At 69.5% G+C, this 108,722-nt stretch carries 109 protein-coding genes, 3 tRNA genes, 2 pseudogenes and 1 riboswitch; of the genes and pseudogenes, 37 read left to right on the forward strand and 77 right to left on the reverse strand.

Going from position 1 to position 108,722, the window contains the following annotated elements:
* Positions 1-319 precede the first annotated feature (319 nt).
* Positions 320-721 (reverse strand): DUF4214 domain-containing protein, encoded by a 402-nt coding sequence (locus ACYVO7_RS09475; RefSeq protein WP_460449593.1) that lies wholly within the window; start codon positions 719-721, stop codon positions 320-322.
* A gap of 2,115 nt (positions 722-2,836) precedes the next feature.
* On the opposite strand from ACYVO7_RS09475, the gene ACYVO7_RS09480 reads away from it, so the two are divergent.
* Positions 2,837-4,246 (forward strand): TadE/TadG family type IV pilus assembly protein, encoded by a 1,410-nt coding sequence (locus ACYVO7_RS09480; protein WP_460449594.1) that lies wholly within the window; start codon positions 2,837-2,839, stop codon positions 4,244-4,246.
* A gap of 242 nt (positions 4,247-4,488) precedes the next feature.
* Here the strand turns inward: ACYVO7_RS09480 and ACYVO7_RS09485 are convergent, their stop codons facing one another.
* From ACYVO7_RS09485 to ACYVO7_RS09500, 4 genes are all read right to left on the reverse strand, one after another.
* Positions 4,489-5,643, reverse strand: a complete 1,155-nt coding sequence (locus ACYVO7_RS09485) for a TadE/TadG family type IV pilus assembly protein (RefSeq protein ID WP_460449595.1) — start codon at positions 5,641-5,643, stop codon at positions 4,489-4,491.
* 235 nt (positions 5,644-5,878) lie between these two features.
* On the reverse strand, positions 5,879-6,286 hold the full coding sequence (locus ACYVO7_RS09490; protein WP_460449596.1) for a lipocalin-like domain-containing protein: 408 nt from the start codon (positions 6,284-6,286) through the stop codon (positions 5,879-5,881).
* A gap of 238 nt (positions 6,287-6,524) precedes the next feature.
* On the reverse strand, positions 6,525-7,100 hold the full coding sequence (locus ACYVO7_RS09495) for an SOS response-associated peptidase (protein WP_460449597.1): 576 nt from the start codon (positions 7,098-7,100) through the stop codon (positions 6,525-6,527).
* 369 nt (positions 7,101-7,469) lie between these two features.
* On the reverse strand, positions 7,470-8,147 hold the full coding sequence (locus tag ACYVO7_RS09500; RefSeq protein ID WP_460449598.1) for an MBL fold metallo-hydrolase: 678 nt from the start codon (positions 8,145-8,147) through the stop codon (positions 7,470-7,472).
* Between the two features lie 705 nt (positions 8,148-8,852).
* Here ACYVO7_RS09500 and ACYVO7_RS09505 point away from each other — a divergent pair.
* The 6 genes from ACYVO7_RS09505 to ACYVO7_RS09530 all read left to right on the forward strand — a co-directional run bounded on the left by ACYVO7_RS09505 (position 8,853) and on the right by ACYVO7_RS09530 (position 14,338).
* Positions 8,853-9,548, forward strand: coding sequence for a DUF1684 domain-containing protein (locus ACYVO7_RS09505; protein ID WP_460449599.1), 696 nt, complete (start codon positions 8,853-8,855; stop codon positions 9,546-9,548).
* 91 nt (positions 9,549-9,639) lie between these two features.
* Complete coding sequence (locus ACYVO7_RS09510; protein ID WP_460449600.1) at positions 9,640-10,518, forward strand: glycine betaine ABC transporter substrate-binding protein; 879 nt, start codon at positions 9,640-9,642, stop codon at positions 10,516-10,518.
* Between the two features lie 27 nt (positions 10,519-10,545).
* Positions 10,546-12,078, forward strand: a complete 1,533-nt coding sequence (locus ACYVO7_RS09515) for an HAL/PAL/TAL family ammonia-lyase (RefSeq protein WP_460449601.1) — start codon at positions 10,546-10,548, stop codon at positions 12,076-12,078.
* Positions 12,075-12,704 (forward strand): ABC transporter permease, encoded by a 630-nt coding sequence (locus ACYVO7_RS09520; protein ID WP_460449602.1) that lies wholly within the window; start codon positions 12,075-12,077, stop codon positions 12,702-12,704. The genes ACYVO7_RS09515 and ACYVO7_RS09520 overlap by 4 nt, the downstream gene beginning before the upstream one ends.
* A 16-nt stretch (positions 12,705-12,720) precedes the next feature.
* Positions 12,721-13,353: an ABC transporter permease gene (locus tag ACYVO7_RS09525; protein ID WP_460449603.1), complete on the forward strand. Its 633-nt coding sequence runs from the start codon at positions 12,721-12,723 to the stop codon at positions 13,351-13,353.
* 16 nt (positions 13,354-13,369) lie between these two features.
* Positions 13,370-14,338 carry an ABC transporter ATP-binding protein gene (locus ACYVO7_RS09530; protein WP_460449604.1) on the forward strand — a complete coding sequence of 323 codons (969 nt, stop codon included), beginning with the start codon at positions 13,370-13,372 and terminating at the stop codon, positions 14,336-14,338.
* Here the strand turns inward: ACYVO7_RS09530 and ACYVO7_RS09535 are convergent.
* From ACYVO7_RS09535 to ACYVO7_RS09580, 10 genes are all read right to left on the reverse strand, one after another.
* Entirely contained in the window at positions 14,335-15,138 is an 804-nt protein-coding gene (locus tag ACYVO7_RS09535; RefSeq protein ID WP_460449605.1) for a phosphate/phosphite/phosphonate ABC transporter substrate-binding protein, read from the reverse strand. The two genes, ACYVO7_RS09530 and ACYVO7_RS09535, sit on opposite strands and share 4 nt — an antisense overlap.
* Entirely contained in the window at positions 15,135-16,145 is a 1,011-nt protein-coding gene (locus ACYVO7_RS09540; protein WP_460449606.1) for an ornithine cyclodeaminase family protein, read from the reverse strand. Before ACYVO7_RS09540 ends, ACYVO7_RS09535 begins: the two co-directional genes overlap by 4 nt.
* 1,038 nt (positions 16,146-17,183) lie before the next feature.
* The gene (locus ACYVO7_RS09545; protein ID WP_460449607.1) at positions 17,184-17,543 is read right to left on the reverse strand and encodes a hypothetical protein; all 360 of its coding nucleotides are present in this window, start codon (positions 17,541-17,543) and stop codon (positions 17,184-17,186) included.
* 47 nt (positions 17,544-17,590) lie between these two features.
* Positions 17,591-17,845 carry an HGGxSTG domain-containing protein gene (locus tag ACYVO7_RS09550; protein ID WP_460449608.1) on the reverse strand — a complete coding sequence of 85 codons (255 nt, stop codon included), beginning with the start codon at positions 17,843-17,845 and terminating at the stop codon, positions 17,591-17,593.
* Positions 17,835-18,713: a hypothetical protein gene (locus ACYVO7_RS09555; protein WP_460449609.1), complete on the reverse strand. Its 879-nt coding sequence runs from the start codon at positions 18,711-18,713 to the stop codon at positions 17,835-17,837. Before ACYVO7_RS09555 ends, ACYVO7_RS09550 begins: the two co-directional genes overlap by 11 nt.
* Positions 18,710-20,332, reverse strand: a complete 1,623-nt coding sequence (locus ACYVO7_RS09560; RefSeq protein ID WP_460449610.1) for a phage/plasmid primase, P4 family — start codon at positions 20,330-20,332, stop codon at positions 18,710-18,712. Before ACYVO7_RS09560 ends, ACYVO7_RS09555 begins: the two co-directional genes overlap by 4 nt.
* Positions 20,332-20,901: a hypothetical protein gene (locus ACYVO7_RS09565; RefSeq protein ID WP_460449611.1), complete on the reverse strand. Its 570-nt coding sequence runs from the start codon at positions 20,899-20,901 to the stop codon at positions 20,332-20,334. Before ACYVO7_RS09565 ends, ACYVO7_RS09560 begins: the two co-directional genes overlap by 1 nt.
* Positions 20,901-21,137 carry a helix-turn-helix transcriptional regulator gene (locus ACYVO7_RS09570; protein ID WP_460449612.1) on the reverse strand — a complete coding sequence of 79 codons (237 nt, stop codon included), beginning with the start codon at positions 21,135-21,137 and terminating at the stop codon, positions 20,901-20,903. Before ACYVO7_RS09570 ends, ACYVO7_RS09565 begins: the two co-directional genes overlap by 1 nt.
* A 364-nt stretch (positions 21,138-21,501) precedes the next feature.
* A complete protein-coding gene (locus ACYVO7_RS09575; RefSeq protein WP_460449613.1) occupies positions 21,502-22,779 on the reverse strand; it encodes a tyrosine-type recombinase/integrase in 1,278 nt (425 codons plus the stop codon).
* A gap of 141 nt (positions 22,780-22,920) precedes the next feature.
* A tRNA-Leu gene (locus ACYVO7_RS09580) sits at positions 22,921-23,005 on the reverse strand.
* 137 nt (positions 23,006-23,142) lie between these two features.
* On the opposite strand from ACYVO7_RS09580, the gene ACYVO7_RS09585 reads away from it, so the two are divergent.
* Positions 23,143-23,466, forward strand: a complete 324-nt coding sequence (locus tag ACYVO7_RS09585) for a hypothetical protein (RefSeq protein ID WP_460449614.1) — start codon at positions 23,143-23,145, stop codon at positions 23,464-23,466.
* A 115-nt stretch (positions 23,467-23,581) separates the two neighbouring features.
* Complete coding sequence (locus ACYVO7_RS09590) at positions 23,582-23,989, forward strand: hypothetical protein (RefSeq protein ID WP_460449615.1); 408 nt, start codon at positions 23,582-23,584, stop codon at positions 23,987-23,989.
* A 7-nt stretch (positions 23,990-23,996) separates the two neighbouring features.
* Here ACYVO7_RS09590 and ACYVO7_RS09595 read toward each other — a convergent pair whose 3' ends face one another.
* The 7 genes from ACYVO7_RS09595 to ACYVO7_RS09625 all read right to left on the reverse strand — a co-directional run bounded on the left by ACYVO7_RS09595 (position 23,997) and on the right by ACYVO7_RS09625 (position 30,530).
* Complete coding sequence (locus tag ACYVO7_RS09595) at positions 23,997-24,503, reverse strand: RNA pyrophosphohydrolase (protein WP_460449616.1); 507 nt, start codon at positions 24,501-24,503, stop codon at positions 23,997-23,999.
* Between the two features lie 69 nt (positions 24,504-24,572).
* Positions 24,573-25,772: a divergent polysaccharide deacetylase family protein gene (locus ACYVO7_RS09600; RefSeq protein WP_460449617.1), complete on the reverse strand. Its 1,200-nt coding sequence runs from the start codon at positions 25,770-25,772 to the stop codon at positions 24,573-24,575.
* Between the two features lie 191 nt (positions 25,773-25,963).
* Positions 25,964-27,307: a S41 family peptidase gene (locus ACYVO7_RS09605; RefSeq protein WP_460449962.1), complete on the reverse strand. Its 1,344-nt coding sequence runs from the start codon at positions 27,305-27,307 to the stop codon at positions 25,964-25,966.
* Positions 27,307-28,422 carry a murein hydrolase activator EnvC family protein gene (locus ACYVO7_RS09610; RefSeq protein ID WP_460449618.1) on the reverse strand — a complete coding sequence of 372 codons (1,116 nt, stop codon included), beginning with the start codon at positions 28,420-28,422 and terminating at the stop codon, positions 27,307-27,309. The genes ACYVO7_RS09605 and ACYVO7_RS09610 overlap by 1 nt, the downstream gene beginning before the upstream one ends.
* A gap of 391 nt (positions 28,423-28,813) precedes the next feature.
* On the reverse strand, positions 28,814-29,293 hold the full coding sequence (gene rlmH / locus ACYVO7_RS09615) for a 23S rRNA (pseudouridine(1915)-N(3))-methyltransferase RlmH (RefSeq protein WP_460449619.1): 480 nt from the start codon (positions 29,291-29,293) through the stop codon (positions 28,814-28,816).
* Positions 29,294-29,353: 60 nt separating this feature from the next.
* Positions 29,354-29,761, reverse strand: a complete 408-nt coding sequence (gene rsfS / locus ACYVO7_RS09620; RefSeq protein WP_460449620.1) for a ribosome silencing factor — start codon at positions 29,759-29,761, stop codon at positions 29,354-29,356.
* A 91-nt stretch (positions 29,762-29,852) separates the two neighbouring features.
* Positions 29,853-30,530, reverse strand: coding sequence for a nicotinate-nucleotide adenylyltransferase (locus ACYVO7_RS09625; RefSeq protein WP_460449621.1), 678 nt, complete (start codon positions 30,528-30,530; stop codon positions 29,853-29,855).
* 129 nt (positions 30,531-30,659) lie between these two features.
* Between ACYVO7_RS09625 and ACYVO7_RS09630 the strand changes: the two genes are divergently transcribed.
* Positions 30,660-32,045, forward strand: a complete 1,386-nt coding sequence (locus ACYVO7_RS09630) for an ethanolamine ammonia-lyase subunit EutB (protein ID WP_460449622.1) — start codon at positions 30,660-30,662, stop codon at positions 32,043-32,045.
* Complete coding sequence (gene eutC, locus ACYVO7_RS09635) at positions 32,045-32,863, forward strand: ethanolamine ammonia-lyase subunit EutC (protein WP_460449623.1); 819 nt, start codon at positions 32,045-32,047, stop codon at positions 32,861-32,863. The genes ACYVO7_RS09630 and eutC overlap by 1 nt, the downstream gene beginning before the upstream one ends.
* Here eutC and ACYVO7_RS09640 read toward each other — a convergent pair.
* The 7 genes from ACYVO7_RS09640 to rplU all read right to left on the reverse strand — a co-directional run bounded on the left by ACYVO7_RS09640 (position 32,860) and on the right by rplU (position 38,652).
* Positions 32,860-34,161 carry a glutamate-5-semialdehyde dehydrogenase gene (locus ACYVO7_RS09640; protein ID WP_460449624.1) on the reverse strand — a complete coding sequence of 434 codons (1,302 nt, stop codon included), beginning with the start codon at positions 34,159-34,161 and terminating at the stop codon, positions 32,860-32,862. The genes eutC and ACYVO7_RS09640 overlap by 4 nt on opposite strands.
* A 17-nt stretch (positions 34,162-34,178) precedes the next feature.
* Complete coding sequence (proB, locus tag ACYVO7_RS09645) at positions 34,179-35,330, reverse strand: glutamate 5-kinase (RefSeq protein ID WP_460449625.1); 1,152 nt, start codon at positions 35,328-35,330, stop codon at positions 34,179-34,181.
* The gene (obgE, locus tag ACYVO7_RS09650) at positions 35,327-36,373 is read right to left on the reverse strand and encodes a GTPase ObgE (protein WP_460449626.1); all 1,047 of its coding nucleotides are present in this window, start codon (positions 36,371-36,373) and stop codon (positions 35,327-35,329) included. Before obgE ends, proB begins: the two co-directional genes overlap by 4 nt.
* Before the next feature lie 48 nt (positions 36,374-36,421).
* Positions 36,422-36,976, reverse strand: a complete 555-nt coding sequence (locus tag ACYVO7_RS09655; protein WP_460449627.1) for a DUF3833 family protein — start codon at positions 36,974-36,976, stop codon at positions 36,422-36,424.
* 147 nt (positions 36,977-37,123) lie between these two features.
* Positions 37,124-37,762, reverse strand: coding sequence for a GNAT family N-acetyltransferase (locus ACYVO7_RS09660; protein ID WP_460449628.1), 639 nt, complete (start codon positions 37,760-37,762; stop codon positions 37,124-37,126).
* Positions 37,763-37,960: 198 nt separating this feature from the next.
* Positions 37,961-38,227, reverse strand: coding sequence for a 50S ribosomal protein L27 (rpmA, locus tag ACYVO7_RS09665; protein ID WP_406855225.1), 267 nt, complete (start codon positions 38,225-38,227; stop codon positions 37,961-37,963).
* 98 nt (positions 38,228-38,325) lie between these two features.
* Positions 38,326-38,652, reverse strand: a complete 327-nt coding sequence (gene rplU, locus ACYVO7_RS09670) for a 50S ribosomal protein L21 (RefSeq protein WP_460449629.1) — start codon at positions 38,650-38,652, stop codon at positions 38,326-38,328.
* A 373-nt stretch (positions 38,653-39,025) separates the two neighbouring features.
* Between rplU and ACYVO7_RS09675 the strand changes: the two genes are divergently transcribed.
* Positions 39,026-39,115, forward strand: a tRNA-Ser gene (locus ACYVO7_RS09675).
* A gap of 240 nt (positions 39,116-39,355) precedes the next feature.
* On the forward strand, positions 39,356-39,979 hold the full coding sequence (locus tag ACYVO7_RS09680) for a DUF1003 domain-containing protein (RefSeq protein ID WP_460449630.1): 624 nt from the start codon (positions 39,356-39,358) through the stop codon (positions 39,977-39,979).
* 78 nt (positions 39,980-40,057) lie between these two features.
* Here ACYVO7_RS09680 and ACYVO7_RS09685 read toward each other — a convergent pair whose 3' ends face one another.
* Both ACYVO7_RS09685 and ACYVO7_RS09690 read right to left on the reverse strand, forming a co-directional pair.
* Positions 40,058-40,798 carry an outer membrane protein gene (locus ACYVO7_RS09685; protein WP_460449631.1) on the reverse strand — a complete coding sequence of 247 codons (741 nt, stop codon included), beginning with the start codon at positions 40,796-40,798 and terminating at the stop codon, positions 40,058-40,060.
* 380 nt (positions 40,799-41,178) lie between these two features.
* Positions 41,179-42,798: a bifunctional aspartate transaminase/aspartate 4-decarboxylase gene (locus ACYVO7_RS09690; protein WP_460449632.1), complete on the reverse strand. Its 1,620-nt coding sequence runs from the start codon at positions 42,796-42,798 to the stop codon at positions 41,179-41,181.
* 287 nt (positions 42,799-43,085) lie between these two features.
* On the opposite strand from ACYVO7_RS09690, the gene ACYVO7_RS09695 reads away from it, so the two are divergent.
* Complete coding sequence (locus ACYVO7_RS09695; protein ID WP_460449633.1) at positions 43,086-43,499, forward strand: hypothetical protein; 414 nt, start codon at positions 43,086-43,088, stop codon at positions 43,497-43,499.
* Positions 43,500-43,563: 64 nt separating this feature from the next.
* On the opposite strand, the gene ACYVO7_RS09700 is transcribed toward ACYVO7_RS09695, so the two are convergent.
* Entirely contained in the window at positions 43,564-45,267 is a 1,704-nt protein-coding gene (locus ACYVO7_RS09700) for an aspartate-alanine antiporter-like transporter (protein WP_460449634.1), read from the reverse strand.
* Positions 45,268-45,659: 392 nt separating this feature from the next.
* Between ACYVO7_RS09700 and ACYVO7_RS09705 the strand changes: the two genes are divergently transcribed.
* Together ACYVO7_RS09705 and ACYVO7_RS09710 are read left to right on the forward strand one after the other, a co-directional pair.
* A complete protein-coding gene (locus ACYVO7_RS09705; protein ID WP_460449635.1) occupies positions 45,660-46,157 on the forward strand; it encodes a Spy/CpxP family protein refolding chaperone in 498 nt (165 codons plus the stop codon).
* 80 nt (positions 46,158-46,237) lie between these two features.
* Entirely contained in the window at positions 46,238-46,765 is a 528-nt protein-coding gene (locus ACYVO7_RS09710; protein WP_460449636.1) for a hypothetical protein, read from the forward strand.
* A 59-nt stretch (positions 46,766-46,824) separates the two neighbouring features.
* Here the strand turns inward: ACYVO7_RS09710 and ACYVO7_RS09715 are convergent, their stop codons facing one another.
* The 4 genes from ACYVO7_RS09715 to abc-f all read right to left on the reverse strand — a co-directional run bounded on the left by ACYVO7_RS09715 (position 46,825) and on the right by abc-f (position 52,280).
* Entirely contained in the window at positions 46,825-47,859 is a 1,035-nt protein-coding gene (locus ACYVO7_RS09715; protein ID WP_460449637.1) for an ABC transporter permease, read from the reverse strand.
* 61 nt (positions 47,860-47,920) lie between these two features.
* On the reverse strand, positions 47,921-49,420 hold the full coding sequence (locus ACYVO7_RS09720) for a sugar ABC transporter ATP-binding protein (RefSeq protein ID WP_460449638.1): 1,500 nt from the start codon (positions 49,418-49,420) through the stop codon (positions 47,921-47,923).
* Between the two features lie 13 nt (positions 49,421-49,433).
* The gene (locus tag ACYVO7_RS09725) at positions 49,434-50,468 is read right to left on the reverse strand and encodes a sugar ABC transporter substrate-binding protein (RefSeq protein WP_460449639.1); all 1,035 of its coding nucleotides are present in this window, start codon (positions 50,466-50,468) and stop codon (positions 49,434-49,436) included.
* Positions 50,469-50,657: 189 nt separating this feature from the next.
* Positions 50,658-52,280 (reverse strand): ribosomal protection-like ABC-F family protein, encoded by a 1,623-nt coding sequence (gene abc-f, locus ACYVO7_RS09730; RefSeq protein ID WP_460449640.1) that lies wholly within the window; start codon positions 52,278-52,280, stop codon positions 50,658-50,660.
* 153 nt (positions 52,281-52,433) lie between these two features.
* On the opposite strand from abc-f, the gene ACYVO7_RS09735 reads away from it, so the two are divergent.
* The 3 genes from ACYVO7_RS09735 to ACYVO7_RS09745 all read left to right on the forward strand — a co-directional run bounded on the left by ACYVO7_RS09735 (position 52,434) and on the right by ACYVO7_RS09745 (position 54,584).
* Complete coding sequence (locus tag ACYVO7_RS09735) at positions 52,434-53,297, forward strand: SDR family NAD(P)-dependent oxidoreductase (RefSeq protein ID WP_460449641.1); 864 nt, start codon at positions 52,434-52,436, stop codon at positions 53,295-53,297.
* Positions 53,298-53,355: 58 nt separating this feature from the next.
* Positions 53,356-53,550, forward strand: a riboswitch (cobalamin riboswitch).
* A 95-nt stretch (positions 53,551-53,645) separates the two neighbouring features.
* Positions 53,646-53,831: a CbtB domain-containing protein gene (locus tag ACYVO7_RS09740; RefSeq protein WP_460449642.1), complete on the forward strand. Its 186-nt coding sequence runs from the start codon at positions 53,646-53,648 to the stop codon at positions 53,829-53,831.
* A 9-nt stretch (positions 53,832-53,840) separates the two neighbouring features.
* Complete coding sequence (locus tag ACYVO7_RS09745) at positions 53,841-54,584, forward strand: CbtA family protein (RefSeq protein ID WP_460449643.1); 744 nt, start codon at positions 53,841-53,843, stop codon at positions 54,582-54,584.
* Here the strand turns inward: ACYVO7_RS09745 and ACYVO7_RS09750 are convergent.
* The 3 genes from ACYVO7_RS09750 to ACYVO7_RS09760 all read right to left on the reverse strand — a co-directional run bounded on the left by ACYVO7_RS09750 (position 54,510) and on the right by ACYVO7_RS09760 (position 57,797).
* Positions 54,510-54,866, reverse strand: coding sequence for a hypothetical protein (locus ACYVO7_RS09750; protein WP_460449644.1), 357 nt, complete (start codon positions 54,864-54,866; stop codon positions 54,510-54,512). The genes ACYVO7_RS09745 and ACYVO7_RS09750 overlap by 75 nt on opposite strands.
* On the reverse strand, positions 54,863-55,846 hold the full coding sequence (locus ACYVO7_RS09755) for a tripartite tricarboxylate transporter substrate binding protein (RefSeq protein ID WP_460449645.1): 984 nt from the start codon (positions 55,844-55,846) through the stop codon (positions 54,863-54,865). The genes ACYVO7_RS09750 and ACYVO7_RS09755 overlap by 4 nt, the downstream gene beginning before the upstream one ends.
* Positions 55,847-55,937: 91 nt before the next feature.
* Entirely contained in the window at positions 55,938-57,797 is a 1,860-nt protein-coding gene (locus tag ACYVO7_RS09760; protein ID WP_460449646.1) for a chloride channel protein, read from the reverse strand.
* A 374-nt stretch (positions 57,798-58,171) separates the two neighbouring features.
* Here ACYVO7_RS09760 and ACYVO7_RS09765 point away from each other — a divergent pair, with 374 nt between their 5' ends.
* Together ACYVO7_RS09765 and ACYVO7_RS09770 are read left to right on the forward strand one after the other, a co-directional pair.
* Positions 58,172-59,128 (forward strand): NAD(P)/FAD-dependent oxidoreductase, encoded by a 957-nt coding sequence (locus tag ACYVO7_RS09765; RefSeq protein ID WP_460449647.1) that lies wholly within the window; start codon positions 58,172-58,174, stop codon positions 59,126-59,128.
* On the forward strand, positions 59,118-59,513 hold the full coding sequence (locus ACYVO7_RS09770) for a thiol-disulfide oxidoreductase DCC family protein (protein ID WP_460449648.1): 396 nt from the start codon (positions 59,118-59,120) through the stop codon (positions 59,511-59,513). The genes ACYVO7_RS09765 and ACYVO7_RS09770 overlap by 11 nt, the downstream gene beginning before the upstream one ends.
* A gap of 19 nt (positions 59,514-59,532) precedes the next feature.
* On the opposite strand, the gene ACYVO7_RS09775 is transcribed toward ACYVO7_RS09770, so the two are convergent.
* From ACYVO7_RS09775 to ACYVO7_RS09805, 7 genes are all read right to left on the reverse strand, one after another.
* Positions 59,533-60,252, reverse strand: coding sequence for a Crp/Fnr family transcriptional regulator (locus tag ACYVO7_RS09775; protein WP_460449649.1), 720 nt, complete (start codon positions 60,250-60,252; stop codon positions 59,533-59,535).
* Positions 60,253-60,378: 126 nt separating this feature from the next.
* Positions 60,379-60,777 (reverse strand): response regulator, encoded by a 399-nt coding sequence (locus ACYVO7_RS09780; protein ID WP_460449650.1) that lies wholly within the window; start codon positions 60,775-60,777, stop codon positions 60,379-60,381.
* Complete coding sequence (locus tag ACYVO7_RS09785; RefSeq protein WP_460449651.1) at positions 60,774-62,156, reverse strand: sensor histidine kinase; 1,383 nt, start codon at positions 62,154-62,156, stop codon at positions 60,774-60,776. Before ACYVO7_RS09785 ends, ACYVO7_RS09780 begins: the two co-directional genes overlap by 4 nt.
* A gap of 139 nt (positions 62,157-62,295) precedes the next feature.
* A complete protein-coding gene (locus tag ACYVO7_RS09790; RefSeq protein ID WP_460449652.1) occupies positions 62,296-62,544 on the reverse strand; it encodes a DUF6894 family protein in 249 nt (82 codons plus the stop codon).
* A gap of 68 nt (positions 62,545-62,612) precedes the next feature.
* Complete coding sequence (locus ACYVO7_RS09795; RefSeq protein ID WP_460449653.1) at positions 62,613-64,274, reverse strand: ATP-binding protein; 1,662 nt, start codon at positions 64,272-64,274, stop codon at positions 62,613-62,615.
* Positions 64,267-65,820 (reverse strand): ATPase domain-containing protein, encoded by a 1,554-nt coding sequence (locus ACYVO7_RS09800; protein ID WP_460449654.1) that lies wholly within the window; start codon positions 65,818-65,820, stop codon positions 64,267-64,269. Before ACYVO7_RS09800 ends, ACYVO7_RS09795 begins: the two co-directional genes overlap by 8 nt.
* 173 nt (positions 65,821-65,993) lie before the next feature.
* Positions 65,994-66,746 (reverse strand): IclR family transcriptional regulator, encoded by a 753-nt coding sequence (locus ACYVO7_RS09805; RefSeq protein ID WP_460449655.1) that lies wholly within the window; start codon positions 66,744-66,746, stop codon positions 65,994-65,996.
* A gap of 190 nt (positions 66,747-66,936) precedes the next feature.
* On the opposite strand from ACYVO7_RS09805, the gene ACYVO7_RS09810 reads away from it, so the two are divergent.
* The 7 genes from ACYVO7_RS09810 (at position 66,937) to ACYVO7_RS09840 (ending at position 75,063) form a co-directional block, all read left to right on the forward strand.
* Positions 66,937-68,502: an ABC transporter substrate-binding protein gene (locus tag ACYVO7_RS09810; RefSeq protein WP_460449656.1), complete on the forward strand. Its 1,566-nt coding sequence runs from the start codon at positions 66,937-66,939 to the stop codon at positions 68,500-68,502.
* Between the two features lie 182 nt (positions 68,503-68,684).
* Positions 68,685-69,653, forward strand: a complete 969-nt coding sequence (locus ACYVO7_RS09815; RefSeq protein WP_460449963.1) for an ABC transporter permease — start codon at positions 68,685-68,687, stop codon at positions 69,651-69,653.
* Positions 69,653-70,489 carry an ABC transporter permease gene (locus ACYVO7_RS09820; protein ID WP_460449657.1) on the forward strand — a complete coding sequence of 279 codons (837 nt, stop codon included), beginning with the start codon at positions 69,653-69,655 and terminating at the stop codon, positions 70,487-70,489. The genes ACYVO7_RS09815 and ACYVO7_RS09820 overlap by 1 nt, the downstream gene beginning before the upstream one ends.
* Positions 70,486-72,099 (forward strand): ABC transporter ATP-binding protein, encoded by a 1,614-nt coding sequence (locus tag ACYVO7_RS09825; RefSeq protein ID WP_460449658.1) that lies wholly within the window; start codon positions 70,486-70,488, stop codon positions 72,097-72,099. Before ACYVO7_RS09820 ends, ACYVO7_RS09825 begins: the two co-directional genes overlap by 4 nt.
* Before the next feature lie 119 nt (positions 72,100-72,218).
* The gene (locus ACYVO7_RS09830) at positions 72,219-73,523 is read left to right on the forward strand and encodes an ArgE/DapE family deacylase (RefSeq protein ID WP_460449659.1); all 1,305 of its coding nucleotides are present in this window, start codon (positions 72,219-72,221) and stop codon (positions 73,521-73,523) included.
* Complete coding sequence (locus tag ACYVO7_RS09835; protein WP_460449660.1) at positions 73,520-74,566, forward strand: histone deacetylase family protein; 1,047 nt, start codon at positions 73,520-73,522, stop codon at positions 74,564-74,566. The genes ACYVO7_RS09830 and ACYVO7_RS09835 overlap by 4 nt, the downstream gene beginning before the upstream one ends.
* 62 nt (positions 74,567-74,628) lie before the next feature.
* On the forward strand, positions 74,629-75,063 hold the full coding sequence (locus ACYVO7_RS09840) for a PRC-barrel domain-containing protein (protein ID WP_460449661.1): 435 nt from the start codon (positions 74,629-74,631) through the stop codon (positions 75,061-75,063).
* Positions 75,064-75,086: 23 nt separating this feature from the next.
* Here ACYVO7_RS09840 and ACYVO7_RS09845 read toward each other — a convergent pair whose 3' ends face one another.
* From ACYVO7_RS09845 to sdhC, 5 genes are all read right to left on the reverse strand, one after another.
* Positions 75,087-75,767: an RraA family protein gene (locus ACYVO7_RS09845; RefSeq protein ID WP_460449662.1), complete on the reverse strand. Its 681-nt coding sequence runs from the start codon at positions 75,765-75,767 to the stop codon at positions 75,087-75,089.
* A 118-nt stretch (positions 75,768-75,885) separates the two neighbouring features.
* Positions 75,886-76,665: a succinate dehydrogenase iron-sulfur subunit gene (locus tag ACYVO7_RS09850; RefSeq protein WP_460449663.1), complete on the reverse strand. Its 780-nt coding sequence runs from the start codon at positions 76,663-76,665 to the stop codon at positions 75,886-75,888.
* Positions 76,666-76,682: 17 nt separating this feature from the next.
* A complete protein-coding gene (sdhA, locus tag ACYVO7_RS09855; protein WP_460449664.1) occupies positions 76,683-78,527 on the reverse strand; it encodes a succinate dehydrogenase flavoprotein subunit in 1,845 nt (614 codons plus the stop codon).
* Between the two features lie 2 nt (positions 78,528-78,529).
* A complete protein-coding gene (sdhD, locus tag ACYVO7_RS09860; RefSeq protein ID WP_460449665.1) occupies positions 78,530-78,928 on the reverse strand; it encodes a succinate dehydrogenase, hydrophobic membrane anchor protein in 399 nt (132 codons plus the stop codon).
* A 10-nt stretch (positions 78,929-78,938) separates the two neighbouring features.
* Positions 78,939-79,337 (reverse strand): succinate dehydrogenase, cytochrome b556 subunit, encoded by a 399-nt coding sequence (gene sdhC, locus ACYVO7_RS09865; RefSeq protein WP_460449666.1) that lies wholly within the window; start codon positions 79,335-79,337, stop codon positions 78,939-78,941.
* Positions 79,338-79,430: 93 nt separating this feature from the next.
* Between sdhC and ACYVO7_RS09870 the strand changes: the two genes are divergently transcribed.
* Positions 79,431-80,279 carry a TetR/AcrR family transcriptional regulator gene (locus tag ACYVO7_RS09870; protein WP_460449964.1) on the forward strand — a complete coding sequence of 283 codons (849 nt, stop codon included), beginning with the start codon at positions 79,431-79,433 and terminating at the stop codon, positions 80,277-80,279.
* 233 nt (positions 80,280-80,512) lie between these two features.
* Here ACYVO7_RS09870 and ACYVO7_RS09875 read toward each other — a convergent pair whose 3' ends face one another.
* The 5 genes from ACYVO7_RS09875 to ACYVO7_RS09895 form a co-directional block, all read right to left on the reverse strand.
* Positions 80,513-81,121 (reverse strand): cysteine hydrolase family protein, encoded by a 609-nt coding sequence (locus tag ACYVO7_RS09875; RefSeq protein WP_460449667.1) that lies wholly within the window; start codon positions 81,119-81,121, stop codon positions 80,513-80,515.
* A gap of 116 nt (positions 81,122-81,237) precedes the next feature.
* Complete coding sequence (locus ACYVO7_RS09880) at positions 81,238-82,296, reverse strand: MaoC family dehydratase (protein WP_460449668.1); 1,059 nt, start codon at positions 82,294-82,296, stop codon at positions 81,238-81,240.
* A gap of 115 nt (positions 82,297-82,411) precedes the next feature.
* Positions 82,412-83,305, reverse strand: a complete 894-nt coding sequence (folD, locus tag ACYVO7_RS09885) for a bifunctional methylenetetrahydrofolate dehydrogenase/methenyltetrahydrofolate cyclohydrolase FolD (RefSeq protein ID WP_460449669.1) — start codon at positions 83,303-83,305, stop codon at positions 82,412-82,414.
* 13 nt (positions 83,306-83,318) lie between these two features.
* The gene (locus ACYVO7_RS09890; protein WP_460449670.1) at positions 83,319-83,777 is read right to left on the reverse strand and encodes a DUF167 family protein; all 459 of its coding nucleotides are present in this window, start codon (positions 83,775-83,777) and stop codon (positions 83,319-83,321) included.
* On the reverse strand, positions 83,777-84,067 hold the full coding sequence (locus ACYVO7_RS09895) for a YggT family protein (protein WP_406855304.1): 291 nt from the start codon (positions 84,065-84,067) through the stop codon (positions 83,777-83,779). The genes ACYVO7_RS09890 and ACYVO7_RS09895 overlap by 1 nt, the downstream gene beginning before the upstream one ends.
* A gap of 160 nt (positions 84,068-84,227) precedes the next feature.
* Between ACYVO7_RS09895 and ACYVO7_RS09900 the strand changes: the two genes are divergently transcribed.
* A tRNA-Ala gene (locus ACYVO7_RS09900) sits at positions 84,228-84,303 on the forward strand.
* A 230-nt stretch (positions 84,304-84,533) separates the two neighbouring features.
* Here ACYVO7_RS09900 and ACYVO7_RS09905 read toward each other — a convergent pair.
* A complete protein-coding gene (locus ACYVO7_RS09905) occupies positions 84,534-84,743 on the reverse strand; it encodes a cold-shock protein (RefSeq protein WP_406855305.1) in 210 nt (69 codons plus the stop codon).
* A 203-nt stretch (positions 84,744-84,946) separates the two neighbouring features.
* On the reverse strand, positions 84,947-85,558 hold the full coding sequence (locus ACYVO7_RS09910; RefSeq protein WP_460449671.1) for a cupin domain-containing protein: 612 nt from the start codon (positions 85,556-85,558) through the stop codon (positions 84,947-84,949).
* A gap of 106 nt (positions 85,559-85,664) precedes the next feature.
* Here ACYVO7_RS09910 and ACYVO7_RS09915 point away from each other — a divergent pair, with 106 nt between their 5' ends.
* From ACYVO7_RS09915 to ACYVO7_RS09930, 4 genes are all read left to right on the forward strand, one after another.
* A complete protein-coding gene (locus ACYVO7_RS09915; protein ID WP_460449672.1) occupies positions 85,665-86,420 on the forward strand; it encodes an ABC transporter substrate-binding protein in 756 nt (251 codons plus the stop codon).
* Positions 86,421-86,495: 75 nt separating this feature from the next.
* Positions 86,496-87,152 carry an amino acid ABC transporter permease gene (locus tag ACYVO7_RS09920; protein WP_460449673.1) on the forward strand — a complete coding sequence of 219 codons (657 nt, stop codon included), beginning with the start codon at positions 86,496-86,498 and terminating at the stop codon, positions 87,150-87,152.
* A complete protein-coding gene (locus tag ACYVO7_RS09925; protein WP_460449674.1) occupies positions 87,149-87,880 on the forward strand; it encodes an amino acid ABC transporter ATP-binding protein in 732 nt (243 codons plus the stop codon). The genes ACYVO7_RS09920 and ACYVO7_RS09925 overlap by 4 nt, the downstream gene beginning before the upstream one ends.
* Positions 87,881-87,887: 7 nt before the next feature.
* Positions 87,888-89,180 (forward strand): NAD(P)/FAD-dependent oxidoreductase, encoded by a 1,293-nt coding sequence (locus tag ACYVO7_RS09930; protein WP_460449675.1) that lies wholly within the window; start codon positions 87,888-87,890, stop codon positions 89,178-89,180.
* A 37-nt stretch (positions 89,181-89,217) separates the two neighbouring features.
* Here ACYVO7_RS09930 and rpiB read toward each other — a convergent pair whose 3' ends face one another.
* The 9 genes from rpiB to ACYVO7_RS09975 all read right to left on the reverse strand — a co-directional run bounded on the left by rpiB (position 89,218) and on the right by ACYVO7_RS09975 (position 95,719).
* Positions 89,218-89,664, reverse strand: a complete 447-nt coding sequence (gene rpiB, locus ACYVO7_RS09935) for a ribose 5-phosphate isomerase B (protein ID WP_460449676.1) — start codon at positions 89,662-89,664, stop codon at positions 89,218-89,220.
* A 64-nt stretch (positions 89,665-89,728) separates the two neighbouring features.
* Positions 89,729-90,520, reverse strand: coding sequence for a transporter substrate-binding domain-containing protein (locus ACYVO7_RS09940; RefSeq protein WP_460449677.1), 792 nt, complete (start codon positions 90,518-90,520; stop codon positions 89,729-89,731).
* A 35-nt stretch (positions 90,521-90,555) separates the two neighbouring features.
* Positions 90,556-91,311, reverse strand: a complete 756-nt coding sequence (locus ACYVO7_RS09945; protein WP_460449678.1) for an amino acid ABC transporter ATP-binding protein — start codon at positions 91,309-91,311, stop codon at positions 90,556-90,558.
* A complete protein-coding gene (locus ACYVO7_RS09950; RefSeq protein ID WP_460449679.1) occupies positions 91,311-91,979 on the reverse strand; it encodes an amino acid ABC transporter permease in 669 nt (222 codons plus the stop codon). Before ACYVO7_RS09950 ends, ACYVO7_RS09945 begins: the two co-directional genes overlap by 1 nt.
* A 10-nt stretch (positions 91,980-91,989) precedes the next feature.
* Positions 91,990-92,673, reverse strand: a complete 684-nt coding sequence (locus ACYVO7_RS09955; RefSeq protein WP_460449680.1) for an amino acid ABC transporter permease — start codon at positions 92,671-92,673, stop codon at positions 91,990-91,992.
* Positions 92,670-93,575, reverse strand: coding sequence for an NAD(P)-dependent oxidoreductase (locus tag ACYVO7_RS09960; RefSeq protein ID WP_460449681.1), 906 nt, complete (start codon positions 93,573-93,575; stop codon positions 92,670-92,672). The genes ACYVO7_RS09955 and ACYVO7_RS09960 overlap by 4 nt, the downstream gene beginning before the upstream one ends.
* Positions 93,575-94,348, reverse strand: a complete 774-nt coding sequence (locus ACYVO7_RS09965; protein WP_460449682.1) for a FadR/GntR family transcriptional regulator — start codon at positions 94,346-94,348, stop codon at positions 93,575-93,577. Before ACYVO7_RS09965 ends, ACYVO7_RS09960 begins: the two co-directional genes overlap by 1 nt.
* 83 nt (positions 94,349-94,431) lie before the next feature.
* Positions 94,432-95,295 carry a class I SAM-dependent methyltransferase gene (locus tag ACYVO7_RS09970; protein ID WP_460449683.1) on the reverse strand — a complete coding sequence of 288 codons (864 nt, stop codon included), beginning with the start codon at positions 95,293-95,295 and terminating at the stop codon, positions 94,432-94,434.
* A gap of 16 nt (positions 95,296-95,311) precedes the next feature.
* Positions 95,312-95,719, reverse strand: coding sequence for a cupin domain-containing protein (locus ACYVO7_RS09975; protein ID WP_460449684.1), 408 nt, complete (start codon positions 95,717-95,719; stop codon positions 95,312-95,314).
* A 213-nt stretch (positions 95,720-95,932) separates the two neighbouring features.
* On the opposite strand from ACYVO7_RS09975, the gene ACYVO7_RS09980 reads away from it, so the two are divergent.
* Positions 95,933-96,823, forward strand: a complete 891-nt coding sequence (locus tag ACYVO7_RS09980) for a LysR family transcriptional regulator (protein WP_460449685.1) — start codon at positions 95,933-95,935, stop codon at positions 96,821-96,823.
* A gap of 12 nt (positions 96,824-96,835) precedes the next feature.
* On the opposite strand, the pseudogene dxs reads toward ACYVO7_RS09980, so the two are convergent.
* The 3 genes and pseudogenes from dxs to ppsR form a co-directional block, all read right to left on the reverse strand.
* A pseudogene (gene dxs, locus ACYVO7_RS09985) lies at positions 96,836-98,751 on the reverse strand (1-deoxy-D-xylulose-5-phosphate synthase).
* 32 nt (positions 98,752-98,783) lie between these two features.
* Positions 98,784-99,146: a hypothetical protein gene (locus ACYVO7_RS09990; protein WP_460449686.1), complete on the reverse strand. Its 363-nt coding sequence runs from the start codon at positions 99,144-99,146 to the stop codon at positions 98,784-98,786.
* Positions 99,147-99,247: 101 nt separating this feature from the next.
* Positions 99,248-100,705, reverse strand: a complete 1,458-nt coding sequence (ppsR, locus tag ACYVO7_RS09995; protein WP_460449687.1) for a transcriptional regulator PpsR — start codon at positions 100,703-100,705, stop codon at positions 99,248-99,250.
* Positions 100,706-101,156: 451 nt separating this feature from the next.
* Here ppsR and ACYVO7_RS10000 point away from each other — a divergent pair, with 451 nt between their 5' ends.
* Positions 101,157-101,549 (forward strand): c-type cytochrome, encoded by a 393-nt coding sequence (locus ACYVO7_RS10000; RefSeq protein WP_460449688.1) that lies wholly within the window; start codon positions 101,157-101,159, stop codon positions 101,547-101,549.
* 27 nt (positions 101,550-101,576) lie between these two features.
* Here ACYVO7_RS10000 and ACYVO7_RS10005 read toward each other — a convergent pair whose 3' ends face one another.
* The 6 genes and pseudogenes from ACYVO7_RS10005 to ispH form a co-directional block, all read right to left on the reverse strand.
* The gene (locus ACYVO7_RS10005) at positions 101,577-102,053 is read right to left on the reverse strand and encodes a TspO/MBR family protein (RefSeq protein ID WP_460449689.1); all 477 of its coding nucleotides are present in this window, start codon (positions 102,051-102,053) and stop codon (positions 101,577-101,579) included.
* A pseudogene (locus ACYVO7_RS10010) lies at positions 102,040-102,567 on the reverse strand (FAD-dependent oxidoreductase); the annotation flags it as partial. The gene ACYVO7_RS10005 and the pseudogene ACYVO7_RS10010, both read right to left, overlap by 14 nt.
* Positions 102,557-103,462 (reverse strand): alpha/beta fold hydrolase BchO, encoded by a 906-nt coding sequence (bchO, locus tag ACYVO7_RS10015; protein WP_460449965.1) that lies wholly within the window; start codon positions 103,460-103,462, stop codon positions 102,557-102,559. The pseudogene ACYVO7_RS10010 and the gene bchO, both read right to left, overlap by 11 nt.
* 17 nt (positions 103,463-103,479) lie before the next feature.
* On the reverse strand, positions 103,480-105,279 hold the full coding sequence (locus tag ACYVO7_RS10020) for a magnesium chelatase subunit D (RefSeq protein WP_460449690.1): 1,800 nt from the start codon (positions 105,277-105,279) through the stop codon (positions 103,480-103,482).
* Positions 105,276-106,256, reverse strand: a complete 981-nt coding sequence (bchI, locus tag ACYVO7_RS10025; RefSeq protein ID WP_460449966.1) for a magnesium chelatase ATPase subunit I — start codon at positions 106,254-106,256, stop codon at positions 105,276-105,278. Before bchI ends, ACYVO7_RS10020 begins: the two co-directional genes overlap by 4 nt.
* A 259-nt stretch (positions 106,257-106,515) precedes the next feature.
* Positions 106,516-107,475 (reverse strand): 4-hydroxy-3-methylbut-2-enyl diphosphate reductase, encoded by a 960-nt coding sequence (gene ispH / locus ACYVO7_RS10030; RefSeq protein ID WP_460449691.1) that lies wholly within the window; start codon positions 107,473-107,475, stop codon positions 106,516-106,518.
* A gap of 133 nt (positions 107,476-107,608) precedes the next feature.
* Between ispH and chlG the strand changes: the two genes are divergently transcribed.
* On the forward strand, positions 107,609-108,496 hold the full coding sequence (gene chlG / locus ACYVO7_RS10035; RefSeq protein ID WP_460449692.1) for a chlorophyll synthase ChlG: 888 nt from the start codon (positions 107,609-107,611) through the stop codon (positions 108,494-108,496).
* A 53-nt stretch (positions 108,497-108,549) separates the two neighbouring features.
* Here chlG and ACYVO7_RS10040 read toward each other — a convergent pair whose 3' ends face one another.
* Positions 108,550-108,690: a hypothetical protein gene (locus ACYVO7_RS10040; protein ID WP_460449693.1), complete on the reverse strand. Its 141-nt coding sequence runs from the start codon at positions 108,688-108,690 to the stop codon at positions 108,550-108,552.
* Positions 108,691-108,722: the final 32 nt, after the last annotated feature.

The following is a 108,722-nucleotide window of genomic DNA, read 5'->3' on the forward strand; positions in this document are numbered from 1 at the left end:
ATCGAGATAGAGCTGATGGAAGGCATGGCGCGTCCTTGGTTGGATTGACCTGGACGCGATGCTTCGGCCGAAGCCTCGTGGGGAGATCGCAGTCCCCAGAAGGCGAATTTCATCTGCTAGGGTCGGCGTGTCAAGGAGGCCGCCGGCCCCCTAATCGCCTCTGTTCTGGGGCGGAATGAGTGACTACAACATCGCACGTTTGTGATTTCTAGGTCCGCGCCGACTTCTTACAATCGGCACCCCCGCCCCAGCTCCGGCAGGGCCTCTCGCCCCGCTCCCGTCAATTCAACGAAACGGAGAACCGTGTCGTCGGGTGACGTCACACGTCCCAGTAGCCCGGCGCAACCTGGTGCAGCGAAAACACGTAAGGCGACTGCGCAACGTTCTCCTGACTCTGCGAAAAGGAAATGAGCACGTCCTCGCGCGAGGCTTGGCCGCTCTCCAGGACAGAGATCCAGTAGTTGAATCCGCTTGCCTCCGGAGGCCGGCCAAGCACGTTCGAATACAGATCGCCAACAAAGGCATCTGTGCTGATCTGGTAAGCGGGTCCGAACTTCGCGGTGAATTCGTTGCTGACGAGGAGGGAGTAGGAAATCTCGGGTAGTGGGACAAAGTCGGCCTCATGGATCCAATAATTTAGGCCAGGAGTATCGTAGGGCCGGCCGAGGCCGGCTTCGTAGAGAAGGGCGACGTCGATGGCCTGATTTTGGTCGTGTGACATTGAGCTTCCCCAGGAGGCTTTGATTCCAACCGCTTTGCGTGCGCATCACCGGTCAATCATCGTTGTCATCCTCGTAGTGGTGGCGCCGCCACTCCCACCGTCTCCTGGCCTCTTCACGTCTCAGTTGCTCTTCGCGCCAATGGTGGCGCCGCCATTCTTCGCGTCGGCGGTCTTCGTCCCAGCGCGGGCGGCCCCATTCCGGCTCTCCGTACCACTGAACCGCGACAGTGGGTGGTGCGGTTCGGTCTGAATTTGCGGCTCTCGCGCCCGCGGACGAGATGGCGCAACCGACGGCCAACGCCGCCCAAAATGCATTCCTCATCATTTCGACCTTTCGAGCTTAGGACCCCGTACCCCTGCACGCGGCAGGAGCGGTTGGGTCCTCAACGGACTAGGGCTCGCCGGGATCCCGCCAATGTGAGCACCCGTGCGGTCGCGTTGGCGAGGAGGGCCGGCCGGTGGCGCTCGCCAAACAGCAAGTCCGGAGAGCTTCAGCCCGCCACCTTGGGGCCAAAGGACCTACAGCGACCGGCGTCCTAGGCCATTCAGGCCATCGTACGAGCGACAGAAAGGTTGTAAAAAGGCCAGGTTATTCGCTGCGCCACCCGCCCGTTCACCTGGAGGGCCACTTGAGCAGCATCGATTTCAGACCCACACCCGTTCGTTTCGGGCCGAGGCTGATGGCCGCCTTGGGATTGGCTGCTCTAGGCGGTATTGTTGGCGTGTGTCTCATCGAAGGAGCGCGCCTCCACCACGCCTCGTTAACCAACTACGCACAATTTGTTCAGGACAACGTGAGCCAAGCGTGTGGCAGCCTTGCTGTCCAAGATGAGCATTGTGGCGCCGTGCTGAGGCAGCTTCTGTCACGGCATGAACAGGCGCTATCCCGGCGGGATGAGAGCCCTTTGCCGTGACCCGCCGGGCAGTGCTGGCAGCCATGTTCGGGAGCATAATTTTAGGCGCAGCGCTCGCCTGCGACTTGCCCCAGGTGGACCGTCGCCTAGAGGCCGCCAACGAACATGCGTTTTGGGCTGACTTTTGGGACGAGTTCGATCCCCGCGAGGCCGCCGCCGAGCGAGGCTACTGTCTTTTTGAGCTCAAGGCGGCGATTGCGCTGATCCACAACGCCGACTGCGATACGCACCGGCGCGCGCAGATTTTGGGGCGATACGCCAGAGAGCACGCCCGCTCCCAGAGCGGATTCGGATGTGCCCTAATCAGTCCTCAACCGCCCAGCCATGAATCGCGAATTGTTGGCCTGAGGTGAACTCAAGCCCGTCGGATCACCCAAAGGCAAATGCAATCTGAGCCAGGAACGCGTTCGCAGTGCTCGAGCTCAGAGCGGTCTGAGACTTAAGCGGCCAACGGATCGATGGCCGCGAAGTCCTTCTGTCGGGCGTTGTTCATGGCCCGGTTCATCGTCTGCCGAGCGCGCTCGCGTGGCCAGCGACTCCGGTCGCCGAGCCCAACAGCGCGAGAAGCCCTGCCTGGATCAGGCATGGCAGGCCGATGTTACAGGGGGCGGTCGCCCAGAGCCATGCGCGGGCCAATTTCCTAACGCGGCTCCCTGACCAGCAACGCTGCCGCCCCGGCGAACATGACGGTCAGCATGCACTGCGTGCGACGGGGTGCGTGGCCGCCGCGAAGATTGCGAATAGTGAAGTCTTGGACGCCTGGACCGCCAGGCGGTGGCCTTCGTGCAGGAGGTCGCGCACGGCCGCGCCAGCCTCGCTTACGGCCACATCCTGTCCAAGCGGGCAGAGCCGGACTTCATGGCGGGCGATATGACGAGACATGGCTTGATCCCCAGTCCCGACAGTTAGCTCCGCTCCCACCCCCTACATCTACGCGAGCAGCGGATCGGTGGCCGTGAGATCCTTTCGCCGGGCCTTATTCCTGGACCGGTCCATCGGCCGCACCACCAACGGTCTGGAGCGGCAGGAGCAGCTTGTTCATCCGGCTCTAGATTCGGGCCTGACCGTCCCGGCGCCCGCACTGCGTTCGCATTCTCCAATCAGGGCAAGAATTACGTAATCCCAATCTGCGTACTTTATTTGATTCAATGATTCTTCATTTCTGGCGCAAATAACTTAAGTCATGAGATTGGGATCGTTCATGAAGGTCTTCCCCCGTTTCACTGAGGATAGCTCCGGCGCAGCCGCCATCCTGTTCAGCGTTCTGGTGATCCCGTTGCTGGCGGCCGCCGGCATGGCCGTCGACTACACACGGGCGTCGACCTCCCAGACGGCCCTGCAGGGCATCACCGATTCCACGGCCCTGACGGTCGCCGCCTCTTCGGCCACGGCTGATCAGGTCCAGTCCGCCGCCGAGACGAACGCCAATGCACGGGTGAAACCGAGCTATGCGTTTGCGGGCGGTCTCACCGTCACGGCGACATTGTCGCCCGACGGCAAATCCGTGACGGTGCAGACCAGCACGAGCGTCCGCAACTCGATCTTCAGGATGTTCGGCCAGCCGACCACCGAGATCCGGGCGTTGGCGCAAGCGTTTCGGGCGGTGACCGGTAGCATCGAGCTCGCCATGGTGCTCGACAATACGGGATCCATGGCGCAATCGGGCAAACTGACCACCCTGAAATCCGCCGCCACCACGCTGGTCGATACGCTCACCAGCGATCCGAAGGCCGACGTCAGCATCGGACTGGTGCCCTTCAGCGTCTACGTCAATGTGGGACTGGGGAACCGCAACCAGTCTTGGATTTCCGGCGCGACCGACTCCAGCAACACCTACCAGGTCTGCACGGCAGCGGGCTGCAACACCTCCTCGCCGGTCACGCGCGTCTACAATTGCCAGACAATGACGGGCACCGGCTCCAATGACGGCGTCCCCTACACCTACACCTATCAGCAGTGCCAGTATGAATATGGAAGCCCGGTGACGACCTGCTATCCGGCGTCCTGCTCGAACCGCACCGACACTTACAAGTGGTATGGGTGCGTGGGCTCGCGCAACTACCCGCTTAACCTGACGGACGCCAGCCCGAGCGTCCCCTATCCGGCGCTGATGAACATCACCTGCGGGGCGCCATTGGTTCCGCTGACGAAAAGCTACTCCAGCGTGAAATCGGCGATCAACGCCATGACGGCGAGCGGCGAAACCTACGCGCCAGCCGGACTGGTGTGGGGACTGAACATGCTGTCGTCCGACCAGCCCCTGGGCGAAGCGCTGCCCTATGACGCGTCGGGCGCGAATAAAAAGCCGCGCAAGGTCCTGGTCTTCATGACGGATGGGGTCAACACCCGCTCACCGACCTATCCCACCCATAACGGCGGCAGCCGCGCCTTGGCGGACCAATATAGCGGGACGCTGTGCCAGACCATCAAGAGCCAGCACATCGAGATCTTCAGCATCGCCCTGATGGTCGACGATGCGCAAGCCAAGGACATGCTGCAGCAATGCGCATCCGGGGCGGACCACTATTTCGACGCCAGCGACTCCGCCGCGCTCAAGAGCGCCTTCTCGCAGATCGCAAGCTCCCTTCAGCAGACCTATCTCGGCCGCTGACGGGGTCAGCCCTGCGTCCTCCCTAGTCCAATGAACCAGACAGAGAACGCCAGCATCAAGGCGGCGAAGATGATGACGCCCAAAACATCCTGCGTCACCGCGCCGGCGCAGCCCGAGGCCGCTTTCCTGGCCAAGTCGCAGGCGACATGGCCGAGGGGGCGCGTGAGCGCATCGCTCAGTCCTGACATCGGATCGTCCTTGAAGATGAGGGAGAGAGGAGGGGCGGGCCGGAGACTGGCGTTTCACCGGGTGAGTAGCGCGCCATTCTGGCTGTGGGCGAGGGGCAGCGACGTCTGCATCTTCTGCAGGTCGGCCCGGGCGGTCGTGCTTCCTGCAAACTTCACCTGGTCGGCGATGATCGGCATGAAGGACGAGGACTGGCCAAAGCCGCTTCCGCCATTGATGGTCAGCGTTTGGGTGGGCAGGTAGACCGAGCCGGTCAGGGTCATGTTCGCGCCGCCGTTGAGCGTAGCGCCTGCGCCGGCGTTCGAGGCCTTGTCCTGCATGATCAGCATTCCGGAATAGAGGCCGCTGCTGGGCGCCGTGAGCGAAATCGAACCGCCGGCGCTGATCGAGAAGCCGGCCCCCGATCCGGTGAGGTAGAAGGCGACGCCTGCGCCGGTCACATTCGCCTGGCTGGCGATGGACAGCGGCCCATCCTTGATGATGTAGACGCCGGGATCCAAGGTCGCCGTGCCCTTGATGGTGAGCCCGCCGCAGAAGGTACCGGGCGTGAGGCTCTTGGTTTGGCTCGGTTGCACCTGCAGGTTGTTGTAGCTGCACCCGCTGCTGGACGGCCTCGCGAGATTGGCGAAGGGGTCGGCCACCGGCGAGCAGCCGGTGAGCGGCGTCGGCGTCAAAGAAGACGGACCGGTAAAGCCCCCCACGCTGCAAAAGCCGGCGGCCTGAACCGGGGATGATCCCTGCACCGAGATGGCGCTGGGACTGATGGAGTTGGCGTACAGCGCGCAGCCATCGGCGTTGAGGCTCGACGACCCGGAAATCAGGATGGAGTCGTTGGCGCTGGGGTTCAACGCCAACACGCAGGCGATCGGGCCGGACCGCGTCGTTTGCGCGGTCGCGCGGGCGCTGGTCGCGATGGTCTTCATGCCGATGACGTTCAGGAGCGACGTGGGCACATCCCGGGTCGCCGTCACACTGGTGTTCAGCCCGTCCCAGGTGACCGCGACGGAAGCGCCGCTGATCCTGGCGTCCGTGAACAGGGCCTGGGCCGCCGTCCTGCGCTGGTCCGAAGTGGCCAGCGGCCCCATCAGCGCCACCTTCAGCGCGGCGGCGTCGGTCTGCGCCTGCAGGATGGCTTGATTGGTGTAAACGCGGGTGAAGTCGACCGCCCCGCCGGCGGCGACGGCGACGGGCAGGAGCGTCAGCGAGAACACGACCGCGGCGGCGGCGGAGGTGTCGCGACCAAAGTAAAGCAGTCGGCGCATGGCGTTTCCCTCGGTTGGTCCGGGGAGAATGCGTCAATCGAAACGAAGCCCAAAGGTGAAAGGATTCTGAATGTAAACACGCATTCATTAGCATCAAGCGTTTTTGGCGAGAACTAATTTTTCAATTTCTTAAAACATTTACGGCGTCTTGGACGTCACCTGGTCCACTCTGACTTTCTGAAAACTACGACTTACCATTAGAGAGCGGATCGGGCGTGGCTGTCCGGCGTGCGCGCCTTTGCGGTACAAAGGAATTCAGCTCTGAGTGAGGCAGGTCTCGGGAAGACTGCATTTTTCTGGTTCTACGTGAGCCTTGGGAAAGGTTTGCCGGACAGCATGCCTCTCCTGTGTCCCCCTCAAGCCGATACATCCCCGAGTAGGCATACATGGCGTCGAAAGCGGCGACCTTCTCCTCAATCGTAACGGGTATCGGGCGTCCCGATGGGGTCAGAACCCCGATCATCCGACCACATGGATGGAGCACGAGGCACCCCTGAGGATGGGCTCCGAACGGTTGTCGCTTCTCGCCTGTCACCGTGTCGGCGAGATCAAAGGAGCGCAAACGCCAGACACCAACAGGAGACGACGACATCGTTTTCTCCTCTTCTGTTGTCGAGAGTATACGCCCTCCGCCGTCATGGCGCTCACCGTCATGGCCGTCCGTCTACACGAGCTTTGAACGTCGCGGATCCGTCTGGAACAAAGGCGCCGATCTGGAGCGACCGAAACGCGGCAGCCGTGGACCGCCAAAGTTTACGGCTCGAATTCGGGGAATGTTCCAGCCCGCCGTGCCGACCACGGAGGGACGCCCGGTCGGCCCCAAGCCCCCACTAGCGCACCTGCTCCACCTTGAGGCTGCCAGGGGGGAGCGGCTTGAGCAGTTCGGGCTCGGGCCGGGTGAGATCAAGCCACGCCATCCAGTCGTGCTTTGGCAGCACGACCATCTGGCGATCATGGATGGGCGCCACCTCGGGTCCCGGCGCCGTGGTGAGCAGGGTGAAAGCCTCGCCTCCCGTTCCGGACTGCCGCCAAATCCCCGCGAAGCAGAACCAATCCTCGCCCACCATCGTGAAGCGCCACTTGGATTTCGGCGCCTTCGTGCCCGTGAACTCGAAGAAGTGCGAGGCGGGAACAAGGCACCGGCCATGGGTGAAGCGCCGTCCCTCCGACCGGAAATTGATTACGGGCCGAGCTTTGGGCCGTCCTGGATGGAAACCCCACCTGAGCTGCGCCAGTTCCACCCCATCGTCCACGCGTCGAATCACCGGCGCAGTCTCCGTCGGCCAGATGTCGTCTCGCGGCTGCAGATTCGGCGCGCCGCTTGGCGTGAAGACCGGGATCTTTATCTCGCTAAAGGCCTCCAGATAGGCGCTGTAGGGGATGTGGTTGCCATAGTCGTTGCACATCCGCGCCGCCTCCAGCCTCCCTGGCGGAACACGATGCGGGTTGACTGGTTCCCGCAGGCATCGCCCCCCACCCTTCGGTCAAGTCGCCGGGGGTGTTAGATGTGTGACGTCGTCCCATGCGCGGTGAACGGTGATCGCAGGCTCGCCGGCCGCGCGGTCAGCCTGAAACCGGTTGCGGCGGCTTTAGCCCAAGCCGGCGCAAACTTGAAGCAGTCTCGCGCCAACGACCAAACTGCCCGCCGATCACAGCAGTCGACGTTCGCCACCTGAGTGGTCACCGCGGCCCGAAGCAGGGATGGTCACGGCTTGGAGTTGCGGCAGCGCCCTTGCAGGCGTCATTTTCGCGTCCCGCGCCTCTTTATTCATCGGCTAAGCGTCGCTGATTTTCGAGATGTAGCGGCTAACCGAAGCGGCGACGATCTCCTTGCCGCGGGTGTCGATCTGGCCTCGCCCAGAGAATGACCCATAGATGGCATCGTAAGAATAAGGGTCCAGCAGAGACGCCATTGTCTGGATCTTCGCGGCCGAGAGCGGGATCAGGTTTGGGTAGGACCACATGAAGCTCACATGCCCGCTCGGAACGACTTGCAGGATATCGCCCGACAGCAGCACCCCGCGGCCCCCGTCCCAGTCCGCCCAGTGAAGAACGGTGCCGCCCTCGAAATGTCCCCCCAGTCGGAGGAGTGTGAGCCCCGGGCCAATCGGGTTGGCGTCCCCTTCCCAGTGCCGGATGACGGGATCGGGCCTCATGACCCAATGCCGGTCGGCCGCGTGCAAGTAGATTGGGACATCGCCGAGGCCGCGGCTCCACTCCACCATGGTTGTGTAGTAGTGCGGGTGGGAGATCGCGATCGCGGTCACACCTCCAAGTCCCGCGATAAGGTCTATGGTTGCCTCGTCAATCAGGGAGATGCACTCCCACAGCACGTTGCCTGCCGAAGTTCGCAGCAGAAATGCGCGTTGCCCGATCCCGAAGCTCGGCGTGGTTTCGATGGTCATTATGCCCGGGGCGAGGCGCCGAAACTTGTTGCTGTGGGCCTTCTGCATGCCCTCAAGCGTCGTCCAGCACTGGCCCGAGGAGGGGACAAATTGGCGCTCGTCGGTGCACACGGCACAGGTGGGCGGCGGCGTGATGGACCGAGAGTACTGCATCCCGCAAGCAACGCAGATGCACTCCGACATGGTCGAACCCCCACTCTTGAATGAGAGGCGGAGGCAATCCCGCCCTGCCCCAATTGACATAGGCAAGGACGGTAAACCCGTTGCACCCGCCAAGAAATCCTTCTTCGGAGCCATTGGCTTGCTGATCGCTCCGACGTCGCGGTAGCCACGCCCCGGCGGCCCCGCCGTGCTACCAGGCGGATGGAGCCGCGCACCCTGCACTCGTCTTCCAGCGTCCACTCGCCGGCATCAAGGTAGCGCCACACGCTTCCGCGTTGCGCCTCAATCCCGAGGCCGCGTCGACCCTGCTCCTGCGTGGAGACGCGGTAGTAGGCGACATAGCGTCCAGTGGCCATCTTCCGCGTCCCCCCGGATCGGATCCCTAGGCAGCGTGGATTACACATGCCCAGGAGCACATGACAGGGGCGCTCGCCCGAGCCACGCCTGCATCGTCGTCGCGGCCGCCTGGCGCGAGCGTGGACGAGTTGGTCACCTCCGGATGTTCGGTCCTGGCCGGCTTGCAATGAAACCCCTCCGTTCCATATGCGTTCTGGGTCGGCGCGAGCTGCGCCTTGCTCCAAGGAGCCGTCGATGCTGGACGAACACCATGCTCGGGAGCGCGGCGACGCACGCGCGAAGCTCGATCTGCATGCGAGCCTGCTCGATTGGCGGCGCACGATCGGCGAGCTCTATGCCGACATCCGCAAGATGGAGCCCGAGCGAGGCTGGGCGTTGTGGCGCGAGACCCGCGACCGGCTGTTCCGCGGCCACGCCCAATCGCCGCTGTCGCAGACGCGGCGCGCCCAGTTCGAAGGCGTGAGCTACTTCCCGTATGATCCCACGATGCGCTTCACGGCGGGGCTGCAGCCTGCTCGTGAACGCGCGACGATCCGCGCCGAAGCCGGGAAGGACGGACTGATGACGCTCGTGCCCTTTGCGCTCACGCAGGGGCTGGAGCAGCCGCTCGGCCGGGAGCTGACGCTCTACTGGATCAGCGGCTACGCAGGCGGCGTGTTCCTGCCGTTCAACGACGCCACCAATGGCTGGACGACCTTCGCGGGCGGGCGATACCTGCTCGACACCATCAAGAGCGCGGATCTGGGCGCCGCCGAGGACGGGCGGCTCATCCTTGATTTCAACTTCAGCTACTACCCCTCCTGCGCCTATTCGGAAGCGTGGGTCTGCCCGCTGTCGCCGGTCGAGAACCGTCTCACGCAGGCCATCGCGGCCGGCGAGCGCGACGCCCCCGACGCGCGCCGCGAACCCGCGGGGCTGCGCCTGGTCTGACGGCGAGTTGATGAGCCTTCCGCGATTGAGTGCTTGCGCCGGGTTGTTCAACGGATAGCCTGCCCGGATGAACCTCCGGGGGGTTATCCACATGCGTATCGCGCGTTTTCTCGCCGTGGCGGCGACGTTCACCTTCGTATTCGTGTCGGCCGCCTCCGCCCAGACGATCAAGATCGGCTCCAAGAACTTCACCGAGCAATTCGTGGTCGCCGAGCTTTACGCTGCGGCGCTGGAGGGCGCGGGCTTCAAGGTCGAGCGCAAGATCAATCTCGGCGGCACGCTGGTCGCCCATGAGGCGCTGAAGAGCGGCGCGATCGACCTTTACCCCGAATACACCGGCACGGGGCTCAACGCCGTCATGAAGGCCCAGGGCGTCACCGAGACGGACCCCGAGAAGGTCCGCGGCATGGTCAAGGCCTTCTACGAAAAGGAGTTCAACCTGACCTGGCTGAAGCCGTCCAACATCAACAACGGCTACGCGATCGTGGTGCGGCCCGACACCGCCAAGGAATACGGGCTCAAGACCCTGAGCGACCTCGGCAAAGCGTCGTCCAAGCTGAAGCTCGGCGCCGGCGCGGAATTCGTGGATCGCCGCGACGGCATCAAGGGCCTAAAGGAGGTCTACGGGGCCGAGTTCCAGGAGTTCAGGCAGTTCGCCGCGCTCCGGCTGCGCTACGACGCGCTCGCCCAGAAGCAGGTCGACGTCGCCAACGGCTTCTCGACCGACTGGCAGATCGCGGCCGAAAAGTTCATCGCGCTGGAAGACGACAAGTCGCTGTTCCCGCCCTACTACCTCGCGCCGGTGGTGCGCCCCGACATCGCCGCCAACGAGAAGGTCGTGGCCGTGCTCGAAAAGGTCGGCGCGATCCTCGACAATCCCACCATGCAGGAGCTGAACCGGCAGGTGGAGGTGGATAAGAAGGAGCCCCGCACGGTGGCGGCCGCCTTCCTGAAGGCGAAAGGCCTGTGACCTGAGGGTCGGGCCAGGTCCGTGGGGGTGGAACCTGCAGATGGCGCGGTGGTGCTCGGCGGCGCCGCGGTCGGCGTGGCCGACATCGTCGCGGTCGCGCGCGGCGGCGCGGCAGTGCGGCTCGACGCTAGCGTCGGGCCGCGGCTGGAGACGGCCCGCGCCGTGGTCGAACGGGCGCTCGCCCGCAACGACGCTGTCTACGGGCTGACCACCGGGCTCGGCGCGGCGGTCGACACGCGCCTTGGCGCGGACGAGATCGCGGCTTTCCAGGCCCGCGCCATCCGGGCCCGCGCGGTCGGCGTTGGCGACCGCATGGCGCGCGACGAAGTTCGCGCCATGCTGGCGGCGCGCCTCGCCGGCCTGTGCCGGGGCGCCTCCGGCATCTCTCCCCCGCTCGTGAGCGCCGTGGCGGCGATGCTGAACGCGGGCGTGACGCCCTGCGTGCGCCGCATCGGCTCCCTTGGCGAGGCGGATCTGAGCCCGCTCGCGCAAGCTTTTTTGCCGCTGATCGGCGACGGCGAGGCCGAGCGCGACGGCGCCATCATGCTGGGCGCCGACGCCATGGCGGCGGCCGGGCTCGCGCCCGTGAGGCTGGCCGCCAAGGACGCGCTCGCGCTCATCAACAGCAACGCCCAGAGCATCGGTCACGCGGCGCTGGCCGTCGCGGACCTGCGCGCCGTCTTGCAGGCCGGCCTGCTCGCGGGCGCTCTGTCGCTGGAAGCCTACCGCGCCAACCTGTCGCCGCTCGATCCCGAACTGAGCCGCCTCCGCGGACTGGAGGGCCATGCGGCAGGCGTGAACGCGATGCGGGGCGCGCTGGAGGGTTCATCCCTGTTCGAGCCGGGCGCCGCGCCCCGGTTGCAGGACCCGATCTCGTTCAGGAGCCTCGCGCCCGTGCTCGGCTGCGCCCTTCAAGCCTGCGAGGCGGCGGCGGCCGTCGTCACCGCGGAGCTGAACGGCGTCGGCGACAGCCCCGTCGTGCTTCCCGAACGCGACGCTATGTTGTCGAGCGTCAACTTCGACACCACAGAGCTCGCCCTCTCGATGGAGGCCGCCGGGCTGGCGCTCTCGCATGTCGCCGCCCTTTCGGCCGCGCGCGTCACCAAGCTGATGTCGCCCGGCGCCAGCGGGCTCCCCCGTTTTCTCACCCGCCATGGCGGGTCGCATTCGGGTTTCGCCACCACGCAAAAAACCGCCTCGGCGCTGGAGGCCGAGATCCGCCACCTCGCCAATCCCATGGGTGCGCTGACCCTTCCGGTGGCGGACGGCGTCGAGGACTACGCCCCCATGACGCCGCGCATCGTGGAGAAGACCCACGCGGCCGTGCGCCGCTTCGCGCGGCTCGCCGCAATCGAGCTCGTGGTCGCCGCCCAGGCCGTGGACCTGCGCGAGCCGGCCGCGCTGGGCCGTGGCGCCGCCCTTGCGTACGGCTTCGTCCGCGCCGACGTGGCGCCGCTGGACGACGATCGGCCCATGGGACGCGAGTATGAAACGCTGGCGCTGCGCATCCTCGACGGCGGGCTGCCGTGGCGGCTCGACGCCGCGGAACCGGCCGCATGACCTGGCTGGTCGAGAACTACGACCGCCTGCTGGTCGCCCTGTGGGAGCATATCCAGCTCGTCGGCGTCGGCCTCGCGATCTCTCTCGCGCTCGGGTTGCCGCTCGGCGTCGTGGCGGCCCGGCGGCCCGGTTTCGCGGTGTTCATCCTTCTGGCTTCGGGCGCGCTCTACACGGTGCCGGCGCTGGCGATCTTCGCGCTGCTCATCCCCTATCTCGGCCTCGGCTTCTGGCCCGCCATCGTGGCGCTGGTGGCCTATGCGCTGCTGATCATCATCCGCAACGTGTCGACAGGGCTGCGGCAGGTCTCGCCCGACATTCTCGACGCCGCGCAGGGGATGGGCTACGGGCCGATGCGGCGGCTCTTCGCCATCGAGCTGCCGCTCGCCATGCCGGTGATCGTGGCAGGCGTGCGCATCACGGTGGTCACGCAGGTGTCGGTCGCCACCGTGGCGGCCTTCATCAACGCGGGCGGGCTGGGCGACATCATCTTCCAGGGCATCACGCAGGATTTCGGCGAGAAGGTCGTGATTGGCGCGATCGCGACCTCGGCGCTGGCCGTGGCCTGCGACGAGACCCTGCGCCGGGTCGAGATGCGGCTGCGCGCCGCGCAGGCGGACGCACTGTGATGGCCGGCACGCCCTGATGGCGCAGTGGATCGCCGACAATCCGCGCATCTTCATCGTGGCGCTGCAGAACCATCTCTGGCTCTCGGCGGTGGCGCTCGCCGCCGTGCTGCTGATCGCGCTGCCGCTCGGGCTGGCGCTGACCCGCCGCCGCTCGCTGGCGAGCGTCGCCATCGGGATCGTCAACATCCTGCGCACCGTGCCCTCGTTGGCGCTGCTCGTGATCATGCTGCCGGTGCTCGGAACGGGCTTCCTGCCTTCCGTCGTGGCGCTGACGCTCTACGGCCTGCCGGCGCTGCTGCTGAACACCTATACGGGCCTGACCGAGGTGGACCGGGACATCGTCGACGCCGCCCGCGGGCAGGGGTTTTCGGACCGGCAGGTGATGACCCGCATCGAGATCCCGCTGGCGCTGCCGGTGGTGTTCGCGGGCGTGCGGACCGCGGCCGTGCAGATCGTGTCGGCCGCCACGCTGGCGGCCTTCATCGGCGGCGGCGGGCTCGGCGAGCTCATCACCTCAGGTATGGCCAATTTCAACTTCCCGCAGCTGGTGGCGGGCGCGCTCGCCGTGGCGCTGCTGGCGCTCGCGGTGGAGCTCGTCTTCGCCGGGCTAGAACGGCTGATGACGCGCACGACGGGGCTTCGCGACTGATGAAAGGCGTTGGCGCGTGATCAGGCTTGAGGGTGTCACGAAGCAGTTCCCGGGCGCGGCGCGGCCCGCCGTGGACGCGCTGGACCTCGAGGTCCCGTCCGGCCGCACCTGCGTGCTGATCGGCCCCTCCGGATGCGGCAAGACCACCACGATGCGGATGGTGAACCGGCTGATTGAGCCCAGCGCCGGCCACATCATCGTGGAGGGCGAGGACGTGACGACGGTGGATCCGGTCGGCCTGCGCCGGCGGATCGGCTACGTGATCCAGCAGGTCGGCCTGTTTCCGCACATGACCATCGCCGACAATGTCGCGGCCGTGCCGCGCCTCCTGGGCTGGCCGGAGACGCGCATCCGCGAGCGCAGCGCCGAGATGCTGTCGCTGGTGGGTCTGGAGCCCGGGCAGTTCCTGTCGCGCCACCCCCGCCACCTGTCGGGCGGCCAGCGCCAGCGGGTCGGCGTCGCCCGGGCGCTTGCGGCCGATCCGCCCGTGATGTTGATGGACGAGCCGTTCGGGGCCATCGACCCCATCGTGCGCGGGCGCTTGCAGGAGGAGTTCCTCGACATCCTGCGGCGTCTGAAGAAGACCGTGATCCTGGTCACGCACGACATCGACGAGGCGATCCGGATGGGCGACCTCGTCGCCATCATGCGCGACGGCCGGCTTGTCCAGTACGACGCGCCCGAGCGACTGCTGGCCGCGCCCGTGGATGGCTTCGTGGCCGATTTCGTCGGGGCGGACCGGGCCCTGCGCCGGCTGTCGCTGCTGCGCGCCATCGACGTCGCGGAGCCGGGCGACGGGGGCAGATTGCGGTTGCCGGGCGCGTTGTCGGCGCGCGACGTGTTGTCGGCGCTGCTGGCCGAGGGCCGGGACGTCGCCACCATCCTGGACGGGGAGGGGAGGCCGGCCGGCTCGCTCACGCTCGCCGCCATCCAGCGCCTGGGCGTGCTCGACAACCCCCACCCGGAAGGCGCCGCGCGGGCCTAGCCGGGCTGCCGGTAGCCGGCCTTGTCGGCGGCCTCGGCCTCGTCGCGCAAGACGGCGTAGTCGGCGGCGTCGACCGCTGCGAAGCCGGACAGCCGGAGGCGCGCCAGAGTGGCCCGGCCGGCGTCGTCCCGCGAGAGCCCAAGCAGGGCGGCGCGCAGGCCCGCAAGGGTGGCGGCGCCCACCGCCGGCGAGGCCGCCAGCAACGGCATGGGGCGGGCCGCCGTGGTCGCCACAATGCGCAGCCCCGCGGCCGTGTCGGGCTCGTGCGCCAGCAGCAGGTCGTGGAAGAACGAGTCCAGCGGGCCGATGTCTATGGCGCCGGACAGAACGGCGTCGATCACCCGCCGCGGCGTCTGCAGGCGGCCGACGCTTTGGGCATATAGCCGCCGCCCGCCTGCCGCATAGGGCAGCAGATGCGTCCGCAGCGCCTGGAAGCCGGACTGCGAGTGTTCCGCCGTCCAGCCGATGCGCCCGCCGAAGCTGTCCTCCAGCGTCCGGATCGGCCCGTCCGCGCGCGCCACGAGCCGCGTGGCGTAGTGGGGCCGCCCGTCACCGCTCGCCGGGATGGGGGCGGCCACAGGCTCCAGGCCGAAGCCGCCGGTCGCGAATGGGTAGCCGCAGATAAACGCGAGCCCGAGGTCCGGCCGGCGCCACAGCTCTTCCAGCGGCGCCGGCGCGGCGTGCGGGATCGGTTCGAGCGCGACGCCCGACATCGCGGCGACCCGCCCGAACAGCGCCGCCCAGGCCTCCGCCACGGCGGCGTTCACCGCATACATGCGGGCGTTGGCGACGAGGCTCACGCGTAGCGCAGCCGCTGGCCGAGGCCCATCCGGGCGGCCTTCTCGAGCATGAAGTGCCCCAGCGCGATGTCGGACAGCGACAACCCGCGATGCCAGAACAGGATCGTCTCGTCGTCCCTCTCGCGCCCGGGCTTCCGGCCGGCGACGATCTCGCCCATCTCGGCGTGGAGCGTCTCGGCCGAGAGCTTGCCGGCGTCCACATGCGGCCGCAGCGCCCCGAAAGGCCCGCCCTTGCACTGGCCCCAGTCGTCCACCACGAGCTTCGACATGATGTCGGTGAGCGACAGCTCCACGGCGCTCATGGTGCCGTACGGAACCACGAAGGCGCCCGGCTTGATCCACTCGGTCTTGAGCAGCGGCTCGGGCGCGTTGAGGCGCGACGCCTCCACGACGATGTCGGCGCCCTCCACGCAGGTGCGCCAGTCCGGCGTCGCGACCACGCGTTTGCCGAGGTCGGCGCTGAGCCGCTCGGCGAAAGCGTCGCGGCTCTCCGGCCGCCGCGAATGGACGCGGATCTCGTCGAAGTCGAACAGCGAGTCGAGCAGCCGCACGTTCCAGTAGGCCGTGCCTCGCGCGCCGATATGGCCCAACACCCGCGAGCCCTTGCGCGCCAGGTGCTTGGCCCCGATCGCCGTCACCGCGCCGGTGCGCATGTCGGTGAGATGGCTGCCGTCCACGATGGCCTTGGGGACGCCGTTCAGCGGGTCCATGAGCAGCAGCAGCCCCATCTCGGAGGGCAGGCCCTGCTGGTAGTTGTCCACGAAGTCGCCGATCACCTTCACGCCGGCCCGAGCGATAGGCGCCCGGAAGGCGCCGCGCAGCACGTTGAAATGGCCGTTCCCGCCCGCGCTCGGCATCAGGTGCACGCGTGGCTCGATCACGGTCTCGCCCCGCCCCTGCGCGGCGAGGCCCGTCTCCACGGCCGCGATGATCTCGGCGTCCGTGAGTTGCAGGGCCTCCACGTCGATGGCGTTCAGGTAGTGGATGTACATCTCGGCTTTCTGCATGCCGTCGCTCTCCTGGCGCTCGCCCCGGCTGCCCCCGGCGGGGGAACATTACATTGTTCGTCCCAGTGTCAGTCGCTGAGCGCGATAGGGTTCCACTCTAATCCAGGGCGACTGAAGCCGTCTCGGGGCGAACTTCGGTAGACAGGCGCGAGCAGAACCCGAGCGTCGCGCTGCATCGCGTCAGCGATTGGGGCCGGCTTCGCAGTCGACCCGGCTGGCCGGCGTGGGCAAGACCACGATCACGCGGTCGATCAAGGCGGGGAAGCTCTCGGCGATGCTCTGGAATGACGGGTCGTACGAGATCGATGTCTGCGAGCTAAGTCGCGTCTACAAGATCCGCGCTGAGACGCTTGCGGAACTTCGCTAAGAGCCCGATCTCGATCCCAGGAGGAATTCATGTCGACCTTGCTCTTCCGCTTCGGCGCCGCCGCCGCCATGCTGGTGGCAAGCCCTACGCTGGCCTTCGCCTGGAAGCTCATCGGCAACGGCTGACCCCCGTCTCAAAGCCGTCTGATCCCTGCCGCGATTCAACGCGCCTCGTCGCGGCTGAGGTCTCCGGCATCCGGGTCGTCGTGATGGACCGCCGCAACCCGGATTCCGCCGGCATGGGTAAGAGAGAACCAGTTCTTTCGCTCCTCGACCGAAAACGGGCGGCGCAGGCCGGGCGGTAGCGCACCATCGTCCCGGGGTAAGCCACGTCGGACATCCCGGGGCATCGCCGCGGCCGCATTGGTGGAGGAGCGCATGGCGAGGGTTCAAGGACGGGGTACGCGAAAGGCACGCGCCACCGTATCCGTTGAAGCTGGCGCTCACGCGACGCAGCAGTGCTCAATCCTGGGCGGCGTCAGCTTCACCTCCTCCGGCGAAGCCCATCGTACCATGAGCGGACACGATGAGAAATGTACGGCCCCCTGGTCCTTCCGTCCTGCCCGCACTTTGCGCAAAATGGGGCGAGCGGCTCCGGGCTCGAGAGGCGTGCGCCTTTTGATGCGCCCGCGGGTTTGAGCGCGCGACATCTGACCCCATCGGAGCGCAGCGTCATTGAATGCTCGTCTCGGATACAACCGACTCGTCAGCGAGCCTAATTAGCTCATCCTGAAAGACCTTGAGCTGGAAGGCTTGCAGGTCAGCCCGCAAATCCGCCGGAATTTCGAGCTGCTCCAGCAACCTGTCGGCTCCTTCGAGCAAACGTTGAGTAGCAGGGTTTGTGATGTCACTTGCAAACATCTTCATTCGGTCCAAGTCTAACGAAAGGCTCAAGAACAAAGTTTCTGCGAGATCTCGAGCCGCTTGTGCCAAAAATCTTCGCAGAAACGGCTCTGCATCGCGTGAGGTTTTGACAGCGTCGAGCTCGTGGACATTGTCATTCAAGAATTTGCCAAGTGAAAAATTTCTCATAGCGTTCCTCTTGTTTTCGACGAGGGTTGTTGCAGGTAAACACGTCGCTAATTCGGTTTGACGTCGCGCAGCAGCGTCGAGAGGGCGCGCCGCGCTTCGGTCTCCGTCCGTGTGGCGAGGCCATGCCGGAATGCGCCGTTACGGTTTCCGGATGGACCACCGCTCCCGGGCGCCCCGCCGTGCAGCCGGCAGCGCTTCTTTCCCCGCAATGCCGCCTTCTGACAAGGCTGGCCGGCCCGCGTCCGCGCCCCACACCGGGGCGCGTTGCGCAGCCCTTCAGTCTGGCTGGTCTCACGATTCATGGGGTCGCCTCGCGAGTTTCTGGGCCCCCCGCCGGCGCCGGCTAGACTGGTTGTTGACGAGCCCGACGACGGCCTGCCCGCCGGCCTCGACCGTCACCCTCTCGACCCGCACGGTCTGCACCGCCGGGCGGCGCAGCTTCGCCAGCGCCTCGACCTGCCCGGAGAAGGCCCGGAGGAACTTCGTGGCGACCACTCCCGTCGCCGCGAAATGCGGGAGCGTGGGATCGGTCACGCCGGTGCGCCCGAGGAGGCGCATGGCGACGACGTGGGTGACGGCCATCTGGGTGGCCAGGGCCGCCTCCAACTCGTCCTTTGGCTGGATGCCGGCGATCAGCGCCAGGGCCGCGTTCATTTCCACGGCATCGGTGCTCTCGCCGAGCATGCCCGTGCGCAGGCCGCGCGAGACAAACCGGATCTGGGTCCGAACGAAGCTGTCGGACACCGTCCCGAAGGCGCGGCGTGCGACTGTCATCCAGCCTTCTTCGTCGTCATGGATCGGACGGATGATCGGCCGCCCGTCGAGGGATTCGCCCAGCCGGACCTCGGGCACCTGGATGGCCGCCTTTCGGGGCCGCTCCTTGCGCATGGCGCGGCGCTCGGCCCGTGTGGTCCGGTGCGGCGGAGGCGGTTCGCGGATGCTCTTGGACGGCATTGCTCGCCCAAGCCTCTCGCCGCCGTCCGGGAGTTCTGGGTTGGTCGGCCCCACCGAATTCGCAATGGGCGAAGTTCCCGTTGCCGCCACATTGGAGGGAGCGGCGGTCACCTCCTCGGCCCCGTGACGCATGACGCAAGATGACGCGTTTTCGTCATCATCGATCTTAGATGCGTGCAGGTTCAGGATCATGGAATTCGCGTCATGATCCGTCATGCGTCACGCTTCAACCGTATGCCTCGGAAACCGCGAGCGTCGCTAAAGCGGTGTTCAGCAAACCCTCGACTTTGCAGCCGAGATGCAAACGTCCTCGCGCTGACCTCAGATTCAGAGAACTGCTCGTAGGACATCCGCAGCTCGCGCGATCTCGCCGTATAACCCTCGTCGCCAATCTCGCAGCACTCGCCGATCCAAGAACCGAAGACGTCCTGGTCTGCGAAGTAGGTCTCGGTGGCAGACGTAACGCTCGCTGGCCGCAACAGGCCGGAGGTCTGCCAGTCCAGCGCGCCATCGATCATCCACCGCAGGATCCCGGGCGCTTCTTGCTTGAGCTTCTCGGTCAGGTGCTGGTCAACAACAGTCGGGGTTACGATGAACGGAACGATGGCGAAACGCCGGCGGGCGGCGTCGTCGACCACCCTGAGCCTGGGCTGATGGTTTCCCGCGACGATCAGCTTGAACTTCGGCGTGAACTCAAAAAAGTTCTCGCGCATGAATCGAGCCCGGATCCGGTCGCCGCCAGTGAGCTGCTTGATCCGAGCTTCATCCCATGCGCGTCCGACCTCGGTCTCGGAGGCGGTGACGAGGCGAGGGCCATCAAGCATCGCGAGATCGGTCGGATGTTTTTCGTGCGCTGACGCCGTGAACGCCGTCATCGGGGCCGTCGCGGCATACTCGTGGAGCACGCTGATGAGCACCTCCTGGAACACGCTTTTGCCGTTCCCCCCAGGCCCATGCAGGAACAGCAGCGTTTGCTCACGGGTGACGCCGGTGAGGCAGTAGCCTGAAAACTGCTGCAAGAAGCGGATGACTTCGGCGTCTCCGCCCAGCGCCTCGTGGAGAAACGCCGTCCAGCCCGGACATTCGGCCGTCGGCGCAGGCGCGACCGACGTGACTTTCGTGATCCCGTCCTGAGGATCGGCCAAACGCAGCATGCCCGTCTTCAGGTCCACCGTTCCACCGGGTGTGCCGAGTAGGAAGGGATCGACGTCCCAATTGGCCGCCGTCGCCTTCATCGCGCCTCGCGCGAGCTTTTCGACGCCCTTGGCGAAGGCGAGGGATCTGGCCTGTCTGATCTCGGCTCCGTGGCTGGAGCGGGAACGCTCCCGGGCGATCTCTCGCGCATGCTGAAGCGCACTGTCCGTGCTGTCGATGCGCCAGCGCGTTCCGTCCCACTCGAACCACGCTCCCTTGCTGAAGCAGTAGCGCAGTCGGTCCTTGAACCGCCGAGTGAAGGCCTGCGCAACACCATCCTGGGTGACGAGGTCCTGGCGCCCGGGAAACAGCTCAATATCCGAGGGGAGCGGCTTGACCGTCACCAAGGGGGAATCGGCCGGAGGATCAGCCATGGCCGATCCACCCCACCCCGATGCCGCCGAGGTCGACGCCAAGCGCACTGGGCCGATCGGGGCTGCAATGGGTGTTACGGCGCGAGAACCGCCCGGCATGAGCATCGTCAGCCCCTCGTTGAACCGCCAGTGCAACAGGCTCCGGGGCGGGAAGGGCAGGCCAACACGAGCATGCACGATGAGCAGGATAAGCCCGAAGAGGGCGCTGGCCAAATCCGGGACGGAGCCGAACACCGCGAGAGCCAGGGGCAAGATGCGCGCCTCCATCAGACGCCCTCCGCCGTTTTGGCCCCGGAGATCACACGGGGGAGGAGACCTTTGAACAGCGCGTTCAACTCACGGACGTGGCAGTCGCCCCCCATGGCCGCGAGCTGGCCAAGATCATGCAGCTCCCGCGCGGCGGCGACTCGGTCGATGATCACGATGCCCTTACGGCCGGACCGCAGCCAGCCAAGGGGGTCGGGGTGGACCGGCAGAGCCCCGTGATCCTGAAGGCGCGGGCCGAGCGGATCGCCGAGGACGGCGGCTCGGCCGCACCACGTCCCCAATCGGCCGGAACGCGGGGCCCACGCCGCGAGGTCGAAGGGCCGCCCGTCCGCATCGCGCAGCAGGAAGATGAGCGCGCCTTCGCTCTCCTCGTCCGGACCGACCTCATCCTGGAAGGCGAACCGCGCGCCCGTGAAGTGCACAATGGCGTGCTTGAGGTCGTCCGGAGCGGCGAGCGCAGAACTGGGGATGCCCTGGCGGGTCAACCAGTCGACGTGGCTCTCAGACACCGGGTCGCAATCGGCGTGGCGCTTGTCGACTTCGGTGAGGGGGAAGAAGAAACCGTGCATCAGCCCGCCCCCTTCTCGATCAGCGCGCGGATGTCCTCCACGCGCCACGCGGTGATGCGCGGCCCGAGCTTCACCGGCTGCGGATAGCGCCCGCGCGAGACCCCCGCCCACCACGTCGACCGCGACACGGGGATGGGGCCGCGCGGGGCGAGGATGGAGGTGAGGCGGAGAAACCCGGATTCGGGCAGGGGAGCGACGCCGCCCAGGAGGCGCGCGTTATCGTTCGAAGCGGTCATGAGACCCTCGCTCTTGGCGTTGCATAACGACAAGCCTGGACAGGGCGCCGGGATTGCACCGGGCGCCTGTCACGCGTAGGGTTTACCCGCTCCTAGCAGAGCACGGGGGAGACCCCAGAGAGCCGTTCCGGTTTGCCGACCGGGCGGCTCTTTTCTTGTCGGTCAGCCGTTCGGCCGGACAAGCTGACCCTAGGCGATCTTCTGCCGGACGTCACTGGACTCTTGCGCTATTTCTTCAATAGATCAGGGAGGCGCTAAATGCGTGTCGAATAGCTCGCTTTTCGGGAGTATCATCTACTTTTTCTGTTGATCCAGTCTCAGTGGTATATCACCCGTTATACTTGCATAGTGTTTGTGTAGGTTTTCATCCGCCGCAAGATACTGTGGATAACTTCACAGATGCCTGCTGTGCGGGAAGGCAGTGGGTGGCCCAGTTTCCCATCAGTGCGCGCCTTTTCTCCAACACGTCGGTCCGCCGATAGGCTCGCTCGACCTCGGTCCCGACCTGATGGCCCATCGCCTGTTCAATGACGGCGCGGGGGAAGTGGGTCTGGTCCTCGGCCCACGTGCGGAAGGTGGCGCGAAAGCCGTGCGGCACGATCGGGCGTCCGTCGCGCGGGTCGCGCCAGCAGACGCCGCCATCGGCTTTGAAGTTCATCTTCTTAAGATGGGTCAGCATGGCCATGTTGCTGATCGGCTGGTCGCCCCTGGGGCTCGGGAAGACAAACGTCGCCGACGTCCGCTGCTCCTTCATGCTGCGCAGCATGTCGACGACCACCGGCGCCAGCGGAACGCGGAACGGCTCCGCGCGGGTGCGCTTGTCCTTAAGGTGCTCGACCGGGATGGTCCACAAGGCCGCATCGAGGTCGAACTCCCGCCATTCCGCTCGCCGGACCGCGTCGGTCCGGACTGCGGTCAGGAGCAGAAGTTCGAGCGCCCGGGCAGCCATGGTCCGGCGTTGCCGAAGATCGGCGAGGAAGGCCGGCGCTTCGGCGTAGTCCAGCGACGGCTGCGGTCCACGGCTCAGCTTCTCGGGCGTAGAGAACCCAAGCGCCTTGAGGTCGTCCCACCGCGCCGGGTTCTCCGCCATGCTGATTCCGAAGCCGTCCCGCAGGCGAACGCGCGCGTGCTCGAACACCCGGCGGATCCGGCGGTGAAGCTTGCGCGCCGTCTCAGGCTTGGCGTGCCAGACCGGCCGGAGAACGCGCTCAACGTCGCTGGTCGTGATCTCGTCCACCATGCGGTCGAGCATCGAGCCGCAGTAAGCCTCGCCCAGGAGCAGGCTCCACTGATATCTGACCTTGGCGTTGGTCGATTTGGTCTGCTCCAGGTCGATCACCTCGGCCGCGATCTCGCGGAAGGTCGGACGGCGGCCACGCGCGGCGTCCGCCTTCCGCTTGGCGATGGGGTCCTCGCCTGCGGCGGCAGCGCGGCGTGCGGCGCTTGCCTTCTCACGGGCCGCCGAGAGCGGCACGTCGGGGAAGCCGCCTAGGCCCATGTCCCGTCGTCGCCCGGCCTGCTGGTAGCGAAAAACCCACTTTTTCGCGCCGCTGTCCGCGACGACGAGATAGAGCCCGCCCCCGTCGCCGTAGCGCCCCTCCGTCTTGATGGTCTCGACCTGACGAGCGCTGAGTTTGGGCATAGGCCGTTGTCCCACGTTTAGTCCCACATTCTGTGTCGGACTGCGATGGACGGCATCATCTCATCTCGGATGATCCCAACACAAGAACCCAAGGATAGCCTCGGGTTTTTGGTTTCAGCTGGACTGCAATGGATGTCGGATTGGTGCCCCTGGCCGGAATCGAACCAGCACTCCTTGCGGAAACCGATTTTGAGTCGGTCGCGTCTACCAGTTCCGCCACAGGGGCCCGCCCTTTCGGGAGGCGGCGGGACTATAGCCGGCCGCTGCGGCAGGTCAATCGCCTGCGGCTTCCGCCCTCCGGGAACAGGGCGGCGACGCTTGCGTTGGTTCTCATCGGACGTTCATCTTCAAAGGAGGACAATCATGAGGACCATCGTCATCGCCGCCGCCGCGCTCGCCGCCGTCTTCGCCGCTCCCGCCTATGCGGACGACAGCGGTGCGGCCGCCGGCGTGGCCACCGGCGCGATCGCGGGCGGCGTGGTGGGCGGCCCCGTCGGAGCGGCCGTGGGCGCGGGCGTGGGCGGCGTGGTCGGCGGCGCCACGACCGGTCCGAACCGCGACAAGGTCATCGTCGAGCAGCGCGCTCCGGTAGAGACCGGGACCGTCTCCAACTGCTCGTCCAAGACCGTCCAGAAGCAGAATTCCTTCGGCGACACGAAGACCACGACCACGCAGTCCTGCGACTGACGCCGTCTTGCGCGAACGAGGCCCGCTCCCGTCCCCGGGGGCGGGCTTCGTCGTGCGCGCAACTTGCAGGCGAACCGGGAGCAGGCTGTTAACCGGCGGGCCGCATCATCAGGCGATGTCCGCGCTACGCCTCGCTTTGCTGTTGACCCCGTGCTGGCTTTGCGCGGCCGGCGCGCTGTCGCCGGACCCCGCGTCCGCGCAGAACCCGGCCCGCGCCGCCCAGCCCTGCCCGGACTACGGATCCTTCGTGGCGGTCGACGCCGGACGTCAGAAGGGCGCCATCGTGGCCCGGTCCCACGCCGACTGCGCGGACCTGCCGGACCCCCGGCCGCGCGATCCCATCCACATCGGCGCGGAGGCCATCATCGGCGGCCAGCAGCAGGATGGCCAGGCCTCCGGCAGCCAGGCGCCCGGCGCGTCCACCTCCGGCGGCTCCGCCGGCCAGGCCGGCGCGGGGCGGCTGCAGCTTCCGGCCCCCGCCCCCGTCTGGAGGGTGACGCCGGGCCACCGCCGCGAACGGTGAGCGCGCCTCAGGGCGCGGCGAACGCGCCGAAGACCTCGACGACCTTCTCGTAGACCGGGCGCTTGAACGGGATGATCAGCGCCGGCAGACGCTCCATCCGCTCCCACCGCCACGCGTCGAATTCCGCCTTGTGGCCTCCGGCCGGACGGTGAATGTCGATCTCGCTCTCAGGGCCCTCGAATCTTAGGGCGAACCATCGCTGGGTCTGGCCGCGATAGCGCCCCCGCCAGGCCCGCCCCGAGACGGCCCTGGGCAGGTCATAGGCGTACCACTCCGGCGCCTCGCCGAGCAGCGAGACGGACGTCACATTCGTCTCCTCCTGCAACTCGCGAAGCGCCGCCCGGTAGGGTTCCTCGCCCCGGTCGATGCCGCCTTGCGGCATCTGCCACGAATGAGTGGCGTCGACATGCTCGGGTCCGGCCTCCTGCCTGCGCCGCCCCAGGAAGACCAGGCCCTCGCGATTGAGCAGCATGATTCCCACGCAGGGCCGATAGGGAAGGGTGTCGGTGCTCATGAGCGCTGCTTTTCTGGTTGGCCGGAAGGGCATCGAACCCCAGCGGGCCCGCCGCGTCCACCCCCGCCCTCAGGGGCGACCGGGCTTGGCGATCGCGGCGCTGAGCGGCACGAGCGCCAGGCCGCGAGCCTCCAGCCCCTTGGCCCATGCGGCGATGCGCTCGATGCTGACCGGCAGCGCGCTCGCCGCCCCCACCGAGACGCCGCGCTCCCGCGCGATCGTCTCCAGGCGGGCGAGCTGGTCATCGATGGACGATGCCTTCGGGCTCAGGTCGAGAACGGCGTCCGCCTTGGCGAAGGGCAGCTTCAGGCCGGCCGCGGCGGCCGGCATCAGGCTGCGCGCGGAGGAGCCGTCGTCGAGCAGCAGGAGCCCGCGCGACGCGATCTCCTTCAGGACCGGGGCCAGGGCCGAGTCGCTGGAGGTGAATTTCGCGCCCATGTGGTTCATCACGCCGACATAGCCCGGGAACCGGCTCATCACCCAGAGCAGGCGGTCCGTGTTCTCGCCGCCGGGGTTGGCGGCGGTGAGCGTATGCGGCCCGGGATCGTTGTCCGGATAGTCGAAGGGCTCCATCGGGACCTGGAGCATCACCTCGTGGCCGTCGTCGCGGGCCTTGGAGACCTGCCGCTCCAGCTCCGCCCCGTAGGGCGCGAACGCCAGCGTCACGTCGCCCGGCAGCCTCTGGATGGCGTCGTTGGTCAGTCCCTGGCTCAGGCCGAGGCCTCCCATCACGATCGCGATCCGCCCCACGGTCTTGGGCGGCAGAGCGACGGCGGGCCGGGCGTAGACGTCCGCCGGCCGCGCGCCGTCGGCGCCGATGCGGGGCAGGACGCCGTGGCGCGAGCGGTCCACAAGCCGCTTGTCAGGCGCGGGCGCCAGCTTCACGGCCGAGGGAGGCACCTGGATGACGATGCCGCCGGCCCGATCGCCCGTCCCGCGCACCACCCGCACGCCCGTGGCCTTCTCGGCCTCCGACATCGCCAGGGCGGAGTCCTGGGCCGGAGGCGCGCCTTCGCGCACGCGCGGCTCCGTGGCCGTCGCGGCCGACGCCGCCGGATCGGCGGGCTTGCTGCGCGTCACCGGGGCGGTGGCGTAGGGCTCGCCCCCATAGGGGTCCTTCACGATGACCAGGTAGCCGGCCAGGACCAGGAAAATCGTCGCCACGCCGCCGACGAAGAGATTGCCCAGCGCCAGCGGCATGCGCCGCCGCGGCCGCCGCGCCGTCTCAAGCCCGAGCGGGCGGGTCAGTTCATCGTGGCCCAACGTCACGTGCGGTCCCGTCGAGTGATCAAGCGAAACGCATCCTGAACGGCGAGCCCACCCTTAGGACTGCGGCCGAATCATAGCTGAATCATATGATTCGCTAAGGCGGGAACAATCCTCCACGAAAAAGCGGCGGAACCTGTGGCTCCGCCGCTTCACTTCCGTCGATCGCGGCGCCTGCGCGCCCCGCGCCCCCGTCAGTTCGGGGCGTTGGCCGGCTTCGCGGCCGTCGCGGGGGTGCTCGCCTTCGCGCCGGCGTCGTTGACCTTGACGCCGCGCAGCAGGTCGAACGCGTAGTTCAGCTGCTTGTCGTTCTTGGGATCCGGCGGGACATAGGCCGAGCTGCCGCCCTGCTCGTCGTCGCCGTTCTTCAGGTGGCCCTTGAGGCTCGCCTCGCCCTTGGTCTCGTCCTTGCCCTTCAGCTCGGCCGGGACCTCGTTGAGCACCTGCACGTCGGGGTCGATGCCCTTGGCCTGGATCGAGCGGCCGGACGGCGTGTAGTAGCGGGCCGTGGTCAGGCGCACCGCGCCGTTGGACCCGAGCGGGATGATCGTCTGCACCGAGCCCTTGCCGAAGGACCGGCTGCCGATGATGGTCGCCCGCTTGTGGTCCTGCAGCGCGCCGGCCACGATCTCGGAGGCCGACGCCGAGCCGCCATTGATCAGGACGATCACAGGCTTGCCCTTGGTCAGGTCGCCCGAGCGGGCGTTGTAGCGCTGCGTCTCGTCGGCGTTGCGCCCGCGGGTCGAGACGATCTCGCCTCTCTCCAGGAACGCGTCCGACACGGCGATCGCCTGGTCGAGCAGGCCGCCCGGGTTGTTGCGCAGGTCGATGACGTAGCCCTTCAGCTTGTCCGCCCCGACATCCTTGGTGATGGTGTCGATCGAGTTCTTCAGGCCCTCGAAGGTCTGCTCGTTGAACTGGGTGATGCGCACATAGCCGACATCCGTCTCGCTGCGCGAGCGCACCGACTTGATGCGGATCACGTCGCGGGTCAGCTTGAGCTCGAGCGGGTCGCTGGCGCCCTTGCGGGTGATCTTGAGGCGCACCACGGAGTTCACGGCGCCGCGCATCTTGTCGACGGCCTGGTTGAGGCTGAGCCCCTGCACGGCGTCGTCGTCGATGGCGGTGATGATGTCGCCGGCCTGCACGCCGGCCCGGGAGGCGGGCGTGTCGTCGATGGGCGACACGACCTTGATCAGGCCTTCCTCCATCGTGACCTCGATGCCGAGCCCGCCGAACTCTCCGCGCGTCTGCACCTGCATGTCGCGGAAGCTCTTGGCGTCCAGGTAGCTCGAATGCGGGTCGAGGCCCGACAGCATGCCGTTGATCGCCGACTCGATCAGCTTCGATTCGTCAGGCTTCTCGACATAGTCGGATCGGATCTTCTCGAACACATCCCCGAACAGATTCAGCTGCCGATAGGTGTCCGACGCCGCCGCCACGGCGCTGGTCGTCGACAGCAGCCGGTCGTTCGTCGCCAGCGTGGCGGCGCCGGCCCCGAGGACGACGCCGAGCATGAGCATGGGGAACTTGCGCATCATCCGCGAACTTTCTCGTTCGTCGATGCCGCCCACCAGGGCGACGGATCGATCGATATCCCGTCTTTCCGAAACTCTACGTAGAGCACCGGTTGCGATGTTTCGCTACCCACCGACGCTGCGGTCGCCTGGGAGCCTTCGCCCATGACGGCTACGGGCTCACCCGCCAGCACGAACTGTCCCAGGGTGACATTGATCCGATCCATGCCAGCCAGAAGCAGATAGTACCCACCGCCGGCGTTGATGATCAAGAGTTGCCCGTAGGTGCGGAATGGTCCCGCATACGCCACCCAGCCATCACATGGCGCCGAAACGAAGGCGCCGGGCCTCGTCGCGTAGGACATTCCCTTCAGGGTGCCTCCCACGGCGTCGGGAGCGTTGAAGCGCTTCAGCAAGACGCCGCTGACCGGCACCGGCAATAGCCCCTTGGCCTCTGAAAACGCAAGCTTCGGAGCCAGGCGGGCCGGGTCCCGGAAGGCGAGGGCGGCGATTTTGTCGCGGGTCTCCTTGACCTCGCTTTCGCGGGCGAGGCGGGTCTGCTCCTCCGCCGAGAGGGCCGCGCGCCTGGCCTCGTCGGCGGCCCGGGCGGCGGCGTCGATCTCGGTCTCGAGACGCCCGATCAATTCCTTGAGAGTTTGCGCCTTGCTGGCCAGGGCGGCGGCCTTCTCGGCCTCCTGCGCCGAATTCTGCTCGGCGCTGGCGATCTCCTTCTGGCGGGATTCGACGAGGGCGGCGAGCCGCTGCCGGTCCTCCACCAGCGAGCCGACATCCTTGGCGATCGTATCGCGCTCCGTCGCCGCGGCCGCGCGCAGCCGCACCATCTCGGCGAGGTCGGAGGCGAGCGCCTCCGTCTCCGAGCGCAGCTCCGGCAGCACCGCGCCGAGAAGCATCGAGGTGCGCACGGCCTCCAGCATGTCCTCGGGCCGCACCAGAACCACGGGCGGCGGACTGCGGCCGAGCCGCTGAAGGGCGGCCAGGACCTCGACGACGATGCCCCTGCGCCCGTCCAGCGAGGTCCGGATGGCGTCTTCCGTCTGGCTCAGCGTGGCGAGCCGGCCCTCGATCGCGGTGATCCGCTCTTCGGTCGCGCGGAGGCGGTTGCTGGTCTCGATCAAGGTGGCGTTCAGCCGCGCCCTGTCGGAGCGCAGCCCCGCGACCTCCTTCTCCAGGCGCGCGCGATCGGCGCTGGTCGATTGCAGGAACCGCTCCGTCGCCTCCAGCTCGAGCCTTCGCGTCGCCCGTTCGGCCGCCTTGAGGCTCGCGTCCGGCGCGGCGGGCGCGCCCTGCTCGGGCGACGCGGGATCGAGGGCCCGCGCTCCGCCCGGGGCCAGTCCGAGGCAGACCCCGAGGCCGACGCCGAGGATCGCATGTCGCAAGGGAGTCAGCCGCATCGGCCGTGTCGCGCCTCCGCCTCGAATCGGGCTTTCCAGTGTCGCCAGTGTGCCCCGCAATGCGGCAAGCTGATGGGGGCTTTGCCTCCATCCACATGCTTTGCGGCGAGGCTGGTCAAGCCCGATGATAGGGGTGGCCCGCCAGGATGGTCATCGCCCTGTAGAGCTGCTCGGCCGCGAGCACGCGCACGATCTGGTGAGGCAGCGTCATGCGCCCGAAGGCCAGGCTCGTCTCGGCGCGGGCCAGCAAAGCCGGGTCGAGGCCGTCCGCCCCGCCGATGACCAGCGCCAAGCTCCGGCGGCCGGCGTCTCGCTGCGCCGCGAGCGCCTGCGCGAAGGCTTCGCTGGTGGGCGATCCGCCGCGCTCGTCGAGGACGAACAGCACGCCTTCGCCGAGCTTGCCCAAGATGGCGGCGGCTTCCTCGGCCTTCCGGTCAGCGGCGCGCGAGCTGCGGCTCTCCGGCAACTCCAGCGTCTCGAAGCCCGTGAAGCCGAGCGCGCGACCCGAGGCGCGGGCGCGCTCCTCGTAGCGCGCGGCCAGCTCCCGTTCAGGGCCGTCCTTCAGGCGGCCGACCGCGATGACGAAGACGCGCACAGGTCGGATCTCCGCGCCCGCGGCGCGCTGGTCGACGGTAGGCGGCCTGGATGGCGCGGGTTACGAGACGGCGCGATCCGCCGGCCGGTCCCCGCCCCACATCTTTTCCAGGTTGTAGAAATGCCGGACCTCGGGCCTGAAGACGTGCACGATGACGTCGCCGGCGTCGATGAGCACCCAATCGCAGTGGGGCATGCCCTCGACCCTGATGTCCTTGCGTCCACGCTCCTTGAGGCCTTCGATGACGCGATCGGCGATCGACCCAACATGCCTGTTGGACCGGCCCGATGTCACGATCATGGCGTCGGCGAGGGAGGTTTTGCCCGTCAGGTCGATGGAGACCGTGTCCTCGGCTTTAGCATCGTCCAGGAGCCCGAGAACCAACGGGAGCGTCGCGTCGTCGTTCGGCTCGACCGAGCCGGTCGCGGCGAGGTGCGAAGTCTCGGCGACTTCGCGAAGGTTGGTCATTGTCAGCGTTCGACCCTCTTGTCGATGTGCGCGCAATCCGCGCATCTCGTGAATATAGTCGAAACGGGCCGAAGTTCCAATGAGGGCGGGCTCAGTCTTTTTCAGCCCATGATGGAGCCGCCGGATTTGCTTGGGCGCGCTGTCGCCTGAGCGCCGTCGACGACAAGGACGAACGGCGCCCGTGCAGGAAGGTCCAGGCCGGCGTGGCCGCGCCGGGCAGCAGCCCCGCGTCGCTCTCGTCCAGGCGATGCCGCGCCAGCGCGACGGCCGCGGCCGAGCGCGACGCCTTCAGCGTCGACCCCGGCCGGTCGATGACCGCGATCGGCATCAATTCCGCGATCAGCCGCCAGCGCTGCCAGCGATGGAAGTTGGCCAGGTTGTCGGCCCCCATCAGCCAGACGAAGTTCACCCCCGGACAGCGCCGACCCAGATAGGCCAGCGTGTCGTGGGTGAAGCGCGTGCCGATCGCCGCCTCGAAGCCGGTCACGTCGATCCTGGGATCCTGGGCGATGGCGCGGGCCGCCGCCATGCGCTCGCGCAGGGGCGGCAGTCCGGCGTTGTCCTTGAGCGGGTTGCCGGGCGTCACGATCCACCAGACGCGGTCCAGCCCCATCCGGCGCAGCGCGGTCTCGCTGGCCAGGAGATGTCCGTGGTGAGCGGGATTGAACGAGCCTCCGAGCAGGCCGATCCGCATGCCCGGGGCGTGCCGGGGCAGGCTGGGAAGCGGACCGGTGGTGCGGGGCTGGACGAGAGGGCCTTCGACGCGCATGCGGGGCGACCATGGCGGCTGCGGCGCGGCGGCGCAAGCATCCGCCCCGGTCCGAAGCTTGCTTGCCGGCTTCTGGTCCGCCCGCCATAGTTCGGCGACCGCGGAGGCGCGAGCAGCGACGGAACGCAGATGGCCTACCGGATCATGATCGGCCCACGCACATGGGTCTTCGGCGATCTCAAGGAGCTGATGGCCAAGGCGACCCCGCCGCGCTCCGGGGACCGGCTCGCCGGCGTCGCGGCCGAAACGGCCGAGGAGAGCGTCGCCGCCCGCATGGCGCTGGCGGACACGCCGTTGAAGCGCATCCTCGCCGAACCGCTCATCCCCTATGAGGCGGACGAGGTCACCCGTCTGATCCTCGACGGCCATGACGACGCGGCCTTCGCGCCGGTGGCCTCCCTCACGGTCGGCGGCTTTCGCGACTGGCTGCTCTCGGACGCCGCGACCCCGGAGGCGCTGGGCGCGCTGGCCAAGGGCGTCACGCCCGAGATCGCGGCTGCGGTCAGCAAGGTGATGCGCAACCAGGATCTCATCGCCGCGGCCCGCAAATGCCGCGTCGTCACGCGCTTCCGCAACACCATCGGGCTGCCCGGCACGATGGCGGTCCGGCTGCAGCCCAACCATCCCACGGACGACCGCAAGGGCGTCGCGGCCTCCATCCTGGACGGGCTGCTGCTGGGAGCCGGCGACGCCTGCATCGGGATCAATCCGGCCAGCGACAACACCGCCGTGATCGGCGACCTCATGAAGCTGGTCGACGACGTCATCGCCCGGTTCGAGATCCCGACCCAATCCTGCGTGCTCACCCACGTCACCACGACGCTCGAGCTCATCCGCCGCGGCGCGCCGGTCGATCTCGTATTCCAGTCGGTCGCCGGCACGCAGGCGGCGAACCGCTCCTTCGGCGTCGATCTTGCGATGCTGCGCGAGGCGCGCGAGGCGGCGCTGTCGCTCGGGCGCGGAACGGTCGGCTCGAACGTCATGTATTTCGAGACCGGCCAAGGTTCGGCCCTCTCGGCCGGCGCGCATCACGGCGTCGACCAGCAGACCTGCGAGGCCCGCGCCTATGCGGTCGCGCGCGCCTTCGATCCGCTGCTCGTCAACACGGTCGTCGGCTTCATCGGGCCGGAATATCTCTATGACGGCAAGGAGATCATCCGCGCCGGCCTGGAGGACCACTTCTGCGGCAAGCTGATGGGCCTGCCGCTGGGCGTGGACGTCTGCTACACGAACCACGCCGAAGCCGACCAGGACGACATGGACACCCTGCTCACCGTGCTGGCCGCGGCGGGCGTCAGCTACGTGATGGGCGTGCCGGGCGCCGACGACGTGATGCTGAACTACCAGTCGACCTCGTTCCACGACGCTCTCTATGTGCGCGAGGTGTTCGGCCTCCGGCGCGCCCCGGAATTCGAGGCCTGGCTGGCCCGCATGGGCATCGCCGGCCCGGATGGACGGCTTCTGCCCGGACAGGCGCCGCGGCTGCTCGGGGCGGCCCGGGAGCTGGCCGCCTGATGGCCGACGCCCCCTCCAAGCCGACGCCTTCCCGTCTGGAGACCGGTCCGGACCCGCTGGCCGCCCTGCGCGCCTTCACGCCAGCCCGCATCGGGCTGGGCCGCTCCGGCGCGAGCCTGCCGACGCGCGAGGTGCTGGACTTCGCCATGGCGCACGCCCTGGCGCGGGACGCCGTGCACGCCGCCCTGGACGCCGAAGCCGCCGCCGCCGGCCTGCGCGGGCTGGGCCTGCAGGCCGTGGTCTGCGACAGCGCCGCGCCGGCGCGCGACGTCTATCTGCGCCGGCCCGACCTCGGACGCTCCCTGTCGGACGAAAGCCGGCGGAGACTGGAGGCGCTTCGTCCCGATCCGGCCGATGTGGCGCTGGTGATCGCCGACGGCCTGTCGGCGCGGGCCGTGCACGACCACGCGATCCCGTTCGCGGCGGCCCTTCTCCCCCTGCTCGCCGGAGCGGGCCTGACCGTCGGTCCCGCCGTCGTGGCCCGGCAGGCCCGGGTCGCGATGGGCGACGAGATCGGCGAAAGACTGGGCGCGCGCGCGGTCGCGGTGCTGATCGGCGAGCGTCCCGGCCTGTCGGCGCCCGACAGCCTCGGGCTCTATCTCACCTTCGGTCCGCGGCCTGGCCGCCACGATGCGGAGAGGAACTGCATCTCCAATATCCGCACGGCGGGCCTGTCCTATGCGCAGGCCGCCCACAAGGCGGCCTGGCTCATCCGCGAAGCCCTGCGTCGGGGCCTCACAGGCGTGGACCTGAAGGACGAGAGCGAGGCGGCGGCGCTGGCCCCGCCTTCCGCCGGTCTGGCCTTGCCCGGCGCCTAGGGCCGGGTCTGCCCGGTCCCGTGGACGCGGTACTTGAAGCTCGTCAGCTGCTCCACGCCCACCGGGCCGCGCGCATGCATGCGGCCGGTCGCGATGCCGATCTCGGCCCCGAAGCCGAACTCCCCGCCGTCCGCGAACTGCGTCGAAGCGTTGTGCAGCACAATGGCGGAATCGACCTCCGCCAGGAACCGCCCGGCGGCGGCCTCGTCCTGCGTGACGATGGAGTCCGTATGGTGGGACCCATAGGTCTCGATGTGCTCGATCGCGCCGTCGAGGCCGTCGACGACCCGCACGGCCAGGATGGCGTCGAGATATTCGGTGCGCCAGTCCTCCTCGCTCGCCGCCACGACCCTCGGATCGACCGCCCGCGTCGCCTCGTCCCCCCGCACCTCGCAGCCGGCGTCGAGCAGCGCCGTCACGAGCGGGGCCAGATGCGTGGCCGCGCAGGCGCGGTCCACCAGCAGCGTCTCGGCCGAGCCGCACACGCCGGTGCGGCGGAGCTTGGCGTTGAGCACGATCGCCTTCGCCATCTCCAGGTCGGCGGCCGCGTGCACGAACACGTGGCAAAGCCCCTCCAGATGCGCGAAGACCGGGACACGCGCCTCGCTCTGGACCCGTCCGACGAGGCTCTTGCCGCCGCGCGGCACGATGACGTCCACCGCGCCGTCGAGGCCCGCCAGCATGGCCCCGACCGCCGCGCGGTCGGCCGTGGGAACGAGCTGGATGGCGTCCTCCGGCAGGCCCGCCTGGGCGAGGCCGCGGCGCAACGCCGCCGCGATCGCCCCCGATGTGCGCAGGCTCTCCGACCCGCAGCGCAGGATGGCGGCGTTGCCGGCCTTGACGCACAGCGCCCCGGCGTCGGCCGTGACGTTGGGCCGGCTCTCGAAAATGACCCCCACCACGCCGAGCGGCGTCGCGACCCGCTCGAACCGGAGGCCGTTCGGCTGGGTCCACTCGGCGAGCCGGCGCCCGACGGGGTCGGCCAGCGCGGCGATGTCCTCGACGGCCCGCGCCACGGCCTCCAGGCGCCCGGCGTCGAGCGCCAGCCTGTCGATGAAGGCGCCCTTCGTGCCGCGCGCCTGCGCGTCGGCCATGTCGAGCGCGTTGGCGGCCAGGATGTCGGCCGCGCTGGCCCGGATGGCCGCGGCGCCGGCCTGCAGCGCGGCGTTCCTGGCGGAGGACGGGGAGGTCGCGAGCCGGCGGGCGGCCGCGCGGGCGCGCCGTCCCAGGCTCGCCATTGTGGCGGCGACGTCGGCCGCGGGCTCCTGGCCGTCAGCCCTGCGCGCGCTCTGCAGCATCGTCCTTCTCCGAACCGCTACTCGACCGCGAGCGCCATGTCGTCGCGGTGCACCATCTCGGCCCGCCCCGCATAGCCCAGAATGGCCTCGATGTCGCGCGACGAACGTCCCGCGATCGCGACCGCATGGTCGGCGTCATAGGCCGTCAGCCCCCGGCCGATCTCGCCGCCGTCGGGGCCGCGCATCAGCACGGCGTCGCCGCGGGAGAATTCGCCTTCGACGCGCACCACACCCGCGGGCAGGAGGCTGCGGCCCAGCCGGATGGCCCTGGCGGCGCCGTCGTCGAGATGGAGCACGCCCTTGGGCTCCAGCGAGCCGGCGATCCACTTCTTGCGCGCCGCGACCGGGTTCGACGGCGTGGGGAACCACGTGCAGCGCGCGCCGGCCGCGATGGCGCCCAGGGGGTTCTTGACCCGTCCGTCGGCGATCACCATGGCGGCCCCGCCGGCGGTGGCGATCTTGGCGGCCTCCACCTTGGTGCGCATGCCGCCGCGCGAATACTCGGACGCGGCGCCGCCGGCCATCGCCTCGACTTCGGCCGTGATGCGCGGCACCACCGGGATGAGCTCCGCCGCCGGGTCCAGATGCGGCGGCGCGGTGTAGAGCCCGTCGATGTCGGACAGCAGCACGAGCAGGTCCGCGCCCGCCATCGTCGCGACCCGGGCCGCGAGCCGGTCATTGTCGCCGTAGCGGATCTCCGACGTGGCCACCGTGTCGTTCTCGTTGACGACCGGGACCGCGCGCAGCTCCAGCAGCCGGCCCAGCGTGGCGCGGGCGTTGAGATAGCGCCGGCGCTCCTCCGTGTCCCCCAGGGTCACGAGGATCTGCGCCGTCGTGATCCCCTGATGGCCCAGCGCTTCGGCCCAGCTGCGGGCGAGCGCGATCTGCCCGACGGCCGCAGCCGCCTGGCTCTCCTCCAGCTTGAGGACCCCGCCGGGAAGCCTCAGGACGGTGCGGCCCAGCGCGATCGCGCCCGAGGACACCACCAAGAGGTCCGTCCCGGCCCCGTGCAGCCTGCCGATGTCCTCCGCCAGCGCGGCCAGCCACGCATGCTTCAGGCGGCCGCGCTGCTGGTCCACCAGCAGGGACGACCCCACCTTCACGACGATGCGCCGGAACTGCTCCAGCCTCGGCGCGACGGGAGCCGGCTGGAGGCCCTCGGCTCTCATGGCCGCCATTCCGCCGGCCCGGCGACCGGCTTCTGGCGCTGGGCCTCGTCCAGACGGGCGGCGTCGATGATCTTCAGGAGCGCTCCCAGCACCTCCTGCACGCCCTGGCCGGTGGCGGACGAGAGCAGCAGGGGCTCGCGCTTGGCCGCCCGCTTCAGCCGGGCCCTCTGCTCCTTCAGCATCTCGGGCGTGAGCGCGTCGACCTTGGTCAAGGCCACGATCTCGGGCTTCTCATCGAGCCCGTGCCCGTAGGCCTCCAGCTCGCCGCGGATCACCTTGTAGCTCTTGCCGGCGTGTTCGCCCGCGCCGTCGACGAGGTGGAGCAGCACCTGGCAGCGCTCGACATGGCCGAGGAACCGGTCGCCGAGCCCCTGCCCCTCATGCGCGCCCTCGATCAGGCCCGGGATGTCGGCGAGCACGAATTCGCGCCCGAACACGCTCACCACGCCGAGCCCGGGATGCAGGGTGGTGAAGGGGTAGTCGGCGATCTTGGGCCGCGCCGCCGTGACGGCCGCCAGGAAGGTCGACTTGCCGGCGTTGGGCAGCCCGACGAGCCCGGCGTCGGCGATGAGCTTCAGCTTCAGCCAGATCGTGCGCTCCTGGCCCTCCAGGCCCGGATTGGCGCGGCGCGGCGCGCGGTTGGTCGAGGTGGTGAAATAGGCGTTGCCGAAACCGCCATTGCCGCCCTTGGCGAGCAGCACGCGCTGGCCGATCTCGGTCATGTCGGCGATCAGCGTCTCGCCGTCCTCGTCGAAGACCTGGGTGCCCTTCGGCACCTTCAGCACCACGTCCGCGCCCTTGCCGCCGGCGCGGTTCTTGCCCATGCCATGGACGCCGGACTGGGCCTTGAAGTGCTGCTGGTAGCGGTAGTCGATGAGCGTGTTCAGCCCTTCCACGCACTCCGCCCAGACGTCGCCGCCCTTGCCGCCGTCGCCGCCGTCCGGCCCACCGAACTCGATGAACTTCTCACGGCGGAACGACACGGCCCCGGCGCCGCCATTGCCGGATCGAATGTAAACCTTGGCCTGATCGAGAAATTTCATGCCGAACCGATACCGGACGGCAAGGCCTCGGGCAATGGCCGAAGCGCTCTAGCGTCCGCGCCGGATCCGCAGCTCCACCGTTCCCACCTTGAAGAACAGGAAGGACAGGTCCGCGGTGTTGAGCACCTCGCGCGGTCCGGTCTTGCGCAGCAGGTCGGCGAAGCGGATGTCGTAGCTCGAGCCGGACTGGGTCTTCACCCGCGCCGTATAGCTGAGGCGGACCGCGTCCCCGTCCTGCCGGATGTCGGCGGTCCCGATCACGTCCTCGCGCACGCCCGAATAGGCGCCGGGACCCGTGCGGGTGAACCGCCATGTCTTGCGGTCGCGCTCGCCGTCCGAGTAGACGAAGTCCTCCCGCAGCACCAGCGTGTCGCCCTCCTGGCGCCCGAACATCCGGACCTTCAGCCCGCGCGTGGTCCCGTCCCGCGTGTTCCTGAACACGCCTTCGGCGGTCAGCGGCCCGCGGAAGAACTCCTCCAGGAGCAGCGGCCGCGGAGCGGAGGAGGAAACCTGGCGGTTGCGCGCCTCCGCCCCGCCGAACGGGGCCGAGAGGCCCGCCAGCGCGAGGGCGGAGATGGTCAGGACAAGGCGGCGGCAGGTCATGCGGCGTCTCCGGTGGCGGGCGCCTCAGGGCGGCCTCCACCCCTATACGGACGGGACGGCGGCGCGGAGCCGCGGCGCGCCGCCGCAGGCCTGACGCGAGAACGCCCCGGCGGGCGGCCGGGGCGTTCAGGGCGTGTCACGCGAGCCCTACAGGCAGGCGACGGTCTCGGCGGGAGGCGGGTCGGCCTCGCGGCTTCTGTAGCGCGGCTCGCCCCAGCCCTTCAGGCTGCGCCAGACCTTGCGGTCCAGCCTGAACCGGTCGACCGGGAAGAGCCCGCCGCGGGCCTTCATCTCGACGAGGCCGGAGCTCTCATACGAGAAGCCGCACTTGCGCAGCACGCGCTGCGAAGCCGGGTTGGTCACCCGCGTCTGCGCCGTGGCGGCCTCGACCTCCGTGAGGGTGAAGACAGCGTCGACGACGGGCTGCAGGGCCTCGGTGGCGTAGCCCTTTCCCCAGTGCTCGGTCGAAAAGGCGTAGCCGACCACGGCCGTCCCGTCCGGCTCGAACCGGGCGTTGACGAAGCCGACAGGCTCCCGCGCGCCCCGGTTCAGCGTGGCCAGCAGGGTCAGCTGCGCGCCCGCCGCGTTGCGCGACCGGGCGTCGAAGATCCAGGCTTCGGCGGCGCCGGGCGGATAGGGATGCGGGATGTTGGCCGTCATGTCCGCCACCTCTTTGCGGGCGGCGATCCGGGCTACGCCTTGAGCGTCGCTCGCCCGTGGCCAGCGCAGCCACAGGCGGCGCGTCTCGAGCCTGAAAACGTCGTCGCGGGTGATCTCTGGGAACATGACCGAGCCTCCGGTCCGAGTGAGAGTCACGCTGAATCGTGACCCGGATACGACGAAGGGAGAGCGGCTTCCCACTCTCCCCGGTCGATTCCCAGGATCTCTCCTGGCTTTCTCGGATTTCGGCTCGCTGTCGCGACTTGAGGAAATCCGCCGGGTCTCGTGGGATCCGGCGGAGGTCCTTCGTCTCGACCTACGCCGTCATTCTGCTGCTTCTTGAGCTCGTACGACCACGAAAATTCGGTCGTTGGCTTTGTTCTGATACTCGACCGTGCCGGCGGACGTCGCAAAGAGGGTATGGTCTTTGCCCATGCCGACATTGGAGCCGGGATGCATCTTAGTGCCGCGCTGACGCACGATGATGTTGCCCGGAACGACGCGCTCGCCGCCGAACTTCTTCACGCCAAGGCGGCGGCCAGCCGAATCGCGTCCGTTGCGCGAGGAACCGCCTGCTTTTTTGTGAGCCATGGTACTGCTCCGTAACCGTTGCGGGCTTTATACCCGAAAATTCTGCTCTGGTCAGGCCCGGGATCGCGATCCGGCCCGCCTGCGTCTCGAACCGCCGATCAGGCCTTGGCCGCCGGCTTCGCCCCGCCCGTGAGGATCTCGGTGATCCGCACCACGGTCAGGTCCTGCCGATGTCCGCGCTTGCGCTTGGAGTTCTGGCGGCGACGCTTCTTGAACGAGATGACCTTGGGGCCGCGGGTCTGCTCGACCACTTCTCCCGCCACCGTGGCGCCGGCGACGATCGGCGCGCCGACCTCCCCGTCCACCATCAGGACCTGGTCGAACGAGACCGCATCGCCGGCTTCCGCGACGAGCTTCTCGATGGTGATGACGTCGTTGGCGGCAACCTTGTACTGCTTGCCGCCGGTCTTGATGACTGCGAACATCGTTTTTGTCCTCGTGTTCGATCCGGCTCTGCCCGCCTCAGGCGAACGGCCGTCTTCTTATGCAGCGATCCGGCGTGGACCTTGGGCGCCGCGCGCTCCTGCGGGAAACTCTCCCCTGGCGCGTGCAGCACGAAACCGCGCGCAAGCCCGGGAGCCGCGCGCGAAGCGGTCTGGCTACACGCGGGCCAGCGCGGTGTCAACCCGAGCCGCCCCTCGCGGGCCGTCCGGCTCCGTCCGGGCGATCGGCCCCCGTCGGCTCGAGGGTCGCTTCTGCCGCTTGTGGAACACAAACGCCCATGCTATCTGCCCCGCCGACCACCGGGGCTCTGGCCCCGCGGCGGCGGGCCCAGCCCGTTCCGACACCTCGGCTCGCGGAGAGGTGGCAGAGTGGTTGAATGCACCGCACTCGAAATGCGGCATGGGTGCAAGCCCATCGGGAGTTCGAATCTCCCCCTCTCCGCCACGTCTTTCTTCGAAAGCCTGTTTTCGACTCAGGGCCGCTCGTCGAGCCTATCGGGCGCGGCCTGATCGCATGGCTGCGGTTCCGGCCGGCTTCACGCTTCAGCCTGGGCCTGCGCGGCGGCGCGCGGGCGCCGTGGGGAACTGCTTTCATCGAGCCGTGTTCTCCGGCGGAAGGAGACTCGACGATGGCCGATGGATCGAACAGGCGCGGCGGGCGCATCGCCGCCCGGCGGAGCGGACGGTGCTTGAGCGAGAGGCCGCGGACGGCCCGCAGGCGGCCCGCGGCGGCGGCGCGGCGGGTCGGCGGGTGGGGCGCGGCGGTCCGTTGAGCAGCCCTGTCGAGCCAGGCGAGGCCGAAGGACTGAGTTCGGTCCTGCACCGGAACATCGAAGCGCTCCGCCGCCGGCGGGAGCGCGACGTCAAGCAGGCGGACTGGCAGGCGCGGCTGGCCGAACGCATCACCCGCTTCAGCGGCAGCATGGTGTTCGTCTATTGCCACCTGGCCGCGCTGACGATCTGGATCGCGTGGAATGTGGGGCTCATCCCCGGCCTGAAGCCGTTCGATCCGTCATTCGTGATCCTGGCCACCGAGGCTTCGGTCGAGGCCATCTTCCTCTCGACCTTCATCCTGATCAGCCAGAACCGGGCCGCCGCGGCGGCGGATCGCCGGGACGATCTGGACCTCCAGATCAATCTGCTGGCCGAGCATGAGATCACCAAGCTCCTGCAGCTCACCGCCGCCATCGCCGATCGTCTCGGCGTTCATGGCGCGAAGAGCCCGGCGCTGGCCGAACTCAAGCAGGACGTCGCGCCCGAGGCGGTCCTGGACAGGCTGGAGGAGGATCGCGCCGAGGACGCGCGATGAGGGACGGCGGGAAGAAGGCCGCAAAAACAAAGGAACCGCCTCTGTTCGAGGCGGTTCCGGATCTCTCCTGCGCGACGCTCAGAACTTGTAGTTCACGCCCACGCGGATCACGCCGGCGTCATTGTTCTTGCCCGAGCTGACCGTGACCGGAACGCGCGCGGCGGTGTAGACGAGGTTCCCGTCATTGTTGCCGCGATCGATGTTCACGTAGAGGCCTTCGATCTTGGCCGTCCAGTTCGGGGTGAAGGCGTATTCGAGACCGCCGCCGATGGTCCAGCCGGCCTTCACGTTGTCGTTGTCGTTGAAGAAGCCGCCGCCGCCGAAGCCGGCATAGGCGAGACCGCCCGTCACGTAGAACAGGGCGCGGTCGAACGCGTAGCCGATGCGGCCGCGCACCGTGCCGAAGATGTGGTTCGAGCTGCCGCGGCCGACGCCGTACGGGGTGCCGAACGCATCATAGTAGACGATGCCGAAATCATTGTGATGACGGCCGAGGTCGGCGTAGTCGATGTCGGCCTCGACGCCGGCCACGAAGGAGCCGAACTGCCAGTTGTAGCCGGCCTGCACGCCGCCGACGAACCCGGAGTTGTCGCCCGAGCCGAACGACGTGGCGATGCCGGTGCGCGTGTTCAGGAAGGTCACGTCCCGGCTGTTGGCGAAGGCTCCGCCGGCGTTCAAGCCGACATAGAAGCCGGTCCAGGTGAACACGGGAGCGTAGACGACCGGAGCGGGAGCCTCGTATTTGCGGCTGGGCAGGTCAGCCGCGAAAGCACCCGACGCCGCCAGGATGCCGGCCAGTGCAAGAGGAAGAGATCGCATCACAGGGAACTCCGTTGTTGGAGTGCCCATTTGCTCCTAAAAGTTGCATCGTGGCTAGCGCAAAAGAGCAACAGGCGCCGTCCTTTCGGCCAGAGTCGAAGGCTTCGCTTGCCAGCGCGGAGGCTTTGGATGACAATCCCCGTCGTCTTCTTCCGGCTTGAGCTCCCGAGGAGGATGAAAACGGTCGCCGTTTCGCATCCGGCGGCCGTTTTGTTAAGTGACGACTTTCGGGGTGCGTCAGCGCCCCCTTGCGAATGCTTGATGAGAAGCGCGGAGTCGTCGAGCGACGGGTCGTCGCCTCGCGGCGACGACCCGACTGTCGGCGACGCCCAGGAGGGCGAGCACGGCGGACCAGCTCAACGCCCGCGTCACGGGCCGGTTCACGCCGGCTTGGACGCGGCCTTGGCGGCCTCGAAGGCGTCCCGGTACCCGCGCGCGATGGAGCGGACTCCCCGCCCGATATCGTCATAGGCCTCGTCGGGCAGGTTCGCCAACGAGACCCTCAGCGACCAGTCCGGAGCCGAGAAGCCGCCTCCGTTCAGGAGAACGATGCCGTGGGCTTCGGCCAGGCGGAACGCCAGGTCGAGCGGATGCACATGCGTCTTCAGATAGTCGACCGCCTCGTCCCCGATGTTCTTGCGGGCCCAGAACTCGAAGTCGATCAGGCCATAATAGGCGTCGAAGTTCGGATTGGGGGCGAGTTGCAGCCCGAGCCCTTCGATCAGGGCCCGCGCCCGCCGGTTCACGATCTCCACGCAGGCCTTCTGATAGGCCTTCGAGGCGTCCATCATCTCCGACAGCGAGAACAGGCTCATCATGACCTGCTGCGGCAGGGACAGGCCGGCCGTGTGATTGAGAGCCACGTCGCGGCTGTCGGCGACGATCCGGTCGATGAATTTGAGCTTGCGCGGCTCCAAGGTCAGGGGGGAGTAGCGCTTGTCGAGCGCCTCGAGATCGGCCGCAGGCCGCTGCGAGATCATCGTGTCGAAGATGTTGTCCTCGTGGACCGCGATGACGCCCAGCCGCCAGCCGGTGCACCCGAAATATTTCGAATAGGAATAGACGCCGATCGTATTGTGCGGAAGTTCGCCGAGCAGGGACCTGAAATCGTCGACGAAGGTCCCGTACACGTCGTCGGTGAGCAGCATCAGGTCCGGGCGCTTGGTCTTCACCAGCGTGGCGATCTTGGCGATCGTCTCCTTGCTCATCGCCATTCCGGTCGGATTGCCGGGGTTCACGACGAAGAAGGCCTTGATGGACTTGTCTTCCAGCTTGGCGATTTCCTCGTCGGCGTACTGGAAGCGGTTTTCCTGCGGCGCTTTGATCTGCACCATCTTCAGGTCGTAGTCTTCCAGGTGCGTCATCTCGAGATAGGGCGTGAAGATCGGCGTCCCGAGGGCGATGGTGTCGCCGGGGCGCAGGAGCCGATTGGCCTTCAAGGACTTGAAGATGTAGCACATCGCGGCCGTGCCGCCCTCGACCGCATAGAGGTCGAACTTGCCGGAGGGCCGCGGCTCGCCGCACATCGCCCACATCAGATACTCACGCACGATCCGCTCGTTGTGGACGAGCATCCGGTCGGGCACCGGATAGTTGTCGCCGATGATCGAGTCCACCAGCTCATGGACGAACGCGTCGCGGTCGAAGGCGAACGTCTCCTCCGCGAAGCGGACCATCGCGGCGAGATGGTCGGCGCCTGGCATGCCCGCATGCTCGGCGAGCCAGGTCTCCAGCCGCGCCGCCACGCCGCTGGCCTGCGGCATGCCGCCGAGGCCGGCGGGATGGTCCATGACCCGCCTGCTCTCGGTCAGAGCGAACAGCCCGAGAAGAAAGAAGGCCTCGCGCGGCTTGGTGGCGACCCAATTCGGGTTGCCCCGGCCGGCGTTGAGGAAAGCCGACTGCGTGGTCCGCGACGTCGCCTTGGCGAGGCTGATCAACTCGTCCTTGATCTCGAAGGGGCTGAGAGCTTCGAATTTCCTCAACGTGAGGATGTCGGCCATGGTCGCCTCCCTCGGCGCCCGGTCCGGGGCCGCCGCTTGATGACGCGGCAGCATGGGCGGCCGGCTCGACGGCTTGAAGTATCTTACTGTTACGCGGAGCCGGGCGCGCGTAGCTCTGGTCCGCGGGGCGAGCCGCGGCCCTATACCGTAAGATACTCAAGGTTGAGGCGTGACGAGCCTATGCTGCCTGGGTTCATGGGCCTTGCTTGACGAGCCGCCGGCGCGTCGCCGCAGGCTCCGGAGCGAAGCTGATGCTCGCTCCGCAGACCGGGATAGGGGGACAGCACATGAGGACGGCGCTCACCTGGGCCATGGGGGCTTGCGCTCTCGGGGCGACGCTCTCGTCCGGCGCGCCCGCGCAGTCGGCGGGCGAACTCTCGGGCGCCTATGTGGGACCCGGGCAAAGCTGCGATGACATCTTCGTCACCCGCAACGGCAAGACCAGCTTCAAGGCGCCGCGCAACGCCTTCAGTTCCGCGATCCTGATCCAAGGCGGGCGGCTGAGCACGCCGCTCGCGACCTGCAAGATCGGCCGCTCGTCCAGGGACAAGGCCGTGATCACCCTCAACCTGAACTGCACCAACGCCCTGTCGCCGGAAGGCGTGAAGGCCTATGTGCTGCGCAGGGACGACGGGGCCCTGGTGCGGCTCTCCGGCCCCAACGAGACGGGCGGCGAGACTTACGAGCGCTGCGGCCGCTGAGGCCCGAGGAGCGCGGGCCCTTGGCTCCATCGTCCGGTTCAGCTCTCAGGCGTCGGCGCCGCCGTCACGGGGCCACGAGCGTCACGATGATCGAGCCCCATGTCGTGAGCAGGATGTGGCCGATGGGAACGGCCGGCGTGTAACCGAGCACCGCGACGGGGCTTCCGGAGCGCTCCTGGACCGCCGCCATCGCCGCCGTCATGGTCTGGGCGCCGGCGATCGCGCCCAGCACCAGAACGAGGTTCATGCGCAGGACGAAGCACCCGAACAGCAGGCTGATGATGGGCGGCGCCAGGGTCACGATCATGCCGCCGAGGAGCAGCCCGACCCCCACGTCGGCCACGGCCTGGAAGAAGACGGGGCCCGCGTGCAGACCGGTCATCCCGACGAAAGCCGCCAGGCCGAGCGACGTCATCAGGTTGACGGCTCCGTCCGGGATGCGACCGAACAGAGGCAAGCGCGTCCTCAGATGCCCCACCACTAGGCCCGCCAGCAACGTCCCGACGCTCGTGCTCAGCGAGATCTTGAGCCCGGCGATGGGGAAGGTGACGAGGACGCCGACAAGCCCGCCGAGGAAGATCGCCAAACCGAGCACCACGAAGTCGGTGGAGTCGACGGGAGCGACCACCACGCCCAGGCGCGCCGCCACGGCCGCGACCACGTCCTCCGGCCCCACCAGCCGGACGACGTCGCCCTTTTCCAGGACCACGCCGGGCGCGATCGGAACTAGCTCCCCGCCTCTGCGGACCTCACGCAAATAGATCCCGCGCGCCCAATCCTGCCGGGCGATCTCGGCGAGGCTGGCGCCAAGCGAGTCGGACTTCTGGATCAGCACGTCGACCGACGCCACGGGCATGTCGAGGAGCTCACGATCTTCGACCTCCTCGGCCCGCGCGCCGACCTGTTCGACGATGGTTTCGCGGCGCCCCGAAATGGCCAGCACGTCCCCGGGCTGGAGAAGCAGATCCGGTCGGGCCGGCAGGAGCGCCGCGCCGCGCCGGACGCGCTGGACGAACAGCCGGTGCTCGCTGACGCCGCTCTCCGCCTGCGCCACCGTGAGGCCGGCCAGCGGAGAACCCTCCCGGAGAGCATAGGCGCGGACCTCGAAACGCCTCCACGCCGAGGCGACGCCGGAGGCCTGGCGCGTGATGCCCAGGGATTTCTCGAGGGCCAGCGCTTCCTGGCGGAGATCGGCGCCCATCAGGGTGGGCGCCACGATGCTGCAGAACAGGATCAGCCCGGCCGTCCCGAACACGTAGCAGACGGCGTCCGCCACCGCGATATGCGCCACGTAGCGGGCCCGGTCGGCCTCCGGGATCGCCAGGGCGTTGATCGCCTCGGTGGCGGTCCCCATCGCGGGGCTCTCCGTCAAGGCGCCGGACAGGAGGCCCGCCGCGAAACCCGGGTCGAGATGCAGAAAGCGGGCGACGGCCACGGCCGCGGCGAGCCCGCTGAAGGCGCTCACCAGCGCCACCAGGACGGGCTTCAGCCCATCCCGGCGCAGGGCCTGCAGGAATTGCGGCCCGACCGAGTAGCCGATCCCGAACAGAAAGAGCAGGAACAGGAAGGATTTCGTCATCGCCGAGATCGGCGGCTCGGCGAAGCGCCCCACCGCGATGCCCGCCAGGAGGGAGCCGGTCACCGGTCCCAGCCCGATGCCCGCCACCTTGAACCCGCCGATCCAGTAGCCGGCGCTGATCACCAGGAAAAGCGTCAGCTCGGGATATCGCACGAGGAAGTCGTGGAACCAGGCGAGCACGGCGTCCACTCCGAACAGATCCAGGTTCTGGCGCCAGCCAGCACGGCTTCATCATGGGTCCGCAGCTCGACCGCCGGCAGTGTCTTACTGTAGCTCGGCCGATCGCGGCCGCGATCGGCGCCGTCCTGGTCTCGACCAACCTGGCCTGCGTGGTCCGGCGGTCCGGGAGAGGCCCGCAGCCTTACAGTAAGATACCTGCCCGCAGCCCGCCGAAGTGCTTTGATCACGCAAGCGCTTCGAGAGAGCGGCCCGCCCATGCCACAGCGATGCGTCAACGCCCCTGCGATCGCTCTTGCATCGGCAGGCCACGACGCGGCCAGGACGGCGTCGGCCCGCGTGGCCTGCCTTCGGCCCGAGCTCCCCCGGAAGTCACCCGGCGTTCAGCGAAAGGGAGATCCCAGATGTTCAAGGCAATCGCGATCGGCGTCGCCGTAGTCGGCCTCGGCTTGACTTCGGCTCAGGCCCAGACTGCCTCACCTTCCGCAGCCTCGTCCGAAAGGCTCAGCAGCGCCGATCTCAGCGCCATCCTGGACGCCCGGGTGGCGGCGACCAAATTCGCCCTGCAACTCACCCCCGAGCAGCTGAAATTGTGGCCTCCGGTCGAGGAGGCGATCCGCTCCAGGGCGGCCGTCCGCCACATGCGGATCGCCAGGCTGCAATCGGGGCAGTGGGAAGAGGCCGGCGTCGTCGAGCTGATGCGGCAGCGGGCCGACAACCTCATGCAGCGCGGGGCCAGCTTGAAGAAGCTCGCGGACGCCTGGCAGCCCCTGGCCGCAACGCTGACCGAGGAGCAGAAGCATCGCTTGGCGGTCCTGGCCCTCTTCGTGCTCCGCGAAGCGCGGGAATTGCTGCCTCGCAACCGGTCGTCCGACAGTTGGGAGGACGACGGCGAGGAGTGATCGCGCGTTTCCGGCGCGCTGCGATCGAATTTGCCGGGTTCACGCCTGTGCGGCCCGGCCTTTCGGGAGTGGAGGTCGTGATGAAGAAGCTTGCTGCTTGCGCCCTCGCGGCCGTGGTCGCGCAGGCCCTGCTCGTCGCGTCGCCCGCGTCCGCCCAGTGGCGGGGCGGCGGGGGACACTGGGGCGGCGGATGGGGCCATGGCGGATGGGGGCATGGCGGATGGGGGCACGCCGGGTGGGGCGGCGGTTGGGGAGGGTGGCGCGGCGGCGGCTGGGGCTGGGGAGCCGGGCTTGCGGCGGGGCTGACCGGCCTCGCGATTGGCTCCGTCCTGGCGAGCCCCGCCTATGGCTACGGCTATCCCTACGACGGTCTGTATGACGGCGCGGGCTATGACTGGGACCCGTATGTCGCTGACCCCTATTACGGAGTCAGCTATGCGCCCGTCTATGCGGCGCCCCGCGTGGTGGTCGTTCGCAGAACCTACTACGTCCCGCGCCGGGTCTACCGGCGGCACGCCTATTGGGGACCGGCCTACTACCCTCGCGCCGCCTACCGGACAGCCTATGTGAGGCATGCGGCCTGGCGCGGCCGCCGCTACTGGCGCTGACGAGGGGCGCGGGCCCGCCGGAGGGGACGGGCCCCGCTCGCCCGACGGCGGCGCGCCTCTCAGGCGGCGCCGCGGCTGGCGGTGCGGAGCCTCTCGGCGTAGACGTTGATGATCAGGGCGGCCAGCAGGATGAGGCCGCGGATCAGGATCTTCAGGAAGCTGTCGATGTTGACGTGGTCGAGGCCGTTGTTGAGCACGCCGAGCACGAACAGCCCCAGGATCGTGTTGCCGATGCCGCCGCGCCCGCCGAACAGGCTGGTGCCGCCCACCACCACGGCCGCGATGGCGTCCAGCAGGTAGCTGTCGAACTCGTTCTGCTGGGCGCTGCCGAAATAGGCCACGCCCAGCATGCCGGCGACGCCGGAGCACACCGCCGAGATCACCAGCGCCGCGCCCACCACAAGGCCCGCATTGACGCCCGAGTTCTCGGCCGCCTCCCGGTTGCCGCCGACCATGTAGACGTAGCGGCCGAAGCGCGTGTAGGTCAGCGTCACATGGGCGACCAGCAGGAAGAGGGCCGCCACGATGACGATCCAGGGCACCCCCAGGAACGATCGGGAGCCCAGTGTGGCGATCAGCGGCGGCACCGAATAGGCGATCTGGCCGCGCACCAGCAGGGCGCTGACGCCCGCGCCGATCTGCATCATCGCCAGCGTCATGATGAAGGACGGGATCCCGATCCGGGTCACCCCGAACGCCGTCACGAGGCCGAGGAGCGCACAGGCGGCGAGCGCCAGCAGGATGGCGGCGAAGCCCGGCAGGGGCAGGTTCGCGATGTTCACGCTGGCGTCCTGCAGGGTGAAGAACGCGACCACGATGCCGGTGGCGTTCGCCACCGCCGCGACGCTGAGGTCGATCTCGGCCGTGAGGATCACGAAGGTGAGCCCGACCGCGATGATCCCGGTCACCGAGACCTGCTGGAGGATGTTCCAGACATTGCCGACGGTCGCGAAGGACGGGCTCGCGACCGAGAAGAACAGCACCAGGAACAGCAAGGTCAACAGGGGGGCGATGTTGCGCAGGCGCTGGGCCAGCCAGCCGCCGGCGCGCTGGGCGAGGGGAGACCGGCTTGCGGGTTTCGTCGTCGCGTCCATCGATGGGGTCCCCTGGGCAGGCTCGAAGAGGTGGGCGGTCCGGCCGGGCGCGCCGGGAGGGCTAGGCGGCGGCCAGCAGGTCCTCCTTGGAGACGCCGCGCTCGGCGAATTCCTGGACGATCTCGCCCCGGCGCAGAACCACGATGCGGTCCGCCATGGAGAGCACCGTCTCGGGCTCGGTCGACAGGACGATCACGGCGATGCCCTGCTCCTTGAGCGAGCGCACGATGCGCACGACGTCCTCCTTGGCGCCCACGTCCATGCCGCGCGTCGGCTCGCACAGCACCAGCACCCTGGGCGGGCGGGTGAGCCAGCGCGCCAGCGCCACCTTCTGCTGGTTGCCGCCCGACAGCGCGCCGAGGCGGGTCTCCGGCCCGGGCGCGCGGATGTTCAGGGCCTGGATGTGCCCCTTCGCGATGGCGCGCTCCCGGTCCGGCTTCAGCCAGAGCCGCGAGATCGTCTCCAGGATCGAGATCGAGACGTTGCGATAGATCGGCTCCTCGCCGAACAGCATGGCGCGCCGGCTTTCCGGCACGAAGGCCACGCCGGCGCGCTTGGCGTCCGCCGTGTTGCCCAGGCGGACCGCCTTTCCGGCGATGCGGATTTCGCCTCCGCCCGGCTGCAGCTTGCCGAAGAGCGCGCGCGACAGCTCGATCTGCCCGCAGCCCATATAGCCGTAGACGCCCAGCGCTTCGCCGGCCCTGACCTGGAAGCTCACGTCCCTGAAGGCGGGCGCGTGCGTCAGCCCGATCGCCTCCAGAGCCACGGCCGCGCCGCCAGGCCCCGCGAGGCGCACCGTCCCGGTCCAGCTCTCCTCCAGGTCGGCCGCGTGCGGGCCGATCATGCGGGCGATCAGCCAGCCCTTGTCGGTGGCGGGAGACACCCGCTCGGTCACGACCTTGCGGCCGTTGCGGAACACCGACACCACGTCGGAGACGCGCAGGACGTCGTCCAGGAAATGCGAGATGAAGACGATGCTGCGGCCCTCCTGCCTGAGGCGGCGCAGGACGCCGAAGAGCCGCTCCGTCTCGGGCGGCGACAGGGCCGAAGTCGGCTCGTCCAGGATGATGAGCTCCGCCCCGGAGAAGAGCACCCGGCCGAGCTCGACGAGCTGCTGCACGCCGATGGGCAGGAGCCCGGCCGGCGCGTCGACGTCGACGTCCAGCCCGAGCCGGGCGAGGAGATCGCGCGCGCCGCGCCGCATCGCGCCCCAGTCCACCAGCCCGAAGCGGTTGGTCGGCTGCGCGCCGAGATAGACGTTCTCGGCCACGCTCAGGTCCGGCGCGATGCTGAGCTCCTGGTGCACCATGCCGATTCCCGCCGCGAGCGCGTCGCGGGAGCCCCGGAACCGGGTCTCCCGCCCGCGCACGCGCATGACGCCGCCGAAGTCCGGATGGGCTCCGGCGATGATCTTCATGAGCGTGCTCTTGCCGGCGCCGTTCTCGCCGACCAGGCCGTGGATCTCGCCCGGCGCGAGCGCCAGGTCGACGTCCCGCAGCGCCTGGACGCCGCCGAACGCCTTGGAGATGCCGACCAGTTCCAGGATGGGCTCGACCGCCATGGCGCGGCGCCCGTCAGATCAGGAACTGCTCTTCCATCCAGGCCATCCCGGCCGCGTTGGCCTTGGTGACCACCGGCCCGTCGGTGATGATGTGCTTGGGGATGTCGGTTCCGGTCTTGGCGCCGTTCATCACGGCCGCGACGCCCGCGATGATCGCGCCGCCATGGATGCGGCAGGAGGGGTTGCGCACCGTCGCGAACATGCGCCCGTCGCTCACCGCCGCGATCGCGGGCGGCATGGCGTCCACGCCGCCGATCTTGATCTCGGTGCGCCCTTTCGCCTTCATGACGTTGTAGGCGGCGAGCGCCATGTCGTCGTTGTGGAAGAAGGCCGCGTCGATCTTGGGGTACTTGGTGAGGTAGGATTCCCAGAGCCGCACGGCCTTGGTGACGTCCCAGTCGGCCGGCTGCGTCTCGAGCACCTCGATCTTCGGGAACTTCTTGACCACGGAGTCGAAGCCTCGGGCCCGGCCCTGCGCGCCGGTGTGCCCAAGGGCGCCCTGGGTCATGATCACCTTGCCCTCGCCGCCGATGGCGTCGACGAGCGCCTGCGTGACGGAGGCGCCCATGAACTCGTTATCGGGCGCCAGGAACGTATGGACGTTGATGGAGTCCAGCGGGGCGATCAGCGTGTCCATGTCGATCACGGGCGTGCCGCCCTCGATCATGCGGTTCACGGGCGCTGTCAGCGTGCCGATGCCGAAGGCCTGGATGGCGACGAAGTCCCATTTCTGGGAGGCCATGTTGTCGATGGCGGAGCGCTGCTTCACGGCGTCGAGCTGGCCGTCGAACCAGGTGACTTCCACGTTGAAGAGCTTGCCCCAGTATTCGGCGGCCTGCTTGCCCTGGGCGCACCACGTGGCCTGAAGCCCGGCGTTGGAGAAGGCGGCCTTCAACGGCTTGCTGGACCGGCCCGCCTCCTTGGCCATCGCGGCCGCCATGAACGGGCTCACCCCCATGCCGCCGAAGAGCGCGGCGGCCCCTGCCGCCGCCGCAGAACCGAGCATGAGGCCGCGCCGGGACGCCCCGACGGTATCGTCTTGGGTCATGGTTTCCTCCACTGAGATCCGGACCTTTGCGGCCTGGTATCGGGAGTGAGGCTGGCACGGCGCACAGGCCGAGTCACGGGCGATCTGTGGACGGCGCGGCTGCTCCACGCGCCGCGCATTGCGCACGCCGGTCCGCGGCTCGCGCCCCAGGGCGCCGCGCCCTGCAGGCCATCGGACGGACGCGGCGGCTCAGCCGCGCAGGCCGGGCGCCTCCTGGCCCGTGCGGGCGACGTATTCGGCGTAGCCGCCGCCATACTGGTGCACGCCGTCCGGGGTCAGTTCGAGCACTCGGTTGGACAGGGCGCCCAGGAAATGCCGGTCGTGCGAGACGAACAGCATGGCGCCCTCGTAGTCGGCCAGCGCCGCGATCAGCATCTCCTTGGTGGCCATGTCGAGATGGTTGGTGGGCTCGTCCAGCACCAGGAAGTTCGGCGGGTCGTAGAGCATGCGGGCCATCACCAGCCGGGCCTTCTCGCCGCCCGACAGCACGCGGCACTTCTTCTCCACGTCGTCGCCGGAGAAGCCGAAGCAGCCGGCCAGCGCCCGCAGCGAACCCTGCCCGGCCTGCGGGAAGGCGTCCTCCAGGGACTGGAACACCGTGCGCTCGCCGTCGAGGATCTCCATCGCGTGCTGCGCGAAATAGCCCATCTTGACGCTGCCGCCCAAGGCCACGGAGCCGTCGTCCGGCGCCGTGGAGCCGGTCACCAGCTTCAGGAGGGTCGACTTTCCGGCGCCGTTGACCCCCATCACGCACCAGCGCTCGCGGCGGCGGACCTGGAAGTCCAGCCCGTCATAGATGCGGCGGTCGCCATAGCGCTTGCGGACCTTCTTGAGGCTGACGACGTCGTCGCCCGAGCGCGGCGCGGGCGGGAAATCGAACGACACCGTCTGCCGGCGCTTCGGGGGCTCGACCCGGTCGATCTTCTCCAGCTTCTTGACGCGGCTCTGGACCTGCGCGGCGTGGGAGGCGCGCGCCTTGAAGCGCTCGATGAACTTGATCTCCTTGGCCAGCATCGCCTGCTGGCGCTCGAACTGCGCCTGCTGCTGCTTCTCGTTGAGCGCCCGCTGCTGCTCGTAGAACGCGTAGTCGCCCGAATAGGTGGTCAGCGAGCCGCCATCGATCTCCACGATCTTGTTGACGATGCGGTTCATGAACTCGCGGTCGTGCGAGGTCATCAGGAGCGCGCCCTCATAGCCCTTGAGGAACGCCTCCAGCCAGATCAGGCTTTCGAGGTCGAGATGGTTGCTGGGCTCGTCCAGCAGCATCACGTCCGGCCGCATCAGCAGGATGCGGGCCAGCGCGACGCGCATCTTCCAGCCGCCCGACAGCGCCCCGACGTCGCCGTCCATCATGGCCTCGGTGAAGCTCAAGCCGGCCAGGACCTCGCGCGCCCGGCCGTCGAGGGCGTAGCCGTCGAGCTCCTCGAAGCGGGCCTGGACCTCGCCATAGCGCTCGATGATCTCGTCCATGCGGTCGGCCTGATCGGGGTCCGCCATGGCGGCCTCGAGCGCGCGAAGCTCCGCCGCCACGACGCTGACCGGCCCCGCGCCGTCCATCACCTCGGCGGCGGCGCTGCGGCCCGCCATCTCGCCGACGTCCTGGCTGAAATAGCCGATGGTGACGCCCCGATCGACCGCCACCTGCCCCTCGTCGGGCGCCTCCTGGCCGGTGACCATGCGAAACAGCGTCGTCTTGCCCGCGCCGTTGGGGCCGACGAGCCCGATCTTCTCGCCCCGCTGGAGCGCCGCCGACGCCTCGATGAAGAGGATCTGGTGCCCGTTCTGCTTGCTGATGTTCTCGAGTCGGATCATGGGGCTCGCGGGACCTGTCTTCGTGCAGGGCCGGCTTAGGGCATGTCGGCCCCGCGCGGAAGGGCCGAAGAGCCGAAACGGATCGCGGCCGGCCCGTTGACGCGGGGCGATCGCGGCCGAGTTCTATGCGGTGTTCCACCCGAGGAGGCGCCCATGACCCATCCCGTTCTCACATCCGGCGCGGTCGCCGTGGTCACCGGCGGGGCCGGAGGGATCGGCCTTGCGGCCGCGACCCGCTTCGCCCGGCTCGGCATGAGGGTCTGCATCGCGGACGTCGAGTCGGACCGGCTCCGGCAGGCCGCCCTCGACGTGGAGGCGCAGGCGCCGGGCGGCGCGGCGGACGTGATGGCGAGCGCGACCGACGTCAGCTCCCGCGACGCGCTGAAGCGGCTCGAAGCCGACGTCCTGGAGCGGTTCGGAAGCGTCGACCTCCTCATGAACAACGCCGGGATCCAGCCCGGCAGCGCGCTCTTCGGCGACCCGGACGCGTGGCGGCGCATCCTCGACGTCAACCTCCTCGGCGTCATTCACGGGACGCAGGTGTTCGGTCCGGGGATGATCGAGCGCGGCCGGCCGGGGCTCATCGTCAACACCGGCTCCAAGCAGGGCGTCACCACGCCGCCGGGCGATCCGGCCTACAATGTCTCCAAGGCGGGCGTGAAGGTCTTCACGGAGGCGCTGGCGCATGAGCTGCGCAACATCCCAGGCGCCAGGATCAGCGCCCACCTGCTGATCCCCGGCTTCGTCTTCACCGGCCTGACCGCCAAGGGCCGCGCCGTGAAGCCGGCCGCGGCCTGGACGCCCGAGCAGACGGTCGACTTCATGCTCGGCCGCCTGGAAGCGGGCGACTTCTACATCCTCTGCCCCGACAACGACGTCCCGCGCGAGCTGGACGAACGGCGGATCCTCTGGGCCGCCGAGGACATCGTCCGCAACCGGCCGGCGCTGTCGCGCTGGCATCCGGACTACGCGGACGCCTTCGCGGCCTTCGTGAAGGCCGGAACCCCGTCGGGCTGACCGCGAAGAAAGACCGGCCTCGGACGCTGATCCGGCTATGAAGCGCAGGCGACTGCGGCTATCGTGGCGCCGTGACGGTTCCCTTCGGGGATCAAAAGGGAACGCAGTGAAGGCGAAGAGCCCGATGCTGCGGCTGCCCCCGCAACTGTGAGCGGCGAGCGACGGCGCGTGGACCACTGGCCCTTCGGGGCTGGGAAGGGCGCCGGGGCGACGACCCGCAAGCCAGGAGACCTGCCGTCGCGACATCGGAATTCGGGCGGGGCGTCCGAAGGTGCGGCAGGGTCCGGGCGCGTGCACGGCCGTTTCGTCCTTCGCATTCCTCCCCGGTGAGCAACTCGGGGTGAGATCATGTTGCAGAACGCCTCCCAACACGTCGCCGCGCCGGTCCGCATCGAAGCGGGCGTCGCCATCCAGGCGCTTTTCGCCATTCTGCTCGGCGTCTTCGTCGTCGGCTTTGCGGGCTTTTCGCAGATCGACGCGGTCCACAACGCCGCGCACGACACGCGCCACGCCAACGCGTTCCCCTGCCACTAGGGGTCTGCCGTGTCCGTCTTCAGGTCCATCGTCTTCACCGCAGCCGCGGCGGGACTCCTGGTCGGCTTGGCGGTGACGGCCGTCCAGCATGTCCGCGCCGTTCCGCTGATCCACAAGGCCGAGGTCTACGAGAAGCAGGCCGAGGCGGCGCCCCGCGCGCCCGCCGCCGCCCCAGCCTCGGCCGTGCATGCGCATCCGGCCGGAACGCCCGCGCATGACCATGGCGCGGCGGCCTGGGAGCCCGCCAGCGGCCTCGAGCGCAACGCCTACACGGCGCTGTTCAACGTGGTCGAATGGGTGGGCTTCGGCCTCTGCCTCGCGGGGGCGCTCGTGCTGCTGCGCCGTCCGCCGACCTGGCGGGAGGGCCTGTTCTGGGGCATGGGCGGCTTCGCGGCCTTCGTGATCGCGCCCGGCCTCGGATTGCCGCCGGAGCTCCCCGGCGCTCCCGCGGCCGATCTGGTCGCCCGCCAGGCGTGGTGGATCGGGACCGCGGCCGCCACCGCAGGCGGCCTAGGGCTGATCGCGCTCGGCCGGACGGCGCTGACCAGCGCCATCGGGGCGGCCCTGCTCGTCCTCCCGCACGTGATCGGCGCGCCTCACGCGGTCGAAGCCGCGTCGAACGTGCCGGAGGCGCTGACGCGCCAGTTCGTGGCGGCCGTCACGGTCACCACCTTCATCTCATGGGCGCTGCTGGGCGTGCTGACCGGCCATTTCCTGCAGCGTTTCGGCAGGCGCGGCGACCTGACGACCTGACGCGTCGCCCATGGCCCGGCGCACGTCGCGGCTGGTGAGATGGAACCGCGCCGCCGGCGCCAGGCCCCGGCGGGCGATCTTGTCCGCCGCCGCAGCGTCGAACGCCGCCGCGTTCCGGCCGTAGAACGCCAGGCAATCGGCGGCTTGCGGCTCTTCCCCGGTCGACGCGCGCCCCAGCAGGACCCGGAAAGCGCGGCGGTGCACGAGGCACCCCGCGCCATGCCCGGCGGGCTGGAACTCCAGCGCGTCCGCCGTCTGGCCCCAGGCCGCCGGCGCGGTCATTCCACCTTGCCGATCTTGCGCGTCGCCACAATCAGCCGCGCGCTGTCGGAGGCCACGAAGCGGGCGAAGGCGTCCGCGTCCTGGTAGGCTGGCGGGCTTCCGGCCCGCTCGAAGATCTTCAGGGTCTCGGGGTCGCTCATCACCGTCTGCAGCGCCCCCCGCAGCCGCGCCAGGATGGGTTCGGGCACGCCCTTCGGGGCGAACAGCCCGGCCCAGATGTAGAATTCGACGTCAGGGTAGCCCAGCTCCTGGAAGGTGGGCGTGTCGGGGAATTCGGCGACCCGGCTCGCGCCCCAATTGGCCAGCACGCGCAACGCGCCGGCGTCCGCATGGGGCTTCAGCACCCCCGGCGCGGAGGCGATCGCCTGGATCTGCCCGGACAGGAGATCGTTCAGCGCCGGCCCCGCGCCCCGATAAGGCACGTGCAGGAGCTTGATGCCGGCCGATGCGGCGAACATCTCCATGGCGACATGCAGCGTGCCATAGCTCCCGGAGGAGCCGTACGGGATGGCCCCCGGCCGGGATTTCGCGTCGTTGACGAGGTCCTGCACGCTTCGCCACGGCGCGCTCGCCGGCACGGCCAGGAGGGTCGGGTCCGCCAGCACGCGCCCGATCGGGACGAGCTGGTCCACCTCGTAGGAGGGCGCCCGGTCGAAGAGGCGCGCCGACTCGGGCAGCACCGCCAGGGAGGAGAGCGTCATCAGCAGCGTGTGCCCATCAGGCGGCGCGTGCGCCGCCGCGGCGTTGCCGACGGCCCCTCCGGCCCCGGCCCGGTTCTCCACCACCACGGGCTTTCCGAGCAGCTTCTCCAGGGCGGCCGCCACGGGCCGGGCGGCGAGATCGGCCTGCCCGCCGGGCGGGAACGGCGCGATGATCATGATCGGGCGGTTGGGCCAGTTCGCCTGGGCGCGGGCGCCGGCGGGCGCAAGGGCGAGCGCTGAGGCCGCTCCGAGCCCGGCCACGAAATGTCGTCTGTCCATGGGGGTCACCTGGTCTGGCGCAGGCGGGGGCGCCCTGCGCGGAACCATCGTGCCTTCTCGGCCGCTCCCGGTCCAGACGGGCTCCGGGCCCTCACTGGCGCCCGACCAGGCCGAGATCCTCGCGCCGCTGCTGCTCGGCGATGGACGCCGAGAGGCGGAACACGTCGCGCGACCGGATCGCGCCGAGCAGACGGTCCGGACGCTTCGGGTCGACGATGGGCAGCACGCCGCGGTCGTCCTGGCCGAAGATGGCCACCACGTCGGCCAAAGTCGCCGTGGGCGGCACCCGCACCACGGGCGTCCCGATCAGGTCGGCCGCCGCGAGCGGAAGGTCGGGCTCGTTCTCGACCACCTCGACGAGCGCCGGATCGACCAGCCCGAGCAGCCGGCCATGGTCGTCCTGCACGGCCACCGCCTTGTTGCCGGCGTGGGACACCGCCCGGGCGACCTGGTCCAGCGAGGCGCTGGCCGGAAGGATGAACTTGGCGGGCCTGATCAGCTCCGAGATGCCGACCGTCGTCAGGCGGCTGATGTCGTGGCCGCCCTCCAGCGCGAGCCCGCGCTGCTGGAACCGCCACGTCGCGAAGCTGTAGCCGAACAGCCTGTCCGTCACGAGCGACGACACCACCGTCCCGAGCGCCACGACGAGCGAGGCTTCGTAGTTTCCGGTGCTCTCCAGCACCAGGAAGGCCATCGCGAGGGGGCTGCCGATGATGCAGGCGCCGAGAGCCGCCATGCCGACCAGCGCGCACAATGTGGGATTGGCCACGGGCACATAGGGGATGAGCTGGGAGAGCCAGGCCACCGCCTGTCCCAGTAGCGCGCCGATGAACAGCGAGGCGCTGAACAGGCCGCCCCGGAAGCCCGCGCCCAGGCTGAGCGCGGAGGCCAGCGCCTTGGCGCCCAGGAGCCCGATCGCCAGGCGCCCGACGATCTCCCCGTTGACCGCCTCGTCGATGGCCGCGTGTCCGCTGCCCAGCACGCCCGGCGCGAGGAACGCCAGGGCGGCGAGCCCGAGGGCGCCCAGCACGCGCCGCAGCGTCTCCGAGCGCGTGAGCGAGGCCAGCGTCCGCTCGACGCCGCCCACCAGCACCATGACGCCGATGCCGAGCAGCGCGGCCAGGACGCCGATCAGCGCCGCCACCGGGAAGTCGGCCCACAGGGCCGATGCGGTCTGCCGGATGATGAAGGGCTTCGGCCCGCCGTCCAGCGCCGCCACCGCCCCGAACCCCAGCAGGGCCGCCAGGGCGACCGGGGCCAGCGAGCGCTTGTTGTAGCTCCCCAGCACCAGCTCGAAGGCGTACAGCATCCCGGCGATCGGGGCCTGATAGGCCGCCGAGATCGCGGCCGCCGCGCCCGCGCCGACAAGGAGCCGCAGGTCGGACCGGGGCAGCTTGAGGCGGCGGCCCAGCACGGAAGCCAGCACCGCCCCGACCTGCGTGACGGCCGCCTCCACGCCCACCGAAGCCCCGAACGACACCGACGCCAGGATCGGGATCACCACCGCGAAGCCGTCCGTCCAGGTGAGATAGCCGCCCCGAAGGGCGTTCGCCTCGACGGCGTCGGAGGGCGGCCGGTCCGACAGGCGGGACGTGGCCCAGGTCGCCAGCGAGACCAGAAGCGCGCCCGCCAGCAGGGCGGCGCCCACCCGCCAGGGGGCCGTGTGCTCCGGCACGGCGACGCGCATCTCGGCGGCGAAGCCCAGGCTGGCGCGCTGCAGCCAGATGACGATGTTGTGGACCGCGAAGACGCAGGCCCCCGCCGCCAGCCCGACCGCGCAGGCGCTGGCCAGCACGACCAGCGGCGCGCCGGAACGGTTGCGGAACAGCCTGCGCCAGCCCCCAAAGGCGGCCCCGGCCTCGGGCGTGGCGGTGGGCAGGCGCCGGCCCGGCCACCGCGAAATGCGCCTGAGGCCGCTCCGCCAGATCGCGCCGACAGGTCCGCCCCTCACGATCCGCCTCGCAGCGCGGTCGGGGCGCGGCCGACATGGCGGCGGCAGGGGTCAGCGTCATGGTTCACGATGCTGGAAGCCTCAACACGAGCGGGCCCAAAGAAGCGGAACGCAGAGCGGGCCGAGCCGTCCCATGGCGAAGCCGCAGCCGCACCGCTTTTTTTTGAGGATCACTCTCGATGACGAAGATGTCGCATCGACGATCGCGGCGCGCCAGTGTGGCGCCGGTACGCGCGGTGAGGAGATCGGTCCCGGGATGGCGCGCTTGCGCCAGAAGCGCAGGTCGTACGGACGTCAGAAGCGCCGTCGCGCCGGCGGGCAGGTCCAGCCGGCGCGCGGCTGCGTAGACCGCCCGGGAACGGGGTGGAGCCGCCATGACACATCGCATCGCCATCGTGGGCGCGGGCGTCGCCGGCCTCGCGGCCGCGCGGGTCCTGGCGGGCCAGGGCTTCGACTTGACGCTGTTCGACAAGAGCCGGGGCGTGGGCGGCCGCATGGCGACGCGGCGCGCGGACGGCCTGCAGTTCGACCACGGCGCGCAATATTTCACCGCCAGGGGCGAGCGGTTCAGGGCCCAGGCCGAACTATGGGCCCTGGACGGGCGAGCGGCCGAGTGGGCGCCGGGCTGGTTCGTCGGAACGGCGGCGATGACCGCGCCGGCCCGCGCGCTGGCCGAGGGCCTGGCCGTCACGCAGGGGCGGACCGTCGCAGCCTTGCGGCGCGGCCCGGACGGCTGGAGCCTGAGCGGACGCGGACCGGACGGCGACGCGCTGGATGGACCGTTCGCGGCCGTCGTCTTGGCGACGCCGGCTCCGCAGGCGGTCCCGATCGCCGCGTCCGCCGGCCTCGGCTGGCCCGGGATGCAGTCCGCCCGATACGCGCCCTGCTGGGCGCTGCTGCTGGCGTTCGACGCCCCGATCGGCCTTGCGGCCGCCAGCCTGCGGCCGGACGACGATGTCCTGGCCTGGATCGCGCGCGATTCCACCAAGCCCGGACGTCCGCTCGGGGCCGAAACCCTCGTGGCGCACGCGACGCCGGCCTGGTCCCGCGCCCATCTGGAGGACGCGCCCGAGACCGTGCAGGCCGCCCTCCTGGCGCGCGTGCGCCAGCTGACGGGCGCCGCCGCGACGCCCCGTTACGCGGCGGCGCATCGGTGGCGCTACGCCCTCGTCGACAGGCCGGCGGGCGAGCCCTTCCTGTGGGACTCCGTGGCCCGCGTCGGAGCCTGCGGCGACTGGTGCATCGGACCGCGGGTCGAGGCGGCCTTCGACAGCGGCGAAGCGCTGGCCTTCGCCATGGCGCGGGACTTCGGAGGCCGCGATGGCCGCTGAGGAGCCCCGCCTCACCGTCTATTACGACGGCTCCTGCCCGCTCTGCCGAATGGAGATCGCGCATTACGCCCGGCAGGAGGGGGCCGAGAGGCTGCGCTTCGCCGACGTCTCCGATCCGGCGGCTGCGCCGGGTCCGGACCTCGACCGCACGGCCGCGATGGCCCGCTTCCATGTGCGGCGGGCGGACGGCGCGCTCGTCTCCGGCGCGGCCGCTTTCGCCGACGTCTGGCGCGCCCTCCCGCGCTGGCGCTGGGCGGCCCGCCTCGCCGGGGCGCCGGGGATCATGCGCCTGCTGGAAGGGGCCTACCGGTGCTTCCTGCCGGTCCGGCCCTGGTTGTCGAAAGCCGTCCGGATCATCCAATCCAGGCGGTCCGGCCCTGGCTGACGCGGACGAGCGGCCGCTGCTAGCGCAGTTCGCCCATCACCCGCGCATACTCGTGCTCGGCGACGCCATAGCTCTCGCGAGCCGCCTCCCGGAGCTTGGGACGGTCGGTGATGGTGATGAGGCCGCGCGTCGAGCGGATCATGCCGCCGCCTTCCAGCACGTGAAGCGTCGTCGTGACGCCGGCGCGGCGCACCCCCAGCATGATGGCGATGAAATCATGCACCAGCGGGACCTCGTCCCCGCCCAAGCGGTCCTGGCACATCAGGAGCCACCGGGCGAGCCGCACGTCGAGGTTGAAAGAGCCGTGGGCCAGCGCCGTGCAGGCCATCTGGACGGTCTGGACGTGGACGAAGCGCAACAGGAGGTCGCGCAGGCCGGGCGCCTCGCGCATCGCCGCCTCCAGGCATGAGGACCGGATGCGATGGGCGTTTCCGGCGGCCTGCACGAAGCATTCGTGCGGCGTGCGCGGCACGCCCAGCGCCACCGGGACGCCGACGAACCCCTCGCGCCCGACGATCGCGACTTCGATCCGCTCGCCCTCGGGGAAGCCGGCCACGATGGACCCGAGCCCTCGCTCGATGAAGTAGATGTAGTCGATGTCCCGGTCCGGATGGATCAGCGTCATCCGCCGCGTCAGGACCACCGGCTCGAGGTGGTCCCGGATCGACGAGAAATCCGCCGGCGACAGCGCCGTGAGCAGCGCGTTGCGGAGCCAGGCCTGGTCGGGATGGTTGTTCATCGGCGTCTCCCGCTGTGCTGGCGGGAGCGGTCACGCCTCAGCCGATCGCACTCGTCCGTCGCGTCATCCTCTCCACCTTACACCCAGTCGCGCCTCCGCCTGTACAATTTGGTACGGGCTGCGTTCTCAATCGTCCGGGCCGGCGTCGGTGATCGTGAACGCCATCAGCCGTCGAGCCAGCGCTTCGGTGTCCACCGGCTTGGGCACGCGCGGGATGGAGTCGAACCGGGCCGGCACGGCCGTCGCGTCATAGCCGGAGGCGAAGATGAAGGGCGCCCCGCGTTGCTGCAGCGCTTCGGCGACGGGATAGACCGGCACCCCGTTGAGGTTGATGTCGAGCACGGCGCCGTCGATCACCTTGGCCTCCTTGATCACGGCGAGCGCCTCCTCGACCGTGGCGACGGGGCCCAGCACCTCCGCGCCGAACCGCTCCAGCGACCGCGCCAGATCGACCGCCAGGAGATACTCGTCCTCGACGACCAGCACCCGCCGGGGCCGCAGCTTCAATGGGGCCACGCCGCTCATCGGTCCATGTCCTTCCCCAATGGCAGTTCGATGCGACAGCTCACGCCGTCCGGACCGAAGGTCAGCGACGTCTTGGCCTGCAACTGGTAGGGGAGCGCCTTTTCGATCAACTCGCTCCCGTAGCCTTTCCGTCCAGTCTTGCGATGCATTTTCACACGCGTTTCCCGCCAATCGAGCTGCAGGCGCTTCGGGTCGTCCGGCGGAACCAGCGACCAGTCCACCGTCAAGAGGCCGCCCTGGTCGCCGAGCGCGCCATGCTTCAGGGCGTTGGTGGCCAGTTCGTGCACCGCCAGCGCGACGGTTTGCGCCGACGAGGCCGGCAGCGTGATGGGCGGCCCCGCCACGCTCACCCGTTCGGGATCCGGCGCATGCGCGTCGAGCTCCGCCTCGATCAGCTGGCGCAGCGAGATCCTGTCGTGGCCCGCGCTCTCGGTCAGGCTCTGGACCCGGGAGAGGGCGCGCAGCCGTCCCTCGAACTCCTCGGCGAACTGGGCCAGGTCGCCGCCCTTGGCGAGCGTCTTGCGCGCGATCGACTGCACGACCGCCAAGAGATTTCTCGTGCGGTGCTGGAGCTCCGCCAGCAGCACGGCCTGCCGCTCCTGCAGCAGGCGAAGATTGTTGATGTCCGTCGACGTGCCGACCCATTCGGCCGTGTCGAGCGGGCCGTCGGTCGTCGGGTTGGCGCGGGTCCGGTGCCATCGATATTCGTGGTCCGCGACCCTCAGGATGCGATGCTCCACGGAGTATTCCCCGGTCTCCTGGGCCTCTCGCCAGGCCGCGCGGGTCAGGTCCCGGTCGTCCGGATGCACGGCCTTGAGCCAGTCGAAGCCACGGCTCTGCGCATCCGACATCCCGGCGTAGACCTCCCATTGCGGGCTGCCCCACGTCCGGTGACCATCCGACCTGCACCGGAACACCAGCTGGGGGATGCGGGTCGCCAGGACCCGGAACCGCGCCTCGCTTTCCCGAAGCGACTGTCCGCTGGCGTGCTGCTCGGTCCGGTCGCGCATGATCTTGGCGAAGCCCGAGCCGTCGCTCAGCGGCGTCACCAGCCCGGAGCCCCAGAACCGGGAGCCGTCCTTGCGGACGTGCCAGCGCTCGTCCTCGGCGCGGCCGTGGGTTCGCGCCCCTTCGCGCTCTTTCTCCGGCGCGCCGGCGGCGCGGTCTTCGGGCGTGAACAGGACGTCGCCGTTCCGGCCGATGATCTCGGCGGCGTCGTACCCGGTCATGCGCGCCGCGCCGATGTTCCAGCTCGTGACGACGCCCGTCTGGTCGACGGTGAAGATCGCAAAATCGACGGCGCTCTCCGCGACCAGGCGCAGCAGTTCGTCTTGACGCGTTTCAGACGGAATCGCAGCGCTGGGCGGGCGTTCGTTCATGTCGCGGTGGGGCTTTGCTGCGGGGGCACCGCACTGAAAGCCGCGGCCGGGGCGCAGGTTCCACGAGCCTGTGCACGCGCATGAGCCGCGGGGCGAAACCGCACCCGCCCGCCGGACGCGCCCGGGCCAAGGCGCGCCATCAACAGGCCGGCCGATTGTTGTCCTGCTCGCAGTCAGGCAGCGAGAGAAGCTCGACCCGATGGGAGGCGGCGTCGGTCAATTCGATTTTCCAGCGGCCGCGGTCGACCTCCGTGATTTCGTCGTTCGCCAGGGCTCTGCATTCCCTCAGGGCGAAATCGCGGGCGTCGCCCTCCGATCGGAACGAGCGCCCCTGGATGTCCAGTATCCGTTCCCGCCCCCGCCAGATGTTGATGTGGAAACGCGGCATGCCCTTGTGGCTCCTTGTCGCATCAACGCGAGCGCCGTGGGGCCGTTCCGACGAAAAGATCAGCGATGTCAGCTGCGCGACCGGGGCGCGGGCCTGGCCAGGACGGAGACCGTGGCCGGCCTTGAACGCGCGGCCTCGACCAGCTCGGCGATCCGGGTGGCCAGCTCCGTCTGGCGGAAGGGCTTCGACAGGCGTGGAAGATCGGCGCCCGGCCCCTGGGTGAGGTTTGTGTAGCCGGTGACCAGCAGCCCCGGAAGCTCGGGCCTGAGGCGGCGCGCTTCCACGATCAAGTCGGCGCCGTTCATGCCGGGCATCAGGTAGTCGCTGACGATGATGTCGATGTCGCCCGCCTCGCTGCGCATCAGCCGGAGCGCTTCCGCGCCCGACCCGGCCTGCAGCACCGAATAGCCGAGGTCGGCCAGCATGTCGGCGGTGCCGAGCCTCACCAGGTCCTCGTCGTCGACGAGCAGCACCGTGGCCGCGCCCACGGCGCGCGGCGCGTCCGCCTGCGGCTTCTCGCTCGCGGCGGCCTCCTCGTCGGCGATGGGCAGCCACAGCTCCGCCCGCGTCCCCAGCCCGGGCGTGCTGGACAGCGTCAGCGCGCCGCCCGACTGCGCCGCGAGGCCGTGCACCATGGACAGGCCCAGGCCGGTCCCCTTGCCCAGGCCCTTGGTGGAGAAGAACGGTTCGACCGCCCGCTTCAGCGTGCTGGCGTCCATTCCGACGCCCGTGTCGGCGACGCTGAGCCTGACATAGCCGCCTTCCTTGACGCGATGGCGGCTCTCGGGGCCGACCTCCTCGAAGGTCGCCGCGATGGTCAGCCTGCCGCCGCCCGGCATGGCGTCGCGGGCGTTGATGGCGAGGTTCAGGAGCGCCAGCTCGAGCTGGCTCGGATCGACGCGCGCGGCCGGTAGCTCGGCGGACGCCTCCACCTCGACCACGATCGTGGGGCCGATCGAGCGCGCGATCAGGTCCTCGATGCCGGCCAGCAGTCCGGCGACGTCCACGGCGCTCGGCTGCAGGTCCTGCCGCCGCGCGAAGGCCAGCAGGCGCTGCACCAGCGTGGCGGCCCGACTCGACGCCTGGAGGGCGTTCTCGATCAGCCTTTGCGAGCGCGGATCGTCGGCCGCGATGCGGCGGCGCAGCAGGTCCAGGTTGCCCATCACGGGCGTCAGCAGGTTGTTGAAGTCATGCGCCACGCCGCCGGTCAGCTGGCCGATCGTCTCCAGCTTCTGGGCCTCGTGCAGCTGGGCGAGCGCCTCCTCGCGCTCGCGCGTGCGTTCGGCGACGAGCCGCTCCAGCTCCTCCCGCGAGCGGGCGAGGCTGTCGCGCGCCTCGTACTGCCGCCGCCGGGCGTTCAGCGCGGACCGGACGGCCCGCACGAGGCTCTCGGCGTGGAGCGGCCGCTCGAGCAGCACGACGTTGCGCAGCAGGTCCAGGGTTTCCTGCGCCCGCGCGGCGCGCAGGCCCTTGTCGCCGTTGGCCAACACGATGAACGGAAAGTCCGACCAGGGCGGCTGGCGCTCCAGCCAGTCCAGCACCCCGCGAAGATCGCCCGCGTTCAGGGCCTCCTCGGACGCGACAGCGGCGCCGGCCCCGGAGGCGAGCGCGGCGCTCAGGTCGTCGATGTCGGCGCAGACCCGGGTGGAGACGCCATGCCGGCGCAGGAGATCCGCCGCGACGGCCGCATCGCGCCCGCGCGGCGTCAGGATCAGGACGACGTCATCCATCGCGCACGCCGTCCGCGGACTGGCCCAGCGCGTGGGAGGCGGCCGCGGCTCGGTTCTCGAGCAGCGTCGCGTCCCCGTGGTAGATCGGGGCTCCCGACAGGATGCCCTGGAAGTCCCGCAGCGGCTCGCCGACGGTCAGGCCGCTCGAGTCCACCCGAAACTCCCGGATCGTGCGTTCGTGGTCGGTGGTGCGGGTCTTGATCACCGAGATCGCCTTGCGCACCTCGCCGCTGGCCTCGAAGAAGCGCAGCAGCAGAACCGTGTCGGCCAGATAGCTGAGATCCACGTCCGAGCGTATGTCGCCGACGAGGCCGTGCTGGCCGAGGATCATGATGGTCAGCACATCCTGCTGGCCCAGATAGGACAGAAGCTCGTGCATCTGCAGGGTCAGGTGCCGGTCTTCCGGCATGGCCTGCAGATAGGCGTTGAGGCTGTCCACCACCACGACCTTGGCCTCGTCGCGCTCCACCGCCGTGCGCACCGCGACCGCGAACTCGCCGGGCGAGAGCTCCGCCGGGTCGATCTGCCGGATGTTGAGCTGCCCGTTCTTCACGAAGGGGGCGAGGTCCATCCCCAGCGCGGCGGAGCGCAGCAGCAGCGTCGGCAGCCGCTCGTCGAAGAGGAAGAAGGCGGCGTTCTGGCCCTTCTGCAGCGCCGAGAGCATGCAGCGCACCGCAGTGGTGGTCTTGCCCACGCCCGCGGGTCCGCTGAGCAGCGTCGTGGTCCCGGGCACGAGCCCTCCGCCCAGCAAGGCGTCGAGCCCCGTCACGGTGGTGGCCAGCACCTCGGACGGCGCTCCGCCGGGGTGTTCGGCCGCGATCAGGCGCGGATAGACGCAAAGCCCGCCCGTGACGATCGACATGTCGTGGTAGCCGCCGCTGTACTGCACGCCGCGCATCTTGACGATGCGCAGGCGCCGGCGTTCCGCGCCGAACCCGGTGGCGGACTGGTCCAGCGAGATCACCCCGTGGGCGATGCTGTGCAGCTGCAGGTCGCCGGGCTCGGACGTTCGGTCGTCCAGGACCAGCACGGTGCAGGCCTTGTTGGCGAAGAAGTGCTTGAGCGCCAGGATCTGGCGGCGATAGCGCAGCGGGTTCTGGGCCAGGAGCCTCAGCTCGGAGAGGCTGTCCAGCACGACCCTGTGGGGCTTCAGGGCCTCCACGCGCTCCATGACGCCCCGAACCGTCTCGCCCAGCTCGACGTCCGACGGATGCAGGAGGGTCTGCTCGCGCTCCGGGTCCAGCCCGGCCTCCGGCACGAGCTCGAACAGGTCGAGATCGTCGAGGCTCCAGCCATGCGTCTCCGCCACGGCCCGCAATTCGGGCGCGGTCTCCGACAGCGTGATGTAGAGGCCGTTCTCGCCGCACGCCTCGCCCGCGAGCAGGAACTGCAGGGCGAGGGTGGTCTTGCCCGTTCCGGGCGTTCCCTCGACCAGATACATGCGGTGCGGCGTAATCCCGCCGCCGAGGATGGAATCCAGCCCGTCGACGCCTGTGGTGGTGCGCGGCGCTGGGGTGAAGGATTTGACGGTGTCTTGTGACGTCACGAACGCGGAGTCCTGGGCTGGGGGAAGCCCGAGCGGGCCGGCGCGGCGGCTCTCGAAACCGACGCGCCCAGATCGCCCCAAGCTGTCAGGCCGCCGGAAGCTTGGCGTCTGCTGACCACAGCAACGCGGCCCGTGTTCTCTGGTTCCCGCTCGCCTCGACGCCGGCCGGCGGATCAGAAGAGACGCGGGCGGATGTCGGCCGCGATCCGCGTCAGGATGGCCAGGTGCCTCGGGCGTCCATCCTCCACCAGAAGCGAGGTCAGGCCGGAGATGCTCAGCGCGCCGACGAGCCGGCCGTCGCGGTTCATCAGCGGCGCGCCCAGGCCCGTGATGCCGATGAAGAAATCGTCGATCGCCAGCGCGTAGCCGTCGCGCCGGATCGCCTCCGCCTCGCGCGCGAGCGCGGCCGGGTCGGTCTGGCTGGCGGGCGTCCTGGCCGGCAGAGGCCGGCTGAGGGCGTCGCGCCGCTCCTCCTCGGACAGGAAGGCGAGCAGCGCCCGCGGCCCGCCCCCGCAATTGAGCGCCGTGCGCGCGCCCACCGAGAACCAGCTCACGTCCACATGCGGGGCCTGCGCCCTGACGCGGTCGACGCAGAGCGCCATGCCGTCGTGATACGTCCACAGGAAGGACGTGGCGCCCGCCTCCTCGGCGATCGTGCTCAGGAAGGGCGCGACCGTCTCGCGCAGGTCGCGGCCGCGGTCGACCACCGACGCGAGCTCCAGCACGCCGACCGCCAGCGCATAGGCGCCCGCGTCGGGGTCATGCTCCACCAGTCCGCCGAGCTGGAGCGTATGCAGCAGGCGCCGCGCCGTCCCGGCGTCGAGGCCCGCCGCGCGGGCGAGTTCGGTCAGGGTCTGGCGCGGGCGCGCCGCCGTGAACGCCTTGAGGAGCGCGACCCCGCGCTCCAGCGAGCGCACGACGGGCACGCCGGGCTTTGCAGGAACGCGGTTGGCTGCGATCTTGCTGGCAGCGTTCGCGGGAGAGGATCGAGACTTCGCCACCGGCCGCCCGTTTTGTCACGCCATGACAATGCTTGTCATTGTTTGACAGCCCGCGCAACGGTTGCATAGTCTCGAAGAGGCCACGGGTCGCCGGGGCCGCGTTGGAGGGATCACGATGCTCGGATTGCGGATCACCACGGCCGTCGCATTCGCAGCGGCGCTCGGATGGGCCGGCGGCGGCGCGGCGGCGCAGACGCCCAAGAAGGGCGGCGTGGCCCAGGTGATCGTCACTCCCGAGCCCCCGATGTTGATGCAGGGCCTCAACCAGACCGGCCCCACCAACATGATCGCCGGCAACATCTACGAATCGATGCTGCGCTTCGACGACAAGCTCCAGCCCATGCCGTCGCTGGCCAAGAGCTGGAAGGTCTCGGACGATTCGAAGGTCTTCACCTTCACGCTGCAGGACGACGTGAAGTGGCACGACGGCAAGCCCTTCTCGGCCGACGACGTAGTCTTCACGCTCGACAAGTTCCTGCGCGAGGTGCACCCGCGCTGGCGTCCCATCGTCAACACCCAGGTCGAGAAGATCGAGAAGACCGACGACAAGACCATCGTCATCACGATGAAGCAGCCCTTCGGGCCCCTCCTCTTCGCCATGGAGGTCGCGTCGGCGCCGATCATCCCGAAGCACCTCTACGAGGGCACGGACTACAAGGCGAACCCGAACAACAACACGCCGATCGGCACCGGCCCGTTCAAGTTCAAGGAGTGGAAGAAGGGCTCCTACATCCAGCTCGTCCGAAACCCGGACTACTACCTCAAGGACAAGCCGGCGCTGGACGAGGTCTACTACCAGTTCATCCCGGACGCCGCGGCCCGCGCGGTCGCCTACGAGACCGGCAAGGTGGACGTGCTGACCGGCGGCGCCGTCGACATCTTCGACGTGCCGCGCCTCGCCAAGCTGCCCAACACCTGCATGACCACCAAGGGCTGGGAGATGTTCGCCCCCCACGCCTGGATCACGCCCAATGTCCGCAACGGCATCCTGGGCAGCAAGGAATTCCGCCAGGCGATGATGTACGCCATCGACCGCGACTTCGGGAAGGACGTGGTCTGGAACGGCTTCGGCAAGATTCCGACGGGGCCGATCTCGTCCAAGACGAAGTTCTACTCGCCCGACGTCAAGATGTACTCCTACGATCCGAAGAAGGCCAAGGAACTCGTCAAGGCTTCGGGCTACAAGGGCGAGACCATCAAGTTCCTCGGCCTGCCCTATGGCGAGACCTGGACGCGCTGGGCCGAGGCGATCAAGCAGAACTTCGCCGATGTCGGCATCAACATGGAGATCGTGACGACCGACGTCCCCGGCTGGGTGCAGAAGACCAGCAACTGGGACTTCGACCTCACCTTCAACTTCCTCTACCAGCTCGGCGACCCGGCGATCGGCGTCAGCCGGTCCTATGTCAGCGGCAACATCGCCAAGGGCAATCCCTTCGGCAATGTGGGCGGCTACTCGAACCCCGAGGCCGACAAGCTCTTCGCGGACGCCGCCGTCGCGCCGACGCCCGAGAAGCGGCAGGAGCTCTACACCAAGGTCCAGCAGCTCCTGGCCGAGGAGCTGCCCGTGCTCTGGCTCCTCGAGCTCGAATATCCGACGATCTACCGCTGCAACATCAAGAACCTCGTCACGACAGGCATCGGCGTGAACGACGGCTTCCGCGACGCCTGGAAGGAGTAGCGAGCAACTCTCTCCCGCGCAGCGGGGGAGATGTCGGCGCCAGCCGACAGAGGGGGCGCCGGGGCCGTGCTGAGCCCCGCGGGCGCACGACCGCCCCCTCCCTGCCCTCCCCCGCTGCGCGGGAGAGGGTTCCGGCTGCGGCCCGCCGCTGGCGGTAAGATGAGGATCCTCCACTGATGGGCATGGCCCGGTTCCTGGCGTCGCGATTGCTCAAGGGCGTCGTCGTGCTCTTCGCCATCGCGGTGCTGAACTTCTTCCTCATCCGGGCCGCGCCGGGCGATCCCGCGGCCGTGATGGCGGGCGAGGCCGGGGCCGCCGACGCGCAGTTCCTGCAGCAGCTGCGCGAGCAGTTCGGGCTGGATCGGTCCATCCCGTACCAGCTCGGCGTTTATCTGAAGGGCTACGCCACGCTCGACCTCGGCTACAGCTACCGCCAGCAGCGCAGCGTTGCGGCCGTGGTCGGCGAGCGCCTCCCCGCCACGCTGCTGCTCACGGGCGCGGCTTTCGCGATCTCGCTGGCGCTGGGCAGCCTGCTCGGCATCCTGGCTGCGGCCCGGGCCGGGCGATGGTCGGACAGTCTGATCACCACGGCCGCGCTGGTGTTCTACGCCACGCCGCTGTTCTGGATCGCGCTGATGAGCCAGATCGTGTTTTCGCTGAAGCTCGGCTGGGTGCCCAATGTCGGCTTCGAGACCATCGGGGCCCACTATACGGGCATGGCCCGCGCGCTCGACATCGGCAGCCATCTCGTTTTGCCGGCGCTGACGCTGGGGCTCTTCTTCACGGCCCTCTACGCCCGCATGATGCGCGCCAGCATGCTGGAGATCGCCGGCGCGGACTTCATCAAGACGGCGCGCGCCAAGGGCCTGCGCCCCTCCGTGATCACGCGCCGGCACATCGCGCGCAACGCCATCCTGCCGATCGTGACCCTCGCCGGCCTCCAGGCCGGGCAACTCGTCGGCGGCGCGGTGCTGACCGAGACGGTGTTCGCCTGGCCGGGCATCGGCCGGCTCATGTTCGAGGCGCTCGTGCAGCGCGACTATGCGGTGCTGCTCGGCGTGTTTTTCGTCTGCTCCGCCATGGTGGTGCTGTTCAACATCGTCACCGACCTCGTCTACCGGGTCGCCGACCCGCGCATCGAGGCCGCCTGATGGGCTTCCTCGGGCGTTTCGCCGCCAACAAGGGCGCGCTGGTCGGCCTCGTGCTGCTGGTGGCGCTGCTGGCTTTCGCGGTGCTCGGACCGTGGCTCTATCCCACCTCGCCCTGGCGCATGGTGGCGCGGCCCTTCACGGCGCCTTTCGTGACCGACCGTTTCCTGCTGGGCACCGACACGCTCGGCCGCGACGTGGCCGCCGGGCTGGTCCACGGCGCCCGGATCTCGATCCTGATCGGCTTCGTGTCGACGCTTGTCGCGCTCCTGATCGGCGTCCCCCTGGGCGCGCTGGCCGGCTATTTCGGCGGCTGGATCGACGACGCGCTGATGCGCATCACGGAGTTCTTCCAGACCATCCCGAGCTTCGCGCTGGCCATCGTGCTCGTGGCGGTGCTGCAGCCCTCCATCTATTCCATCGTGCTCGCCATCGGCATCGTCAGCTGGCCGCCGGTGGCGCGGCTGGTGCGGGGCGAGGTGCTGTCGCTGCGCACGCGCGAATATGTCCAGGCCGCCATCACGGTCGGCCAGTCGACGCCGCGCATCATCTTCAGCCAGGTGCTGCCGAACACGGTCGCGCCGATCATCGTGATGGCGTCGCTGATGGTGGCCAGCGCCATCCTGCTGGAATCGTCGCTGTCCTTCCTGGGCCTGGGCGACCCCAACCTGATGACCTGGGGCTATATGGTGGGCGCCGGCCGTACGCGCCTCATGGACGCGTGGTGGATCAGCTTCTTCCCGGGCGTCGCGATCTTTCTTACCGTGCTGGCGCTGAACCTCGTGGGCGAGGGCCTGAACGACGCGCTCAATCCCCGCCTGTCGCGAGGCCGCGAGTGAGCCAGCCCCCCGTCCTCGATATCCGCGGCCTCACCCTCGCGCTTCCCGCTCTCGCCGACCGGGCTGAGGCCGTGAGCGGGCTCGATCTCGCCATCGCGCCCGGCGAGTTGCTGTGCGTGGTGGGCGAATCCGGCTCCGGCAAGTCCATGGCCGCCCACGCCGTCATGGGGCTGCTGCCGAGAGCCGTGCGGCCGGTCGCCGGGCAGGTCTTGCTGAATGGCCGCGACCTGCTGGCGCTGGACGACGCCGCCATGCGCGACGTGCGCGGGCGGGAGGTCGGCATGATCTTCCAGGAGCCCATGACCTCGCTGAACCCGGTGATGCGAATCGCCGACCAGATCGGCGAGACGCTGGAGGCGCACGGTCTCGGCGACCGGGCCAGCCGGATGAGCCGCGCGCTGGAGTTGATGACGGAGGTCGGCCTGCCCGACCCGGCCCGCATGGCCCGCGCCTTCCCGCACCAGCTCTCGGGCGGCCAGCGGCAGCGCGTCATGATCGCCATGGCGCTGGCGCTCCAGCCCAAGCTTCTGATCGCCGACGAGCCCACGACGGCGCTCGACGTCACCACCCAGGCGCAGATCCTGAAGCTGATCGACGCGCTGCGCCGCGACCACGGCACGGCGGTCCTGTTCATCACGCATGATTTCGGCGTCGTCGCCGAGATCGCCGACCGCATCGCGGTCCTGCAGCATGGGATCGTGGTCGAGCAGGGCCCGGCGGACGCCGTGCTGGGCGCCCCGCAGCACGACTACACGAAACGCCTTCTCGCGGCCGTGCCGTCCCTGATCCCGCCGCCGCCCCGGGCGCGGCCGGACAGCCCGCCGGCTCTCACCGTGCAAGGACTCGGCAAGATCTACCAGCGGCGCAGCCTGTTCGGCGCGGGCCGCGTCGTGAAGGCCGCCGCCGACGTGTCCTTCGCGATCGCGCGAGGCGAGACGCTGGGCCTCGTCGGCGAGTCCGGCTCGGGCAAGTCCACCGTCGGCCGCTGCTGCATGCGGCTGATCGAGCCCGACGCCGGCCAGATCCGCATCGACGAGCTCGACATCACGGCCCTGTCGGCGCGCGCCTTCCGGCCCCATCGCAAGCGCATCCAGATGGTGTTCCAGGACCCCTTCGCGTCGCTGAACCCGCGCCGCACGGTGGGCCGCATCATCGCGGAGGGGCCGGTGGCGCAGGGCGTCGAGCCCAAGGCCGCGCTGGAGCGGGCCCGCGAGCTGCTGGCCCTTGTCGGCCTGACGCCGGGCGCCATCGACCGCTACCCGCATGAATTCTCCGGCGGCCAGCGCCAGCGCATCGGCATCGCGCGCGCCCTGGCGCTCGACCCCGAGATCCTGGTCGCCGACGAGGCGGTCTCGGCGCTGGACGTCTCCGTGCAGGCGCAGATCCTCGACCTCATCCAGGAGCTGCAGGAGCGACTTGGCCTCGCCATCCTGTTCGTCACGCACGACCTTCGCGTCGCCGCGCAGATCTGCGACCGCATCGCCGTCATGCAGCGCGGCGAAATCGTCGAGATGGGCGACACCGCCGCCCTCTTCGCCGCGCCGAAGCACCCCTACACGCAGCAACTCCTCGCCGCCGTCCCGGGCGCCCGCCGCTTGAAGGCGAAATGAAGGGGATGCGCTCGATGAGCCTCAACCTCTCCGTCATCCCCGGCGACCGGCGCAGCCCTCCGCCGCTGCGCGGCTCCGGCCGGGGATGACGGAGAGCCGAAACAACAAGGATGACGAAAATGCCGCTCGACCCCGCCTTGCGTGACCGTATCATCGCCTCCGTGGACGCCGGCTTCGACGAACAGGTCGCCTACACGCAGGAATTGATCCGCTTCCCGTCGCTGCGGGGCGAGGAGCACGCGATCCAGGATTTCGTCTTCCGCGCCTTTCGCGACCGGGGCCTCGCCACCGACCGCTTCGCGATGGACGAGGCCGCCATCGCGGCCCATCCGGGCGGCGCGCCGTTCAGCGCCGAGCATTCCGAGGCTCCCATCGTGGTCGGCATTCACCGGCCGCAGACCGAGGCCGGCCGGTCGCTGATCCTGCAGGCGCATGTGGACGTGGTGCCGACCGGCCCCGCTGACATGTGGAGCCGCCCGCCCTTCGAGCCCGCCATCCAGGGCGACTGGCTCTATGGCCGCGGCGGCGCCGACATGAAGGCCGGCCACGCCGCCAACCTGTTCTGCCTCGACGCGCTGCGCCGCATCGGCCTGCAGCCGGCGGCCACGGTCTATGTCCAGTCCGTCGTCGAGGAGGAGTCGACCGGCAACGGCGCGCTGATGACCCATCTGCGCGGCTACAAGGCCGACGCCGTGCTCATCCCGGAGCCCGAGGAGGAGATGCTGGTGCGCGCCAATACGGGCGTGCTCTGGTTCCAGGTGGAGGTGCGCGGCGTGCCCGTGCATGTGCGCGAGATGGGGACCGGGGCCAACGCCATCGACGCCGCCTACCGCATCGTCGGCGAGTTGCGCGGGCTCGAGGAGGAGTGGAACGCCCGGAAGGCCGGACGCCCCCACTTCGAGAACGAGGAGCATCCGATCAACCTCAACATCGGCAAGATCGAGGGCGGCGACTGGGCCTCGTCGGTGCCGTGCTGGTGCCGCATCGACTGCCGCGTGTCGATATATCCGGGCACGACCGCCGACGAGGCCGCCCGCGAGATCCGCGAGCGCATCGGCGCCTTCGCACGGTCCGACCGGTTCCTGGCCAACAACCCCCCGAGCGTGACCTTCAACGGCTTCCATGCCGAAGGCTATGTGCTCGAGCCCGGCTCGGAGGCCGAATCCGTGCTCGGCGCCGCGCACGAGGCCGCGACGGGCGCGGAGCTGAAGAGCTTCATGACGGCCGGCTATCTCGATACGCGCGTGTATGCGCTCTATGACCGCATCCCGGCGCTCTGCTACGGGCCGAAGTCGGAGAACATCCACGGCGTCGACGAGCGCGTGAGCCTCGCGTCGCTGAGGCGCATCACCAAGACCATGGCGCTCTTCGTCGCCGAATGGTGCGGCGTGGAGCCCGTCGCCGGCCCGGAGGGGTCGTCGTGAAAGCCTTCTTCCATCCCGCCCAGCGGGCGCACCGGCCCCTCCAGTTCATGCGCACGGGCGTGATCAGCGACCCGAAGGACGTGCCGGAGCGGGTGGAGCCGCTGCTGCAGGCGCTCCGCGCGCGCCACGTGCCCATTGAGGAGCCGGCCGACGCCGGCCTCGCGCCCGCTCTGTCGGTGCACGGCGCCCCCTATCTCGATTTCCTCGCCACCGCCTATGCGCGGTGGTCGGGCCTGCCCGCCGCCGGTCCCGAGGTCCTGCCCAACCTGTCGCCCTACTGGAACGGCCGCCCGGACCGGGACGGCCGGCCGCCCTGTCCGTCGCCGTCCGTCGTCGCCCAGGCCGGATATTATCTCGGCGACCTCGCGGTCCCGATCGGGCCCGACACCTTCGCCTCCGCGATCGCGTCCACCCACTCGGCCTTCGCGGCCGCGAATGCGGTGCTGGACGGAGACAGGGCGGCCTACGCGCTGTGCCGCCCGTCGGGCCATCACAGCCGGTCCGACCGGGCCAGCGGCTTCTGCTACCTCAACAACACCGCCCTGGCGGCCCAGCGCCTGCGCGACCGGTTCGACAGGGTCGCCGTGCTGGACGTCGACGCGCATCACGGCGACGGCACGCAGGAGATCTTCTATCGCCGAAGCGACGTGCTCACCGTCTCGGTGCATGTCGACCCGCAGGTCTATTACCCATTCTTCATCGGCTACCCGCACGAGACCGGCGACGGCGAGGGCCTCGGCGCCAATCTCAACCTGCCGCTGCCGGCGGGCTCGGGGGATCAGGCCTTCCTGCAGGCTGTGGACGCCGGCCTCGCCGCGATCCGGGCGTACGAAGTCGGCGCGCTGGTGCTGGCGCTCGGCTATGACGGCCATCGCGACGACCCAATCACTGCGCTCGACCTGTCGACGCAGGCTTATGGCGAGGTGGGCCGCCGCGTGGCCGGGCTCGGCGTGCCGGTCGTCGTCGTCCAGGAGGGCGGCTACCAGGTCTCCGTCATCGGCGACTGCCTCGGGGCCTTCCTGGACGGCCTGGCGCCCGCCTGACCGAACCGATCCCGGCCTGGCCCGTTGACTCATCCGAGACAGCGAGGCCACCGGAGTGTCCCATGCCTACCGAACTGCCCAATGAACGCGCGATCCGAAAGCCCGGCTCGATGGAGCTCGACCCGTCGTCCGGGGAAGGCGTGGCGCTCGAGGAGACGCGCAAGCTCATCGCGTCCAACAAGGTGGAGGGCACCGCCGTCTACGACCGCGCCGGCGACCAGCTCGGCTCGGTCTATAATTTCATGGTCGACAAGGTCTCGGGCCAGGTCGCCTATGTGGTGATGTCCTTCGGCGGATTCCTCGGCATCGGCGAGAGCTACCACGCGTTGCCCTGGCGCGCCCTGACCTATGAGCCGCGCGTGGGCGGCTACGTGGTCGACATCGACCGCGACAAGCTGCGGGACGCGCCGCATTACGGCGCCAGCGAGGATCCGTTCGTGGACGACGAGTACGGCGCCAAGGTCGACGCCTATTACCGGACGGCGCCGACCTCGTGAGGCCCTAGCCTTCGCGTGAGGCCCTACCCTTCGAAGGAGCAACCCAGCCGCTGCAGGGTCTGGTCCACCCAGGACCGGTCCAGCTGGCCGGCCTCGGTCTGCTCCATCTGGCGGTTCTCGGCGTCGTTCTTTTGCTTCGCCGCCTCGTAGACGGCCTCGAGGTCCCCGTAGGGGACGCAGACCACGCCGTCGCCGTCGCCCATGACCAGATCGCCCGGCTGGATCACCATGCCCTCGATGGCGATCGGATAGCCGATCTCGCCCGGCCCCTCCCGCGAGGGGCCGCGATGCGTGACGCCGAGCGCAAAGACGGGGAGATTGCGCGCGCGCAGCCCGTCGGCGTCGCGGATGGCCCCGTAGATCACCAGTCCGGCGACGCCGCGCCGGATGGCGTGGGCGAGCATCAGCTCTCCGAAGACCGCGTTCGTCACGTCGCCGCCCGCGTCATACACGATGACGTCGCCCGGCGAGGCCATGTCGATGGCCTTGTGCAGCATCAGGTTGTCGCCGGGGCGGGTCTTGGCCGTCAGGGCCGGCCCGGCCATCACGCCGTCCCGGTGCATCGGCCGCAGGCGCGGTCCGCCGGCCACCACGCGCGACATGGAATCGCTCACATTGGCGACCGGGATCGACCGGAACCGCTCGACGGTCTCCGCCGAGACCTTGGCCCCATGATGGGGACGGACCCTGAAACCGACAGGCATGCGTGACCTCCAGACAAGCGCGGGAGCAGGACCCGCATCCCTCGCCTGGGTAGCGCGGGCGCTCGGCCATGGCAACGCCGGCCGGGGATCGGCCCTGCCGATCCGCCGGAGCCCGGGATCAGACCTGGCGGGTGACCATCATCTTCTTGATCTCGGCGATGGCCTTGGCCGGATTCAGCCCCTTGGGGCAGACCTGCGCGCAGTTCATGATGGTGTGGCAGCGATAGAGCCGGAACGGGTCTTCCAGCGCGTCGAGCCGGTCGCCGGTCGCCTCGTCGCGCGAGTCGATCAGCCAGCGATAGGCCTGCAGCAGCGCCGCCGGGCCGAGATAGCGGTCGCCGTTCCACCAGTAGCTCGGGCAGGACGTGGTGCAGCACGCGCACAGGATGCACTCATAGAGGCCGTCCAGCTTGTGCCGATCGTCCGGGGACTGCCTCCACTCCTTCTCCGGAGAGGGCGATGCGGTGTGCAGCCAGGGCTCGATCGAGGCGTGCTGCGCATAGAAGGTCGACAGATCCGGCACGAGGTCCTTGATCACCGGCATGTGCGGCAGCGGGTAGATCCGCACCGCGCCCTTGATGTCGTCCGTCGCCTTGGTGCAGGCCAGCGTGTTCGTGCCGTCGATGTTCATCGCGCAGGAGCCGCAGATGCCCTCGCGGCAGGAGCGGCGGAAGGTCAGCGTCGGGTCGATCTTGTTCTTGATCCAGATGATCGCGTCCAGGACCATCGGGCCGCAATCGTCGCGGTCGACCCAGTAGGTGTCGATCCGCGGATTGCTCTCCCCGTCCGGATCGTAGCGATAGATCTTGAACTCCGTGACGCGCTGGGCGGCGGCCGGCTTGGGCCAGACCTTGCCCTGCACCGGGCGGGAGTTCTTGGGAAGCGTGAGCTGGACCATGGGGCGGCTCTATCTCCTCAATACACCCGAGCCTTGGGCTCGATGTACTGGACATCATTGGTCATCGTGTAGGTGTGCACGGGCCGGTAATCGAGCGTCACGCTGTGGTTGCGCTCGTCCACCCAGGCCAGGGTGTGCTTCATCCAGTTCTTGTCGTCGCGGTCCGGGAAGTCCTCGCGGGCCTGGGCGCCGCGCGACTCCTGGCGGTTCAGCGCGCCCTCCATGGTGACCACCGCCTGGGTGATCAGGTTCTCGAACTCCAGCGTCTCGATCAGGTCGGAGTTCCAGATCATGGACCGGTCGGTGACCTTCACGTCCGCCGCGCCGCGCCAGACCTCGGCGATCAGCTTCTGGCCCTCCGACAGCACCTCGCCGGTGCGGTACACGGCGCAGTTGTTCTGCATCGTGCGCTGCATGCGCTCGCGCAGCTCCGCCGTGGAGGTGGAGCCATTGGCGTAGCGCACCTTGTCGAGGCGTGACAGCGACAGCTCGGCCGAGTTCTTCGGCAGGTCGGCGTGCTTCTCGCCCGGCGTGACGAGCTCGGCGGCCCGCAGGCCGGCGGCGCGGCCGAACACCACGAGGTCGATCAGCGAGTTGGAGCCCAGCCGGTTGGCGCCGTGCACCGACACGCAGGCGGCTTCGCCGAGCGCCATCAGGCCGGGCACCACCGTGTCGGGGTTGCCGTTCTTCAGCGTCAGGACCTCGCCGTGATAGTTCGTCGGCACGCCGCCCATGTTGTAGTGCACGGTCGGGAGCACCGGGATCGGCTCCTTGGTGACGTCCACGCCCGCGAAGATCTTGGCGCTTTCCGAGATCCCGGGCAGGCGCTCGTGCAGGATCTTCGGGTCAAGATGGTCGAGGTGCAGGTAGATGTGATCCTTGTTCTTGCCGACGCCGCGGCCGGCCCGGATCTCCATGGTCATGGCGCGCGAGACCACGTCGCGGGAGGCGAGGTCCTTGGCGGAGGGCGCGTAGCGCTCCATGAAGCGCTCGCCCTCGGAATTCGTCAGGTATCCGCCCTCGCCGCGCGCGCCCTCGGTGATCAGGCAGCCCGCGCCGTAGATGCCGGTGGGGTGGAACTGCACGAACTCCATGTCCTGCAGCGGCAGGCCGGCGCGCAGCACCATGGCGTTGCCGTCGCCCGTGCAGGTATGCGCGGAGGTCGCCGAGAAATAGGCGCGGCCATAGCCGCCGGTCGCCAGCACGGTGAGATGCGAGCGGAAGCGGTGGATGGTGCCGTCGTCCATCTTCATCGCGACGACGCCGACGCAGCGGCCTTCCTCATCCATGATGAGGTCGATCGCGAAATACTCGATGAAGAACTCCGTGGAGGCGCGCAGCGCCTGGCCGTAGAGCGTGTGCAGGATGGCGTGGCCGGTGCGGTCGGCGGCCGCGCAGGTGCGCTGGGCGGTGCCCTTGCCGTATTCGGTGGTCATGCCGCCGAAGGGCCGCTGGTAGATCTTGCCCTCCTCGGTGCGCGAGAAGGGCACGCCCCAGTGCTCGAGCTCATACACGGCGGCCGGCGCGTTGCGGCAGAGATATTCGATGGCGTCCTGGTCGCCCAGCCAGTCCGACCCCTTCACGGTGTCGTACATGTGCCAGCGCCAGTCGTCCGGGCCCATATTGCCGAGCGACGCCGAGATGCCGCCCTGCGCCGCCACCGTGTGCGAGCGGGTCGGGAACACCTTGGAGATGCAGGCCGTGCGAAGCCCCGCCTGCGAGCAGCCCACGGTGGCGCGCAGGCCGGCGCCGCCGGCGCCCACGACCACCACGTCGAAGGTGTGGTCGGTGATCGGATAGGCCTTGCCGTTCAGGGAGGGAGCGGCTGCGCCGTTCGTCGCGCCATTGGTGGGTCCGGCCATGGTCAGCCTCCAAAGCTCAGCTTGAGGATCGCGTAGACGCAGGCGAGGCCTGTGGCGATCGAGAAGAAAGTGTTGAGCAGCAGCAGCGCGATCTTCGGCACGTCCTCATGGACGTAGTCCTCGATGATCACCTGCATCCCGATGCGCATGTGGCTCACCCCAGCCCCTACATAGAGCAGCATCATGAGCGCCACGAGGGGATGCGACAGCATGCGCCGCACGCCGTCGTAATCCTTGCCGGTGGCCGAGATGACGACCACCACGAAGGCGATGGTGAGCGGGATCAGGGCGACCGCCGTGACGCGCTGGCGCCAGAAGTGATCGGTGCCCGAGCCGGCGCTGCCCAGCCCTTGGACCTTCTTGTAGGGCGTCTGGATCGAAAACTTGCCGAATGCCGACATTCCGGTCTCCTCAGCGCACCGCGTAGGCGACGACCCAGATCAGGATCGTGAGCACGACGGAGCCGATGATGTTCAGGCGGGCCATGTTCTCGCGCGCCTCGGGGCCGAACCCGAGGCCCACGTCCCAGACGAGGTGCCGGACGCCGCCGATCAGGTGATGGATCAGGGCCCAGGTGTAGCCGAACAGGATCAGCCGCCCCAGGATCGAGCCCAGGAACCATTGCACCTGTTCGAAGCCCGACCGGCCGGTGGCGGCCGCCACGAGCCACACGACCAGGATCACGGTGCCGAAATAGAGCGCTGCGCCGGTGATGCGATGCAGGATCGACATCAGCATCGTCAGGTAGAGACGGAAAATCTGCAGGTGGGGAGAGAGCGGACGCTGTGTCCGGACCTTGGAGTCGGCCATCGCCTTCTCTTTCGTGGCAAAAGCTGGGCACGTCTCCAGTAGCGCGTGTCCCCCCCTTTCGCAATGCGGTAGGATGCGCGACGTTTGGCTGACATGGCGGCGGACAAGGGGCGATTCGGCAGGATGGCGCGGGCGCGATCGGCTCAGCCGGCTTCAGCGGAGCGATCGGCCGACGCCGCGTCCCCGCTCCCTGGCGCGCCCGCCCCGCGGCGCACTCGGGCGCCGCGCAAGAGCGCGACCGAGCGCCGCGAGGAGATCCTCGAGGCCGCCCTGGCCTTCTTCGCCGAACACGGATTTTCCGGCTCCACGCATGTGCTTGCCGCCCATCTGGGCGTGCGCCAGGCGCTGCTCTACCGGTATTTCGAGTCGAAGGACGCGCTGGTCGAAGCGGTGTTCCAGCGCGTCGTGCGCAGCCGCTGGACCCAGGACTTCCCCGCCATCCTGGCCGACCGCGCGCAGCCGCTCGAGGACCGTCTTGCGACCGTTTACCGCGCATATTCCGATCCCGAGGAAGGCCTCGCTTTGCGGGTGCTCATGCGCGCCGCGCTGGACGGCTTTGCGCTGCCGGCCCGCCGCGGACCGTCGCTGACCGAGCAGATCTTCGCTCCGCTCGTGGAGGAGCTGCGCCACGAGGCCGGCCTGCCGCCGCTGTCGCGCAGCCCCCTCACCGCCGACGAGCGCAGCATGGCCATGCTGCTGCACGGGGCCGTGGTCTTCCAGGGCGTCAGGGAGCACATCTACCGCACGCCCGAGCCCGACCGCGACGCGGCCATCGACCTGCACGTGGCGACCTTCCTGGCCGGGGCGCGGCGCATGATCCGGACCCTGCACCCGGGGCAGGCCCCCGAGAGGCCCGCGGCGACGCGGCCGGCGCGCGCTCCGCGGGCGCCCAAGACCGCCCTCGAACGGCTGGCCGCGCGCCGATCCGCCGAGAGCGCCTGAGCGGAATCTTTTCGGACTCCCCACGGCATGCAGTGGTCCGCGAATCATTACGGGCAGGGCCCGGCACGCCCCGTGAGGCGAAAATCCTGAATCCGTCGAATCGGTTGCGGTCCGCCGCTCACCCGGGAGCCCGGAGCACCCGCGCGGAGGGTGGTCGTTGAATCAATTCCGATTCCTGGCGGGAAGCCAGCCGGTTGGAGTGGTCCGGGAATCACGACGAGGTGGTCGGGGAATCACGGGCCCTTTCGGCGGCGCTCCTTGCGACGCCGGAACGCCGTCGTGAGCGCGACCGCCGAGAGGACCGCCGCCGTCGTGGTCACGCCGGCGTATTCGCCATGCAGCCCGGCCAGCGCCAGCGCGTGGACCGTCTCGGCCGGCCAGACCCGGCCGGCCTGGTCCCGCTGATCCACGGCCCAGCAGGCGTCCTGGGGCACGAACACCCGGAAACCGAGGCATCCGGCGTGCCGCACCGTCGTGGCGAGCGAGTTGTGGGTGAGTACGCCGCACGCGACGAGGGTCGTATGCCCGCCCTCGGCGAGGCGCTCCTCCAGGTCGGTGCCCACGAAGGCGCTGCCGGTGGCCTTGGCGACCACGTCCTCCCCCGGCGCCGGGGCCGCGCAGGCCTTGAAGGCGTGCCCGGGCGCTCCCGGCCGGTAGGGCGAGGCGGGCTCGACGGAATCGTGGCGCACATGCACGACCGGCATCGCCGCCTCCCGCCACGCCGCGACGAGCGCCGCGATGGCGTGCTCGGCGTCGGGATTGTTGCGCGGCCCCCAGACCGGATCGTCGATGGCGTCCTGGACGTCCACGAGGAGCAGGACGGTGTCGGCGGGCAGGCGCATTGGGGGTCTCCAGTCGTGCCGTGCGACGCAAATGGTCGAGGAATCACCACGCATCCGAATCCTGGCCCAGCGGGTTCCGGTGGTCGCCGAATCACTTCGGGCCGCCGTCGGCCCAGTCAGCGCGGCGCCAGGACCCAGAGGTCCAGGTCGAGGATGACGGCCGGGTCGTAGTCCTCGCCCACCTTCAGCGGAAAGTCGCGGCACGGCTTGTCCTTGGCGGCCACCAGGCGCACCCGCAGCCCGCCGACGTCGTCGCGGCCCGACAGCGGCTGCTTGTCGAGGATCTCGCTCCAGGCGTAGACGGTGTCGCCCGCGAACAGCGGCGCGACGTGCCGCCCGCCATTGATGGCCGCCACGTGGAACGCGTTGGCGAGCCCGTTGAACGAGAGCGCCCGCGCCAGCGAGATCACGTGGCCGCCATAGATCAGCCGCCGGCCGAAGCGGCTCGAGGCTTGCGCCAGCTGGTCGAAATGCACCTTGGCGGTGTTCTGGTAGAGGCGCGTGGCCAGCATGTGCTCGGCCTCCTCCACCGTCATCCCGTCCACGTGGTCGATGGTCTCGCCGATCTCGTAGTCGTCCCAGCGCTCGGGACTGCCGGCGAGGACGAGGTCGTAGGCGTCCGCGTCGATGACCGGGCAGGCGTCGCCCAGCGCCTCCGGCGACACGACGCGCGGCAGGGTCGGCACGTGCTCCTCGGCGATCACCGCCTCGGGATCGCGCTTGTGCACCATCACCCAGCGGACATAGTCCAGCACCTCGGCGCCATGCTGGTTGTAGCCGGTGGAGCGCACATAGACGACGCCGGTCTTGCGGCTGGAGTTCTCCTTGAGGCCGATCACCTCCGACACGGTCTTCAGCGTGTCGCCCGGATAGACCGGCGCGAGGAAGCGGCACGCCGCATAGCCCAGATTGGCGACCGCGTTGAGCGAGACGTCCGGCACGGTCTTGCCGAAGACGACGTGGAACACGAAGAGGTCGTCGACGGGCGCGTGCCGGTAGCCGATCTCCCGGGCGAAGACGTCGGAGGACTGCACGGCGAAGCGCCCGCCATAGAGGGCGGTGTAGAGCGCCACGTCGCCGGACGTCACGGTGCGGGGCGTCGCGTGCCGGATCACCTCGCCGATCGAGAAATCCTCGAAGAAGCGGCCCGGATTGGTCTTGCTCGCGATCGTCATGGTCGCCTCGTGCTGGTCGGCGGGCGCTGCGCCCTGGCGCCTCCACCTTGGCAAGTCCGGCGGCGGCGCCGCAAGGGGCGCGCGCCTCAACCGTTCGGCGGATCGCCGGGAGGCGTCAGAGCGCCGGCTTCGGCAGCCCGCGCCGCAGGCATGCGGCCGTCACCGTGTTGGCCAGCAGGCACGCGATGGTCATCGGGCCGACGCCGCCCGGCGCCGGCGTGATCGCGCCCGCGACCGTGGCGGCCGAGTCGAAGTCGACGTCGCCGACGATGCGGGTCTTGCCCTCGCCCAGTTCCGGCGCCGAGACGCGGTTGATGCCGACGTCGATCACGATCGCGCCCGGCTTGACCCACTCGGCCGTCACCAGGCCGGGACGCCCCACCGCGGCCACCAGGATGTCGGCGCGGCGGCACACGCCCGGCAGGTCGCGGGTGCGCGAATGGGCGATCGTGACCGTGCAGCTCTCCGCGGTCAGCAGCGCCGCCATGGGCTTGCCGACGATGTTGGAGCGTCCGATCACCACCGCCTCCAGCCCGGCGAGATCCGGGCGCAGCTGCTTCAGCAGCATCAGGCAGCCCAGCGGCGTGCAGGGAACCAGCCCCGGCGCGCCCGCGGCGAGCCGGCCGGCGTTGATCGGATGGAAGCCGTCCACGTCCTTGGCCGGGTCGATGCGCTCCAGCACCAGCCCGGCGTCGATCTGGGCCGGCAAGGGCAGCTGCACCAGGATGCCGTCCACCGCCTCGTCGGCGTTCAGCCGGTCGACCAGCGCGAGCAGCTCCTCCTGCGTCGTCTCGGCGGCGAGCTTGTGCTCGAAGGAGCGCATGCCCGCCTCGACGGTCTGCTTGCCCTTGGAGCGCACATAGATCTGGCTGGCCGGGTTGTCGCCCACCAGCACGACGGCGAGCCCGGGCGTGATCCCGAGCCGGCCGCGCAGGTCGGAGACCGCCTCGGCGATGCGGGCGCGCAGATGGGCGGCGGCGGCCTTTCCGTCGATGATCGCGGCGCTCATGACGACCCTCGCTTCAGCTCTCGGTTCCGAGCCCGGCGGCCCGAACCTCTGCGGCCGCGCTTTGCTCGGCCCCGTTCGTTCCGCGCAACGGCGAGGCCTTGCGGACCGACGGCTTGCGCGCCGCCGGGCGGCACGCGAGAGCGAGACGATTCGCGAGTTCGGCGGGTTCCCCGTCGATGCGCAGCGTCTTCACCCGTCCGGTTCCGCCCCCGGTCAGCACCACGGCGCCGGTCGCGACGCCGCACGCCGCCGCCAGCAGGCGCGCCAGGGCGGCGTTGGCCTTTCCGGCCTCCGGCACGGCCCGCACCCTGGCCTTGAGGACGGGCTTGCCGTTGGCCAGCGCCTCGACGCCCTCGAGGGCGTCCTTGCCGCCCTTGGGAGTCAGGCGGACCGACACCACGATCCCGCCCGGCTCCTCGATCCAGGGGACGTCGGCCGGTTTCGGCGGAAGGGCGGCGGCGTTGGCGGACATCAGAAAACGTAAGGGTAGATATACATCGCGATGACGCGCTGGATCAGGAAGATCAGCAGCAGCAAAACGATGGGAGAGATGTCGATGCCGCCCAGATCGGGGAGGCGGCGGCGGATGGGGGCCAGGACGGGCTCGGTGAGCTGGTACACGCCGTTGAAGATCATCCGCACCGCATCGTTGCGCACATTGATGACGTTGAACGCCACGAGCCAGCTGAGGATGGCGGACGCGATGATGATCCAGGTGTAGAGATCGAGCGCGAGCAGGATCACGTCGAGAATGGCGCGCATGAGCGGGACGGCTCCGTCGGAAGGCGTTCAAGCCTTAACGGGACGACGCGGGGCCTACAAGGACTTCGGAGACACACGCCCGTCCTTGCGTGGCCTTGGCCGCGAACTTTCGCGATTGACAGCCCGGCGCCCCCCACCTAAAAGGCCGGCACCCGGAGAAGGGGCTGTAGCTCAGTTGGGAGAGCGCTGCAATCGCACTGCAGAGGTCAGGGGTTCGAATCCCCTCAGCTCCACCAGGGTTCCCATCCAGGATTGTTTGAGGGTTTCGCGGCGGCTCCCGCCGTGGCGCGCGCTTGCGCGCGGCTGCGCCGTCCCGGTCGCCGCGGGGGCGCGCTAACGCGAAAACGCCGCCATGGGTTTCCCCAGGCGGCATCCGCGAGGCCGAGCTGTCAGCGCGCCAGTACATCCGTGGTCGGACAACGGCTCGGCGTCAGAGCCCGCGGCGAAAGCCGCGGGCGCGCGTGGGTTACGCGGCTTGGATGTTGCCGACGGCGATCTTGCCGCTGCGGCGGTCAGCCTCGGTGTCGAAGGTGACTTTCTGGCCCTCGACGAGGCCGTTCATGCCGGCGCGCTCGAGCGCGGTGGCGTGAACGAACACGTCCTTGCTTCCGTCATCGGGAGCGATGAAGCCGAAACCCTTTTGATCGTTATAGAACTTAACAGTGCCGTTCGTCATGTCGATTGTCCTTAGGCAAGTGATCGCGAAAACCAAAACGCGACAGCGTTTTCGTCTTCAGTAGTCGAATTTTGGAGAATGTCTGAACGTCCGCCCGGCTATGCGAGGGCAACGGCCCGATTGTCCGGCCAAAGTCGATGCGTGTGTATAGATGACTTTCGAAAAACTTGCAACCTCTTCGTGCGGCCCGGCGGCCGGACGCGTCAGGCCGGGTCCGCGACATTGACCCACACGACCCGGGCCACGCGCGGTCCGGGATTGTCGAAGCGGTGCGGACGGCTGCTGGCGAAGCGAAAGCTGTCGCCGGCCCGCAGGCGCCAGGACTGGTCCTCGACGGTGAGGCGCATCTCGCCTTCCAGCACCAGGCCGGCTTCCTCGCCGCCATGGACGTAGAGCTCGTCGCCCGACGTGCCGCCCGGCTCCAGCACCACCTCGTAAAGGTTGAGCCGGCTGCCGGCCGCCGGCGAGAGCAGCTGCTTCTCGATGCCCGTCCGCCACAGGCCGAGGCTGTTGCGCTCGTCGCGGCGGACCACGACGGAATCGCCGGGCGCGCCCGCGGCGGCCGGCCGGAACAGGTCCGCATAGGTGACGCCGAGCGGCGCCGCGAGGGTCGTCAGCACCCGCAGCGACGGCGAGGAGATGCCGCGCTCCACCTGGCTGAGATAGCCGATGGAGAGCCCCGTCCGGGCCGCGACCTCGGCGAGCCGCAGCCCCCGCGCCTGCCGCAGCGCGCGAATGCGGGCGCCGACCTCGGCGTCGGCGGCGCGGCCGGGCGGAGCCTCGGCGTCATCCTGTCGGGCGATCTCATGCGGCATGCGGAACCGTCATCGTGGCGCTTGCGTGGCCCGAGGCACCATGCAACATTTTTCATATAAGTGAAATCGGCCGCACGGAAGCGGCACGAAACCAGGGGGTGCTCCCATGAGCCTGAAGCGTATCGTCACCGGCCTCGCGGCCGCCGCCCTCCTCATGGGCGCCTTGCCGGCCTCGGCGCAGCAGACCCTGAAGGTCGGCTCCACGCCGACGGGCGTGCCCTTCACCTTCCTGGACACCAAGACCAACACCATCCAGGGGATCATGGTCGACCTGATCACCGCGGTCGGCAAGGAAGCCGGCTTCGGGGTGACGATCGAGCCCATGCAGTTCTCGACGCTGATCGCGGGCGTGCAGGCCAACAAGATCGATATTATCGCGGCCGCCATGTACATCACGCCGGCCCGCAAGGAGGCCGTCGACTTCTCGGCCCCGGTCTACACCTATGGCGAGGGCCTGATGGTGGCGAAGTCCGATACTAAGGACTACACGAAGCTCGAGGACCTGAAGGGCGAGACAGTCGGCGCCCAGGTCGGCACCGCCTATGTGGAGCCGCTGAAGAAGAGCGGCCTCTTCGCCGACGTGAAGATCTACGACACGATCCCGGACATCATGCGCGACGTGAACGCCGGCCGCATCAAGGCCGGTTTCGCCGACCTGCCGATCGTCGCCTACAACCTCCAGCTCGGAAACTTTCCCGAGGTGCGCCTCGCCAAGAACTACAAGTCCACCATCGTGGGCTCGGTCGGCATCGGCGTGCGCAAGGGCGACGCCGAGCTCCTGAAGAAGATCGACACGGCGCTGGCGAAGCTCCAGGCCGACGGCACGGTCAAGAAGATCCTCGCCAAGTGGGGCCAGGAATAAGGCGTCCGCCCACCCCATCGTCCCGGACGCGCGGCCGCGTCCGGGACGCGCCGACCGCCTTTCTCCGAGCACCCGATGCAACGCTTCATCCAGGACTCGATCGAGTTCCTGCCCATTCTTCTGCTGGGCGTGAAATACACGCTGCTGGTCACGTTCGGATCTTTGCTGCTCTCCAGCGTGCTGGGCCTGCTCTGGGCCATGATGCGCGTGTCGGGCGTCAAGGCGCTGGATCGGACCAGCAAGGCCGTGATCAACGTGATCCGCGGCATCCCGATCATCGTGCAGCTGTTCTACATCTACTTCGTGCTGCCGGACTTCGGCATCGCGCTGTCGGCCGTGAGCGCCGCCATCATCGGGCTCGGCATCGCCTATTCGGCCTATCAGGCGGAGAACTTCCGGGCCGGCATCGAGGCCGTGGACCATGGCCAGGTGGAGGCCGCGCAGTCGCTCGGCATGGGCTGGTTCATGACCATGCGACGGGTGATCCTGCCGCAGGCGGTGAAGATCGTGCTGCCGCCCTATGGAAACATCATGATCATGATGCTGAAGGACAGCTCGCAGGCGTCCACGATCACGGTCGCGGAGCTCGCCCTGCAGGGCAAGCTGATCGCCTCCTCCACCTTCAAGAACTCCACCGTGTTCACGTTGGTCGCCCTGCTCTACCTGGTGATGAGCATCCCGCTGATCCTGCTGGTCGCCCGGCTGGAGAAGAACATGGGGACGCGGCGATGATCGAGCTGCGCGACGTCCACAAGAGCTTCGGCCCCAACCATGTCATCCGCGGCATGTCGGCGGAGGTGAAGAAGGGCGAGGTCGTGTGCATCATCGGCCCGTCCGGGTCGGGCAAGTCCACCATCCTGCGCTGCATCAACGGGCTGGAGACCTATGACCGGGGCGACATCCTGGTCGAGGGGATCAAGGTCGACCGCACGCAGCGCTCCATCGTCGACATCCGCACGCGGGTCTCGATGGTGTTCCAGCGGTTCAACCTGTTCCCGCACCGAACCGCGCTCGAGAACGTCATCGAGGGCCCGATCTTCGTGAAGAAGGAGCCCCGCGAGGACGCCATCGCGCATGGGCGCGAGCTTCTGGCCCGCGTCGGGCTGGCCGAGAAGGAGAACGCGCACCCGCCGCAGCTCTCCGGCGGGCAGCAGCAGCGCGTCGCCATCGCGCGGGCCCTGGCCATGCGGCCGCACGCGATCCTGTTCGACGAGCCCACCTCGGCGCTGGACCCGGAACTCGTCGGCGAGGTGCTGTCGGTGATGCGCCGCCTCGCCGAGGAGGGCATGACCATGGTGGTGGTCACCCACGAAATGGCCTTCGCGCGCGAGGTCGCGGACCGCGTGCTCTTCATCGACGGCGGCGTCATCGTCGAGCAGGGCCCTGCCCGCGATCTCCTCACCGATCCCCAGCACCCCCGCACGCAGGACTTCCTGCGTCGCGTCCTGAACCCGATCTGAGGTCACGATGAGCGCCCGACCCTTTCCGCTCGACCCGTCGCTCTGGCATGCGACGGCCGTCCCGGCCCCGGACTGCCCGCCCCTCGACAAGGACGTGGACGTCGACGTCGCCATCGTGGGCGGCGGCTATGCGGGATTGTCGACCGCCCTGCACCTCGCCGAGCGTGGCGTCAGCTGCGTCGTGCTGGAGGCGCGCGAACCCGGCTGGGGCGGCTCCGGCCGCAATGGCGGGCAGGTCATCCCGGGGCTGAAATACGATCCCAACGAGCTCGTGACGAAGTTCGGCGAGGAGGCCGGCAAGGCGCTCACGGCCTTCGCCGGGTCGACGGCGGACGTGGTGTTCGAGCTCATCGCCAAGCACAAGATGAACGTGCCGCATGTGCGCAATGGCTGGATCCAGGGCGCGCACATGGCCTCCATGGTGGAGACCGCCCAGAAGCGCGCGGCCGAATGGGCCCGCCTGGGCGCCCCGACCGAATATCTCGACAAGGCGAGGACCGCCGATCATCTCGGCACCGACGTCTACCTCGCCGGCTGGGTCGACCGGCGCGGCGGGGCCGTTCAGCCGCTGAGCTATGCGCGCGAGCTGTGCCGCGCCGCGCAGAAGGCGGGCGCCGTGGTGCATGGCGGAAGCCCGGTCCAGGGCCTCGCCCGCGAGGGTGGGAAATGGAAGGTGAAGACCGCCCAGGGCGCCACCGTCACGGCCGGCAAGGCAGCGCTGTGCACCAACGGCTACACGGGCGACTACTACCCGAAGCTGGCCCAGACCATCATCGCGCCCAACTCCTACCAGGTCGCGACGGAGCCGCTCTCCGACAATCTGCGCAAGAGCATCTTGCCCTACGGGCAGGTGACGTCCGACACGCGCCAGCTGCTGCTCTATTTCCGGCTCGATCATGAGGGCCGGCTCCTGATGGGCGGACGCGGGCCCTTCCGCGAACCCACCGACAAGAGCGACTGGTCACACCTCGAGCGCGTCATCGGGCGGATGTACCCGGCCGTGAAGGATGCGCCGATCCAGTTCCGCTGGTGCGGACGCGTGGCGGTGACGCGGGACTTCCTGCCCCATCTGCACGAGCCGGAGCCGGGCTTGATCGTCAATATCGGCTGCCAGGGACGCGGCGTCGGGCTCGAATCCGCCATGGGCAAGGCGCTGGCCGGCTACCTCGCCACGGGCGACGCCAAGGCGCTGCCCTTCCCGGTCACGCCGGTGAAGACCATCCCGTTCCACGGCCTCAACCGGGCCTATGTGGCGGCGGTGGTCGCCTATTACCGGATGAGCGACGCCGGACTGGCCTGACCGGCCAGCCCGCCGCAGCGGCCGGGGCGAGCCTGCCTCAGCCCTCGGCGTCCATGGCGTGGAGCATCTCCACCCGGCGCCGGCAATCCTCGTCGGTCGAGAACTCGGCCTGCAGGTACGAGGCGACCAGATCTTTCGCCAGCCAGGGCCCGACGATCTGGGCGCCGATGCACATGACGTTGACGTCGTCGTGCTCCACCGACTGGTGCGCCGAATGCACGTCGTGACAGACCGCCGCCCGGATGCCCTTGACCTTGTTGGCCGCGATCGACGCGCCCACGCCCGTGCCGCACACCATGATGCCGCGCTCGGCCTCGCCGGCCTTCACCTTGCCGGTCAGCGTGCGGGCGATGTCGGGGAAGTCGACCGGCTTGTCGTCGTGGGAGCCCACATCCGTGACCTCGTGCCCGAGGGCGCGCACCTGCTCGATGACGGTCTGCTTGAGGATCCAGCCTGCGTGATCCGAACCGATGACGACTCGCATTGTCGTGTCCTGTCCTGTGTCTTGGGGGAAAGGCCGGCGCGAGGGCGCCGGCCCGTTTGTCGCCTTAGCTGCGCATCTCGGCCGGCAGCTCGCTGCCGTGATACTTCTTGTAGATCTCGTTCAGCTTGCCGTTCTTCAGGTTGGCCGAGATCCACTCGTTCAGCTTCTCGATCATCTTGGGCTCGCCCTGGCGCACGCCGATGGCGAGGTCGAAGTTGCGAATCGGCACCTTCGGCTCGAACACGCGGCCCGGGTTCTTGACGCCGATCTGGTTGACGATCGTCGCCGAGCTCGCGACGCAATCGGCCTGACCCGACACGGCGGCCGTCACCATGGTGGCGTCGTCGTCGAAACGCGCCAGCTTCAGGTTGCGGTCCTTCATGTTGCTGAGCTCGGTGTCCTGCGTGGTGCCGCGCGACACCGCGATGGTCTTGTCCTTCAGGTCCGCCCAGTCCTTCACGGAGGCGCTCTTCAGGCAGCCCACCACCGACTGCAACGCCGCGTAGGGCTTGGAGAAGTCGATGACCTTGGCGCGCTCCGGCGTCACCGACAGGGTCGAGACGATGATGTCGGCCTTGTTGGTCTGCACGTTCGGGATGCGGGTGGCGCCGGTGGTCTGGATCCACTCGATCTCCAGGCCCCAGTCCTTGGCCAGCAGCTGCGCGGTCTCGACGTCCGAGCCGGTCGGCTTCATGCTGGCGTCCATCATGCCGGATGGCGGGATCGCCATGTCGGTCGCGATGCGGATCTTCTTGGCCTTCATGACGTCGTCGAGCAGGTCGGCCCGGGCCGCGCCTGAGGCCATCATGGTCATGCAGGCCGCCGCCACGGCGGCCATCAGCGTCGTCTTCATCATCGCGTTTCTCCCTGTTGCGCTTCTTCTTCCGCCCGTCACAGGCCCGTTCCGATGAACTGGGCCAGTTCCGGGGTCGATGGGGTCGTCAGAACCGCGGCGGTCCCATGCTCGTGGACCTTGCCGCGGTGCATGAAGACGACCCGGTCGGCGATGCTGCGGGCGAATCCCATCTCGTGGGTCACCATCACCATCGTCATGCCGTCGGCCGCGAGGCCTTCGATGACCTTGAGCACCTCGCCGGTCAGTTCCGGATCGAGCGCGGACGTCACCTCGTCGAACAGCATCACCTTGGGCCGCATGGCGAGCGACCGCGCGATGGCGGCGCGCTGCTGCTGGCCGCCGGACAACTGCTCGGGGTAATGCTGGATCTTGTCCGAGAGCCCGACCTGCGCGAGCGCGGCCCGCGCCTGCTCGCGCGCCTCCGCCTTGGACGTGCCCTTCACGCAGGTCGGCGCCAGCGTGATATTCTCCTCGATCGTGAGATGGGGGAACAGGTTGTAGCTCTGGAAGACGATCCCGACGTCCTGGCGCAGGGCGCGCAGGTCGAGGCCCGGATCGTGGACCTTGCGGCCGCAGACCACGATCTCGCCGCTGTCGATCGTTTCGAACCGGTCGATGCAGCGCAGCGCCGTGCTCTTGCCCGACCCGCTGCGGCCGATGATGCACAGCACGTCGCCGCGCGCCACGTCGAAGGTGACGCCGTCGAGCACCTTCAAGGGCCCGAAGCTCTTGTGCACGTCCTTCAGCGAGACGACGTTGGAGCCCGTCTCGACGGCTGGGGTGTTTGACATCAGGCTGTCTCGACGGTGAGGCGTGGCCGGCCCTGGCTCATCTCGAGCCGCCGGCTGAGCCGCGACACGGGATAGCAGAGCGCGAAATAGACCACCGCGATGATGAGGTAGATCAGGAATGGCTCGAACAGGGCGTTGTTGATGATCTGCCCGGCGCGCGCGAGCTCGACGAAGCCGACCACCGAGGCGAGCGACGTATTCTTGATGATCTGCACCATGAACCCGACGGTGGGCGGCGTGGCGATCCGCACCGCCTGGGGCAGGATCACCCGCAACATGCGCTGCGTCCGCGACAGGGCGAGGCCCTCGGCCGCCTCCCATTGCTGCTTCGGCACGGACTCGATGCAGCCGCGCCAGATCTCGCCCAGATAGGCGCCGACATAGACGGTGAGCGACACCGACGCGGCGGTGAGCGGCGACACCGTGATCCCCAGCGGCGGCAGGCCGAAATAGGTCAGGAACATGATGACCAGCAGCGGCGTGCCCTGGATCAGCTGGACATAGCCGGCCGCCAGGATGCGCACGGCCCGCACGGGCGAAATCCGCGCGAGCGCGACCACGAACCCGGCGAGCCCGCCGCCGACCAGGGCGATCAGCGAGAGACCGATCGTCCACAGCGCGCCGTGGGCGAGGAACATCAGGTGATTGGCGTTCAGGGAGCCGCCCATGCCGCCCCCCTCACAATGGCGTGCCGAGGCGGCGGCGCCGCGGGAACATCACGAGGCCCAGGCCATAGAACCCGGCGCGCATCACCAGCGACAGCGCCACATACGCGATGGCGACCAGGATATAGGTCTCGAAGGCCCGGTAGGTGTCGGACTGGATATAGTTCGCGATCGCGGTCAGCTCCTCGGCCGAGATCTGGGACGTCACGGACGAGGCCAGCATCAGCAGCACGAACTGGCTGGTCAGCGCCGGGTAGACCTTCTCGATGGCCGGCAGCATCACGACGTGCCAGTAGATCTGCGTCTTCGACAGCGCCAGGCCCTCCGCGGCCTCGATCTGCGCCTTCGGGATCGCGTCGAAGCCCGCGCGGATGATCTCGGTCGTGTAGGCCCCGACATTGATGGTCAGCGCCGCCGCCGCCACCGTGAAGGCCGGGAACTTCACGCCCAGGCTCGCCAGGCCGAAATAGACGAGGAAGATCTGCACCAGCAGCGGCGTGTTGCGGATGCTCTCCACATAGATCGCCGCCGCCCGCATGGCGACCGGATGGCCGCTGCGCCGCGCGATGGCCCCGATCACTCCGATGACGGTGCCGAGCACGGTCGCGATGACGGCCAGCTCCAGCGTCATGATCGCGCCCGAGACGAAGCTCGGCCATCGCTCCAGGATGGCGCCGAAGTCGAGATTGATCTTCATGCGCCGGGCGCCCGGTTCGTCATCCGGTCATAGACGCGGAACAGCGCCTGATTGCCGTTCGCGCCCTCGCCATGGGCTTTCGCCTCGACATATTGGCTGGTCACCAGCGCGGTCCCGGGCAGCGGCACCGCGAGCGCCTGCGCCTGCTCCTGCACGAGGCGCAGGTCCTTGAGCATGAGGTCGATGCGGAAGCCCGCCGAGGCGTCGCCCGCGATCATGGCCGGGCCCAGCCGGTCCAGCATCCACGAGGAGGCCGAACCGCCGAGCAGCACCGTGCGCAACTGGTCGAGATCGACGCCCGACGCCCGGCCGAGCGCCAGCGCTTCGCAGATGGCCTGCAGGTTGATGGCGCAGACGAGCTGGTTGCAGAGCTTCACCGCCTGCCCCGCCCCGGCCTCGCCCACATGCGTGATCGTGGTTCCCATGGCGCGGAAGAACGGCTCCGCCCGCGCGAAAGCCTCCGCGTCGCCGCCCGCCATGATGGAGAGAGCCGCGTTCTTGGCGCCCACCGGCCCGCCCGAGACGGGAGCGTCGATCAGCGCCACGCCCGCCTTGGCGAGGTCGGCGTACATGCGCCGCACGGCGACGGGCGAGATCGTGCTCATGTCGACGACGAGGCGGCCGTCCGGCGGCGAGGCCAGGAGCCCGTTCTCCCCGTAGACGACCGCCTCCACATGCGGCGTATCCGGCAGCATCGTGATGGCGATGTCGGCGCCTTTGGCCGCCTCAGCCGGATTGGCGCATGCGACGACGCCCTGCCCCGCCAGGCTCGAAACGGCTTCGCCGTTCAGGTCGAAGCCGCGCACCGCGAAACCGGCGGCCAGGAGATTGATCGCCATCTCGCGGCCCATCGTGCCAAGGCCGATGAAGGCCACGCAGCCGCGTTGCACACCCTTGGTCATCAGGCTTCCCGTTTCTGCAGTTGATGGCCGGCCGCGTCGTCGCGCTCGCCCAGGGCGGCGCGCCGGCGGTAGTCGTCGCCAATGGCGAAATGCTCGCGCAGCACCTTCTCGGCGGCGTCCGGATCGCGCGCCGCGACGGCGTCGAAGATGCGGCCGTGGTCCTCGATCAGGTAGGTCTTCATGGAGGCGAAGCTGCGCAGCAGTTCGCGGCGCTTGCGGTGCGAGATCATCAGGATCCCGGACAGGGAGTTGTGCAGGACCACCAGCGTTTCCGACTTGCCGGCGTCGACCAGCGTGCGGTGGAACTCGTAGTCGGCGAGACCGCCGAGGTCCGGGTCGTCGATGGTCTCGATGATGCGCGCCAGCGCGGTCCGCAGCCGTTCCAGGTCGAGCACCGTGGCGCGCTGCGTGGCGAGGCGCACGGCCTGGCACTCGATGGCGATCCGTGCCTGCATGACGTCGTCGATGAGCTCGGCGCGCTGCGCGAAGGCGAAGGTGAAGAAGTCGTTCAGCACGGCGAGGTCGGGCCGGCGCACCACCGTGCCGACGCGGTCGCGGATCTCCACGACGCCCAGCACCGTGAGCGCGCGCAAAGCCTCGCGCAGGATCGGACGGCTCACGTCCAATTGCGCAGCGAGTTCACGCTCGGGGATCAGGCGGTCTCCCGGACGGAGCGATCCGTCCAGCAGGCGCTCGCGAAGAAACGCGAACACCTTTTCAAACCCCTTGCCGTTGGCCTCCCCGAGCCGCGTGATTTCAAGATCAGCAGCCATGTTTTACCGTGGTCAGACCAATACCGGTCGCCACGGCCTGCCGTCAAGGCGCATTGAGGAGTCGGGCGTCGCCTTCGTCCGTGTCAGAAAGGCTTCCGGCCCGCGGTGAGCAGCAGCTGGTTGGGACCGACCCAACCCTCCGCCGTCTCGTAGACGCGCAGGCGCTCCTCGATGTCGCGCCAGGCGGCTTCCTGTGCGCCGGCGTCGAGCCTCTCCAGGATCTCGAGGACCGGCCCGGCCGCTGACTGCACGAACTCGAGGTAATGCCTGACCGATGGCGACCGGAACGGCGCGTTCAGCCGGGTCGTGGCGACATGCTGGAAGCCGGCCTGCCGGAAGAGCTCGTCGATGAGGCCCGGCTTGCCCAGGCTCATCAGCGCGCCGGGCTCGAACGGATCCCGCGGCGGCAGCCCGGCGTGCCGCAAGGCCGTCTGCATCAGGATCGACGTACAGGGATTGACGCTCGGATCCGCGAACACGACCGTGCAGGCGCCTCCGCCGGGCCGCAGGGCCCGGAACATTTCCTTCAACCCGTCGAGAGGCGAGGGGAAGAACATCAGCCCCAGGCGGCAGACCACGGCGTCGAAACTCTCCGGCGCCACGTCCAGGGACACCCCGTCGGTCACCTTGACCGAGATGGTGCGGTAGCCCGCGCTGCGGGCGTTCAGCTCCGCGAATGCGAGGATCTGGGGCGATACGTCGGTCGCCAGCACCGAACCCTTCGGTCCCACGATCTTGGCCACCGCGAGAGACTGGTCGCCGGCGCCCGCCGCGACGTCGAGGACGCGCGACCCGGACCTGACGCCGGCCATGGAGATCATCGCAGTGGTCGCGTGCGTCAGCCAGGCCCGGATCGCCGGCCCGTGCTCGTTCCAACCCGCGGCTGCGCGATCCCACTGGTCGCGTGCGGATGCGGCGGCGCCGCTGTCGAGAAGAAGGGATTCCATGGCGGGCTCCAGACGATCAGTGGGTCGGATCCAGGAAAGGAGTGTCGGGCGTGCTCACATAGAAGATCACCACCTTGGTGAGCTCCTGGGCGCTCCGGTTGAAGCCCGTCATGGTCACGCCTGCGGGCTCCACCATCGCCTGCCCGGCCTTGACGGTGATGGGCTCGCGCCCGGCGAGCTCCAGCGTGAACGCGCCCTCGAGCACGTAGACGGTCACCGGAAAACGGTGCGTATGCGTCACGGTCCGGTCGCCGGGCTGGAAGACGGCCGTCAGGACGCGGACCTCTTTCCGGCGCTCGTCCGGCATGGCGTCGGTCGTCTCCTTGAGCACGAGGTCCGGCTTGGCGAGCCCGCTCTCGTGAGCGGACGCCGAGACAAGCGTCGTCGCCGTCAAGGCGGCGGCGAGGAGTGTTGACGAGCGCATGACGTGCCTCCCGGTCCAGAGCGAAACCGCTCGCTCTCGCCAGAGAGGCTAGGCTTCGGAGAGGCCGCGCGGCAGCCGCAACTTTGCGCGCAGGGGCCGCGAAACCGCATAACCTTCGCCGGCCCGGTCCCGCCCTCGCGCCAGCCATGCCGGACGCTCGCCGCGGCGACCGCAGGTTTGCGAGAGGGCCCCGGGTCGGCGCATATTTGACAGATGTTCGACTGGAACGACCTGAAGTACTTCCTGGCGGTCGCCCGCTGCGAGAGCACGCTGGCGGCGGGCCGCGCCATGGGCCTGAGCCAGTCGACCGTCCAGCGGCGCCTGGTCGAACTGGAGCGCCGGATCGGCCGGCCGCTCGTCACCCGGCATCCGGCCGGCTACCGGCTGACCGAGTTCGGCCTCGCGATGTTGCCCCATGCGCAGGCGGTCGAGCGGCAGGTCGAGGCGTTCTCGCGACAGGTGGAGGAGATGAGGCGCGCCTCCGCCGGGGTCATCCGCCTGACCTGCCCGGAGCCCATCGTGCTCCGCATCACCCGGTCGGAGTTGCTGGACCGGTTCCACGCCCGCCACCCCGACATCCGGGTCGAGTTCGTGATCAGCGACCGCTATGTGGACCTGGCCAAGGGCGAGGCCGACGTGGCCCTCCGCTCCGGCGACACCGACGGCGACCTCGTCGGCCGCAAGATCGCGGACTCGCTCTGGGCCATCTACGCCAGCAAGGATTTCGTGGCGCGGCATGGCAAGCCGTCGCGGATCGAGGAGATCGAGAGCTATCCCCTGGTGGGCTTCGAGGAGAGCATGTCGAGCCACCGCGTCTCGACCTGGCTCGCGGCCGTGGCTCCGAACGGGCGCATCGTCGCCAGGAACACGAGCGTGCTCGGGCTGGTCTACGCGGTGAAGGCCGGGGTCGGCCTCGCTCCCCTGCCCACCGCGATCGGCGATGGCGAACCGGACCTGGAACGGCTGCTCGGCCCCGTGCCCGAGCTCGCCCGCAGCTGGCGGCTGCTGACCCGTCCGGATCTGCGCCAGACGGCGAGGATCTCCGCGTTCTTCGATTTCATCACCGGGGAGATCCCGAATCTTCGGCCGATCCTCACGGGCTGACCCCGCGGGCGATCACTCGGCGGCTGCGAGGGCCTCCTGGGCTTCGCCCAGCGCCGTGACGGCGGTCGCCACGATCGCATGGGCGTCCAATCCGGCCGCGGCGATCATGCGCTCGGGCGCATCATGGTCGACGAAGCGGTCGGGCAGGCTCATCGGGCGCACCTTCAGGCCGCGATCCAGAAGGCCCGCCCAGGCGAGGTGGTTCAGCACGAAGGAGCCGAAACCGCCGACGCTGCCCTCCTCGACGGTGACGAGCACGTCATGGTCGCGCGCCAGGCTTTCCACCAGGGCGGCGTCGAGCGGCTTGGCGAAGCGCGCGTCCGCGACTGTCGTGGAGACGCCGCGGGCCGCCAGCTCGTCCGCGGCGGCCAGGCAATCGGCCAGCCGGGACCCCAGCGACAGGATGGCGACGCGCGAGCCTTCGCGCAGCACGCGCCCCTTTCCGATCGGGATCGTCTCGCCGAAGGCTGGAAGCTCCACGCCCGCCCCGGTCCCGCGCGGATAGCGGAACGCGATCGGCCCCGCGTCGTAGGCCGCCGCCGTCGCCACCATGCGGACGAGTTCGGCCTCGTCGGCCGCCGCCATGACGACCAGATTGGGCAGGACGCCCAGATAGGCCACGTCGAACGACCCGGCATGGGTCGGCCCGTCGGCGCCCACCAGCCCCGCACGGTCGATCGCGAACCGCACCGGCAGGTTCTGGATCGCCACGTCGTGCACCACCTGGTCGAAGGCGCGCTGCAGGAAGGTGGAGTAGATGGCGCAGAAGGGCTTCATGCCCTGCGTCGCCAGCCCCGCCGCGAAGGTGACGGCGTGCTGCTCGGCGATGCCGACGTCGAAGGTCCGCTCCGGGAAGGCCTGCGCGAAGGGCTCGACCCCCGTCCCGGCCGGCATGGCGGCCGTGATCGCGACGACCCGCTCGTCGGCCCGGCCCGCCGCCACGAGGGCGTCGCCGAACACGGCCGTGTAGCTGGGCGGGCCGGGCTTGGCCTTGGCCTGCGTCCCGGTGATCACGTCGAAGCTGCTGACGCCGTGATACTTGTCCGGCGCGGCCTCGGCGGGCGCATAGCCCTTGCCCTTCTGCGTGCGGACATGGATCAGGATGGGGCCCATCTCGGCGTCGCGGGCGTTGCGCAGCACCGGCAGCAGGTGGTCGAGATTGTGCCCGTCGATCGGGCCCACATAGTAGAAGCCGAGCTCGCCGAACAGCGTGCCGCCCGTGATGAATCCCCGGGCGTGCTCGACGGCGCGCGTGATGGTGCGGTCGATCCGGCGCGGCAGCCGACCCGTCAGCCGCCGGCCGATCTCCCGCGCGGTCAGATAGGCGCGACCCGAGAACAGCCTCGACAGATAGGCCGACATCGCCCCCACGGGCGGGGCGATCGACATCTCGTTGTCGTTGAGGATCACGATCAGCCGGGCGTTCAACGCGCCGGCGTTGTTCATCGCCTCATAGGCCATGCCGGCCGACAACGCGCCGTCGCCGATCACCGCCACCACGGTCCGGCGCTCGCCCTTCAGCCCGGCCGCGACCGCCATGCCGAGGCCGGCCGAGATCGAGGTGGACGAATGCGCCGCCCCGAACGGGTCGTACTCGCTCTCGGCCCGCTTGGTGAAGCCGGAGAGCCCGCCGCCCTTGCGCAGCGTGCGGATGCGGTCCCGCCGCCCGGTCAGGATCTTGTGCGGATAGGCCTGGTGCCCGACGTCCCAGATCAGCAGGTCGTGGGCGTGTCGAACACGTAGTGCAGAGCCACCGTGAGCTCTACGACCCCGAGCCCCGCGCCGAGATGCCCGCCCGTGACCGAGACGGCGCTGATGGTCTCCCGCCGCAGCTCGTCCGCCACGTCCTTCAGGGCCGCCTCGGGAAGCGCCCGCAGGTCGCCGGGGATCCGGACGCCGTCGAGAGTGGGAGTGGAACCGGAGCGCATGGCCAGGCACCTGCAGGAAGACGCGGAGGGACTTAGCGATCGGATCCGCCAAGCCCCGGCGTGAGATGACGAGGGGAGAGCGAGCGGCCTCGCCGCGCCCTCGACCAGCCCAGGAGGGCGGGCCCGAAGCGCGCCGCCATGTCGGCCGCATGGGCGATGAAGGCCGCGCAGAGCCAGACGGCGACGAACGGCCATTCCTCGCCGCGGAGCGCGCTGCGAAGCGCCAGCGCCAGGAAGGCGCCCGCGGCCAGGTTCGCCGCCACCGAGACCGCGAAGGGCCTGAGGGAGGGAGGAGACACGAGCCGGCGGGGGAACCACAGGACCGCCAGCGCCTCCGCCGCCAATACCAGCAGGACGAGGTTCGCGATCGCGCCGGTCTGGAAAAGCTCCGCCATGGTGGTGCGCCCGCTGTCGCAAGGGGCCGGCTCCGACCCGGGGAGCCGCCGCCCTGTGACATTAGGATTAGACAGGCGGAACTGTCAACTTGTGTTTACACTCAGTTGACCTTGACGTCGTCCGGCTCGCTTTCGAGGTCGCCCAGGCCGAAGCGGCGCAGCTTCGTGTAGAGGCTCTGGCGGCTGAGGCCCAGCATCTCGGCCGCGGAGGCGCGGTTGTCCCGCGTCAGCTCGAGCGCCGCCTCGATGCAGAGCCGCTCGATGATGTCGGTGGTCTCGCGCACCATTTCCTTCAGCGGCATGCGGCCGACGAGGTCGGTGAACTGCTCCGTGCTGGGCAGTTCGGGCCCGGAGAACTGCCGGTCCGCCTGGCGCCAGCCATTGGTGCGGATGCTGAACCCGACGCAGGGGATCTCGCCGCCTTCCACCAGCACGGCCGCGATCTCGACCGTCTCCAGCCCGTCGAGTTCGCCGCGCAGCACCGTGGAGAAGTTGCGCACCGAGCCGTGGGCCCGCAGCGCGTTGAACAGGGTCTCGACGTCAAGGCCCGGCCTGCCGAGCCAGCGCGAGATCGGCTGGTTCTTGACCTGCTGCTCGGTCGGCGCCTGGGCGAGGTCGAGGAAGGCCGAATTCGCCGCCAGCACGCGGCCGGTCAGGTCGGTGACCGCGAAGGCCTCGGGCAGACGTTCGATGACCTGCATGAGGCTGCTGGCCGAGGCCGGCGCGGACGCGCCTTCCGCCGCCATCGGGCGCAGCTTGATGAGCAGATGCGCCGCGCTCTCCTGGCGAAACAGCGAAGCCGACAGCAGGAGCGACGTCTTGCCTTCCTCCGTGCGGGCGTGGACGTCGTCGGCCCGGCCCGCCGAGCGGGTCGCGGCGAAGAGCGACTGCACCGCCTGCGCGCTGCCCTCGTCGAACAGGTCGGCGAAGGCCTGGCCGATGATCCTCTTGGGGGAGACCCCCAGGATGCGGGTCGAAGCCGGGTTGGCGTCCACGATCCGGTTGGTCAGGCCGTCGACGATCACCACCGCCTCGGACGCCAGCTGGAACAGCAGCCGGTATCGCGTCTCGACGCTGCGGATGCGCGCATATTCGCGCTCCATGGCCTGCTGCGCATCGACGAGCCGCTGCTGCATCAGCCCGATCGCCCGCAGGTCGCGCCCGACCGCCAGCGTCCGTCCGTCCTGGTCCAGGCGAATGGCCGAGTAGCGCACCGGAGCGTCGACTCCCGACGGCGTGGGATGGTTCACCTGCCGCCACCGCGAGGCGGACTTCGCCGAGGGCGCGCCGAGCAGCTCGTCGATCTTGCCTTTGGAATCGACCGTCACGGTGTCGCGCCAGGGACGCCCCACCCAGGAGCGCGCATCCAATTCGGCGAGGTCCAGGTCCGAGACCGAGACGTCCCGCACCACGCCCTCGCGATCGATCACCAGCGCGATGTCGGCCGTCGCCGAAATCAGCGCGCCGGCCGTCTCGGCGTCGACGGATCCGCCCAGCGACTCCCGGGGAGTCGCGAAGGGCTGCGATCTGTGCTCGGGCGATCCCACGGTCCTGGCCACCTGTGTTCCTTGTCTCGATCGCGCGGCGCTGCGCCGCGCTCCCATTTTGATCGCTCTCGCGCCAGCCGCACAATGGCCGGAACAAAGCAAAAGGGAAGACCCAGCAGCTTTGTCAACATGCTGCATGATGAAACGGCGTCAGCATTCATGCGCTGACCGATGTCGACCCTCACCCGATATGGTGAGCATCGGCGTCCACGCAAGGAGACGAACGTCAACCAGATTGGACAAACGCGGACGCACCATTTCTTTTAGCACACGGCGTCGCGTCGATGTTGTTCTAAATCAAGGCTTCTGAGATGGCGGAGCGCAGAACGGGCCTTCGCATGGCGAAAGATGACAAATCGGTATGACGCCACAATCGCCAAGCGTCCTTGACGATCGCCATGGCCGCTCCACCCTCTCCTGGTTCCCGCGCCTTGCAGACGCGCCACCCCCGGAAAGGCCTCCCATGACCCGCGCCCTCCCCGCAGCGACTCTCGCGATCCTGCTGCTCTCGCCCGCCGGCCACGCCCTCGCGCAGGACGCCGCCGCGGGCGAGAAGGTGTTCCTGAAGTGCCGCGCCTGCCACCAGACCGGCGAAGCCGCCAAGAACGGGGTCGGCCCTGTGCTGAACGGCGTCATCGGCCGGCCCGCCGGGACCTATCCGGGCTATTCCTATTCCGAGGCCAACAAGACCTCGGGCCTCACCTGGGACGAAGCCACCTTCCAGGAGTACATCCGCAACCCGAAGGCCAAGATCCCGGGGACCAAGATGAGCTTTCCCGGGCTTACGAACGACGCAGACGTCGCCAACGTCCTGGCCTACCTCAAGCAGTTCGGCCCGGACGGCAAGAAGACGTGACGCTCCGGCCGGCGGCCGGCGGAACGCCTAGGCGGAGCGCGCCGGCGTCGCCCCGCCTGGGCTGGCGGGCGCCGTCCGGGGGTTCAGCCTCACCATGGTCCAGTTGAGGAACGCGGCGAACGACACCCACGCCAAATAGGGGGCGAGCAACAGCGCGGCGTCGGTCGAGAAGCGCCCGACGCCGATGATCAGCGCCACGATCGACGCCCACAGGGCGACGACGTCGACGAGCGCCCAGTCGGGCCGCCGCAGCCGGAAGAACAGCAGCGACCAGGCCACGTTGAACGCGGTGTTCACCAGGAAGAGCCCGATTAGCAGCGCCCGTTCGGCGCCGGACGGCGCATCGCGCCAGGCCAGCACGCCGGCGGCCACAATGCAGATGAAGATCGCCGTCCAGGCCGGTCCGAACAGCCAGTCCGGCGGACGCCAGGAGGGAAACCGCAGGTTCTGGTACCAGGACGAGACGTCGGTGAGCCAGCCGCCCAGGCCCGCGACGACGAGCAACCCACAGCGGCGAGCGGGCCACCCGCAGCATGTCCATCGGGCTGTCGAACGCCGCGTCGCCGAGCTGCTCGAAGCCGACGCGGTAGATCGCCTCGCTGTCGCGCATGAAGCGCTCATAGCCCTCGACGTCGCCGGGCGAGAAGCGCGCCACCTCCCGGCGCATGGCCTCGGCGTCGCCGCTATAGGTGAACTCCGAGCCGTCCTGGAACCGGATGCGGTAGAACGGGTCCATCGGCACGAGGGCGACGTCGTCGGCGAGCCTGCGGCCGCACAGCGCCCAGAGCTCCTCCAGCAGGAACGGCGCCGTGATGATGGTGGGCCCGGCGTCGAAGACGAAACCGTCCTGGCGATGCACCCGGGCCCGCCCGCCGGGGACGTCCAACTGCTCCAGCACGGTGACCCGGTAGCCCCTGGCGCCGAGCCGCACCGCCGCCGCGAGGCCGCCGAAGCCGCTGCCGATCACCACCGCATGCGGCTGGCGGGCGAAGGAGCGCGGCGGCGCCTCATGCTGCATGGTCGTCGTCCAGGGTCGGCGGAGCCGCGCCCGCCGCGCGCTCCAGGATGAGGGCGGCGACCTGGGCCGGGTCCTCCTCATGGGCCAGATGGCCGAGCCCGCGCAGCACCTTCACGGTCGAATCCGCCAGCCGGTCGCGCACCTGGAACGAGACGTCCGGCAGCACGGCCTGGTCGTTGCCGCCCACCAGCAGCAGCGTCGGGGTGGCGAGCCGCCCGAGATCCCGCTCGAACGACTCCAGGTCCCAGTTCGCCATCATGCCGAGCGCGCCGGCGACATGCCCGGGCGTGCGGAACAGGCGGCCATAGAGCTCGAGCCCGCGCTCGTCGATCGTCGAGCCGGTGTTGCGCAGCAGGCGCTCGACCTGGCCGCGGTCGGCCGCCCAGGAGAACAGCCGCGGCGCGAGCGGGTTGAGGAACAGCACCTTCGCCATCGGCGGGAAGAGCTGCCCGGCGATCCCCCCGAAGGGCAGCAGCGCGCCGTTGAGCCCGACCAGGAGCTGGGGCGCGATCGACCCGTCCAGCGTCATCCGGATCTCGATGGCCGCCCCGGCCGAGTGGCCGACCGCCACCTGGGGCGCCAGCTTCAGCTCCGCCAAGAGGTCGGCGACCGCGCGCGCCATCCCGGTCAGGGAGGGGCGGCCGCGCGGAAACGGGCTGGTGAAGCCATGGCCCGGCAGATCCGGCGCCACCACGGTGAACCGCTCAGCGAGGAGGGGCGCGAGGCCGCGCCAGGAATGCGTCGCCGCGCCCGTGCCGTGCAGCAGCAGCAGCGGCGGGCCCTCGCCCATCACCTGGACATGCCAGCGCAGGCCGCCGGCCCGCACGAAGCGGCTCGCCTCGCGGTTCGGCCAGTCGCGTCCGTCCCTCTCCCAATCGGGTCTGTCGGGGTCGATGGCCACGGCGTACCCCATCAGTTTGGCGGGGCGGCCGCACGGACGGCGCGCGACAGTGTCGCGGCGTCGGCGTGGGGCAGGGGGAGATACCGCGCCGCCATGGCGTCGGCCAGGGCGCGGGCCTCCCTTTGCGGCTGCGGGGACGTGTCGATTAGCAGCGCCGACAGCCGCGCCGCCCGCAGCCGGAGCGCGGCGTCGAGCGCGTCGGCGGCGGCCCGCGGCCGGCCCCCGGTCCCGTCGCGGGCCACATTGGCGCGTCCGTCGGTCAGCATCACGACGATCGGCGAGCGCCCCTTGCGGCGAGCCGCGTCCGCGACCGCCGCGGCGGCGTCGATGCCGGCGGCCAGCGGCGTGCCGCCCCCGCCCGGAAGGCCGGCCAGGCCTCGCCGCGCCCGCGCCAGCGAGCGCGTCGCCGGCAGCACGATGTCGGCGTCCCGGCCCCGGAAGGCGACGAGCGCGACCTCGTCGCGGCGGGCGTAGCAGTCGCCCAGCAAAAGCTCGATGGCCCCCTTCGCCTCGCCCAGGCGATGCAGCGCCTGGGATCCCGACGCGTCCACCGCGAACACGATGAGGCTGGCCGATTTCGCCTCCGTCCTGACCACCCTGAGGTCGTCGCGGCGGATCAGCACGCGCGGCGCCGACGCGGCGCGTTCCGCCGGCAGCGCCTCGCGCCGCAGCCTCTGCCAGCCCAGCGCCGCCCGCACGGTGGCGATCAGGTCGAGACGGTCGCCGCCCTGCGGCGCGCCCGGCCGCGATCCCGCCGGGCGGCCCCGCCCGCGCATCGTCACCGGGGCGCCGGCCCGGCCGGCCTGCGCGTCCCGGCGCAGCATGGCGCCGCCGAGTTCGGCCAGCAGCCGATCCGGCAGGCGCGCCTTGGCGGCGGCGACCAGCCGATCCGCCTGCGCCTGCGCTTCGGGCGCGCCGTCGTCGGGCGCGCCTGAGCCCGGGTCGGCGGCCGCCGCTTCGTCGGTTTCGGGCGTTTCGGCGGTTTCAGGCGCCTCCGGGGCGGCCTCCGGCTCGCCCGTGGGGTCATCGGGCGTCGCCGGCCAGCGCGTGGCGCGGGGCGCGAGCACGAGCCGGATGGCGGCGGCCAGATCGGGCTCCTCCACGGCCTCGCCTCCCCGCAGCGCGGCGCACCCCCGGGCGGCCGCGACGGCCAGCAGGGTCGCCCGCATCGACGCGACGCCGAGGGCCTCGGCGGCGGCGCACAGCGTCTCGGCCGCCGCGGTCCCGATCGCCACCCCGCAAAGCCGCGCCCTTGCGTCGGCGACGTCGTCCCGGCTCCAGCCCATGTCGACGCCGCCGGCCTCGTCGAGCGCCAGCACGACGCCCAGCCTCTCGCGCAGCGCCTCGGGCGCGGCTTCGTCCGGCCCGACGCCCTCGTCGAAGGCCAGCAGGACGACCGGCGCCTGAGCGCCGCCTTCCAGCTCCAGCGCCGCGCCGAGGCGGGCGGCGCGGCCGCCGGCCAGCCGCTCGGCCATCGCCAGCGCCAGGACGCCGCCGGCCGCGGCGGAGAGCAGCCCGGCCTGCGCGACGGGGCGACCGGCCGCCAGCGTGGCGGCGACGTCGAGGCCGCCGAACAGGCGGTCGTCGGAGGCCGATCCCGGGACGCGCACGAAGGGGGCTCCCTCGGGTAGGAGCCCGCGCAGCCCCGCGACCCAGGCGTCGCGATGCGGCCCGTGGCCGGCGCGCAGCACCGCGCCGCCGATCCCCCGCGGATCGACCGCGATCAGGGCCGCCGCCAGCGCCGCATCCGCGGCTTGCGCGTCCCCGGCGGGGGCCATGGCGGCCGGGTCCTCGGGGGGAATGGCTGTCATGGCGGGCCCAGGACCTCGAGGACCGCCTGCTCGACCCGCACGGCGGACCGGGCGTCGTCCAGGGGGTTGCGGCGCAGGCGGTGGGCCAGCGCCAGCGGGGCCACGCGCCGCAGATGCGCGTCCGTGACCCGCGCCTCCCCGTCGAGGCTCGCCAGGGCCCGGGCCGCCCGGATCAGCGTCAGCTCGCCGCGCAGCCCGTCCGTGCCGACGCGCAGGCAGAGCCGCGCCGCCTGCTCCAGGGCGGCGAGCGGCGTCTCGACCGCTCCGAGCGCCGCGCGGGCGCGCACCACCCGCCGGCGGACCGCGGCGTCGCGCCGGCTCCAGGCCTGCGCGAAGCCGTGCGGATCGCGGTCGAAGGCGTCGCGGCGGCGCACCACCTCGACGCGCTCGGCCAGCGCGGTCGGGGTGCGGACCTCCACGGCGAGGCCGAAGCGGTCGAGGAGCTGGGGCCGAAGGTCCCCCTCCTCCGGATTGCCGCTGCCCACGAGCACGAACCGCGCCGGATGCCGGACGCTCAGGCCCTCGCGCTCGACGAGGTTCTCGCCGGACGCCGCGACGTCGATCAGGAGGTCGACCAGATGGTCGTCCAGCAGGTTGACCTCGTCCACATACAGGAAGCCGCGATTGGCCCGCGCCAGCAGGCCGGGCTGGAACACCTTCTCGCCGAAGCTCAGCGCCCGCTCCAGGTCGAGCGCGCCGACGATGCGGTCCTCCGTGGCGCCGAGCGGCAGCTCGACGACCGGAACGGGCGCCCGGCCCGCCTTGCGCGACGCCGCCGGCCGGCCGGCGCAATGCGGGCAGGAGGAGGCCGCGTCGGCCGGTCCGCACCCATAGGGGCAGCCCCGCATGACGCGCCGCTCGGGCAGCAGCGCCGCCAGGGAGCGGATGGCGGTGGACTTCCCGGTGCCTCGGTCGCCCAGCGCCAGGACGCCGCCGATCGTCGGGTCGACCGCCGCGGCCAGCAGAGCGAGCTTCATGTCGTCCTGCCCGACCAGCGCCGAGAACGGATAGGCGGGGCGTCGGGCGGCCGAGCCGGCCGGCGGCGCCAGGGGGGACGATCGCGCCGCCTTGGCCCGGGCCGGCCGGTCCTCCCCGGCGCGCCCGGCCAGCGCAGGCCCGGCGGATTCGGCGAGGCCGGGATCGTCGGCGCCGGCGCCGTCGAGGCGGTCGAGGTGAGCCCACTCCATCACGTCAGCGCCCCCATGGTGCGATGTGCCCGCCGCCGCGCCGCATCGGTCACGCCCTCCGCCTGGCGTCGTCCTGAAGGCGTTGCGGCAGTCGGAACTGGACCGTCTCCTCGACGCCGGGCAGCGCCTGGACGACGACGGGCCGCCAGGCCCTCAGCGCCTCGATGGCGTCGCGCACCAGGGTCTCGGGAGCGGACGCGCCGGCGGTGAGGCCGACCCGGTCGACGCCGTCGAGCCATTCGGGCCGGATGCGGCCGCCGGACTCGACGAGATGCGCCGGGACCCCGATGGAGAGGCCCATCTCGCGCAGCCTGTTGGAGTTGGAGCTGTTGGCCGAGCCCAGGACCAGGACGAGGTCGACCTGCCCGGCCATGTCGAGCACGGCCTTCTGGCGGTTCTGGGTGGCGTAGCAGATGTCGCGGGTGTCGGGGCCGACGATCGCCGGGAAGCGGGCCTTCAGCGCCGCGATCACGTCGCGCGTGTCGAACACGCTCAGCGTCGTCTGGGTGATATAGGCGAGCCTGGACGGGTCCCGCGCCTCGAGCGCCCGCGCCTGCTCGGCCGAGGACACGACCCGCAGCCCGCCGCCGACCTGCCCCTTGGTGCCCTCCACCTCGGCGTGGCCCTCATGGCCGATCAGGATCACCTCGAACCCGGCCTCGACATAGCGCCGCCCCTCGCGGTGCACGCGCTGCACCAGCGGGCAGGTGGCGTCCAGCACGTCCATGCCGCGGGCCTGCGCGGCGCGCTCGACCTCGGGCGAGACCCCATGGGCGGAGAAGACCACCAGCGCGCCCTCGGGCGCCTGGTCCAGCTCGTCCACGAACACCGCGCCGCGGCTGCGCAGCGCCTCCACGACATGGTGGTTGTGGACGATCTCGTGCCGCACATAGACGGGCGGGCCGTAGAGCCGCAACGCCTGTTCGACGATGTCGACCGCCCTCACGACTCCCGCGCAGAAGCCGCGCGGCGTGGCCAGGACAACCGTGAGAGGGCGGGGGTCGCTCATGCGGTTGACAATAGAAGTTTACGTCCAAAGTGTCATGCACAATTTACACTCTGGACGGGCCCGCCCGCCTGTGGCCAGATAGGCCGGGCTCGGGCGGCGGCGCGGCCGCCGTCCCGCCGCCGGAGATGATGCGATGCAGGCCGCAGCGCCGGCGCCGGGCGCCGTGCTCGAACTCCTGAAGCCGATCACCTGGTTCCCGCCCATGTGGGCGTTCGGCTGCGGCGTGGTCTCGTCGGGCGTTCCCCTGCGGGAGCACTGGCCCGTCGCGCTCGCCGGCGTGCTGCTCGCCGGACCGCTCGTTTGCGCCACCAGCCAGGCCGTGAACGACTGGTACGACCGCGAGGTCGACGCCATCAACGAGCCTCACCGGCCAATCCCGTCAGGCCGCATCCCGGGCGCCTGGGGCCTCGGCATCGCGGTCGCCTGGACGGTCCTGTCGCTCGCGGTGGCGGCGACGCTCGGGCGCTGGGTGTTCATCGCCGCCCTGGCCGGCCTGGCGCTGGCCTGGGCCTACAGCGCCCCGCCCTTTCGGCTGAAGCAGAACGGCTGGCTCGGGGCCGCCGCCTGCGGGCTTTGCTACGAGGGGCTCGCCTGGGTGACGGGCGCGGCCGCCATGCTGGGCGGGACGCTGCCGCCCGCGCCGTCGCTCGCTCTGGCCGCGCTCTACAGCGCCGGCGCGCATGGGATCATGACGCTGAACGACTTCAAGTCCGTGAAGGGCGACAGCCTCATGGGCGTCCGCTCGCTTCCGGTGACGCTGGGGCCGCGCCGCGCCGCCGAGGCGGCGTGCCTGGCGATGGCGGCGCCGCAGGTCGTCGTCATCGCCCTTCTGGCGTCCTGGGAGCATCCCGTCGCCGCCGCGGTCGTGGCGGCCCTGCTGCTGCTGCAATTCGTCCTGATGGCGCGCTTCCTGCGCGATCCGACCCGCCATGCGGTCTGGTACAGCGGCTTCGGCGTGCCGCTCTTCGTCCTGGGCATGCTGGCCTCCGCGCTCGCGGTGAGCCCTGCGGGCGTGGCCTAGCCCCCGGGGCCGACGCGATCGCCGGTCCCGGAGCATCATTCATCCGGCGACGGTCAGGCGCGCGCCTCGACCGGTCGGCCGCCCTGGACTCGCGACGTGTTGGTGCGGTCCGCCACGCGGTCGATGATGAACATGCCGACGGACGCGCCGCCGACGATCCAAAGAAACAGCACGAATCCCATGTAATCCATCATGTTCGGCTCTCCATTCGGGTGATGGCGACCAA

This window comes from Alsobacter sp. SYSU BS001988, from assembly GCF_054796215.1.

Bases quoted from the DNA above. Each gene is read 5' to 3' on its own strand.
- ACYVO7_RS09870 (WP_460449964.1), top strand. From the start codon at position 79,431: ATGGCGGCGGACAAGGGGCGATTCGGCAGGATGGCGCGGGCGCGATCG.
- ACYVO7_RS09630 (WP_460449622.1), top strand. From the start codon at position 30,660: ATGGCCTACCGGATCATGATCGGCCCACGCACATGGGTCTTCGGCGAT.
- sdhA (WP_460449664.1), bottom strand. From the start codon at position 78,527: ATGGCCGGACCCACCAATGGCGCGACGAACGGCGCAGCCGCTCCCTCC.
- ACYVO7_RS10000 (WP_460449688.1), top strand. From the start codon at position 101,157: ATGACCCGCGCCCTCCCCGCAGCGACTCTCGCGATCCTGCTGCTCTCG.
- ACYVO7_RS09660 (WP_460449628.1), bottom strand. From the start codon at position 37,762: ATGTTCCCAGAGATCACCCGCGACGACGTTTTCAGGCTCGAGACGCGC.
- ACYVO7_RS09890 (WP_460449670.1), bottom strand. From the start codon at position 83,777: ATGTCCGCCAACGCCGCCGCCCTTCCGCCGAAACCGGCCGACGTCCCC.
- chlG (WP_460449692.1), top strand. From the start codon at position 107,609: ATGCAGGCCGCAGCGCCGGCGCCGGGCGCCGTGCTCGAACTCCTGAAG.
- ACYVO7_RS09520 (WP_460449602.1), top strand. From the start codon at position 12,075: ATGACCTGGCTGGTCGAGAACTACGACCGCCTGCTGGTCGCCCTGTGG.
- ACYVO7_RS09695 (WP_460449633.1), top strand. From the start codon at position 43,086: ATGAGGACGGCGCTCACCTGGGCCATGGGGGCTTGCGCTCTCGGGGCG.
- ACYVO7_RS09970 (WP_460449683.1), bottom strand. From the start codon at position 95,295: ATGGAATCCCTTCTTCTCGACAGCGGCGCCGCCGCATCCGCACGCGAC.
- ACYVO7_RS09710 (WP_460449636.1), top strand. From the start codon at position 46,238: ATGAAGAAGCTTGCTGCTTGCGCCCTCGCGGCCGTGGTCGCGCAGGCC.
- proB (WP_460449625.1), bottom strand. From the start codon at position 35,330: ATGAGAGCCGAGGGCCTCCAGCCGGCTCCCGTCGCGCCGAGGCTGGAG.
- ACYVO7_RS09740 (WP_460449642.1), top strand. From the start codon at position 53,646: ATGTTGCAGAACGCCTCCCAACACGTCGCCGCGCCGGTCCGCATCGAA.
- ACYVO7_RS09875 (WP_460449667.1), bottom strand. From the start codon at position 81,121: ATGCGCCTGCCCGCCGACACCGTCCTGCTCCTCGTGGACGTCCAGGAC.
- ACYVO7_RS09980 (WP_460449685.1), top strand. From the start codon at position 95,933: ATGTTCGACTGGAACGACCTGAAGTACTTCCTGGCGGTCGCCCGCTGC.
- ACYVO7_RS09505 (WP_460449599.1), top strand. From the start codon at position 8,853: ATGCTGGACGAACACCATGCTCGGGAGCGCGGCGACGCACGCGCGAAG.
- ACYVO7_RS09720 (WP_460449638.1), bottom strand. From the start codon at position 49,420: ATGGCGGTCGAGCCCATCCTGGAACTGGTCGGCATCTCCAAGGCGTTC.
- ACYVO7_RS09510 (WP_460449600.1), top strand. From the start codon at position 9,640: ATGCGTATCGCGCGTTTTCTCGCCGTGGCGGCGACGTTCACCTTCGTA.
- ACYVO7_RS09590 (WP_460449615.1), top strand. From the start codon at position 23,582: ATGTCCGCGCTACGCCTCGCTTTGCTGTTGACCCCGTGCTGGCTTTGC.
- ACYVO7_RS09895 (WP_406855304.1), bottom strand. From the start codon at position 84,067: ATGCGCGCCATTCTCGACGTGATCCTGCTCGCGCTCGATCTCTACACC.
- ACYVO7_RS09555 (WP_460449609.1), bottom strand. From the start codon at position 18,713: ATGACGGATCATGACGCGAATTCCATGATCCTGAACCTGCACGCATCT.
- ACYVO7_RS09955 (WP_460449680.1), bottom strand. From the start codon at position 92,673: ATGAAGATCAATCTCGACTTCGGCGCCATCCTGGAGCGATGGCCGAGC.
- ACYVO7_RS09840 (WP_460449661.1), top strand. From the start codon at position 74,629: ATGCCTACCGAACTGCCCAATGAACGCGCGATCCGAAAGCCCGGCTCG.
- ACYVO7_RS09755 (WP_460449645.1), bottom strand. From the start codon at position 55,846: ATGGACAGACGACATTTCGTGGCCGGGCTCGGAGCGGCCTCAGCGCTC.
- ACYVO7_RS09770 (WP_460449648.1), top strand. From the start codon at position 59,118: ATGGCCGCTGAGGAGCCCCGCCTCACCGTCTATTACGACGGCTCCTGC.
- ACYVO7_RS09815 (WP_460449963.1), top strand. From the start codon at position 68,685: ATGGCCCGGTTCCTGGCGTCGCGATTGCTCAAGGGCGTCGTCGTGCTC.
- sdhC (WP_460449666.1), bottom strand. From the start codon at position 79,337: ATGGCCGACTCCAAGGTCCGGACACAGCGTCCGCTCTCTCCCCACCTG.
- ACYVO7_RS09545 (WP_460449607.1), bottom strand. From the start codon at position 17,543: ATGAGAAATTTTTCACTTGGCAAATTCTTGAATGACAATGTCCACGAG.
- ACYVO7_RS09945 (WP_460449678.1), bottom strand. From the start codon at position 91,311: ATGTCAAACACCCCAGCCGTCGAGACGGGCTCCAACGTCGTCTCGCTG.
- ACYVO7_RS09605 (WP_460449962.1), bottom strand. From the start codon at position 27,307: ATGCGCAAGTTCCCCATGCTCATGCTCGGCGTCGTCCTCGGGGCCGGC.
- rpiB (WP_460449676.1), bottom strand. From the start codon at position 89,664: ATGCGAGTCGTCATCGGTTCGGATCACGCAGGCTGGATCCTCAAGCAG.
- ACYVO7_RS09960 (WP_460449681.1), bottom strand. From the start codon at position 93,575: ATGACCAAGGGTGTGCAACGCGGCTGCGTGGCCTTCATCGGCCTTGGC.
- ACYVO7_RS09780 (WP_460449650.1), bottom strand. From the start codon at position 60,777: ATGAGCGGCGTGGCCCCATTGAAGCTGCGGCCCCGGCGGGTGCTGGTC.
- ACYVO7_RS09940 (WP_460449677.1), bottom strand. From the start codon at position 90,520: ATGATGAAGACGACGCTGATGGCCGCCGTGGCGGCGGCCTGCATGACC.
- ACYVO7_RS09640 (WP_460449624.1), bottom strand. From the start codon at position 34,161: ATGCTGCAGAGCGCGCGCAGGGCTGACGGCCAGGAGCCCGCGGCCGAC.
- ACYVO7_RS10040 (WP_460449693.1), bottom strand. From the start codon at position 108,690: ATGATGGATTACATGGGATTCGTGCTGTTTCTTTGGATCGTCGGCGGC.
- ACYVO7_RS09495 (WP_460449597.1), bottom strand. From the start codon at position 7,100: ATGTGCAACGACTATGGCAACCACATCCCCTACAGCGCCTATCTGGAG.
- ispH (WP_460449691.1), bottom strand. From the start codon at position 107,475: ATGAGCGACCCCCGCCCTCTCACGGTTGTCCTGGCCACGCCGCGCGGC.
- ACYVO7_RS09585 (WP_460449614.1), top strand. From the start codon at position 23,143: ATGAGGACCATCGTCATCGCCGCCGCCGCGCTCGCCGCCGTCTTCGCC.
- ACYVO7_RS09490 (WP_460449596.1), bottom strand. From the start codon at position 6,286: ATGTCGTCGTCTCCTGTTGGTGTCTGGCGTTTGCGCTCCTTTGATCTC.
- ACYVO7_RS09475 (WP_460449593.1), bottom strand. From the start codon at position 721: ATGTCACACGACCAAAATCAGGCCATCGACGTCGCCCTTCTCTACGAA.
- ACYVO7_RS09725 (WP_460449639.1), bottom strand. From the start codon at position 50,468: ATGACCCAAGACGATACCGTCGGGGCGTCCCGGCGCGGCCTCATGCTC.
- ACYVO7_RS09915 (WP_460449672.1), top strand. From the start codon at position 85,665: ATGAGCCTGAAGCGTATCGTCACCGGCCTCGCGGCCGCCGCCCTCCTC.
- ACYVO7_RS09910 (WP_460449671.1), bottom strand. From the start codon at position 85,558: ATGCCGCATGAGATCGCCCGACAGGATGACGCCGAGGCTCCGCCCGGC.
- ACYVO7_RS09625 (WP_460449621.1), bottom strand. From the start codon at position 30,530: ATGCGCGTCGAAGGCCCTCTCGTCCAGCCCCGCACCACCGGTCCGCTT.
- ACYVO7_RS09685 (WP_460449631.1), bottom strand. From the start codon at position 40,798: ATGCGATCTCTTCCTCTTGCACTGGCCGGCATCCTGGCGGCGTCGGGT.
- ACYVO7_RS09975 (WP_460449684.1), bottom strand. From the start codon at position 95,719: ATGCGCTCGTCAACACTCCTCGCCGCCGCCTTGACGGCGACGACGCTT.
- ACYVO7_RS09735 (WP_460449641.1), top strand. From the start codon at position 52,434: ATGACCCATCCCGTTCTCACATCCGGCGCGGTCGCCGTGGTCACCGGC.
- bchI (WP_460449966.1), bottom strand. From the start codon at position 106,256: ATGAAGCTCGCTCTGCTGGCCGCGGCGGTCGACCCGACGATCGGCGGC.
- ACYVO7_RS09965 (WP_460449682.1), bottom strand. From the start codon at position 94,348: ATGGCTGCTGATCTTGAAATCACGCGGCTCGGGGAGGCCAACGGCAAG.
- ACYVO7_RS09750 (WP_460449644.1), bottom strand. From the start codon at position 54,866: ATGACCGCGCCGGCGGCCTGGGGCCAGACGGCGGACGCGCTGGAGTTC.
- ACYVO7_RS09705 (WP_460449635.1), top strand. From the start codon at position 45,660: ATGTTCAAGGCAATCGCGATCGGCGTCGCCGTAGTCGGCCTCGGCTTG.
- ACYVO7_RS09540 (WP_460449606.1), bottom strand. From the start codon at position 16,145: ATGCAGAAAGCCGAGATGTACATCCACTACCTGAACGCCATCGACGTG.
- ACYVO7_RS09775 (WP_460449649.1), bottom strand. From the start codon at position 60,252: ATGAACAACCATCCCGACCAGGCCTGGCTCCGCAACGCGCTGCTCACG.
- ACYVO7_RS09845 (WP_460449662.1), bottom strand. From the start codon at position 75,767: ATGCCTGTCGGTTTCAGGGTCCGTCCCCATCATGGGGCCAAGGTCTCG.
- ACYVO7_RS09500 (WP_460449598.1), bottom strand. From the start codon at position 8,147: ATGCAGAAGGCCCACAGCAACAAGTTTCGGCGCCTCGCCCCGGGCATA.
- ACYVO7_RS09575 (WP_460449613.1), bottom strand. From the start codon at position 22,779: ATGCCCAAACTCAGCGCTCGTCAGGTCGAGACCATCAAGACGGAGGGG.
- sdhD (WP_460449665.1), bottom strand. From the start codon at position 78,928: ATGTCGGCATTCGGCAAGTTTTCGATCCAGACGCCCTACAAGAAGGTC.
- ACYVO7_RS09925 (WP_460449674.1), top strand. From the start codon at position 87,149: ATGATCGAGCTGCGCGACGTCCACAAGAGCTTCGGCCCCAACCATGTC.
- ACYVO7_RS09950 (WP_460449679.1), bottom strand. From the start codon at position 91,979: ATGGGCGGCTCCCTGAACGCCAATCACCTGATGTTCCTCGCCCACGGC.
- abc-f (WP_460449640.1), bottom strand. From the start codon at position 52,280: ATGATCCGACTCGAGAACATCAGCAAGCAGAACGGGCACCAGATCCTC.
- rsfS (WP_460449620.1), bottom strand. From the start codon at position 29,761: ATGACCAACCTTCGCGAAGTCGCCGAGACTTCGCACCTCGCCGCGACC.
- ACYVO7_RS09820 (WP_460449657.1), top strand. From the start codon at position 69,653: ATGGGCTTCCTCGGGCGTTTCGCCGCCAACAAGGGCGCGCTGGTCGGC.
- ACYVO7_RS09525 (WP_460449603.1), top strand. From the start codon at position 12,721: ATGGCGCAGTGGATCGCCGACAATCCGCGCATCTTCATCGTGGCGCTG.
- ACYVO7_RS09990 (WP_460449686.1), bottom strand. From the start codon at position 99,146: ATGGCGGAGCTTTTCCAGACCGGCGCGATCGCGAACCTCGTCCTGCTG.
- ACYVO7_RS09930 (WP_460449675.1), top strand. From the start codon at position 87,888: ATGAGCGCCCGACCCTTTCCGCTCGACCCGTCGCTCTGGCATGCGACG.
- ACYVO7_RS09480 (WP_460449594.1), top strand. From the start codon at position 2,837: ATGAAGGTCTTCCCCCGTTTCACTGAGGATAGCTCCGGCGCAGCCGCC.
- ACYVO7_RS09905 (WP_406855305.1), bottom strand. From the start codon at position 84,743: ATGACGAACGGCACTGTTAAGTTCTATAACGATCAAAAGGGTTTCGGC.
- ACYVO7_RS09550 (WP_460449608.1), bottom strand. From the start codon at position 17,845: ATGAATCGTGAGACCAGCCAGACTGAAGGGCTGCGCAACGCGCCCCGG.
- ACYVO7_RS09795 (WP_460449653.1), bottom strand. From the start codon at position 64,274: ATGGATGACGTCGTCCTGATCCTGACGCCGCGCGGGCGCGATGCGGCC.
- ACYVO7_RS09785 (WP_460449651.1), bottom strand. From the start codon at position 62,156: ATGAACGAACGCCCGCCCAGCGCTGCGATTCCGTCTGAAACGCGTCAA.
- ACYVO7_RS09595 (WP_460449616.1), bottom strand. From the start codon at position 24,503: ATGAGCACCGACACCCTTCCCTATCGGCCCTGCGTGGGAATCATGCTG.
- ACYVO7_RS09690 (WP_460449632.1), bottom strand. From the start codon at position 42,798: ATGGCCGACATCCTCACGTTGAGGAAATTCGAAGCTCTCAGCCCCTTC.
- ACYVO7_RS09830 (WP_460449659.1), top strand. From the start codon at position 72,219: ATGCCGCTCGACCCCGCCTTGCGTGACCGTATCATCGCCTCCGTGGAC.
- ACYVO7_RS09565 (WP_460449611.1), bottom strand. From the start codon at position 20,901: ATGCACGGTTTCTTCTTCCCCCTCACCGAAGTCGACAAGCGCCACGCC.
- ACYVO7_RS09560 (WP_460449610.1), bottom strand. From the start codon at position 20,332: ATGGAGGCGCGCATCTTGCCCCTGGCTCTCGCGGTGTTCGGCTCCGTC.
- rplU (WP_460449629.1), bottom strand. From the start codon at position 38,652: ATGTTCGCAGTCATCAAGACCGGCGGCAAGCAGTACAAGGTTGCCGCC.
- ACYVO7_RS09570 (WP_460449612.1), bottom strand. From the start codon at position 21,137: ATGACCGCTTCGAACGATAACGCGCGCCTCCTGGGCGGCGTCGCTCCC.
- ACYVO7_RS09765 (WP_460449647.1), top strand. From the start codon at position 58,172: ATGACACATCGCATCGCCATCGTGGGCGCGGGCGTCGCCGGCCTCGCG.
- ACYVO7_RS09655 (WP_460449627.1), bottom strand. From the start codon at position 36,976: ATGACCTGCCGCCGCCTTGTCCTGACCATCTCCGCCCTCGCGCTGGCG.
- ACYVO7_RS09920 (WP_460449673.1), top strand. From the start codon at position 86,496: ATGCAACGCTTCATCCAGGACTCGATCGAGTTCCTGCCCATTCTTCTG.
- obgE (WP_460449626.1), bottom strand. From the start codon at position 36,373: ATGAAATTTCTCGATCAGGCCAAGGTTTACATTCGATCCGGCAATGGC.
- ACYVO7_RS09810 (WP_460449656.1), top strand. From the start codon at position 66,937: ATGCTCGGATTGCGGATCACCACGGCCGTCGCATTCGCAGCGGCGCTC.
- eutC (WP_460449623.1), top strand. From the start codon at position 32,045: ATGGCCGACGCCCCCTCCAAGCCGACGCCTTCCCGTCTGGAGACCGGT.
- ACYVO7_RS09850 (WP_460449663.1), bottom strand. From the start codon at position 76,665: ATGGTCCAGCTCACGCTTCCCAAGAACTCCCGCCCGGTGCAGGGCAAG.
- folD (WP_460449669.1), bottom strand. From the start codon at position 83,305: ATGAGCGCCGCGATCATCGACGGAAAGGCCGCCGCCGCCCATCTGCGC.
- ACYVO7_RS10020 (WP_460449690.1), bottom strand. From the start codon at position 105,279: ATGACAGCCATTCCCCCCGAGGACCCGGCCGCCATGGCCCCCGCCGGG.
- rpmA (WP_406855225.1), bottom strand. From the start codon at position 38,227: ATGGCTCACAAAAAAGCAGGCGGTTCCTCGCGCAACGGACGCGATTCG.
- ACYVO7_RS09790 (WP_460449652.1), bottom strand. From the start codon at position 62,544: ATGCCGCGTTTCCACATCAACATCTGGCGGGGGCGGGAACGGATACTG.
- ACYVO7_RS09880 (WP_460449668.1), bottom strand. From the start codon at position 82,296: ATGACGATCGCGAGCAAGACCAATCCGGGCCGCTTCTTCGAGGATTTC.
- ACYVO7_RS09715 (WP_460449637.1), bottom strand. From the start codon at position 47,859: ATGGACGCGACGACGAAACCCGCAAGCCGGTCTCCCCTCGCCCAGCGC.